Below are 111,722 nucleotides of genomic sequence, written 5' to 3' on the forward strand. Positions count from 1 at the left end.
GTTAGCATGTCCAATGCCAATTGTGAGAACAAAGAAGAAAATGAATGAATTAGAAGCAGGTCAAGTGCTGGAAATTCAAGCAACAGATAAAGGCTCTACGGCTGACTTACAAGCGTGGGCAAAAAGCACAGGTCACGAGTATTTAGGTACAGAGACAGAAGGTGACGTTCTTCACCACTTTCTTCGTAAAGGCGGAGCTGAAGAAAACGTAACGCCAATTCCTGAAATTTCATTAGAAGAATTTGCGAAAAAAGTAGAGAATGATGAACATCTTCACATTTTAGACGTGCGTGAAGTAGAAGAATATGATGAGGCTCATATTCCAGGGGTGGTTCATATTCCGCTTGGCGAAGTAGAAAAACGTTCGAAGGAATTAAATAAAGAGAATGAAATTTATATTATTTGCCACTCTGGAAGACGAAGTGAAATGGCAGGTCAAACGATGAAAAAGCAAGGATTTAGAAACGTAATTAACGTGGTTCCTGGTATGCGTGACTGGACGGGTAAAGTAGAATAATTAGTGAATTATAGTGAATTAAAAAATTTGATAGTTTATATACCTAAGGAGGTATTTTAATATGACAGTGCATGTTCTTACTGCAAAAGAAGTTACATCTAAAATTATCAATAAAGAACCGCTATTTATCTTGGACGTTCGTAACGAAAATGATTTTAGCGATTGGAAAATTGAAGGTCATCAATTTCAGCATTTAAATGTTCCATACTTCGATCTTTTAGACGGAGTAGAAGAAATCTTAGAAAAAATCCCTTCGGATAAAGAAGTGTTAGTTGTCTGCGCCAAAGAAGGTTCATCAGTGATGGTAGCTGACATGCTTTCAGAAGCGGGTCTTACCGTATCGTACCTAAAAGGCGGTATGAAAGCGTGGAGTGAATATTTAGAGCCTGTTAAAGTCGGCGATTTAAAAGATGGCGGAGAAATTTATCAGTTTGTTCGTATTGGTAAAGGATGCTTATCTTATATGATCGTATCAAACGGTGAAGCGGCTATTATTGATGCGACGCGTATGGCAAATGTGTATATCAACTTCGCCAAAGAGCTTGGTGTCACAGTTAAGCATGTGTTTGATACGCACCTTCATGCAGATCACATTTCAGGAGGAAGAGTCATTGCGGAAGCAACAAATGCAGCGTACTGGCTGCCTCCAAAAGATGCAGAAGAAGTGATGTTCGACTACAAGGCGTTAGAAGAAGGCAGTGATGTCGTAATTGGCAACACAACGATTACGATTCAGCCTCTTTATTCACCGGGTCATACGATTGGATCCACTTCTTTTATCGTAGACAATCAATACTTGCTTTCAGGAGATATTTTGTTCATCGACTCAATTGGGCGTCCTGATTTAGCTGGTATGGCTGAAGACTGGGTAGGCGATCTGCGCGAGACGCTTTATACACGCTATAAAGCATTGTCAGACGAGTTAATCGTATTGCCAGCTCATTTTATGATGATTGATGAGCTAAATGACAACGGCAGCGTAGCTGAAAAGTTAGGTACGTTGTTTGCGAAAAATCATGGATTAAACATTAAAGATGAAGCAGAGTTCAGACACTTAGTAACAGATAATTTACCGCCGCAGCCAAATGCGTATCAAGAAATTCGTGAAACAAATATGGGGAAAGCAAGTCCAGATGAAGAAAAACAGCGTGAAATGGAGATTGGACCAAACCGCTGTGCAATTCGCTAAAACCTAAACAAAGGAGAGAGAGAAATGGAATCAAACAAAGTACTAGATGCAAAAGGGCTGGCATGTCCAATGCCAATTGTTAAAACAAAAAAAGCAATGAATGAACTAGAATCTGGTCAAGTGCTAGAGATTCACGCAACGGATAAAGGGGCGAAAAATGACCTTGCAGCCTGGGCAAAATCTGGCGGTCATGAGCTTCTTCAGACAGAAGAAGGCGACGTTCTTAAATTTTGGATTAAAAAAGGATAAGAAATAATGGACGAAAAGGGTATCTCTTGTAAAAGGTACCCTTTCCTTATATGAAACGGAGCGACTATAGATGGATTTTACCTTTATCATCACGCTTTTTCTTATTGGATTTATGGGGTCGTTTATTTCCGGTATGGTCGGTATTGGTGGGTCTGTTATTAATTATCCGATGCTGTTATATATTCCTCCATTAGTAGGAGTAGGAGCATTAACGGCTCATCAAGTCTCAGGTGCAGGAGCCATTCAAGTATTCTTTGCGACATTAGGTGGCGTATGGGCGTATCGAAAAAGCGGATTTTTAAATAAATCATTAATTTTATATATGGGCAGTAATATTCTAATTGGGAGCATGCTTGGAAGCTACCTCTCACATTATATGAGTGAACAAGGATTAAATGTTGTATATGGAGTTTTAGCTCTTATTGCTGTTGTTATGATGTTTATTCCAAAGAAAAATGTAGATGAGATAAAAGAAGGCGAACTTCAATTCAATAAAGGATTAGCTTCTATTTTATCACTGCTTATCGGAGCCGTAGCAGGCGTGTTAGGAGCAGGAGGAGCCTTTATTTTGGTTCCTGTGATGCTTGTGGTGCTTAAAATTCCAACTCGAATAACCATCGCAACTTCACTGGCCGTTACCTTCATTTCTTCCATTGGTTCAACGGTTGGAAAGCTGGTGACGCATCAAGTCCCATTTATACCGGCACTTATTTTAGTTGCTGCAAGTTTAATTGCCTCTCCAATCGGTGCAAAAGTTGGTCAGAAAATGAATACAAAAGTGCTTCAGTGGATCCTTGCCGGTTTGATTTTAGCAACGGCAATTAAGATTTGGTGGGGGCTACTATAAAAAGCTATGGATTCCCATAGCTTTTTTTATAGCACTTCATCACTTTCCACATACGTTTCAAGCGCAGGATGAAATTCTTTTTGATAGTGGTTAGATGGACACACTTTCACTACAGTAGCGTGAAGTGCGTTAGATTTTGATGTATTTAACACTTGCTTACATTTAGGGCATCGTTCATTGAACAGTAAATGAAACCATTTCACTTTTCATCACTCCTGTACTAAAACCTTTAAATCTTATCGAGTTAATAAGGATTATAAAGGGTTTTACACGGCAGGTCAATGAAAAGGGAATTTTTAAATGTTACGAAGCTTTTTTAACTTACGCTGATACGCCAGGTAAGGAAGTCCTGGAAATACTAGAAGCACTGTTGAAATTATTAATAAAAGGAATGATTTTGAAGAATCATTTAGTGAGATAAATATATTTGTATAAAAAATTAAGAATTTGTAGAATTTATTGTTTATTTATTTGAATTTTATGTTATCCTTTTTAACATACATTAAATATAAGGCCATAATTATCGTACGACCTTTGATTTGTATTACAAATAGTGAATGAGAAAAATAGATTGAAAGGAGAAAGGGAGAATCAGAAAGCATGCACATGCTAGTTATCTGTTAAAAAGGCATCTTGCAAGCTGTAAAAGCTGTCTGATTTTATGGATAGAAGAGTGCACTTTAATTTTTCTGACTATTCGAATAATTAATTTGTTATTAAAAGTTTAAAATCTAGAAAAGGAATGATCATCAATGAAAGATAAATTTGCCCAACGAGCTAGTCTTGTAAAATCCTCTGAAACACGCGAAATTTTAAAAGTAACGGAACGACCAGAAGTCATTTCGTTTGCAGGAGGACTTCCCGCGCCGGAACTGTTTCCCGTTGAAGCAATGAACGATGCGTGCCGCGCCGTATTAAATGAAGACGGAGCCGCTTCGCTTCAATATAGTACAACTGAAGGGTATATTCCTTTACGAGAAGCCATTTCGACACGAATGAAGCATATCGGCATCGAGTCCGCTGTTTCAAACATTTTAATCACGTCCGGATCTCAGCAGGCAATTGACCTTACAGGAAGACTGTTTCTTGATGACGGAGACGTGGTAATCTGTGAAAGTCCAACATACCTAGCAGCCATCAACGTCTTCAAATCTTACAATGCAACGTTTGTAGAAGTAGATATGGACGAAGACGGAATGATTATGGAAGAGCTGGAGAAAAAACTTCAAGAAAATCCGCATGCTAAATTTATCTATACAATTCCAGATTTTCAAAACCCTACAGGACGCACCTTAACGCTAGAAAGACGTCAGCGAATGATCGAGCTTGCGAATGCATACGACGTGCTGATTGTGGAAGACAATCCCTACGGAGGAGTCCGATTTGCAGGAGAAACGCTTCCACCGGTCAAGCATTTTGATACAGAAGGCAGAGTTATTTATATCAGCACATTTTCTAAAATTTTTGCACCAGGTCTTCGAATCGGCTGGGTGTGCGCAGATGAAGCTTTCATTGATAAGTACGTGGCATTTAAACAAGTAGCAGACTTGCATACGGACAGCTTTGCTCAGCGGGTAACGGCTAAGTATATGGAGCTTTATGATATCGAAGAGCACATTCAAAAAATTAAAGCTGTGTATAAAGAGCGATGTACACAAATGTTATCTTGTATTGAAGAATTTTTCCCGGAGAATTTGTCTTACAGTAAGCCAGAAGGCGGATTGTTTATTTGGGTAGAGCTGCCCCAAGGAATCGATTCAGCACATATCTTTTCAGAATGTCTAAAAAATAACGTAGCCTGTGTTCCGGGAACACCATTCTTTCCAAATGGCACAAGAAACAACGCGCTGCGCTTGAATTACTCGAATATGTCTGCGGAGCAAATCGTAGAAGGCATGAAGCGCATGGGAGACGTATTGCACCGTGAACTGGCGAGAGAAACGACTGTTTTGTAAAAAGGTATGGAAAAGCCAAATAAAGCCATTTTATTAATTCATGAAATATACGGTGTGAACGATCATATGAAGTTTATGAAAGAGAAATTATCTAAGTTAGAGGCAGATATTATCTGCCCTAACTTACTATCTAGAGACATTCCTTATAGTTATGAAGAAGAAGCAATTGCTTATCAGAACTTTGTTCAAAACATTGGGATTGACGAGGGTTCAAAACAAATTACTAACATGTTAATTCAGCTAAAACAAGAATATGAAGAAGTAGGGATCATGGGATTTAGTGTAGGAGCCACAATATCGTGGCTATGCAGTGAAAACAATTTGTGTGACTTTGTGATTGGCTGTTACGGATCGCGCATTAGAGACTATATAAATAGACGTCCTGTGTGTCCAACTCTTCTTATTTTTCCTGCTGAAGAGCAAACATTTGATGTAGACTGTTTAATAAACTCACTAGAGCAAAAAAGAGAGCCGCTTTTGGAAATCAAAAAGTTTTATGGATTTCATGGGTTTATGAATCCTTTTTCACAAACCTTTAATAAAGAATCAGCGGACGAAGCCTTCCAAACAGTAAGTGACTTTCTCGAAAAGCACTTAGCTGATCACTAGCTATACACGCTGAAAGTGATACCTTGCAATAAGCAGAAACTGACCCTTTTTCAGTACATATACCTGTATTAACATTTTCTTTAAACGTATCAAAAAGGAGTGAGGTTATGCTAAAGTCAGTTGAACTTGTAGGAACAGCGGTAAAGCTAGTGCCGCTTGAAAAAATGCATGAGCAAGGACTCTATGAAGCTGCAAAACCGAAAGAAATTTGGGAGCATCTCCCGGTAAAAGTTCATCGTCTAAGTGATATGAAACAGCTGATTGAAAGTGCTTTAAAAGCAAAGCAGGAAGGAAGAGAGCTGCCTTTTGCTGTATTTGATATAGAGTCACATTCAATTGTAGGAAGCACAAGATTTTTAGATATATCACTTCCTAACAAAAGCGTAGAAATAGGGTGGACGTGGTATCATCCATCCGTGTGGCGAACTCGAGTCAACACGGAGTGTAAGTATTTATTATTAAAATACTGTTTTGAAGAGCTGAAGTTTCACCGCGTTCAGTTCAAAACGGATGCGCAAAACAAGCGGTCTAGAGCGGCTATTAAACGGTTAGGTGCTACGCAAGAAGGCATTAGCAGAAAACATATGCTTTTACCAGATGGATACGTACGAGATTCGGTCATCTTCAGTATAATCGATGACGAATGGCCGTTTGTCAAAAAGCGATTAGAAAATTTTTTACATGAAGCCAGTGCGGAAAATAAAGAAAACGCCAGCAATTAATGGCATGTAAAGATAAAAAGCACAAGCTATAGCTTGTGCTTTTTATTTTTAGAGAGCTTGTTTAATCATTTTTTTATAGTAAAGAACGGATAAAATACCAAAAATAGAGTACAGCGCCGTATAGATAATCATGACGATAATAATAGGTGTCCAAAGCTCTGTTCCAAACCAGAACCAGCCGGATTGTACGGCAAAATAGCTGTGAAGCAACCCTACGATTAACGGAATGCCGAAATTAAAAAGCTGCTTTATTTTTATGCCTTTTAGTAAATCATTTTCAGTGAAGCCGAGTTTTCTAAGAATCGTATAGTTCGGCTTTTCATCTTCACTTTCGTCCATTTGTTTAAAGTAAAGAATGCACCCTGACGTGATTAAAAATGCCAGTCCTAGAAAAGCGACAATGAACATGATTAGACCCATAGTCTGCTTTTGGCTTTTTACCGTTTCGATACGCGAATCATTGAAAGTATGATTTCCCAATTTCATTTCTTTGAAAATCTCATTTGCTTTTGGTACGTCATTTTTTTGTGATATATCTATCCCTGTGTACACAGAGGATTCTTTTTGCACAGAAGGATTCACGTCTTTTTCCAGTTCATTAAACACAGAATCGTCTACAATTACAGTAGGCATACCGCTCGTAAAATAGGTAGATAAGAGAAATTTTCGATTTAAACCTATATACTTTTGCGGAATGACTTTTTTCTTTCCTATTAGCTCAATTTCTCCGGAATCTTTAAATGAATTTACTCGTTGAAGCATATCATTATAGCCGGTAAACAAAGTTTCATTTTGAGCTACCTTTACACCACTAACAGATTTTTCGCTAACAACTGAAAAAACCATAGCGGACGAGTCTACCATCGGGCCTTCCAAATTATTTTCTAAGATGTTTTTTACGTTTGCTTTTACTTGGATGACGTCGATCTTTTTTTCCGTATATGCTATTTTCTTTTGATCCAGCGCGGCTTTAAATGAAGCAGCGTCTTTTGTATTATTGATTGAAAAATCGTTAGGCACATAATCTTCGGCCGACTTTTCAGCAGAATAATAAGAGATGTAGCTCAAGCACAACAGACCAATAGCAAGAGCCGATACGGTTGTAATAACCGTCAGTAACAGTGCATTTGATTTCATGCGAAACATAATGGAAGAAAGAGATAATACATTGTTAATCGATAAATAGCCTTTTTTGCTTTTACGCATCAGATTTAATAAAAAGCGAACTGAGCCTTTATAAAACAAATAGGTTCCGATGATAACCGAAGCTAAAATAGATACCATTGCGATGGACAAAGCATTCATGCTTGTAAAAGATCCGTCAAACAATTTAGCAGAAATATAGTAGCCGGAAGCAATAAAGATCATGCCAAGAATTCCAATAATAATTTCAAGAATACTGATTTTTTTTGTTTTGCTTTCTGTAGATGACGTAACGCGGAATAGGGCTAAAATGGTCTGTCTTTTAATAAAAAGATAGTTCATCGTCATGATTAACAAATAGATGACGCCGAACACAATCAGCGTTTGAATCAAGGCTTCTTCTGAAAAGTGAAGCTTGGCAATGCCTTTTGTATCGGTGATTTTAAACAAAATCATAATGACCGCTTTTGAAAACGAAAACCCAATTAAAATGCCGACAATCAGTGAGGCAAAATACAGCATAAAATTTTCAACGGTCAAAATACGGAAAATTTTTGTTTTGGTCATGCCAATTAGCTGAAATAAGCCAATTTCTTTACTGCGTCGCTTAATAAAAATCGTATTTGCATATAGTAGAAAGATAGAAACAATGGCTACAAGTAAAACAGAAGCGGCCCGAACCGCCGCGCCTCCTTTAATGGAGCCTTTGGTTGCATCAAGAGCAGGATCGTACTGAAGCGTGACAAAAGCAAAATATAAAGCTGCGCTGAAAACCAGTGCAAAAACGTACAAATAATAGTTTTTTACATTCTTTTTGAAGTTGCGGAAAACGAGCTGATTAATATTCATCTTGCACTCCGCCTAGTACACCTTGGGTTTTCATAATATCTTCAAAGAAGTCTTTTCGCGTTTGATCGCCTTTATACAGCTGCGTATAAATTTGTCCGTCTTTTATAAAAATCACTTTACTGCAGTAGCTGGCTGCCACTGGGTCATGCGTTACCATCACAATGGTTGCACTTCTTTTGTCATTAAGCTCGGTCAGTTTGTTTAATAAATCGCTAGCTGCTTTTGAGTCAAGTGCACCGGTTGGTTCGTCAGCAAAAATCATACTTGGCTCATGAATAAAGGCTCTTGCAGCAGAAGTACGCTGCTTTTGTCCGCCTGAAATTTCATTTGGATATTTATCTTTGAGCTCATAGATGCCGAGCTGTTTGGCTAGAACGTCAAATTTTTTGTGAGCTACTGCTGAAGGAGTTTTGACAACAGAAAGCGGCAAGAGGATATTTTCTTTGACTGTCAGCGTATCCAGTAAGTTATAGTCTTGAAAAATAAAGCCCAAATGTGTTTTTCGGAAGTTCGCTAACTGCTTTTCTTTCATTCTGCTAATTTCATTTCCTTCAATTTTGATGGTTCCGCCGTTGATTTTATCAATCGAGGAAAGCACGTTCAGAAGCGTGGTTTTACCTGAGCCGGAAGCCCCCATAATTCCTACAAATTCTCCTTTCATAATCGTAATATCTACACCTTTTAATACTTCTTGTTTATTAAATTTATTTCCGTAGCTTTTATGAATATTAGTAGCTTCTAATATGTTCATATGTATTCACTCCTTTGATCTGATACGTTTATTATAAAAAAAGAGCCTTGCGTTTTCCTTTGATTCACCGAACAAATAACGAAAGCATGTGACATTTTTGTCACATGCTTTTCATATCAACAAAATCATTTGATTTAGGAAAGGCAAGTGTAAACGTCGTGCCTTCGTTAAGAACGGACTTTACACCAATGTGAATCGAAAGAGCGTGCGCAGCTTTTTGAGCGAGATACAAACCCATGCCTGTGGCACGGCTGTCTTCATGCTGAGTGGTTGATGTAAAACCTTTCTCAAAAATGCGCGGCATATCTTGAGGAGAAATGCCGCGTCCGCTGTCTTTTATCTCGACGTACACTTGACCATGGTGCTTGTAGCTTCTAATCATTACGTCAGATGCTTCACTGTACTTGACTGCGTTTGTTAAGAGCTGTCTCATAATAAACGAAAGCCACTTTGCGTCACACAGTACATGTCCTGTCTGTATGTCCACATCAAACCCAATATTTTTTTGCATACACCAAGCTTGCAGCGTTTTGATCTCGGTGAAAATAAGGGACTCTAAATCCAGGTGTTCAATATACATATCATTTTCGATAAAGAAAATGCGCTTTTGATGCAGCTGTTGATCAAGTAAAAAGTGAATACGGAGCCACTCGAACGTCAAGTTTGCTTTAACTTCTCGATTTTCTAAGCGTTCAATTATTAAATGCATTGCAGTTAACGGCGTTTTAATTTCGTGAATCCAAGCTAACATTTCATCTTTTTCCTGCGTCACGTGCAGCTGAGTTTGCACCGCATCTTTTTTCGCCTGTTCTAATTGTTGCATCAGATTTTGCTGAACAATCTTTTCAAAGGGGCGCAGCGGATGAGAAAGAGTAGAAGAATCAAAGAAATCCTCTTCATCTTTTAACCCTTGGTAAAATTTCGTTTCTTTCTGATAGCGGAAGACGCAAAAAATAAGAAAGATAATCGATGATAAAAACACGATATAGAGAATCGAAGACAGAGGAATGGATTCATCAATATACGCGATAAATAGCATAAAAAAATGTATGATAAAAAAGAAAAGGATCCAGCTTAGACGCTCGCGAATAAAGAGTTTAATCATAGCGTTCCTCTTCAATCGCTACGTAGCCTTGACCGACTTTTGTTTCAATAAAGCTTCCCAGTCCAATTTCATCTAACTTTTTTCGCAGGCGATTGACGTTTACCGTTAGGGTATTATCACTGATAAACCGTTTATCTTCCCACAAACTATTAATCAGCTCATCTCGGCTTACAATCGTATTCTTTTTATATATTAAGCATTTTAAAATAAAGATTTCATTTTTGGTTAACTCAATAGCTTTAGATTCCGTTGATACTTTATTTTTTTCGTAATCAATCGTTGCGCCTTGCCACGAAAGAAGGCTTACTTGTTCAACGCTGTAATTATACACGCGGCGGAGAAGGGCTTGTATTTTTGCTACAAGCACATCAAAATGAAACGGCTTTTGCACAAAGTCGTCGGCTCCAAATTGCATAGACATCACCATATCAGAAGGGTGATCTCGTGAAGATAGAAAGATAATAGGAATTTTTGAGTGAGAGCGAATCATTCTGCACCAGTGGAATCCGTCATACTTCGGCAGTTGAATATCCATAATCACTAAATCAGGTTTTACCTCGCTAAACTCCTGCATAACGTTACTGAAATTACGGATGCCGTAAACATCATATGACCATTGCTCCAACCGCTCTTTCAGTTCGTTAAACAGCGTTACATCATCTTCAATTAAAAGAAGTTTAAACAATAACACGTACCACGCTTTCTGTTTTTATACTTATTTTATAGCAATATCCTTTTATTTACCATATGTGACAGTAGATTCACCGGCGTTCTTTATAAAATGTGAAAGAATAGCTTTTGATGAGCATAGCTTATAAACATATATTGAACGCTAGTGAAAAAGGGACAATAGCTGTAAAGCCAGAAAATGTAACCTATGAAGAGGCGGCTTCTATTTCTTTTGGTGGCACAACGGTTCTGCATTTTTTTAGAAAAGGAAACATTCAAGCCGGACAAAAAGTGCTTATCTACGGTGCGTCAGGTGCCGTAGGAACTACCGCTGTACAGCTTGCTAACTATTACGGAGCTGAAGTGACAGGCGTGAGCAGTGCTAAAAACAGGGAACTAGTAAAATCTTTAGGAGCAGATTACGTCATCGACTACCAAAACGAAGATTTTACTAAAAAAGAAGAAAGATATGATCTTATTTTTGATGCCGTTGGAAAACTTACAAAAAACCAGTGTAAGGAAGCGTTAACACTAAATGGGCGCTTTGTTTCAGTAGAAGGACAAGGAATTGCGAAAGTGCAGACGGAAGATTTATTGTTTCTTAAAAAGCTCATGGAAGAAGGCCGGATCAAATCAGTCATTGATAGATGCTACTCTCTAGAACAAATTCCAGCAGCTCATGAGTATGTAGAGACCGGACATAAGGTAGGAAATGTGGTTGTAGTTTTAAAGTAATAAAACTACATATTTGAAAAGATGATTTGACTTACCCGGATAGTAGGTATAACATGCAGATAAGTCAACTAAACAGCTATTTAAAACCGATTGACCAGACGACTGGAGATGCTTTGAACAATCAAAGCATCTCTTTTTTTTAGTATTGATTTAGTTATAGGAGATAGCGAGGAAGATGTAGAAAGAAGATATGGAGAGCTTGCCGCTTTAATTCCAATTGATCATGCCATTACATATTTAGCTCGTTTTTTTGATAATTATGACTTTCATCAATTTGACGTAGACGCACCGTTTCCAGAGTTAGGGGATATCGGAGCCAATGCCTTTCAAAGCACCACGAATAAAATTAAACAAGCGGCGGCTGCTCGAAAGTTAACGTTAAGAGAGGTCGCGCTTGAAACAATTTTGCCTCGTTCGCCGTTTTCAGGAACGCCAGAGTACGTAGCGGATGAAATGCAAAAATGGTATGAGCAGGAAGCAGCGGATGGATTTGTGCTTCGCCCGTTTATGAGCGAGACGTTTCATCAGTTTGTGGAAAAAGTGGTGCCTATCTTGCAAGAGCGCGGGCTTTACGACACTTCATATGAAAGCGATACGCTGCGCGGAAATTTAAATCTTTCCGTTCCAGCCAATCGATATAGTCAAACAAAGGGGGAATTTGTTTATGACAGTCAAATCAATCGGTGAATACAGCGTCACAGAAAGCTTGAAGAAGCAGGTAATTGAATGGAGAAGACATTTTCATCGCTATCCTGAATTATCGTTTCAAGAGCACCGAACGGCTCAGTTTGTGGAAGATACGCTTCGTTCGTTTGGAAGCTTTATCATTACGCGTCCTACACCAACAAGCGTGGTAGCTAGATTAATAGGGAAAGAAGAGGGAAAGGTAGTAGCAATTCGAGCGGATATGGACGCGCTGCCGATCGAAGAAGAAAATACGTTTTCATTTGCTTCGGTTCATAAAGGCGTGATGCATGCATGCGGACATGACGGTCACACGGCTATTTTGCTAGGAGTAGCTTCTGTGCTTTCTCAGTTAGTAAATGAATTTAAAGGAGAAATTCGCTTGATTTTTCAACACGCAGAAGAGCTGCTGCCTGGAGGAGCCCAGGAGCTTGTGAAAGAAGGCGTGATGGAAGGTGTGGATTATGTAATTGGTACGCACTTGAATTCTGGTCTTCCCGTCGGAGAAATCGGCGTGCTTGCAGGTCCTATGATGGCTTCGCCTGACACGTTTAACATATCGATTAAAGGAAAAGGAGGACACGCCGCAGCGCCTCATGAAGCAGTTGATGCGATTGTTGTAGGAGCGCAAATTGTGACGAACCTTCAAACGATTGTTTCAAGAACGACGAATCCAATCGATAAATTAGTCGTATCGGTTACACAATTTCACGGAGGAACTACGCACAACGTACTTCCTGATAAAGTGGAGCTGAATGGTACCGTTCGAAGCTTTGACGCGGCTCTGCGAGAAAAAGTTCCGGCACAAATTGACCGGATTGTAAAAGGACTAACAGAAGCCTACGGCGCAGAGTACACGTTTACGTATGAAAAAGGCTATCACCCTGTCATTAACTCTGAAGAAATTACAAGGTTAATTGAAGAAACAGCCATTGAAGAATACGGAAAAGACCGTGTAAAGACGCTGTCTCCTAAAATGGGAGGAGAAGACTTTTCAGCTTACCTGCAGGAAACGGAAGGAGCATTTTTTAACATTGGAGCGCGAAATGAAGAACAGGGCATCGTATACCCTCATCATCATCCGAAGTTTACGGTAGATGAAGCCTCGCTTGAAGTTGGAGTAAAGATGTTTTTGCGCGTTGCTGAAAAGCTGTTGGCTCGTTAAAAAAAGAACAAGAACCTATTTGGTTCTTGTTCTTTTTTATGTATCCTTACTTCGTATCTTTATAATTCGTCGCAAATCCTGCTGCAATTAAACCAATCAGACCCAGCACTCCTACAATAACCGTTATGACCATTACGCTCACCTCGATCTCTCTTAACAATACGTTTTTAATTGTTTAATTTTACCATGAGCCTTCATATGAAAGAAGCTTTTCTTTTAAAGGCTCGAGCTTCTTGAATTTTTGATCATAGCTTTGCCGTTTTAACATGTTATTGGTTATTATCAGCGCATCTTCTTTACGCCCTGCATACAAGTAGGCTTCAATAACTTCGTCGAATCCCTTTGAATAAGGAAACTTTTCGTATTTTGCGAGTTTAAATGATGCATCGTAGTGTTTCGTTGATTCTTCATATTGCCTTAGTTTTAAAAGCATACGCCCGTTCGCTAAATGTAAATCAGCTCGTTCTAAATCCGTAAGGGTATGGAGTTCAATCCCTTGGTTGCGTATATCAAGCGCATCTTCATATCGCTTTTTTTCTTCTAGCTCAAACGCTTTCTCATAAAAGTGACCAAACTTCGTTAGCGGTCTTCTTGATTTATACAACTTGTAAATGCCGTATAGAATCAAAAGCAATAACCAAAGCAATTCCTTCAACTCTCTTTCATTTCTTTATGTATAATATTTATAATAAAGGAAATTAAAACTAATTGATAGGTTGATTGAAAGAAATACATGTGGAGGTATAGGATGGTCATCAATCAACAGATTTACCATGTAAAAGGACTTCAGTACATCATTCGTTCAGCTGACCCTAGCGATGCAAACGAACTGTCTCACCTAAGAGTTCAGCTAGATGGAGAAACGGAAAACTTAGATCGTGAATCAGGAGAAGGGTATATGGACGAATCCGACTTTGAAAAACTTATTCAACGTGACACAGAAAGTAAACGAAACTTATTTTTAGTAGCGGTTGTACATAATGAAATTGTCGGATTTTCAAGATGTGAAGGTAATGAGTTGAAGCGATTGGCTCATAAAGTAGAGTTTGGTGTATGCGTCGCAAAAGAATATTGGGGATACGGAATTGGCAAAGGTTTTTTGCAGCAATCCATACTGTGGGCAGAGAGCGCGAGCATGAAGAAAATGACGCTGAATGTGTTAGAAACGAATAAAAAAGCCATTGATTTATATGAAAAGTTCGGATTTGAAGTAGAAGGAGTATTAAAAAATGACAAGGTGCTGTCTGACGGGAAGTACTATAGTACGGTTGTAATGGGAAGGTTTAAAGAGTAAGAGAACAAGGCGCTGATAAAACAGCGCCTTGTTTCTTTACTTTTGCGTTTCACGAACCCATTTCACAATATCATCAATGACATAAGAAGGAATGTTGGCTGAAACAGCATACTCATCGGGCTTACTTTTTTCACCGGATCCTTCTGTGAAAAAGTGGTTGAGCTTTGGATAAAGCTTAAAGGAAGTGTCGGAACGCTGAGATAAACTTTGCTTCCAACCTTCAAAATCTTCGGTCGTTACTTGATAATCACGCGCTCCTTGTAAAAGAAGCAGCGGCGTGTTCTGAGATTTTGCAACTTCTGCAGGGTGCCAGTGAGCTAAGTCATACCAAAAATAAGGCGTGCCAAGCAAAAATTCTTTTGGCGGCTGAGCTGGCGAAAAATTTGGGTCTTGTAAAATGGCAAACTGCTGCTGGAAAAAAGAAAGCTGCTCTTTCGGAAGCTGATTCAGCGATACAAGATAGGCAAATTGTTCAAGCATTAACTCTGGAAGTGTGCGGCTCGGTGCAGCAAGTAAAACAGAGCCCCGCACGCTTTTATCAGGCGTTTGATTTAAAATTCGAGGCATCATCATGCCGCCTTGACTGTGTCCTAGTATAAAAATGTTGCGGCTGTCGATGCCTTTTTGTTTCGCCATTGCTTTGACTGCAAGTACGGCATCATCCGTTGTTTCATCGTCAACGCTTATCTTACTTTCACCGGACATTTTAGCTGTATGTTCGTATGTACGCTTGTTGTAGCGTAAAACGGCGATTCCTTGAGAAGCCAATCCTGAAGCCAGATCTCGAAACGGCTTTAAGCTCATAAAGGTTTCATCTTGATCAGAAGGACCTGATCCGTGAACTAAAATGACAACGGGGACATTTTGGTGCTTTGAACGTATTGGAAGAGTGAGCGTTGCTGGAAGTTCGTAAGGTGCTTTGCCGATTGAAAGCTGTTTTTCACTGTAGTTCTTAGGGGTGTCATAAGGCGGTGTGGAAAATGAAAATTGGCGCTCGTCCGGTACAATTCGCCAGTCATCAATTTGACGATTTTGACTAAATCGAACGGTTAAAGTAGCTGATGCGTGTTCAAATTTAATGGGAATGTCTATATTTCGATGAACGGTATTGACTTCGCCTTGTACAGCTGTACCAATCTTTTTTACAGCACCAAGCTGAGCGGTTAGAGATGACCACCACGTTTTTAGGTTATCTTCACTCATTTTTGCCTGCAGGCTGCGGGAAAAGTAGCGCGTAGCTTCTTTTGTTTTTCCGTTCGATAGATTGGTTAGAAATGAATTAGCTCGTTTGTATTCAACTTTTGCTGAGTGATGAGCAGCATTCGCCGCTGCTTCAGCTTCAATGGTTGAAGTGGACATAGGGAGTACTTGAAGGCCGAGAGCTAAAGAAACAGCGAGTGGAAGGGCAGCTTTTACTTTTTTCATACATCATCCTGCTTGGGGATTCTTTTACTCTACCAGTATACCAATTTTAGGTAAATGAAGTCATGTCATTCTGAGATAAAAAGAAAGGAGCTGGGCTATAAATATGGTAAAACAAAGAAGTTAAATTATTTAGAAAATTAAATAAAATTAAGAAGTGTAAAAGAGGAGGAGCTTTTATGAACTATGATCCGCATTGTCATCCATATCCATCTTACCGAGTTCCCGTTTATGCAAAGAAAGGAATGATATCCACATCTCAGCCGCTTGCAGCGCAGGCAGGTCTTGATATCTTAAAAAAAGGAGGTAATGCTATTGATGCAGCGATCGCGACAGCGGCAAGTCTTACCGTATTAGAGCCCGCCTCTAATGGAATCGGAGGAGACGCGTTTGTGCTTGTTTGGACGAATAATCAGCTGTATGGACTAAACGCGAGCGGACCTTCTCCGCAGTCTATTTCCATTGATGCGCTGAAGGAAAAAGGATACAAAGAAATTCCTAAATACGGAATGATGCCCGTTACGGTTCCCGGTGCTCCGGCTGGTTGGGCTGCTTTATCAAAGCGATTTGGTAAACTGCCTCTTTCTCAAGTGCTGGAGCCTGCTATTCAATATGCTAAGGAAGGATTTCCGTTAGCGCCTACACTCGCTAAACAATGGAAACAAGCGTACGATACGTTTAAACGAGTACATACAAGCGAAGAATTTGAATCGTGGTTTCAAACGTTTGCGCCGAATGGACGAGCACCAAAAGCAGGAGAGATGTGGTCGTCTACTGATCATGCTCATACGCTTCAGCTCATTGGTGAGACAAATGCAGAAGCCTTTTATAAAGGTGAGCTTGCAGAACGTATGGATGCATTCAGCAAAAAATATGGCGGCTTTTTATCAAAAGAAGATTTGGCAGCTTACGAACCGGAGTGGGTAAATCCTATTTCCGCTCACTACCGTGGATATGATGTTTGGGAAATTCCTCCGAACGGACAAGGGCTTATTGCGTTACTGGCATTAAATATCGTAAAAGGCTTTGAGCTTCAAGAAAAAGACGCCGTCGATACGTATCATAAACAAATCGAAGCGATAAAGCTTGCGTTTGCGGACGGAGCAAAATACATTACCGAAGAAGCGAAAATGAACGTACCTGTCAGGGAACTGCTGTCTGATACATATGCAAGCTATCGCCGCAGCCTTATAGAAGAACATGCTCTGCAGCCTGAAGCAGGAGAACCTGTCGGAAGCGGAACAGTGTATTTAGCAACGGCTGATGAAGAAGGAAACATGGTTTCATTCATTCAAAGTAATTATATGGGCTTTGGTTCTGGAATTGTTGTGCCAGAAACGGGAATTGCTCTGCAAAACCGCGGTCACAATTTTTCAATGGACCCTAATCACGATAACTGTCTTGCTCCTAATAAAAAAACGTTTCATACCATTATTCCAGGCTTTCTCACTAAAAATAATGCGCCCGTAGGACCTTTTGGCGTGATGGGCGGGTTTATGCAGCCGCAGGGACATATGCAAGTTGTCATGAATACGATTGACTTTCACCTTCATCCTCAAGCCGCTTTAGATGCGCCAAGATGGCAGTGGAAAAAAGATAAAACGGTGCTTGTTGAGCCGACTTTTCCTTCACACGTAGCACAAGCGCTTGAACGAAAAGGACATAAAATTGAAGTAGCCGTGGATTCGATGGCATTTGGGCGCGGACAGATTATTTGGAGAGACGCTGAAAGCGGCGTGCTATGCGGAGGAAGTGAATCACGAACGGATGGTTGTGTAGCTGGATGGTAAGAACAAAATAGATCAAGAAAGAAGCCCGTACTGATTAGAGTCGGACTTTTTTCATGTCTCAACCATATGTATAAATCTCTTCAAAGAACTGAAAACTAAAACAAACATGTACGTAAAGAGAACGGGATTAGAACAACCGTCTTAAGCTGCCAATCGACACGAAGGTATACTAACAACACTTGGTGAAAGGAGCGAAAAGGTTATGAGAAATAAAAAATTTGAAGTGAATTTTTTACGTACAATGCTGATTATAGGGCTGGGAATGCTCCCTTTTCTATTTAGAAAACCACCGATCAAAGACTGGCTGCTGGCTTATGCATTTAATGCATTAACAAATGGTATTATTGATAAATTTATTGTCTCTCACGGCCTTCTTCGATATCCAACTCGCTTACTGAAAAAACAGTTTAGAATTAATGTGTTGTTCGACTTTTTACTGTATCCTAGCATATCCGTTATGATTAATCAGGCTACGTATCACGATAAAGGGTTAAAGATTTTATATAAAATTGTACTTTTTACGATTCCAATGTTTTTTATTGAATTATGGGCTGAAAAACGAACGAAGCTCATCGAATGGAAAACAGGCTGGATGTGGTACCACACCTTTATTAGCGTAACGTTAAAATCCTACCTTAACCGGCTGCTGATTGGATGGATTCGGAAAATTGAAAAGAAGCAGGACGAAATGAAAATAAAATAACATAACATTGGTTCTAAAAACGACGTTAGAGAGGTGAACAAAGGTGCATATTTCTGTCCTTCTATGGCTGATTTTTCAAAATATCCAGAAGAAAACGTGGAAAAAAATTCACGAGCTATATGCTGGGGTTTTATACGTGAGCTTTTTTAATATTCTTTATTACTTTTTATGTAACGATAAGTTGCTTTGGGATTTTAAATCTTCTCATCTTTCATTAAAAGTACTGCGTATTTTACACCTTATGTTTATTACACCTCTCATGATTTTGTCGTTCTTAGCTACTTATCCGTCTACACTTCTTAAACAGGTAAAATATATCGTAAAATGGGTATGTACAGCTTCATTTGTAGAATGGCTTGGTCTGAGGTGTAAGGGGATTACATTTAGACACGGCTGGCATTTGGGGTGGTCAGCACTTATTTATGTAATGATGCTTATCTTTTCGAGATGGTTTCAAAAAAAGCCTTTTGCGGTCTTGCTGCTATCGGTTTTTGCAACAGTCGTTCTCAGCATCATTTTTAAAGTTCCCATTAGCAAACGAATGCTAAAACATCCGCTGAAACGAATATTGACTCGGCCTTTAAAAGATCATGTGACTCAAGCTGTTGCGAATAAAGTAAGGCGGAAATGCCTGCTCCTCAAGCTGTTCTCGTAAGTGCCTGCTCTCTGTGAAGAGCAGGTTTTTTAGCTTACTGGAGGAATAACGTCCGTCAGCAACAGAATGAAAAAAATCAGGCCGACTCCCGTAAAGCTTAAAGAAGCAAGAAAATAAGCCGTCCAGCGCAAACGAAACGGATTATGTTCGACATTGGCTCCAGACATTAACCTCATGGAGTGAGTGTTATAGTGAGAATGAGCGCTGTTGCTTCCGCTGCTTGAAAACCAAAAAGTTAAAACTGAAAACAAAAGTCCGCTAAAAAACATAAGCTCAATAAAGCGAACGGACAAAAATGATGAGCACGCATAGGTTAATCCCCCTTCAATAAGCAGGGTAATAACAAAAATAAGCTGAGTTCTCTTCAAAAAATCCTCCCCTTTTTTCTCTGTGTCTACTTTTCATTATACAATAATTTACATATATAAAAAGTCTCAAAAATGCTTTTATTATGATATAATGGTAATAAATGTATTGTTAAAAAGTACTCAAAATCCGCATGCATCACGATTATAAGGTCTTTTGTAATGATGAGATTTACTATATACGCTGCGCTTAGCTTCAAGTGCGTAGAATGAAAGTGAGGAGTGTTTATGGGATTGGGAGAGACTGTGATTGCGATACTAGCAGCGGGAGCACTGCTGGTATACGGTACGTTAGAGCTTTGGTTTGCACCTCATAATTCTTCTTTTTTTAAAGGTTGGAAGCAAAAACTAGCCGTCATTTTGCCGTTATACGCAGTTACATTCGGCATATGGTTCGCGTTTTGTTCGTAACAAAAAAGTCTTACAAAAAGGAGGAATGAAAAATGGAAATCAATTCATACCTCATTCGGTTTTCATGTATGCTGATGCTCATGTTTGGAGGATTATTTATTATACGGTATGTAAAGACAGGTGACCTTTATTTAGATCAGCTTCTTGTCTTTGGAGCGGGTTTTGTTCTGTTTATCGGCTCACTTATTTGGAAAAGAAAACATCAGCATAGAGAAAATAGAAAAGCTTGTTAAACGTATAAAAATGTGACAGTATAAAACAGATAAAAAACGTAATCTCGTGATCGTACCATTGGTTACGGGCTGCTGCTGGAGGAAAAGAAAATGAATGTACCTAATTGCCCAAGCTGTCAATCACAGTATACATATGAAGATGGAAACCTGTTCATCTGCCCGGAGTGTGCGCATGAATGGGGTCAAGATGAAAAAGCAGAAAGCACGGAAGAACAGCTTACTGTAAAAGATGCAAACGGTAATGCTTTAAAAGACGGAGATTCAGTTACTGTCATCAAAGACTTAAAAGTAAAAGGAAGCTCATCCGTTGTAAAAATAGGAACGAAAGTAAAAAGCATTCGTTTAGTAGAAGGCGATCATAACATCGACTGCAAAATTGATGGATTTGGAGCGATGAGCTTAAAATCTCAGTTTGTGAAAAAAGCATAACGATAAAAAAGTCAGGATGAAGAAGACTTTCATCCTGACTTTTTTCTATGTATCTTAACGGACAAAGTGAAATATATAGACCGTTTTGTCTATTTTAGAAGGAATTTAGCTAAATGTCCCGAATTTACTTAAAGTGTCTGATAATTTGGATATTAATGGAACTGATGTCCGTTTCATGAAGACAAAGGGGAGGGAGAAATGTGAAAAAATTTTTAGCGTTTCAAATTTTAATTGCATTAGTAATTGGAGCTGTTATCGGGCACTTTTTTCCGGACTTCGGGATGGCTTTAAGACCGGTAGGAGACGGGTTTATCCGGCTCATTAAAATGATTGTAGTGCCGATTGTCTTTTCAACCATCGTCATAGGTGCTGCGGGAAGCGGCAGTATGAAACAAATGGGGAGTCTAGGGTTGAAGACGATTATTTGGTTTGAAATTATTACTACCATCGTATTAGGGATTGGCCTGCTGTTAGTGAATTGGCTAAAGCCAGGAGTAGGCCTCGATCTTTCTCATCTTGTTAAAAAAGATATCGGTGAATTGTCTCAGTATGCCGACAAGGTCGTGGACTTTAAACAAATGATTTTAAACATCATTCCAACGAATATCGTAGATGTGATGGCAAAAAATGATTTGCTGGCCGTGATTTTCTTTGCTATTTTATTCGGTGTTGCCGCCTCAGGAGTTGGGAAAGCATCCGAACCTGCAATGAAATTTTTTGAATCAACCGCTAAAATTATGTTTAAATTAACGCAAATTGTGATGGTCACAGCGCCTCTTGGTGTACTAGCGCTAATGGCTGCATCTGTGGGGCAATACGGCATTGTCCTTCTGCTTCCGATGCTGAAGCTAATTGGAACCGTCTTTTTAGGCCTTTTTATTATTTTATTTGTTTTATTTCCGCTTGTTGGGTTTTTGGTCAAATTCAACTATTTTGAAGTCTTCAAAATGATTTGGGACTTGTTTCTTATTGCGTTTTCAACAACAAGTACAGAAACGGTGCTGCCACAGCTGATGGAGCGTATGGAAAAGTACGGATGTCCTAAACGAGTGGTGTCGTTCGTTATTCCGTCCGGCCTGTCGTTAAACTGTGATGGATCTACTTTGTATTTATCCGTTTCATGCGTCTTTTTAGCACAGGCTTTTAATATTGACATGCCCTTAACTCAGCAATTATTTATGATGCTTATACTCGTAATGACAAGTAAAGGAATTGCGGCTGTCCCGTCAGGTTCACTTGTTGTTCTTTTAGCTACAGCCAACGCAGTAGGTCTGCCGGCTGAAGGAGTCGCAATCATTGCAGGAGTGGACCGCATCATGGATATGGCAAGAACAGGAGTCAACGTTCCAGGCCACGCCATTGCCTGTATCGTCGTCTCGAAATGGGAAAAAGTATTTCGAACCCAAACGCCAATTCCGCCTGCATCTCACACGGAATCTTTATAAAACCAACCCCCGCTTTAGCTCATAGAGCGGGGGTTTTTTCTTAAATCATTAACGATGTAGACTAGAGTAATTTGTCATACTCAGCCCTACTCAAAAAAAGAGGACGCGCCGCTTAAGTCTAAAAAAAAAGCCCTGTGACTGTTTTTTGGTCACAGGGCTTTTTTTTAGATGAATGTTCACAAAATGTTCACTTACGAAGAAGGAAGATAAAAAGCTATACTAAGCCAAGTAAAAAAGATGAAAAGGATGAGGAATATGCCCACAACTAAAAAAGAAAGTATGTATTTTGGAATAATGATGTGCGGAGGGATGGTGCTTGTGATGACGATGTATAACATGTTCATAAATGATGTCATCGGGCATATCACACTTGCAGAAGGTATTTTAAACTTGGTTATCACATTTGTAGTTGCCATGGCTGTCGAAACTTTCTTAGTAGGTCCCGTAGCAAAAAAAGTAGCATTTTCATTGCCGTTTGATAAGTCTAAACAGTTAAAAGTCGTGTTGATTTTATCATCATGCATGGTTATTGGAATGGTTCTTTCCATGTCTGTATATGGATTAATTACGATGTCACTTACGAAAGGTTTAGACGGAGAGCCGATTCTTTCAAGCTATGCATTTATCGTTATGAAAAACTTTATGGTAGCCTATCCGCTTCAGCTTCTCATTATGGGACCTTTAGTTCGCGGATTGTTTATGAAATTTGTGAAAAAGAATCCGGAAACGGCTTAAGCCAAAACCCTAAGAACGCCTATTTTCTTAGGGTTTTGTTGTGCAAAGCTGTTCAGTCAGAAGAGAAGAAAATTCACGCAAAGCCGCCGATACAAAGGCATCTTTTCGCGTAATAAAAAAAGTGGGAACCTTTCTATATGGCTGCGGCAGCGGAGTTAACGTTAATGAATGTTCGTGATTAGATACAATGGATTTCATCATTACAGCTACGCCCATACCTGCTTTTACACACCCAATAATGGCTTCAATCGTCCCAAATTCTAATATGCGTTTTGGAAACACGCCATCTTTTGTCATGAGCATTTCTAACGTATGTCGATAGGCGCATCCGCTGCTGAAAGCTAATAGGTTCATATCGTTTAGGCTGTAAAGAGAAGGAAGAGGATGGCGGCTCACAAGTACAAGCTCTTCATCTCGAATAAATAAAGAGTTTAGATCGGGATGGTCACAGCTGCCCGCCACAAATGCGCCTTCAAGTTTTCGTTCTAAAACCAGTTGAGTAAGAACATCGGTTGTATGTGTTTCTAAGATGAAGTCTACATCAGGATAGGCAGTGCAATAAGTAGAAAGTAAAGGCGGCAGCCGAAGAGCCGCGGTGGATTCAGTTGCACCTATTTTTAAAGGTCCTATCGGCGTGTGCGAGCTGCTTTGCACAGCTGCCGTGGCTTCATTGGTTAAACGAAGAATTTGTTCAGCATAACGATGCAACAGCTCTCCGCTGGAAGTTAACGTTACCCCTTTACCGCTTCGTTGGAAGAGCTTTGTACCCAGCTCCGCTTCTAATTGCTGAATTCGCATCGTCACATTCGACTGCACGTAGCTTAAGCTTTTGGCAGCTTTTGAAATGTTGTTTTCTTCTGCTACCGTTGTAAAGACAAGCAAATCTTTTATATCCATCAAATCTCCTCCTGCAGCTATCATTTTTATTGATGACTTTTATCTTTATTGCTTATTTTACATGATATCACCGCTACTCTACACTGAAAGTAAAGGTGGAGGAGAGAAAATGAGCAGACAAAAAGCTTCTTATAAGTGGATGATTTTATTTATTGCCACGCTTTCTCAGGCGTGTGCAACGTTTGTCACGTACGGCGCGGGGCCATTGGCAGCGCTTTGGCAAAGATTATATGATTTATCGCAGTTTCAAACAGGACTGCTCGTATCAGCTGTTCAAATTGGTCCGATTTTTTCCATGCTCTTCTTTGGAAACTGGATGGATCGATATGGAGAAAGGTGGCTTGTAGGAGGAGGATCTATTTTGCTGGGGATAAGCATGCTTTTTGCCTATAGAGCCGATCATTATTTGTATCTAACAGGCGTGCTTCTTGCAGCAGGAGTGTGGTATGGAACAGCACAGCCAGGAGGAAGCAAAGCCGTGGTGAAGTGGTTTCCTTCTCATCATAGAGGCCTTGCCATGGGGATTCGGCAAACGGGAATTCCCATTGGAGGCGCTGTTGCTTCCGCGGCATTACCGCTGGTGTTTTATCAATACGGGTGGCATGGGGCTGTTCTCATACAGGCTGCGGTAGCTATCGGGGGAGGTCTTCTTTTTTTAGTATTCTATCGAGAATACCCATCATCGCCAGAAAAAAAAGAAACATTTACGCTTCGTCAAAAAATCATGCGTATTTCTCAAGATAAAACGCTCTATCCCTTATTCTTTGTAGGTGTTTCAATGATTTCTCTTCAAATGATCATTGTGGCGCACTTTATAAGCTATTTAACGAAAGCCATAAAGATGGATTTTGCTTCAGCGGGCATGTTGCTGAGCGTCACACTGTTAGGGGGAATGATTGGGAGAATTGCTTTAGCCTGGCTAAGCGATCATGTGTATAACGGAAATCGAAGAACACCTTTGCAAGCGACGGTTTGGGTGACTGTAGGACTAATCATAGCTATTTCTTATATTGGATTTACTTTGCCTTTTTGGCTACTAACTATTTTTTGTTTTAGCCTCGGCTTTTTTGCAATTGGCTGGTTTAGTTTGTTTATCGTGTTAATAGCAGAAAAAGCCGATGATCGTTTTATCGGTTTAACGGTAAGCATTGCGCTAACGCTCAATCAATTTGCCATTGTGCTTGCACCGATTTGGTTTGGGCTCCTTGTGGATTGGCTCCGGAGCTACGCGTTGGCTTTTAGTACGGCTGCATGCATCATTGCTTGTGGAGGAATATGGTTAAAAAAAGAGCGAGTTCATTCATTTTTAAATAAAAACGTCACTAAATGAAAAGTGATGTAGGGCCATTTATTTAAGAATAGAGAAGACCTCTTACTCTCTAAAACGTTTCAAAGTCATGCTCCCGGGTACACACAACATTAATGAGGAGGAGATAGTATGGAAGCAAAAGCAAAGAATGTTGTGGGGGTATATGAAACGGAACAAGAAGCAATTCATGCTGTAGAGAATTTAAAAAAAGAAGGATACGCATCAGAAGAAATATCTATTATCGGTAAACATAAAAAGACCAAAAAAGTTCAGAAAGAAACGAATACAAAAGCAGAAGGGGGAGCAACTGGAGCGCTTACCGGAGGTACGTTAGGGAGCTTGACCGGAATATTAGCAGGTGCCGGAGCTCTTGCAATCCCGGGAATAGGCCCGATTGTAGCGGCTGGTCCGATTGTAGCTACATTAACAGGTGCAGCAGCTGGTGCGAGTGTAGGAGGTCTGTCTGGTATTTTAGTCGGTATGGGAATTCCAAAACAGCAGGCCGAGCACTATAATGATTCAGTCAAAGAAGGCAGCCTGCTTGTTTTAGTAGACAAAGAAGACTGGGATCATGATGGAAACCCGAAAGCGCCTTTAACCGGAATGATTTTATAGAACTTATTATGTATAGGAGAAAGCTGTCGCAGTGCGGCAGCTTTTTTTATGCGCTGGTTTTATTTAAGAGAACTACATGCACAATAATATTCCATAATAGTTAAAAATATCAAAGTATTTGAGGGTAACCTGAAAGATAATATGCCTTAAATTATAATGTAATATTATTGTAACAATAATGTATTTATTGTTTTATTTTGGAATTTGAGTTTCGATAAAAGCTTTAACAACGGGATTTACGCGCAAAATACATCCATAAATTAACTGTAAACTATTATACGAAGTAGAATAATTTTCTAATTATTTTTCAAGAATTAATTTTTAGCAAATTATTCATGTTTGAAAGAGGACTAAAAAGTATATTTCAAAAGTATGTTTACTAAAAAAGTTAAGCAGGTTGTTTAGTAGCATCATTCATTTAGTTAAATCTCGAAAGGAGCTGCTAAAAAATGAGTATTCAAAAGAGTACAGATAGTTCAAGTTTAGCAGAAGTGATTGATCGAATTCTAGACAAAGGAATTGTCATCGATGCTTTTGCTCGAGTATCACTCGTAGGAATTGAAATTTTAACGATTGAAGCACGAGTCGTTATTGCAAGTGTCGATACGTGGCTTCGCTACGCAGAAGCGGTCGGGTTATTAACCGACAAAGTAGAGGAAGAAGGGCTGCCTGGTCGAACAGAGGAGCGAGGAGCAGGGTTTAGCTTTTAAGTCTTTTAATCGTAAGAAAATTCATTAAATAAATAATAATAAGAGAAAAGAGGATGAAACATGTCAACAACTGATAAGAATGTACAAAGTGAAAAACAAGAAAATCAGCAGCAGGAAGAAAAAACGCAAAACTCTTTGAATCTTGCCATTTTAGGAGGCGTAGTAGGAGCGGGAATTGGACTTCTTTCAAGTCCGCAAACGAGTAAAAAAGTACTCAGTCGCTTAGGACAATCAGAAATTGTACGTGCGACAGGACAAGAGTTAAGAAGAAACGCACAGGATATTTTAACGCAGCAAGCGATGGGAGCGTTAAGACAGACGGCTACAGGCTATCTTGAAAAAGACAATTTAAGCAAGCTGCTGGCACCTAAAAAGAAAAAAGAAGAAACATCAAATGAACAGGGAGATTCGCAGGAAGAAGTCAGCGCAAGCGCAGAAATGGAAACGTCTCAGTACGAAGAGTTAAAAGAAGAAAATAAAAATATGAACGATCAGCTGCAGCGCATTGAAGAGATGCTAAACAAACTCATGGACGCGAAGAAGTAAGATATCCGTCCTGAAGGGGAATTTCATGGATAAAAAAGATGTGGAGAAAGCAGCCTTAAAAGCAGGGAAAAAAATAGTTGAGCACACGCCTGAACCTGTTAAGGAGAAAGTAGAAGAAAAGGTTAAAGAAAAAGCGAAAGAAAAGTTTGTCGAAAAAACCGAAGGGAAACTGCAAGAAAAAGCGGATGAAGCGTCAGAAAAACTGCAGGAAACGAAAGAAAAAAATGCTCAAAAGGTACACGGCAAAGGAGAAGACGCAAAAGAAAAGCTTCAAGACGTCTTATTATCAGTAAAAGATAAGCTTAGCGATGTAAAAGAAGCTGGAGAAGACTTTCAAGAAAAAGTTTCTTCTTCAGACGATAAAGATAAGTCAAAAAACAAGCGGAAAATAAAAGGCGTAAATCAGATTAAAAAAGCAACGGATATTAAAAGCTCTACTAAGATTAAAAGTTCCAATGATATTAAATCATCTACAGATTTAAAAACAATGGGATCATAAGCGAAAGGAGAAATGGGATATGTCTATTCAAAAAAGTACTAATAGTTCAAGTTTAGCAGAAGTCATTGACCGTATTTTAGATAAAGGAATTGTTATTGATGCGTTTGCAAGAGTGTCTGTTGTAGGAATTGAAATTTTAACAATTGAAGCACGAGTGGTTATTGCCAGTGTTGATACATGGTTACGCTATGCAGAAGCAGTAGGGCTTCTTCGTGACGACGTAGAAGAAAATGGTCTTCCTGAACGTTCAAATTCAAGTGAAGGGCAGCCGCGTTTTAGTATTTAATATGAAGTGGTATGGAACCTTCCTTTTTGAGGGTGGTTCCAGCTTTTAGATCTAACTATTGGAGGCTACTAAAGATGGAAATTAAAAAAATTATGCAAGCCGTGAACGACTTTTTTGCTGAAAACGTAGCTCCTCCTCATAAAATTACCTCGGTGGAAGTCACTGAAGATGAAGGCTGGAGAGTTATTGTTGAAGTCATTGAAGAACGAGAATATATGAAAAAGTACGCCAAAGATGAAATGCTTGGAACATACGAGTGCTTTTTAAATAAAGAAAAAGAAGTCATTTCATTCAAACGACTCGACGTCAGATATAGAAGCGCCATTGGCATTGAAGCATAAACGATAAGATGGCAGGAGGAACGTAAAAATGACCGTCTTAACAGACAAAAGGAAAAAAGGCAGTGGAGCTTTTATACAAGATGACGAGACAAAAGAGGTTCTTTCAAGAGCGCTGAGCTATTTAAAATCCGGCTATTCCATTCATTTTACAGGTCCTGCCGGCGGAGGTAAAACCTCTTTAGCGCGAGCGCTTGCTAAAAAGAGAAAGCGTCCTGTGATGCTGATGCACGGGAATCACGAGCTCAACAACAAAGATTTAATTGGCGATTTTACGGGCTATACGAGCAAAAAAGTAATCGACCAGTATGTTCGTTCTGTTTATAAAAAAGATGAACAAGTAAGTGAAAACTGGCAGGATGGACGGTTGCTTGAAGCCGTAAAAAACGGCTATACGCTGATTTACGACGAATTTACTCGGTCTAAGCCTGCGACGAATAATATCTTTCTATCGATATTAGAAGAAGGCGTGCTGCCGCTGTATGGAGTGAAAATGACCGATCCTTTTGTACGCGTGCATCCCGATTTCCGCGTCATTTTCACGAGCAACCCAGCTGAGTATGCTGGCGTATATGATACGCAAGATGCGCTTCTTGACAGGTTAATTACTATGTTTATTGATTATAAAGACATCGACAGAGAGACAGCGATTTTAACGGAGAAAACGGATGTAGAAGAAGACGAAGCGCGCACAATTGTAACGCTCGTAGCAAACGTGCGAAACCGCTCTGGAGACGAAAACAGCAGCGGACTTAGCCTGCGGGCTTCGCTTATGATCGCTACCCTTGCTACGCAGCAAGACATTGCTATCGATGGAGATGATGAAGATTTTCAAACGTTATGTATGGATATTCTGCATCATTCGCTTACCAAATGTTTAGACGAGAAAAATGCAAAAAGCAAAGCCGAAAAAATCATTTTAGAAGAGTGTAAGAATATAGACACTGAAGAAAAGTAAAGGAGCTTGAAAACATGAGTGAAACAAACGAAACGGGCATTTATATTTTTAGCGCCATTCAAACGGATAAAGACGAAGATTTTGGATCGGTAGAAGTAGAAGGAACAAAAGCTGAAACGTTTTTGATTCGCTACAAAGACGCGGCTATGGTAGCAGCTGAAGTGCCGATGAAAATCTATCATCCTAATCGCCAAAATTTATTAATGCATCAACACGCAGTAGCAGCGATTATGGACAAGAACGATACGGTTATTCCAATCAGCTTTGGGAATGTATTCAAATCAAAAGAAGACGTAAAAGTTCTTTTAGAAAACCTTTATCCGCAGTTTGAAAAGCTGTTTCCAGCGATCAAAGGAAAAATTGAAGTCGGCTTAAAAGTAATTGGGAAAAAAGAATGGCTTGAGAAAAAAGTGAACGAAAATCCTGAACTTGAAAAAGTATCAGCATCCGTAAAAGGAAAATCAGAAGCAGCCGGTTATTATGAGCGTATTCAGCTTGGAGGAATGGCTCAAAAGATGTTTACTTCCCTGCAAAAAGAAGTCAAGACAGATGTGTTTTCTCCGCTTGAAGAAGCAGCGGAAGCAGCAAAAGCAAATGAGCCGACGGGCGAAACGATGCTTTTAAACGCTTCTTTCTTAATTAACCGAGAAGATGAAGCGAAGTTTGATGAAAAAGTGAATGAAGCGCATGAAAACTGGAAAGACAAAGCCGATTTTCATTACAGCGGTCCTTGGCCTGCTTATAATTTTGTGAACATTCGCCTAAAAGTAGAAGAGAAATAACGTGCTTCACAAATTAGTAACCGCACCTATTAACCTTGTAGTGAAAATCGGCGAGAAAGTACAGGAAGAAGCTGATAAACAGCTATATGACCTTCCGACGATTCAGCAAAAACTCATTCAGCTTCAAATGATGTTTGAGCTTGGTGAAATTCCGGAAGAAGCGTTTCAAGAAAAAGAAGATGAATTGTTAATGAGGTACGAAATCGCGAAACGCAGAGAAATTGAACAATGGGAAGAGCTGACAAAAAAAAGAAATGAGGAATCCTAGATGGGAGAATTACTGTATTTATACGGTTTAATTCCAACAAAAGAAGCAGCAGCCAGAGAGCCGTTTCCATCTTATAAAGGGTTTGACGGAGAACATTCACTGTACCCAATAACGATTGATCAGGTGACGGCTGTCGTTTCTAAGCTGGATGCTGACGCCTATTCAGAAGAAGTGATTAAAGAAAAAATGGAGCAGGATATGAGCTGGCTGCAGGAAAAAGCATTTCATCATCACGAAACGGTAGCCGCTTTGTACGAAGAATTTACGATCATTCCATTAAAATTTTGCACCATTTATAAAAGTAAAGAAAGTCTGCAAGCAGCTATTGAGCTTAACAAAGAAAAGCTAGAGAATTCACTGACGCTGCTTCAAGGAAATGAAGAGTGGAACGTGAAGATTTACTGTGATGATAAAGAGCTTAAAAAAGGAATCAGCGAAACGAATGAAAGCGTGAAAGCGAAAAAAGAAGAAATTAGTCACTTATCACCAGGAAGACAGTTTTTTGAAAAGAAAAAAATAGATCAGCTGATTGAAAGAGAATTAGAACTTCACAAAAACAAAGTGTGTGAAGAGATACATGACAAGCTCAAAGAACTGTCGCTTTATGACTCTGTTAAAAAGAATTGGAGCAAGGACGTAACGGGCGCGGCTGAACAAATGGCGTGGAACAGCGTGTTTCTTCTTCCGTCTCTGCAGATCACTAAGTTTGTAAACGAAATAGAAGAGCTTCAGCAAAAGCTTGAAAATAAAGGCTGGAAATTTGAAGTGACGGGACCATGGCCGCCCTATCATTTCTCGAGCTTTGCGTAAAGTGAGGAATTAACATTATGTCTCTTAAACAATCTATGGAGAATAAAGATATTGCTCTTATTGATATTTTAGATGTCATTTTAGATAAAGGAGTCGCCATTAAAGGAGACTTAATCATTTCCATAGCCGGCGTCGATTTAGTGTATTTGGATTTGCGGGTGCTTATTTCTTCGGTTGAAACGCTGGTGCAAGCAAAAGAAGGAAATCGCAAACCCATCACTTCTGAACAATTTGATAAACAAAAGGAGGAATTACTGGATGCAACCGGTCAGCCAAGCAAATGGACGAATCCACTTGGATCCCGATAAAGCTGAACAAGGCTTAGCGCAGCTTGTGATGACAGTTATTGAGCTATTGAGGCAAATCGTTGAACGTCATGCCATGAGGCGGGTGGAGGGTGGAACGTTGACGGACGAACAAATTGAAAACTTAGGAATTGCACTAATGAACTTGGAAGAAAAAATGGACGAGTTGAAAGAGGTGTTCGGTCTGGACGCAGAAGATTTAAATATTGATCTTGGACCGCTAGGCAGCCTGCTTTAAGCGGTCAGTGGGAGGAACAGTATGGCAGTCGAACATAATATGCAGTCAAGTACGATTGTAGATGTGCTCGAAAAGATTTTGGATAAAGGAGTCGTCATAGCGGGGGACATCACCGTAGGAATTGCAGATGTCGAGCTATTAACGATAAAGATCCGCTTGATTGTGGCTTCGGTTGATAAAGCAAAAGAAATCGGCATGGACTGGTGGGAAAATGATCCCTATCTCAGTTCAAAAGGAGCCAATAGTAAAGCGCTCGAAGAAGAAAATAAAATGCTGCATGAGCGGTTAAAAACGCTTGAAGAAAAAATAGAAACAGAACGTTAAAAACTGTACGCTACTTAAAAAATGGAGGGATTTACAATGGCAACTGAAACAAAATTAGATAACACACAGGCAGAAAACAAGGGAAATAAAAATACGGAAAACGGTTCAAAAGAAAAGAACGATTCAAAAGCAAGCAAAACAACAAGCAGCGGGCCAATCAAACGAGCGGTCGCAGGAGGCATCATCGGTGCAACGATTGGATATGTATCGACTCCTGAAAATCGAAAAAGTCTCCTTGACCGCATTGATACAGACGAATTAAAAAGCAAAGCATCTGATTTAGGAACAAAGGTGAAAGAAAAATCAAAAAGCAGCGTGGCCAGCCTGAAAACATCTGCGGGAAGCTTGTTTAAAAAAGATAAAGATAAATCAAAAGATGATGAAGAAAACGTAAATTCTTCTAGTAGCGAAACAGAAGACGATAACGTTCAAGAGTACGACGAGTTAAAAGAAGAAAACCAAACGCTTCAAGACCGTTTATCACAGCTTGAAGAAAAAATGAACATGCTTGTTGAGCTTAGCCTCAATAAAAATCAAAATGAAGAAGCGGAAGATACAGATTCCGACGAAGAAGAGAACGATGAGAACGAGGAAAACGAGCAGGACGATGAAAACGAAGAAGAAACATCTAAGCCTCGTAAAAAGAACAAAAAAGAAGAGGAGCAAGAAGAGGAAGAAGAAAGTGAAAGCGACGAAGACAGCGAGGAAGAAGAGGAAGATTCTCGTTCAAACAAAAAAAATAAAAAAGTAAAAACAGAAGAAGAAGACGAAGAAGAGGAAAGTGAAGAAGAAAAAAAGGAAGCGAAACCAAAAAAGTCAACAGCTAAAAAATCAAAAAATACAAAAGCAAAGAAAAACACGGATGAAGAAGATGATGACGCAACATCTCTTTCTAGTGAAGACGATACAACAGCCTAAGACGTAAAGGAGGAAAGAAATACATGAGTACAGGCCCTTCTTTTTCAACTAAAGACAATACGCTTGAATACTTTGTGAAAGCTTCTAATAAACACGGCTTTTCACTTGATATTTCATTAAATGTAAACGGCGCTGTGATTTCCGGTACCATGATTTCAGCAAAAGAATACTTTGATTACTTAAGCGAAACGTTTGAAGAAGGCAGTGAAGTGGCTCAGGCGCTAAGCGAACAATTCTCTTTAGCAAGCGAAGCGAGCGAATCAAACGGAGAAGCAGAAGCCCATTTTATTCATTTAAAAAATACAAAGATCTACTGTGGAGACAGTAAGTCTACCCCTTCAAAAGGAAAGATCTTTTGGAGAGGAAAAATAGCAGAAGTAGACGGATTCTTCTTAGGGAAGATTTCTGATGCAAAATCAACGAGTAAAAAGAGTTCATAAAAAACGGCGGGGTGATTGCCCCGCCGTTTTTTAGTGATGTGATGAGATGTGCAGCTTCTTTTTTCGATACATGAGCGGAGTCATCTTCATTTCTTTTCGAAACTGATTAATAAAATAGCTTGTACTATTAAATCCTACTTGATAGGCGACGTCCGTCACATTTGCTTCTGCTTGCTGCAGCATAACTAAGCTTTGCTGAATTCGATAGTTTAATACATAGGTCAAAGGCGATTTTTTTAACATTTTCTTGAAATATCGACAGCATTCAGAACGGCTTAATTGTCCCGCTTTGGCAATATCATCGAGCGTAATCTTTTCAGCAAAGTGCAAATGAATCCAATTCAGCATTTGCTTCATCCGCTGATTTTTGATCATTTCTTTTTCGTTGTATTTTAGCTGCAACCCGTTAAGAATTACATTTTTCCAAAGTATGCTGAGTTCAGAGGCAATCTCTATTTCATAGTGGAGCGGCTGCTTATGGATCCATGTGTATATCTTATGTATAGAATCTAACACGTTATTCCCCCAGGCTTGCTTTGGACTGATGAATAAATGTGATAGATTCGTTGCATGAATGTAGGGATAAACGTAATTTGTGAAAAGTTCTTGCGGCACAAGAAAATGAGGAGAAACATTTAAGCAAATGTACACGCAGCCAGATTTGTTTATGTCTTCAGCCATATGAAGACATTCGCTGTTAATAAACAGTCCGTAGCCTTGTTTTACAGTCACTGTTTTTTCATTTATTTGAAAAGACGCATGACCTTTTATAACCAATACAAATTGAAGCTCATCATGCCAGTGAAGAGGGATGTAGCCGTTTATGTGATCACTGATTGTTGTTTGATAACATGCCACTGGCAGCTCAACGGTGCGATGGGTCGTTAGCTCTTTTAAGTTTTCATCAATTTTAAAATGCGCTGCTGCCATACATGGCCACCTCAATATATTTATATTTTTTAATGCAATATGCGTATTTTCTGCCCCGTTTTTCATTTATTATAACACTATTCTTATAATAAAAGTGAGGGATGAAAGATGAACGATCTCAGCAGAAAAAAAGGTTTCTTTTTTGTAACAACGGGAGCTATATGTTGGGGGATGGGAGGAACGGTTGCTCAAAAGCTTTTTCAAGAATTTGAAATCAGTGTAGACTGGCTTGTTTCAGTACGGCTGCTCACTGCGGGTTTTTTGCTGCTAATGATTTCATGTATAAAAAGGAATCATTCTCACGTACTTGGAGTATGGAAGAACCGAAAGTCAGCTTTTCAGCTCGTCGTTTTTGCCATAGCTGGTATGCTCGCCGTTCAGTATACGTATATGGCTTCTATTAAGCATGGAAATGCAGCAGTAGCTACGCTGCTGCAGTATTTATCACCAGTGATGATTATCATTTATTTGCTTTTGCGCAAGCAGTCTATATTTACGCGACAAGACGTCATCACTGTTCTGCTGGCACTGGGGGGTTGCTTTTTTTTATTAACAAACGGCTCTATTTCTCAGCTGTCTGTTCCTGTATCTGCCGTTGTTTGGGGAGTGCTGTCAGGCGTAGCGGCTGCTTTTTATACGCTGTATGCAGTTCCGCTGATCAAAAAGTACAGTTCGCTTGTCATCGTTGGCTGGTCAATGGTAATTGGGGGAAGCGTAATGAGCTTTATTCATCCTCCTTGGGAAGCGTCAAGCTTATCACCAATAACCTGGGGATATATTTTATTTGTCATTATTTTTGGCACGATGCTTGCTTTTTGGTTTTATGTAGAAAGTCTGCAAAGTCTTTTACCTAAAGAAACGAGTTTGCTTGGAAGTTTAGAGCCTTTAGCCGCTGTTATCACAACCGTTGTTTGGCTGAAAGAGCCTTTTGGTTTTTATCAATGGATGGGCACAGCTTGTATTATTGGATTAGTTCTATTACTCACACGAACGAAACAAGTATCTTCTGAGACGACACTTTCAGCATAAATGGGGGCTTGCTAAAAGAAGAAGCAAACCAATGTCACTTTGCCGCCGAATCTGTAGAAACTCGTTTGACTTTTAAAATCTTTACATATTGAATAAACACTCTTTCTTTTGTAGAGACATTTAATTTAGCAAGTCTTGATGCGTCATCTCGGTTTTTAGCAGCTTCTACTACAAAAGTTCCTTTGATTTTGGCTTCATCTTTTAGAACGGAATAATGTATTTCAAATTGTTTTGTTTTCGTTTTCTCCATGGTGATAAACTCCTTTGCCTGATAAATTAATGTATTGCTATGAAATAAGCTTTGATAAAAAGGAAGAAAAGAACGTAACATATACTACTAAATCAAATGCAAAGCGGCAGTGACTTTTATCACACCACAACCTAGTATTTCATCTTTTTACCAAAAAAGATAGGGTGTTTTACCGCCGCTGCTTGCAAAATCTTTTATTCTTTCTGCTTGACCTAGAGTTAACTCTATGGTTTATCTTGTAGTAGTATCATTTCAAGGAGGGGCTTTACATGAAGTATCATACAATTGCTAATACTGACTTACACGTATCAAATTTAATTATGGGAAACATGCGTTTAACAGAGCTTTCTTTACAAGAAGCAGAGAAGCTAATCCGCACAGCGATGGAAGAAGAAATTAACTTTTTTGATCATGCTGATATTTACGGTCCTGATTATGTAGGGCAATGCGAAGAATATTTTGCAAACGCTATACAAATGAACCCAAGTCTTCGTGAAAAAATGGTGATTCAAAGCAAATGCGGCATTAACGCAGCGAAAAATTACTATGACTTTTCAAAGAAGCATATCATAGACTCTGTTAACGGCAGCTTAGAGCGTTTAAAAACAGATTACTTAGATCTTTTATTACTGCATCGTCCAGATCCACTAATGGACCCTGAAGAAGTAGCAGAAGCATTTAACGAACTGCAAAGCAGCGGAAAGGTACGTCACTTTGGTGTATCGAATCACAACCCAGCGCAAATTCAGCTGCTTGAAAAATATATTAACCAAAAGCTTGTCGTAAACCAAGTGCAGTTCAGCATCGCACATACGCCAATCATTGATTCTGGTATTTCGTTAAACATGGGAATTGATCAAGCTGTTAACCGCGACAGCAGCGTGCTTGAATATTGCCGTTTGAACGATATTACGCTTCAAGCATGGTCGCCGTTCCAAAACGGATTTTTTGAAGGTCCTTTCCTAGGTGATAAAGAGAAATTTGGAAAGCTAAACGAAGTAATTGATCGCATCGCAAGTAAATATAGCGTGACGAATACAGCGATTGCCGTTGCGTGGATTACAACGCATCCTGCAAATATTCAAGTAGTACTTGGTACGACAAATATTCAGCGTATGAAAGATGCAAGCAAAGGTTCAGAAATCAAGTTAACACGCCAAGAATGGTACGATATTTATAAAGCCGCTGGCAACATGGTGCCTTAACCGCTTTAGTCTCTAAAATAAAACAGGTAACTCCGTTCGAACATAGAACGGAGTTACCTGCGTTTTACGATAAGAACTACTGGTTAAGCTAGAAAAAGAGTTAGCAGCAGCTCAATTATTTTTGTGACGCCAAAACCTAATAAAAAGGCAATAAAACCGCCGATTACAATGGTAAGCATCATGTGAGCAGTATTCATCGTATCATCCTTTCTGAGTTGAATGTATGTTGCTGCTTGTACAAAAAGTCTGCAGCATAAAAAGCGCAATGAAGAAGACTCTAAAAGAATAAATCCTCGAGATAACTAGAGGTCAAGGCAAAATCATGATGTTTTTCTGAGAAGGTTAAGATGTAGGAGGAAGCAGTATGACGTATACCATTTCACAAGTTGCGAAGAAATTGAACGTGACAATTTATACCATTCGCTATTATGATAAAGAAGGGCTTTTTCCATTTTTAGATCGTACAGCGTCAGGAAATCGTATTTTTAAAGAACAAGATATTGAATGGATTGATTTAATTTGCTGTTTAAAAAGCACGGGTATGCAAATCAAGGATATTCGAACGCTTATTGAAAACTGTACGCTTGAAAATGCCGTGCTTGATAAAAGTCTGCAAATGCTGATGGACCATAAAAAAGCGGTGCAAAAAGAAATCGAAGAAATCCATCACAAGCTTGAGACGATTGATTATAAAATTAAGCACCTGCCGGAAATGTACGAGCGAATTGTTAACAAGCCTTCAAACTAAACAAAAAAGGAAGCGTAAAAATGATCGAAAAAGTAGTACCTCTCACTGCAGAGAATATACAGCAGTGCATTGACTTGTATCTAGATGTATTTACAAAAAAGCCTTGGAATGAACCATGGACGGAAGAATCAGCTAAAGAAAGGCTGACTAATCTACTGAACACGCCTAAATTTATAGGCTATTTATTTTATGACCAAGGAGAGTTGATTGGAATGATTGCAGGTCACGCGAAAAAATCATACAGCGGTATGACCTTTTACGTGGCCGAGCTTTGCGTCAGTGCAAGCGTGCAAGGAAAAGGATATGGTTCAGCTATCTTAAGCCGGTTTGAGAACGAACTTCAAAGACACGATATCAACAGCTTGTATCTCTTAACGGCGACTGGAGGAGCTGCACAGGCTTTTTATGAAAGAAACGGCTATACTGTAAATGATCAGCGGGTCGTCTTGAAAAAATCGTTTGTATAATTTTTTACATAAAGCGGGAAGAGAGCTGCAGAGTGGCTCTCTTTTTAATTACTCTTTTTACCTATTAATATGTAGAAGAAAGGGAAGTATGAACAAGAAAAATAAGGTAATGAGAAGGCGTAAACAAGGAACGGTAGATTAAAAAGCCCGTGGTTTTTTCTCAGTGGTGAGTCTCATTGTGAGCACACCTAAAAACAGTGCCCATTATGTGGACACTGCTTTTTCATAATAAAGTGGAAAGCTAGCTTTTGGTAAAAAAATTAGTGAAAATGAAGCTGTTCATCATTATTTCTAATGATTAGCAACCGCCAAATCCTCCCCAGCAAGCACAGCCGATGATGATTAATAAAATGAATAATACGATGATTAAAGCAAAGCCACTGCCAAATCCGCAGCCGCCACCGCCGTAACCGTAACCGCCATAACCACAGCCACCATAGAAGCCCATATAGTTCACCTCCAAGTTCTGAGTACATTTTTAACATATGCCTGAAATGCAAAAGTGCTCCAAAAATATCCAATGATTTCAATGAAAATAAAAAAAGATAAGAAAATAAGATGGACACGGTACTTTTTTTCACTTTCTACATAGGATGAATCATCCCAAGATCTCATATATGAGCCCCCATGTTATAACGAAGCAGGCTAATACCACTTCCTCCTTAGCCTGCGTACATAATGAAGTAGAAGCCGAAGAATTTTTTCTTCGGCTTCTTGTTTTTTACTATGAAGTAAACATGTTAGTACTTTCCGTATACCCTTCTAAGTCAGGATCCGCTTCTTTTGTATGTATTAGGTACTAAAGAGAAATCAAGCTCATTTTCATATAAACTTAGTCATTTGCTTTTTTTTGTAATTCTTTTCCCTTATTTTCAGCATAACCAAGATATTTGCCCAAGACAGCGAATAGGTAAATGCATATTCTTGGGTGAAAGTAAAAAATAAAAAAACGGAGGTTTCTCTTATGGATTCAGAAATGCATTTTTTACCTACTATGTATGCTCAAGATTATCAACTTCAACACGCAGATGAAAGGTTTATTGGCAGGCCGTTTGGCTTTGGCAGACCGTTTGGTTTTGGACGCCCGTTTGGCTTTGGCAGACCATTCGGCTATGGCTTTGGAGGTCCATTTTTAGGAGGATTAGCAGGTGGGCTAGTAGCAGGCTCACTGCTATCACCATATGGCTATGGCGGTTACGGATACGGTTACGGTGGTTATCCGTATGGCGGCTACGGCGGTTATGGCTTTGGCTGCGGCTGTTAAATATAAATAAAAGAAAAATCTCAGAAGAAGTATTTTTTATATCATTCTTTTCTATAAGGAAGTCTGTTTGGAAACGTAAGGCATTATATCCATCCACAGTGAATCAGAACGTACACCCCATCTCATATATAAAACCACCTGGTCATTTTTCCAGGTGGTTTTTGATTTTACATAGTGAAGAAATAAAAAATAGTGGCAGGAAGAGATAAAGAAAAGATGTTAGAATCGTGCTTTTGGTTCTTTACATTACAGTAAGAAACGCTTACTATGTGAGAAAATGGAAGATATTAACGAAGCATTCTTTTTACACAACTTTCTGTGAGAAGTAAAAGAGGGAGAGACATAACATGATTGAAAGCCACACTATTTATTTGCGCCCGTTGACTGCCAGCGATGCGCACGACAGCCTCCGATTGCAAAAGGACAATCGAGACTTTTTTAAGCAGTTTTCTATGAGTCGAGAGCATTCTTTTTATACATTAGAGAGCCAAGTAGAAAAAATTCAGCGTCACGAAGAGAATAGGAAAAACGATCAAGAATACTATTTTGGTCTTTTTCAAAAAGAGAATAATAAATTAATTGGCACCATTAGTCTTTTTCAAGTGATGCGGGGATCTTTACAAAGCGCAGTTATCGGCTATTTTTTAGATCACCATCATAATGGGAAAGGGTACGCAACAGAAGCCATAAAAGCACTTGTTGACTATGCGTTTGAAGAGCTGCATCTTCACCGCATTGAAGCCGGCGTCATGCCACGTAATGTGCCTTCTCAGCGCGTACTCGAAAAAGCTGGGTTTCATAGAGAAGGAATCGCTAGAAAAAATGTAAATATTAATGGCATATGGGAAGATCATCAAGTCTTAGCTATCCTTAACCCTAATGACAAAATAGAAGAAATAAACGAGTTCTTAAAATTTTGATATACGTTTGTACATTTAAAATTTATAATGAGAATAAGAGAATAGAACAGTCTATATTTAAATAGTAGGTGACTAAGGTAATGGAAGAGAGGAACATCAATGAAAAAGCCGTTTGGGATGTATTGCAGATGGCCAGCGAAGTAGTCGGAAGCAGGACGCTGTTTGTAGGGATTTTCGACGAACAATTTTCAGTTATGAAAGCCTTTAATAAAGAAGGGGGAAGCCTTGTAGAGGATGGACTGACGCTACCGTTAGAGCTTGCGGTATGCAACTTAGTCACGTGTGATGAACCCCTTGTTATTCCCAATACAAAACGCGATGTTAGAACGTCTAATTTAGCCATCATTGATGGTGCCCGGGTAGGTTCTTATTTAGGAACACCTATTGTGCTAGAAGATGGGAGAATGTTTGGTACCTTATGTGCGGTCGATCCGGATCCTTATCCGTTTAGCGAAAGTGAAATTCAAGGGTTAAACAGGCTGGCTGGTATTTTGTCTCATATTATTTATAAAAATCAAGCGGCTGTTTTGCCGAAAATTGAAGAGAAAATTCTGCAGCTTGATAAGCTGGCACTCGTAGGGCAGCTAGCAGCAGGGTTAGCGCATGAGATTCGAAACCCGATGCAGTCGGTGCGCGGCTTTATTCAATTTTTATTTAATGAAAATGAGCAGGCAGAGCCTTTTCAAAAAATTGTTCTTGATGAACTGGATCGTATGAATGAACTTATTAACAACTTCTTGCTTGTCACGCAGCCAACAGCGCCTAAAAAAGAAATCGTATCGATTGTAGAAGTTATTCATGATACCGTTGCTTTCTTGAAAAGTGAAGCTGCGCTGTATAATGTCGAAATGAACGTAAGAATAGAAGGAGCCATTCCGCTTGTATCAATCGATCCTGCTCAAATGAGACAAGTGTTTATGAATCTTTTGAAAAATGCCATTGAAGCAATGGAGAAAAAGAAACACGGGGAAGTAAATCTTATTATCAAAGAATGGGAAGATTGGGCTCTTATTGACATTCAAGATACCGGTTCTGGGATTCCGCTATCCATTATTAATAAAGTAGGAAATCCGTTTTTCTCAACAAAAGATGGAACAGGCATGGGGTTAGGGCTTTCTATTTGTAAAACGATCATCAACGAGCATAACGGTACGCTTGCGATTGAAAGTGATGAGAACGGGACAGTGGTGACGGTGAAGCTGCCTTTGACGCTTTAAGATAAAACAAAAAAGAAAGGAGAGCAAGCACTCATCCTTTCTTTTTTTGCTGACTTTTTTAATATGCTGAACTGTCTTCAATCCAGTATTCATAGTCTTCCGCATCTTTTTTATTTAACTTTTTGCCGTTGATGTAAATTTTGTTCCATTCGTAAATTTGTTTATCCAAATAAACGTTAAACACAATGCGTACATGCTCTTTTTCTGTATAATCGTAGCCGGTAAATTGTACAACGTGATGACGGCCTTCTTTTTTAATATAGCTCCATTTTGGATGATCGTTGTACGTTTCAAGCGTAATTGCTTCGTCGCCGTAGCGAACTACATCTTTAATATTTGTTTTTGTTGGTAAATATGATAATCCCGCTCCGACTCCAAACGTAATCACAAGCGCTAAGATACTTAAACCAATAGCAATTCCGATGTGAGTGCCGCCTTTTATTTGCAAATAAGCTTCTTTCCGCTGCTCCGGCTGAGCTTCGGCTCGAGCTAACACGTTTTTAACGTGTTTATAATACCAGCGGTTGGCACACAGTCCTGTAATAAGTGAAGCACCGCCGAACACAATTGCATCGGACCACTCTGGTATGTCTACAAAGCACAAAAGGGAAAACCAAACTACTTCAATAAGCGTTAAAATAAAAAAGTGCTTATACATTTTTCGGTATGCAAACCAAGCGCTTGTCAGAAAAAAGGCTGCCCAGTTCCACGTGTTGTTTTTAGCTGGATTGGCTGTTTTTCCCCATTTCAAATCATAATACGACGTATTTGTTCGAACTACTTTATGCTCTTCTTCAAAAGACAGGAGTTCATTTACTGCTTGTTCTTCCATTTAAAACACCTTTCATTGGTTATAATCTATCATCTAAAATGACTCTATTATTATACATTATTTCTAGTATTTTTCTATTCTTCCTTAAATTATTTTTAAAGTAAGAATATTTGCGCTGTCAATTTTTTAATGAGAACTTTCATAAAAAAGAAGAATATGGTAGATTTGAAGAAAAAGGAGCTTCCCCAACGTGAATCGTTTAAAGAAAGCCCTGCATCAATCGTGGTCAATTCATTCAAGCACGAAGTGGACGGCTGACAATCCTGCTAAAGGACAGTGCGGAGTGACCGCGCTTGTCGTTCAAGATATCAAAGGAGGAGATATTTTAAAAACTCCGTGTAAAGAAGGCTGGCATTTCTATAATCAGCTCAACGAACAGCGCTATGATTTTACACAAGAACAATTTCGTGAGCCTCTCCATTACGCAGACATTTTATCCAGTCGGGAAGAAGCGTTTATGGATACGAATGAGGAGCAATATGAGGCTTTAAAGAAAAAAGTAATGACCCATTTTGTACATAAAAATTTGCGTTAGAAAGGAACACAGGAATGAAAACTATTCAGTATTCCATTGTTGATGTATTTGCACAGAGAAAATATACGGGAAATCAGCTAGCCGTTTTTAAAGACGCAGGAAGCCTTTCAGACAAAGAGATGCAGCAAATGGCTAAAGAAATTAATTTCTCTGAAACGACGTTCATTACGTCGGCTTCTACGCAAAAAGGAGAATATGACGTGCGGATTTTTACACCTAATGAAGAAGTACCATTTGCAGGCCATCCGACGCTCGGTACCGCTTATGTTATCCGAGAAGAACTAGAAGAAAAAGATACAGAGGAGCTTATTCTTCATTATAAAGCAGGTCCTACGCCTGTTACATATGATGAACAAAAAGATGTACTGTGGATGACACAAGGTCAGCCGACGTTTGGGAAAGTGTTAGATAAAAAGCAGGTGGCGGACGTGTTAAACCTTGATGAAACTTATATCGATATGCGTTTTCCCGTTCAAGAAGTATCCACGGGTCTGCCGGTCATCCTTGTCCCGTTAACATCGTTAGCAGCGGCTAAATCGATAGAAGTAGACAAAGAAAAGTATTTTAAGCTGATAGAACATACGGAAGCAAAAGCAATCATGGTCTTTTCGCCGGAAACCTATCACCAAGATCATCACGTAAATGTGCGAGATTTTGCTGATTATTACGGCGTTCCAGAAGATGCGGCAACCGGCAGCGCCAACGGCTGTTTAGCAGCATATTTAGTCAAATACGGTTATTTTAATCAGCAAGCTATTGACATATGTGTAGAACAAGGATACGAAATAGGAAGACCTTCACTGCTGTATGTAAAAGCTAGTTATGATGGAGAGGCTTTTTACATTAAAGTAGGCGGAAAAGTAGAGATGATTGCGCGCGGTGAATGGATTTTGTAACAAGCTGTTCATCTGCTGTTCACAATAAGTCCTTATCCTAATAAAAACGCAATAGGACTACGGCGTTTGGTTACACTAGTAAACAGATAGATACTGAAAGAATAAATGATGGCGGCCAAAAGGCCGCCATTTTGAATGGTTGATAAAAGGAGTGGCAGAAGAAATGATTCACATTTTACTGGCGGATGACGATGAGCATATGCGGCAATTGGTTCGTCACTATTTGCAGCTTGAAGGCTATATGGTGCATGAAGCAAAAGACGGGGAAGAAGCTTCGGGTCTGCTTGCTAAGCAGCACATTCATTTAGCGGTTGTCGATATTATGATGCCTCATAAAGATGGATATGAAGTTTGCGAAGAAATACGCAGCTACTATGATTTTCCCATTATTTTATTAACAGCAAAAGATCAGCTCGAAGACAAAGAAAAAGGCTTTTTAGCAGGAACGGATGACTATGTGACAAAGCCGTTTGAACCAAAAGAATTGATTTTCCGAATCAAAGCCCTGCTTCGCCGATACGAAGTGGTAAATGAAAAGATGATCGTGCTGAACAGCACCTCTATTGACCGAAAAAGCTATGAAGTGCACTGCAGCGGACGACTGTTCATTCTTCCAATGAAAGAATTTGAATTATTAGCTCAGCTCGCGAGCTATCCAGGAAGAATTTTCACAAGAGAAGAATTAATTCATCTGATATGGGGAGCGGATTTTAACGGAGATAACCGTACAATCGATGTACACGTAAAAAGGCTGCGCGAGCGGTTTGAACATACCGATGATTTTGTCATTACGACGGTTCGAGGCGTCGGCTATAAGCTTGAGGTGACGGCAAAATGAAGACGCTCTATTTGCGGATTGTCCTGACAACCATTGCTGTGATGGTATTTAGCAGTCTCCTCGCGTTTATTGTGGCGAACGTTTATTATCAGTACAGCTTAAAACCTTATAACGATCAAAAGCTTACGCGTATGGCAAAAGACATTGCGAGCTTTTACGAAAGCAATAGAGGCGTAGATCAACAGTCTTATTTACAGCATATTAGTAAACTTGGCTATCAAATATATGTCGTGGACAGCACCGGACATGAGACGTTTTACGGACGAGAGTTTAGAAACCAGCGCTTAGAAAAGAGTGCTGTCAAACAAGTATTAGACGGTAAAATGTATCACGGAATTGCAAACTTTCCTTCACAGGTGTTTGTGACGGGGTTTTTTGATAATGTGTTAGCTAATACCATCGGCGTGCCGTTAAAAGGAGAGGGTAACAAGCAGCAAGCGCTGTTTATTCGCCCTGATATTCAGCTGCAGTTCGGGGAAATGCGCATTTTTTTCTCGGTCATTTTACTGCTGATGATTGTATTAAGTATTTTATTTGTACTTATTAGCACGCGTTATTTAGTAAAACCAATCGTCAAGCTAACGGAAGCAACAAAGCAAGTGGCGAAAGGAAAATACAACGTTGAGCTGTACGTAAAGCGCCGAGACGAAATCGGCGCGCTTGCTTCACATTTTTCCGAAATGGCTAAAAGTTTAGAGCAGCTTGAAGAGATGCGCCAGGAATTTGTATCGAACGTGTCACATGAAATTCAGTCTCCGCTGGCGTCCATTCAAGGGTTTTCGAAAACGCTCCGTTCTGCTGACCTTTCAGATGAACAAAGAAATGAGTATCTGTCTATTATTGAAGAAGAAAGCCGGCGCATGTCGTCCCTCAGCAAACAGCTGCTTACGCTTGCTTCACTTGATAAAGAAAGTGAGCATATCGAAAAAAGCACGTTTGACGTTGCAACTCAAATCAAGCAAGTGCTGTTCATGACGGAGTGGAGCTGGCGTGAAAAAGAATTGGCCATTGAAATGGATCTTCCTTCAACGATGATTTCAGGCGATCAAAAACTGCTTCATCAAGTGTGGACAAATTTGATTACTAACAGCGTAAAGTTCACGGAAGAAGGAGGAACGCTGTCTCTTCGCGTTGGTATGGAAGATACGTATTGCCACGTGGAGTTTCAAGATACGGGAATCGGTATGTCAAAAGAAAGCCTCCCGCATATTTTTAATCGTTTTTATAAGGAAGATAAAGCAAGAAGCCGGACGGAAGGAAGCAGCGGTCTTGGTTTAGCGATTGTGAAGCAAATTGTCGACATGCACGGAGGTTCCATTCACGTTGAAAGCGAAAAAGGAAAAGGCAGCACTTTTCACGTCTATCTTCCGAAAATGTAATGAGCCGTTCATCTTCCATTCATTTTCTGTTTTTATACTTTAAATAGAATGAAAAAAGGAGATGAAAGAAAGATGTTTTTGGCTTTACGTGAATTAAAACATGCGAAGCTGCGCTACTTACTCATTGGCGTGATTATGGTGTTAATTGTATGGCTTGTACTTTTTGTATCAGGCTTAGCAAAAGGGCTTTCCTCTGACAATGCTTCAGCTGTTCAAGAAATGAAAGGAAATTACGTTGCGCTTCAAAAAGAAGCGGATCAGCGCCTGACGCGCTCTGTTTTATCAACAAACAAAACAGAAGATATTCAACAACTAAGCGGAAAGAAAAAAGCTGAGCCGCTTGGTGTGATGATGACAGCCGTTATAAATGAAGGAAAAGCGAAAAAAATAGACGCCTCGTTTTTTGCCATAAGCACAAGCGGCTTTTTAGCTCCGAACATAACGGAAGGGAAGATGATTACGGACGATGCGAAACATGAAGCCGTGGCGGACTCTTCGCTAAAAGAAGAAGGAGTAAAGCTAGGTGATACGATAAAAGATACGGCTTCAGGAAAAAGCTTTACAATTGTTGGTTTTACAAAAAATCAGTCGTTTAGTCACGCGCCTGTTATTCATATCAATCTTACAGAGTGGAAGACAATTGAAAGCACAGGTGCTTTTAATGCAGTCGTATTGAATATGAACAGCCAGCAAGCACAGACTCTTCAAAAAAAAGAAGCTGAAATCGATGTAATCAGTAAGGATGAAGCGTTAAAAGGAATTCCGGGTTATCAAGAAGAACAGGGCTCACTTTTAATGATGGTCGCGTTTCTGTTTATCATTGGAGCTTTTGTCTTAGCCGTTTTCTTCTATGTGATGACGCTTCAAAAAATGAATCAGTTTGGCGTGTTAAAAGCGATAGGAGCAAAAACAAGCTATTTAGCGCGAACGATTTTATCTCAAGTGGTTGTGTTAACTTTATGCAGTCTCGCTATTAGTATTGGATTGACATACGGAGTAGCTGCTATATTGCCTGATTCAATGCCATTTCACTTGGATTTATCGCTAATCGCAGGCTGCTCGGCGCTGTTTATAGCCGTTTCTGTACTGAGTTCATTATTGTCGCTGTATCGCGTAGCAAAAGTAGATGCGGTTGAAGCGATTGGGAGGGCTGTATAATGAGTGAAGAAAAATTAGTTTTAGAGAGTGTTAGCAAGTCGTTTGGAGACGGAGAAAACGCTGTAGTCGTGTTAAATGACCTATCGCTGCGTGTGAAAGCTGGAGAGCTTGTGGCTATAGTGGGGCCTTCTGGTTCTGGGAAAAGTACGTTTTTATCCATTGCAGGGGCGCTGCTTTCACCGTCTAGCGGACGTGTAATTATTGACGGAGACGAAATTAATAAAATGTCTCCATCACAAATGAACAGCATTCGTCTCAAGAAAATCGGCTTTATCTTTCAATCAGCTAATTTAATCCCGTATTTAACGGTTCGCGATCAGCTTCTTCTTGTCATGGAACTAGAAGGAAATCGAAATCAAGAAGCAAAAAAAAGAGCGGATGATTTGCTTGAAAAGCTCGGGCTTGCCCATCGAAAACATCACTATCCTGAAAGTCTATCCGGCGGAGAGCGCCAGCGGGTAGCGATTGCAAGAGCGTGGATGAATAACCCTGAAATTATCTTCGCAGACGAGCCGACGGCAAGCTTGGATTCAGAGCGAGGAAGAGCGGTCGTTCAAATGCTTGCAGATGAAGTGAAGCTAAGGGGAAAAGCGGCTGTAATGGTTACCCATGACCAAAGAATGCTGGATTTATGCGATCGCGTTGTGTGGATGGAAGATGGGAAATTAGTAGAATCAACTAGCGTGCAAGTCTAAAAAAGTGCTGCTCTTGACAAGAGCAGCACTTTTTTGCGTTCTTCATCATGTGCATATTTGTCGTCTCGGTTTGGCGCCTCCATACGTTCACTCCTTTATTAGTAAATCAGTTAGGTATTCATATTCCATTTTATTAAAAAGCGTGTATTGAAAATAAAGCAATGCTATTTAGAAAGTAAGAAACAGGAGATAACAGAACAATGAAGAAATAGTAAAAAGGTGATGAAATGATGAAGAAATGGAAGACAGCTGCAGGTGGACTTATCATAGCAAGCTTTACAGGATGTTCAAGCAGTGGATTTCTTGAAGAATTCCCGCCAAAAGCGTATCTCGAAGCAAGCAACCATCTTTATGAAACAAAAGTTGGCACTTACTGCTGGAAAAACACGTGTGTGGATAAAGCAGGCCCTTTAGAATTGTTAAAAACAGAACAGCCGATTAAAGTAAAAGCAAATGAATCGCTATCGCTTGTTATCAAGTATAAGCGGCAGCCCAACGAAAAGCATATGGCACAAATACAAAACAGCCATGAAGTGGAAATACCACTGAAGAAAAATAAGCTGAAAGCACCTTCTGAATCAGGCACGTACTACTACTCATATTCAGTGTGGTGGATGGATGAAAGTCAAAAAAATGTATCTAATGGAGATGCATCGTACGCGTTTGTATTGGAAGTGAAATAAGGAGAGAGCCTATGCAACCCCCTATTATTCTCATTGGACCTATATGCGCGGGTAAAACGACGGTTGGTGAAAAAGTAGCGCAAAAACTAAGTATTCCTCAGTGCTCAATGGACGAAGTGCGATTTTCTTACTACGAGGAAATAGGTTTCAGCAAAGAAACACAGCAGGACATTCGAGAAAAACAAGGGTTTCAGGGTATGTACGCCTATTGGAAGCCGTTTGAAGCCTATGCCGTTAAAAGAATACTAGAAGAGTACAAACATGCGGTCATTGATTTTGGCGCCGGTCACTCGGTCTACGAAGACATGGGACTGTTTCAGCAAGTAGAAAAGATATTAAAACCTTATCAGTCTCTATTTTTATTGCTTCCCAGTGCTGATAAAGAAGAGTCCATACAACTATTACATCAAAGACTGCAGCAAATAACGGATGATGAAGATGTTTTTAAGCTTAACAAACATTTTGTAACGCATCCGTCAAATGAGCTGCTGGCAAAGCAAACAATTTACACAAAGGAAAAGTCGGCAGATACAGTAGCAAAAGAAATTATTTCATCTATATCGAAGGAGTGAAAGCAATGATTAAAAAAATCGGTCAAATTATGGTGTATGTAAACGATCAAGATCAAGCGGTAAAGTTTTGGACAGAAAAAATGGGATTTCAGGTTATGTCCGAACAAAATAATGAACAAGGCATGAAGTGGATTGAGCTAGCGCCGGTAGCGGGTGCTGAAACAACCATTATCCTTCATAACAAACAGCTAATAGCAAAAATGCAGCCGGAATTAAATGTCGGGACACCTTCGCTTCTGTTTTTTACGGAGAATGTGGATGAATTATATAGAGAGTTAACTGCTAAAGGCGTAACGGTGGGAGAAATTGTATCGATGCCTTCAGGAAAAGTCTTTAATTTTTCAGACAGTGAAGGTAACTATTTTGCAGTTATGGAAAACGCGAATAATAAATAGAGCAAAAACAAAAAACACCGGGAGCATATATATTGTCTCGGTGTTTTACAGGCAAAGCAGGATAAGTTACTTTTCATTTTCATCTGCTGATTGGCAGTAGCAATACTATTCTTTATAAATTTACTCCTTTTCTTCATTATTTAACGCTATGATTGTATAAACGTGTATTAAGAGTCGCTTTAAGTTTCTAAAATTTAATAAGCCATTTCATAAATCAAGGAGTAATGCCTCTCATGATAAAATTAATAGGAGAAAAAGTGTTATTAAGAGAAGCGACACAGGAAGATGTTAATACGCTCTATTACTGGAAATACGAAGAGAAAAAACAAGAAGCGAAAAAATGGAATGCTCCGTACATACCAGATCGAAAGCTGACGAAAGAAAAGTATATGAATTCATGGGAAGAAGAGTATGAGATTTATCCATCAGTTCCCCGAATGCTTGCGGTTATTATTGATGAAATAGCTGTAGGAACGGTGAACTGTTACTGGGTGGACAAACGTACAAACTGGATGGAAACTGGAATTGTCATTTACGATTCAGACTATTGGAGCGGAGGATATGGATCAGAAGCTTATGGAATGTGGATCGACTTTTTATTTGAGTTTACACCTTTGCATAGACTCGGCATGTCTACGTGGTCAGGCAATATCAGAATGATCAAAACAGCGGCAAAAATAGGTATGAAAGAAGAAGCAAGAATCAGAGAAGCACGTATCGTAAACGGTGAATATTTTGATAGCGTCAAAATGGGAATTCTGCGAAGAGAATGGAACAAAAAGATGAAGCAGGAGCTCTAATACCCTTTGTGCTATGTTGTCATTGAACTAGACAGTTTAGTTTGATATATCCTAATATGGGGAATAGAGGGAAAATGGGGACGTGTGAAATTTTTATATAATTTAAAACTTCTTCCTTCATGAACGGAAGGAGTTTTTCTTATGTGAAATCATGTCATATGTGAAATCTGGTATGTATAAGATAGAAAATAGGCAATATAGCTGTCCTCTCTCATACTACAAAAAAGTTATAGCCAAGCTGTGCGTATCTTTATGAAAGAATGCACTTATGGCAGAGAGAATGATAGTTGCGATGGAGGTAACTAAATGAACGTTGATGGAGAAAATAAAGTTCCTCATTTTTATTCACTGCGGTCTGTTTCGCAAAAATTATTTGAGGTTATTACCAAACAGCTGAATGTCAGCACAACGTACGTAACTAGAAGAGGAGAAACAGCGATGACGGTCCTCAGCTCATATAACGAGAAGGAAGAGATTATTCCTGAAGGATACAGCGTTGAATACGGAGGTACATACTGCCGCTTAACTATTATGAATGACGGAGACGTTATGCATACGGCAAATCTGATGAAGGATGCCGTTACAAGACAGCTAGAAGTAACGGATCAATTGCAGGTAAAAGGTTTTTTAGGTGTTACATTAAAAGATTTAAAAGGAAATGTATTTGGAACACTCTGTGTAATGGACAAGGAAGAAAAAGAATTTTCAGGAGAAGATATTGCTTTTTTACAATCAATGGCAGGTATCTTATCCCATATGATCGATCTGGATGAAACACGATATCAGATGGGATTTTTAAGCGTCCCAATTATTCCGATTACAGAGGGGGTTTCGATTCTTTCTCTTCAAGGTATTATTGATAAAGAGCGTGCGGATCAGATTATGACAGATGTGCTTCACGATGCAGCTCATAATGAAATAGATTACTTTATCATTGATTTATCGAAGCTGCTTCTGAGAGAAAAAGAGTTTCCGAATTTCTTCTTGAAAATGATTACAGCACTTCAGCTCATGGGTGCTCAAGCAGTTATAACAGGTGTAACCCCCACATTTGCGAAAGAGCAAACTAAAAATCATGATTTGAGAAACTTACAGTTAAAAGTCGTGAAAAATATTCAACAAGCTCTTCAATGTGTGGGGTATAACTTAATCAAAACATGAACCAAGCCTTGGCTCTATCAGCCAGGGCTTATTTTTGTGTATGTATATAATTCAATACGAAACGAAAAACAAGCTGGTATGCTCAGAAGCTGTGAAAGCATCAAATGCAGCATAAAGTGAATATAGATAAAGAATGTAGCTTCATTGAAGCCTTGCGTGATGATCATTACGCACCTTTTGGTGGTGTAAGAAATAGCCGGGGGAGAGACCTGTGTATGGCTGATGACCCTTTTTGCTGTATGCAAAAACATCATGGGGGGAAATACATGCGAACAAACTTTAAAAGGTCCGCACAAACGGATGTGGATATGAGAAAGAAACAGCGGAGAACACTTCAGTCCACTTTAAACACAATAGGGATACTTATGTTTATTGGAATTTTGATCAGGTGGTGGACCGTGCCGTTCGCTATTAGTAAAGATCTCCGAATTTACTATAATCAAGATTTTCAAATGACATTGAACGAGTGTAAAGAGTTTCTTACGTTCGTTTTGTGCGCAGCAGGCGTGTATTTTATGTTAGTCAACGTCTACTTTTTAGGTAAGATAGGTAAAAAACTAGTCTATATCGTTCTTGTTTTACTTGCTGTTTTTAACCTCTATATGATGCTTATGCTTCTTGTCGCAGTGACGCATTAAAGTTAAAGTGTGAGTGTAGCTCAAAAAAAGAGGTCAACTTCCGGTGACTCTTTTGGATTGAGCTACGATTTTTCTATGTGAAAAACAGATAGATCTTCAGGCATCTTGATTAGCTGAGCTTCCATATTACTTCCACCTTTTGATATTTTCACTGACACATATGTAAACATTATGTACATTTTTACTTTCATACAATTCTATCAAATCCATTAAAACAGTTTTGTTTTTTAAATTCAACTAAAAAGTATTTTCATTATTTTTCCATAAGTTATCCAAGATAAGCGGCTATAGGGTTTAAAGAACAAAAGAAAATTGAAATGATTTTTTATGAGTTTTATATCTTGACGAAAAAATATTTCAGGAATAAGATAGGTTACATAAAGTAACGAATGAAAGAAAAGTTACTTTTTAAAGATTATATTTTTCCTAACAGGAGGAAGAGATATGGAAGCGATGACTTTTGTTTTATTCGGTTCAACAGGTGATTTAGCGAAACGCAAAATTTATCCTGCACTCTATAATTTATTTGTAGACGGGAAAATCCCTAAATCAATTTCTGTTGTAGGACTAGGCAGAAGGGAGATGTCCGACGCTGACTTTCAGGAAAAAGTAAAAGAGTCTATTCATACTTTTTCACGTCGCGTCGAAAAAGATTCATCTCTTATGCAGCATTTTCTTTCAGCTTTTCGCTACAGCCCATTGGATGCAACGAATGCTGAAGATTATAAAAAGTTGTTAAATCTAGTAAAAGCACGCGAAGAGGAACGAAACATTCCAAGCAACCGAATGTTTTATCTATCCGTTGCACCAGAATTTTTTGGTACGATTGCCGAGCATATTAAAGACAGTGGCTTAGGTGCTACAAAAGGTTGGAAACGGTTAATTATTGAAAAACCGTTTGGCCATGATCTACAGTCAGCTCGTCAATTAAACGAAAACTTAAGCAAAGCGTTTAAAGAAGAAGAGATTTACCGCATTGACCACTATCTTGGCAAGTCGATGGTACAAAATTTAGAAGCGCTGGAATTCGCTAATCCTATTCTTCAATCATTATGGAATAACGAACATATTGCGAATATACAAATTACAGCAAGTGAAACGGTCGGCGTAGAGGAAAGAGCAAGCTATTATGACCATTCAGGAGCCATTCGAGATATGGTTCAAAATCATATGCTGCAAATGCTGATGATGACGGCTATGCACTTACCGGCCCGCATTAGCGCTGATGATATTCGAAACGAAAAAATAAATGTGTTAAAAGCGCTTCGTCCGCTTGTAAAAGAAGATATGGATCTAGACGTTGTTCGCGGTCAATATGAGGCTGGAAAAATAAACGGGGCTTCAGTGCCGAGCTACATAAATGAGCCCGACGTATCACCATCTTCTCAGACGGACACGTTTTTAGCAGCCAGACTATATATCGATAATTCGCTTTGGAAAGGCGTTCCTTTCTACATTCGTACAGGGAAAAGAATGGTGGAAAAAGCGACGCGAATTGTTATTGAATTCAAAGACTCGCTAAAAGAGTTGTACTTAGACAAAGGAGAAACAACATCTCCAAATCTGTTGATCATTGAAATTAACCCGCACGAAAATATTACGCTGCAGTTAAACAGCAAAAATCCATTTAATCATGGTCATATTGAGCCTGTACAAATTAATTTTTCAGGTCAGCAAGAAGGAGCGCCGGAAGCATATGAACGCCTTATTGCAGATGCATGCGCCGGAGATTCTACATTTTTTGCTCATTGGAAAGAAGTAGAGCTAGCTTGGGAATGGGTTCAGCCGCTTCTTGAAGCGTTTGAGGAAAATACAGTGCCGCTTCACAAATATGCTGCTGGTTCACACGGCCCTGACGCATCAAATGAGCTTTTAGAAAAAGACGGTTTTAAATGGTGGTTAGATGAAGAAACAGCGAGTCAATCACGAGAAGTACAGACAGTTTAATACAAACAAATTGAAAGAAGGATGACACATGAGTACCAACATAGACACACTCGCAGTTAATACGATTCGCACCCTGTCAATTGACGCGGTGAACGCAGCTAATTCAGGACACCCTGGACTTCCAATGGGAGCGGCTCCGATGACCTATGCGCTATGGGCGAATCACTTACAGCATAATCCGGCAAATTCAAGCTGGTTTAACCGAGATCGTTTTATCTTATCAGCCGGTCATGGCTCAAGCTTGCTGTATAGCATGCTGCATCTAAGCGGATACAATGTATCAGTAGAGGATTTAAAAAGCTTCCGCAAGCTAAATAGTAAAACACCGGGTCATCCTGAATTTGGCCATACGGATGGCGTAGAAGCAACAACAGGTCCTTTAGGTCAAGGAATTGCAAATGCAGTCGGAATGGCAATGGCAGAAGCCCACTTAGCAGCAAAATTTAATAAACCAAATTTCTCTGTTATTGATCACTATACGTATACGTTAGTAGGCGATGGTGACTTAATGGAAGGCATTTCTTATGAAGCGATGTCAATGGCTGGCCATATGAAGCTTGGTAAACTTATTGCTTTATATGACTCCAACGATATTTCGTTAGACGGGGAATTAAATCTTTCATTTAGCGAAAATATCCAAAAAAGAGCGGAATCTGCAAACTGGCAGTATTTACGTGTAGAAGATGGAAATGACGTGGATGAAATCACAAGCGCCATCGAAAAAGCGAAACAGAACACGGAACAGCCAACGCTCATTGAAGTGAGAACAATTATTGGCTACGGAAGTCCAAAAGTAGCGGGAACAAATAAAGCACACGGCAATCCCCTTGGAGAAGAAGAAGCAAAAGCAACAAAACAAGCCTACGGCTGGAAAACGGAAGAAAACTTCTATGTTCCAGAAGAAGTAAAAGCTCATTTTGAAAAGCTAGAAGAAAAAGGGATGAAAGCAGAAGCAGAGTGGAACGAACTGTTTGCTTCTTACCAAAAAGAATACCCTATGCTGGCTGATGAATTAGAGCGTGCCATTACGGGCGAAGCGTTAATTGAAGTGAATGATATTTTAACATTCTCATCAGAAAAAGCGATGTCGACTCGTGTTGCAAGCGGGGAAGCGATTAATTATTTCACTAAATCTGTGCCATCTATTTTTGGAGGCAGTGCTGATTTATCGCATTCCACGATGACGGACATTAAAGAAGAAGGCCCTTACGCACCCGGATATTTCGGTAATCGAAATATTTATTTCGGCGTACGTGAACATGCAATGGGAGCGGCCGGTAATGGAATGGCCCTTCACGGCGGTGTGAAGCCGTTTGTCAGCACATTCTTTGTTTTTAATGATTACTTGCGTCCAGCGATTCGTTTAGCTGCACTGCAAAAGCTGCCGGTCACATATGTGTTTACTCATGATTCCATAGCAGTAGGAGAAGATGGACCAACTCATGAGCCGGTTGAACATTTAGCTTCTCTTCGTGCAATTCCAGGGCTTACCGTAATCCGTCCGTCTGATGCAAACGAAACAGCAAGCGCTTGGGCTTATGCGCTTCAGCAAGCGGAAGGTCCTATAGCCTTAGTGCTTAGCCGTCAAAACTTGCCCGTATTTGAAGAAACAAAACAAAATATCAACGACCTAGCTAAAGGTGCTTACGTATTAACCGAAACAAACGATAACCCGGAGATGATTTTCATCGCCACAGGTTCTGAAGTAGCACTAGCGGTCAGTGCAAAAGCTCAGCTAGAACGTGAAGGTACATCCGTACGGGTTGTAGCAATGCCTAGCTGGGAGCTGTTTAACAAACAGTCAAAAGAGTATCAAGAGCGCGTCTTGCCTGAATCTGTTTCAAAAAGAATCTCTCTAGAAATGGGAATTTCACTTGGCTGGGAACGTTTTGTAGGACAAAAAGGAAAAGTGTTAGCTATTGACACATTCGGTGCTTCAGGAACCGGAGCTGATGTGATGAAGCTGTTTGGATTCACAGAAGAAAACGTAGTAGCACAGGCAAATGAATTACTAAAGGCTTAAATAAGAAGATAAAAAGATAAATAGAAGGAGCGGTTCACATGAAAGTAGGATTAGTTGGTTTAGGGAAAATGGGGATTAACTTAGGACAAAACTTACTGGATCAGCGTCATGACGTTGTAGCATTTGACGTAAATTCAAACGCAGTTGAACAAATGAAAGGGTACGGTGCTTCAGGAGTATCAAGCTTACAGGAGCTTGTTCAGTCACTCGAAACACCAAGAGTTGTATGGCTGATGGTTCCTCATACGGTTGTTGATTCTGTTATTAGTGAAGTGACGCCTCTTTTAGCTGAAGGAGATATCGTTATTGAAGCCGGAAACTCTCATTACAAAGAGTCTATTCGACGCTATAACGAGTTAAAAGAAAACAAAATCCACTTTATGGACGTTGGAACATCCGGCGGAATGGAAGGCGCTCGTAACGGCGCTTGCTATATGATCGGCGGAGATCGTGAAGCGTGGGAAATTGTTGAACCTATTTTCCGCGATACAGCAGTAGAAAACGGATATCTATACGCTGGAGAAGCAGGCAGCGGGCACTTTTTAAAAATGGTTCATAACGGGATTGAATACGGCATGATGGCTGCAATCGGAGAAGGATTTGAAGTTCTTGAAAAAAGCCAGTTCGACTACGATTACGAAAAAGTGGCGAGAGTGTGGAACAATGGATCTGTTATTCGTTCATGGCTCATGGAATTAACCGAAAATGCATTCTCTAAAGATGCTAAGCTAGATGACATCAAAGGAGTTATGAACTCTTCTGGTGAAGGAAAATGGACGGTAGAAACTGCTCTAGACCTTCAAACAGCTACACCGGTTATTGCGATGTCTTTACTGATGCGCTATCGCTCGCTTGAAGATGATACCTTTACAGGAAAGGTAGTTTCCGCGCTTCGAAACGAGTTTGGCGGTCATGCTGTGGAAAAGAAATAACAAGTGAAATAGTGGGTATAGTAAAAAAAACTAATGGAGGAATGAAAAAATGAAATTTTTTATTGATACTGCAAACCTTGACGATATTAAAAAAGCATACAAAGTGGGCGTTTTATCTGGCGTCACAACAAACCCTTCTCTTGTTGCAAAAGAAGGCGTAAAGTTTGAAGATCGTATTGAAGAAATTTTAAAAACCGTTCCAGAAGTAGAATCCGTTTCAGCAGAAGTGACGCCGGATGCCGAAACAGCAGAAGACATGATTGCCCAAGCAGAAGAACTAATCAAAATTAACGGCGGGGATCAAAACATTACGATTAAGCTTCCAATGACAATTGCTGGATTAGAAGCGACTCGCTACCTTGCTAAAAAAGGTGTAAAAACAAACGTAACGCTTATTTTCACTGTAAACCAAGCACTTTTAGCAGCTCGTGCAGGTGCAACATATGTATCTCCGTTCCTTGGTCGCCTTGATGATATTTCAGAAGACGGCGTGCAGCTTGTGGCTAAAATTGCCGAGCTGTTCCGCATTCAAAATATCGACTCTCAAATCATTGCGGCTTCTGTAAGACATCCGGATCACGTTACACGCGTAGCCCTTGCCGGAGCTCATATTGCAACTATTCCATATTCAGTAATCGAGCAGCTTGTCAAACATCCTTTAACCGAACAAGGAATTGAAAAGTTTGCGGCTGATTGGAAAAACGCTGTTCAAAACTAAGTAAAAGATAAAGAACGTGCGCATTCTAGAAAAAGAATGCACGCGTTCTCTCATAATATCCTTAAAGAGGTAAACATCATGAATACAGTAGACGCTAAAATTATTAAAACCCAATACGGTTCAGAAGTTTATGTAGATGATGCAGAGCATATTAACTTTAAAAGCCTTCATGCGCCGAAAGTTAATCAGCCGCTCTATCGCATTGAATTTGAAATTGGCTACTTTTTATTAAAAGAACACAGATATTACGAATACGAAAAGAACTATTTTTGGCTTGCAGTAAGCGAAGATTTTAGTAAGCTAACTATTCAAGAACCTGATATGGAGAGCTTATTTGGAGCTAAAAGCGAAGACGAAAGAAAGGCGACAAAAGCGCTTTTAAGTCAGTGGCTCATTCATACCGAGGCTTATAAAAAACAATTAAACCAGCATATTAATGACTGCAAAAAAAGTAATGAAACAAATAAGGGCATAACGGCTGTTTTAGAAAAGTTGCTGGCTATATCAGCAGCAGACATCGAACAAGCCCCTATTGAGAAATTAGCTGCCTCACGAGCAGTTTGACTTAAAAAGTAGGTAAGCATTCATAACTGCAATAGAAAAAGATGCTTCGCTTAAAACGCGAAGCATCTTTTTCATTTTTTATAAAGAGCGGTTTTATCTTTAGGAAAGGTTCTTTCCGCTAAAGTACCTGTTACTTAAATAACTTATACCAATATAAAGTGGTTTCAATAGTAGGATTATATGACTGCTTTAGTGTGTCAACTCCACCTAGTATAAACCCTTGTTTCACATAAAATCTACATGCACCAAGATTATCATCTTGTGCTTCCAAGGACATTCCTATAAGTTTTCTTTGTTTTGCCCACTCTTCTGCTTTATTTAAAAGCAACTTTCCGACTCCACTGCCGCTATAATCTTTTTTAGTAGCAATGTTTTCAATATAACAGAAGCGATTCCAATCCTTACTTATTCTAATCTGTCCTATGCAAGTAGTATTCATATAAGCTAAAAACAAAGATTTATCCTCTTGGTTTATATATTGGTTCCAATCAAGTTTGTCATCTGGAAAACGTGTTTCTCTAGCTTCATCAAAAAGAACTTCTTTATAAGACCACTTGCCTGATTGTAAACTGGGGACAACTCTACCATATAGCTTAAAATAATCATTTGTTATATTGATATCCTCTATTAAGTCATTATTTAATGGAGAAATAGTGAGTTTACTTTCACTACCCAATAGTACACACTTCCTTTTATGATGTTTTGAAAAAATTTTATTTAAGGATAAGTAAATCCTATCTTATTCAACATTACTGTCTGTTAGCTGAATGAACCTCTCTTTATACACTACTATAAAGAGTAAATTTTTCCTGGTTATAATTAAAAGCAACAATCTTTACGAAAAGAGCCTTAGGAAAATAAAGGATAGCAATAAAAAACGACAATATTGTCGTTTTTTATTGACGAATTAATCGGAGAAGGGTACATTATATTAAAACGACATAGTTGTCGTTTTAATATAAGGAGGCTGAAATGATGCTTATTACGATGTTAACAACAGGAACTCGAGGAGACACCCAGCCTTTTATGGCTTTAGGATTAGAGCTAAAAAAGAAAGGATACCGTGTACGAATTGCCGCTTCAGAAGCTTACCAAAACTTCATAGAATCGTACGGGTTTGAATATGCCATGCTTCGAGGAGATGTTTCTAAAATTATAGAGAGCGGAGCAGCAGACGACGCAATTAATGCAGACAATCCTCTCAAATTTTTTTCAAGCTTAAAAAATGAAAAGATGATGGGTATGATGATTAATATACAAGAAGATTTGCACAAAGCATGCAAAGGAGCCGATGCAATTGTATATCATCCAGGTGCGGCAATTGGTTACTTTGCTGCTAAAGAGATGAATATACCAAGTATCTTAGCCAGCCCTTTTCCAATGACACCAACAAAAGACTATCCAGCTTTAATTTTTTATGATCGACCACGATTTGGAAAAATATACAATAAGCTGACGCATCTCATTTTTGCATGGGGATTTTGGAAAGTAGTAAGTGGTCCTTTAAAAAAATATTGGGTTCAGCAGCATGGAGAAGGACCTGAAGATTTTTTATGTCCGTACCCAAAGCAGCGTACAGCAGCTAACCCAACTATTATTTCATCAAGTCCCGCCGTATTTTCCGTCTCTAAAGATTGGCCTGAACACGTTCATTCCTACGGAAATTGGTTTATGGACAGTGACCATAGCTATCAGCCGGAAGAGAAGCTGGAAAGATTTTTAAAGAATGGAGAACCGCCGGTTTATATTGGATTTGGAAGTGTTGGGGATAAAAAAAACGCAGACGAAACGACTGCTTTAGTGGTTAAAGCCTTAAAACTTGCCGGGAAACGAGGTATCATCAATATAGGAGGAAGTGGAATGAATCACACGAGGGAGATAACAGAAGACATTTTATTTGTAAAAGATATCCCTCATGAGTGGCTGTTTCCTAAAATGTCTGCCGTTGTTCATCATGGAGGAGCGGGAACAACAGCCGAAGGCCTTCGAGCTGGTGTTCCAAGTGTTATTATTCCTTATGGAAATGACCAATTCGCTTGGGGAAGAAAAATTTATGAGCTGGGAGCTGGAGCAAAAGCCATTCCTAGAAAAGAATTGACGGCTGAAAAATTATCCGCAGCTATTTCCTATACGCAAGTTAATGAAATTCAATCCAAAGCACAAGAAATCGGAAAACAAATCCGAGCTGAAAAAGGAGCCGAAAAAGCAGCTCAGGTTATTATTAATGCACTCGAGACATTCGGGAATAAATAAAAAGTAAGCGAGCGTGAAAAAAATGCCAAAAGTAAGGGAAGGATACGCTGAAAAAAAGAAGCAAGAGATTTTAGAAGCAGCCAAAAGAGTATGCAAGAGCAAACCGGTGCATGATGTAGCCATGCGAGATATCGTTTTGGAAGCTGGAATGAGTCAAGGAGGCGTGTACAAATATTTTTCAAACCTTGATGAAGTATTTGTCGGACTTCTTAATCAAGAAAGCGTCAGCTATAAAGTAAAAGATAAAATTGAAGCCCTGCTTCAGACAAAGAAAGACTCCTTTGAAATGCTGCATGATTTTATTATGTATATTGGAGAGCATATCCAAGAATCGATGACAGCAGGAGGAGAAATTTACTTTGAACTAGTAGCGTTGTATTCAAAAGACCCTCAGCGTTTTATGAAAATTAAAGATCAGCTAGTTGAAGTCTCTAACCTTAAATATATTCAAAAAAAACTTCACGACTTTATTACGCAGCAAATAGAAGTAAAGAATTTCTCTCCGGCTGTACCAACAGATGATCTGCTAGCTTTTATGGCTACAACGATCAACGGAATTACACAAAATCCAGCGCCGGTTTACAACGTCGATGAAAAGAAACAAGTTGCTGAGGCGGGAAACGTAGAACGGCATGTCAATACGCTTTCAATAGCCGTTCGGAAGCTATTAGGAGAATAAGTACAGCTGCAATCTTGAAATGTTCCTTATCGTATGGCTAGCAGCGGTAAGTATAGTGAGAAAAAAGGTACTCACTTCTTCGTCTCCTTTGAATAGTTTTGCAAAAATTAAGCATAATACGACTGCAAACTATATTTAAGGAGATGGAAAAAATGAAAAAAGGACTTATCATTGCTTCTTCAGTTCTTTTTCTTTCTGGCTTAGCTGCGTGCGGAGGAAATAAAGACAATAACGCAATGGACAATACTCAAAATGATTTACGCAACACTTCTACAAACGACGGAGTTGATAACAATATCCCAATGGATAATACCGATCAGCCGACCAAGTCAGTTGAAGCAGCGCAAAATGTAGAAGATATGAAGAAAGTTGATGATGCATATGTGCTTCGTGATAATAACAACGCCTATGTAACAGTAGACCTAGCTGGAAATGACGCAGCGGACAACAATGATAACGGCAAGGTGAACACCGTAACGTATAACGGCGATACTTATCATGAAGTTTCAACTGATTTTGAACAAAAAATTGCGGACCGCGTGAGAGAAGCAGATAGTAAAATTGACAAAGTATACGTGGCGTTTGTCAACACGGGTTTAGACAATATGAATAACAACAATAACGTACCTGGTGTAGATAAAAATGACAACATCTATAAAGATGATGAAAAAGACAACAACCGTGATCCGGAAGATATTGTAGAAGATCCAAAAGATATGATGGATCGTAACAACAAAGATCAATAACATAAAAAGGCCTCTGAATCACCAGAGGCCTTTGGTTCATTAACTAAGTTCAAGTAAAGAAATAAAAATCGGAAGAACACAGCAAGAAACGGCTGAAATAAAATCAAGCTCGTTCTGTTTTTTTGCAGAAAGCGTGAACTCCATCAAAATAATTGTCAGGATACTCATGAAAAGCGTTGCATAAAAAAGAAAATCGCGCTGACTTTCCACTAAAAACAACACCGCATTTAAAATTAAAATAACGGCATAAAGAAACTTAAGCAGCACGTGAAGCTGCATGCTGAATTTATTCTCTTGTTTGTAGCGCAAGATATAGACAAAAAAGAAAATAAATAAAGTTAATTGCCATGAGGCAGGAAGTAACTGCTGCCATAGATTGTCCAAGAAACTCATTCCTCCTATAAAACGATGATGCATATATGTATAACATACATTTTTATTTTAAAAGTGAAGGGTATCTTTAGGCAAGAACAATTCTTCCTTTTTTATTCTTTTTCTTATACAGGCTTTCAACATAAAAAAAGAATGGTCGCAATGACCATTCTTTTTACTTCACTTCAATTAAAACCTTCGTACCGTCTGGAAACTCATCTACTTGATGTGAAATCCAAGACCCGGCGCCTCGGTTGTCTGAAGGCTTTACATATTCAATATCTGCGCCGCTTCCGCCTTCTTCACAAAAGGCCATCGGAAACTCATCTCGGTCATAGCCGCTTTTAGTCGGAATGCCTTTTAAAGACTCACGGCGGTTTTCTTCAGCACCGTCTCGATCGATTGTACAAACAGCCGATTTTCCTTTATCGATTGCATGTTGAATGTGCGCTGCAGTTTCAGGATAACGATCAGCAGGGAAGGTAATTACTTCATCGTAGGAGGGATTCGTTGAAGAGTTCTGCTCTAACGGATTTCCTTCAATCATAACAATAACGGCTATTACTAAAATTAAAATACCAGAAACAATTTTTTTCAACCTGTAAAACTCCTTTATAAAACGTTTATCACTCTTATTGTAAAGTAATAAGAAAAAAATGTAAAAACATATAATGGAACTAGCTAGAATTCATAAGACCAACATAAGCTCACGTTCAGCTGCTGAACGTGAGCTTATGTCTAATGATGAGAGTGGTGATGATGCGTTTCTTTTTCAGCTGGCTGCAGTGAACGTAACTCTTCTTTTGATAATTTGCCTACTGCGACTTGCTGAGTAGGAAGAATGTGCTCACCGCGAGCATTAATATCGGTTTTAATATAGTAAATACCATCCTCATTAAAGGCAGCTTTTGCTTTATACATACTGCCGTCATAATGTGCCTTTATTGTTTCAACTTTACCGGGAGCATCTTTTTTCCACACGTTAAACTGAACGATTTTGGCGTCATCCACCGTTTTATTTTCTTGCATTACGTGCACTTTTAGTACCTGTGTGCTCTGTGGCTCTATATTTTCAGGAAGCATCACATGCGCCGACAGAGGCTTTTGCTGCTTGTAGAGCTGGTCTGCGTCACTGTTTACAGAGCACGCGGAAAGCACAAGCGTACTGAGTATGACTAGTCCGGACATTTTCCATTTATTCATTGTCACTGCACCTCACATCGTTTCATCAATCATGCGTTTAAAAATCGCTTCAATGCTGGAATTCGTTTGATAACAAAAAAATCTAAAAGCCACACGATAATCAAAGACAGTCCGACTAAAGGAAAGAGGATACCAAACACGACGATTATACACGTCACGATTCGCATTGCATTTCCTTCAGGAACTTTAGGAGCCCCCATGTTTTTAGCTGGTTTTCGTTTCCACCACAGTAAGGCTCCGCTGATAGCGATACCAGCAATTCCGATACAAATAATAAGGCCCATAAGCTGATTGATAAATCCAAACTGTGTGCCTTTATGAAGCGTAATACCAAGCGCAATCAATTTGCCCATAAATCCATAGTTGTCGTACCGATAATCGGCTAACACAGCTCCGGTATATTGATCAAGGTGAATGGTTGCTTCATCTTGAGCTCTTGGTGAAAAAACGGAGAGCGTATACACACCTTGAGCGTCGTGCGGAATAGAAATGGTGTAGCCGTCGTGCATATGCTGTTCTCTTGCAATACCTACAATGTCATCAAGCGATACTTTTGTATATTGTGAAGCTGTGGAGCTTGGCACTTCTAACGTTTCAGCTCCCCAAGGCACGTCCGCAACATCTTTTGTTTGCACGGTTGAAGTAGGAGCACTGCCTACCCAAACAGACGGAGGATACCCAACACCTGCGTTTGTGGCGACTTGCTGAAACGCATTGCCCCACAGTCCTGACCACGGAAGTCCCGTTAGTACAAGAAAAAGCATCCCGGCTGAAATCCAAAAGGCCGGTACTGCATGAAGGTCACGTATCAGTACATTTTTACCTTTTGAAAAACGAGGAATCAGCACGCCTTTTATTTTGTCTTTTTTGCGCGGCCACCATAAAAAAGCGCCGGTTACAATTAAGACAATTGCCCAGCAGGCCGCAAGTTCTACGATACGATCACCTGCTGTTCCCGCCATCAGCTCTCCGTGAAATTCTTCAATTTGATTCATCAAGCGACTGGAATCATCTACTTTTCCTATGATGTGACCATTGTGAGGGTTAACAAACATCGTATATGTATGGTCTTTTAATGAAATTCCTACTTCTGAAGAACGAGTAGAGCGATCACTGGGCTTATACGTCAACACATCAGCGTCTGGATACTTTTCCTTTACAGCCTGTACTTGTGCTGAAGGGGATACGGACTGTGACTGAGCTTGTACATGATAGAAGTCGTGATACAGTTTTTCTTCAATTTGAGGCTTGAATAAATACATCCCGCCCGTAACAGCTAATATAAGAAGAAACGGAGTAAACATTAAACCTGCATAAAAATGCCAGCGCCATATGGCTTTGTATAGACCTTGAGAACGCGCCGTGCTTTTTTTCGTTGTACTTGCTGATTCTTCGCGCTTTTCCTGCATCGTTTTTTCCTCCTTTTTACTAACTAACGTGCTTTTATTATAGAAGGAAAGGGAGAATTAGCCATCACCCCTGAGAGTGATTGTTGGGGTTTATAAGAGGAAGGGGGTAATAAAAAAACAGCTCGTGAAAGCTGTTAGTTCATTAAGCCATTTTGAAACGCATAGCTTGTCAGCTGCACGCGGTTTTCTAAATGAAGCTTACTTAAAATATTTTTCAAATGGCTTTTTACCGTGTGTTCAGAAATAAATAACTGCGCCGAGATATCGCGGTTTGACAGCCCTTTAGCCACTAATTGAAGCACTTCAAGCTCCCGTGCAGAAAGGGGAGTGTCTGGCTTTGTAATCGATGTTTCCTGCGGAAACTCTTTTAAAATTTGAAACGCAATTTCTTTTGACATAGGAACTTCATCTAAAGCGAACGCACGCAAATAGTCGTACCACACTTCAGACTGCAGGTTTTTTAACAAATAGCCCTGGGCGCCTTTTTTCAGCGCATCAAACAAATCCGTAATATCGTCTGAAACCGTGATGACCACAATTTTAACATACGGAAACTGAAGCTTAATTTGTTTTGTGGCTTCTAATCCATTCATCACAGGCATTTTAATATCCATTAGCACAATGTCAGGCATTAATTTTTCGGTTAGTTCGATTGCTTCCTGCCCGTTGGTTCCTTCGCCAACAATCATAAAATCTTCATATTCTTCTAAAATATCGCGAATGCCTTCTCTTGCGTGAGCGTGATCATCTACAATCAAAATACGAAACGGCTGCATTTACGTAACCTCCTTTTTAATACTAACAATGGTCTGGTTCTGTTTTCGTTGAATGGAAAAGTCCCAGTTCATATCTTTGGCACGATCTTTCATAATTTGCAGGCCAAGACCGGCCTTAAGAGATTCAGAGGTGAAACCTATACCGAAATCTGTAATTTCACAAATCCATCCGCCTGCCGTTTCACCGGCTGTAATCCAGATTTTATTTGTTTTTGCATGTTTAATGACGTTCATAGCAGCTTCTTTCACACAGGCAAACAGCTCATTTTTTTCTTTTCTCGAAAGCGTTGTTTCTGACAGTCTCCAATCTAAATTGACATCTAGTAAATGAGTATGTGTTAAATCATCGACGTATTGATGAATGCTTTCAGTCCAGCTTTCTGAAGAGTCTGAAGGAGAGTGCTTTAAATTTGTAATCGCTTGGCGCGTATCGTCATGAACATGCTGCAGAGTTTGCTTCATTCGGATAAAATCAGGATCCTGCTCTAAGTTGTTTTTTCTTCCAAACTTGTTCATTTTAACAGATAGGAGAAACAGCGACTGCGCAATGCCGTCATGCAGTTCACGAGCTAATTTTTCACGCTCAATAAGCGCAGCTTTCTTTTCTTTTTCTTGCCTTAGTTCCTCTTGCATTTTTTCTAAAATAGAAAATAAATAGCGGACAAACACAAGCGTTACAAAAAAGACAAGCAGCGGAGAAAGAACATTTCCCATGTCCATTGAGATGTAAGGGAGCAAAAAGGCATGGCGAACATACTCCCAAAGTGCGATGGTCAGAGTTGGAAGAAGCAAAATCAGCCATTTAATTTGTCTATATTTCACGGTATCCCTTCTTTCATCCATAAAATGTGTCTATATTTTATCATTTGAGCGGAAAATTACTAGAGGAAAGAAGAGAAATCACTCTTAGGGGTGAGTGGATAAAGTGAATAAAGAAAATCTTATCTGCAATATCATACAAGAAAAATTCTCGAGTCAATGGTATGGTTAAAAAGCTTAAGATGTGACAAGGAGTGATTTATTAATGGCAAAAGAAATTCGGACAGCGCACGTTGACGCTGATTTACATATTGAAGCTTACCGTTTTAAAGGAATTATGCAAAAGTTTCCTGCTCATTTTCACGAGTATTATGTGATTGGATTTATTGAAGAAGGTCAGCGTCATTTAATTTGCCAAGGCAAAGAATACATCATTAATCCAGGCGATTTGCTGCTGTTTAATCCGTATGATGTTCATAGCTGTGAACAAATAGACGGCAAAACACTTGATTATCGCTGTATTAACGTAACGCCAGACGCGATGAAAAAAGCTGTTTTTGACATTAACGGCAGTGAAAGTCTTCCGCGTTTTAACAGCAATGTGGTACAAAGAAGTGAGGCTGTCTCTAGTTTAAAAGAGCTTCATTTGCAAATTTTAAATGGTGAACATGAGTTTAAGAAAGAAGAGTTATTTTTATATTTGCTAGAAGAACTCATGCACGATCATTCAAACCTTTCCTTTTTTTCGTCAGCTGCTGACACGTCTTATGAAATCAAAACAATCTGCAGCTATTTGGAAGACAACTATACAAACAAGATCACGCTGGATGAGTTAAGTCAGCTAATTGGATGGAGCAAATACCGGCTGCTGCGCTCTTTTACAAAGCAAAAAGGAATCTCTCCATACAGCTATTTAGAAACAGTTCGAATCAATCAGGCTAAAAAGCTTCTAGAACAGGGACAAAAACCGATTGACGTCTCCTTTTTAACTGGATTCAGTGATCAAAGTCATTTGACTCGATTTTTTAAAAGTCAGGTGGGGCTAACGCCAAAACAATACATGAAAATCTTTGAAAGTGAAAAGAAAACAGAATGCTAGTAATAGCTTAAAAAGGAGAGAAGAGCTGTGGATCATTTAGCTGCTTATATGCTGATGGTGCTGGTTATGTCAATGATACCTGGTGCTGATACGATTCTTATCATGAAAAATACGCTTCATCACGGAGCAAAAGCAGGACGTTTTACCATACTCGGCATGGCTACAGGCCTCACGTTTTGGACGTTAATTGCTGTGCTTGGCTTGTCTGTTGCTATCGCGCAGTCGGTGTATCTGTTCAACACCATTAAATATATAGGTGCCGCGTATTTATTTTACTTAGGTATCAGGGTATTTCTGACAAAAAATACGCTCTCATTGGAGCACATTTCAGAAGAAGAAAAAGCTGTTAAGCCTTCATCTAATCACGCCTATAAAGAATCATACATACAGGGAGCTCTTAGTAATTTTCTTAACCCTAAAACGGTATTGGTTTATATTACATTCATGCCACAGTTTATCAACTTGGATGCTCACACGAATCAGCAGCTGCTTATGCTTGGTTTTATTCTTACCCTCATAGCGGTAAGTTGGTTTTTAATCTTAGTGTATGTAGTAGATTACGTGAAAAAATGGCTTAAAAAACCGATGTTTCAAAAAGCTTTTCAGAGATGCAGCGGAGTGCTGCTGATTGGTTTTGGAATAAGAACAATCGTGTAATAGTAGCTAGTAAGCAAAAAAGAGGCTGGGATAAAAATATGTTAGTTGAAGGAAGATCCGAATGAGTTTGATTCTTGATGGAGAATCAAACTCGTTCGGATTTTTTATTAGTATGGTGAACATAGCCTTCGTATATTTATTCAGTTATTTCTAGCTGTTGATTGGAGGGCAAGGCGAAGACTCCTGCGGGAAAAGCGGAACAGGTGAGACCCCGTAGAAGCGCAAGCGACGAGGAGGCTCACCGGCCGCCCGCGGAAAGCGAAGCCATGCACGGAAATCAACAGCAGTGTAACAAGCCACCGATACTAGTTCATGTATTCAATTTTATCGTCTTTAAATTGTATTGATTTAGCTATATCTCAATCTCTTTTCTTAACGTTTAAAAACACGTAAACGAAACAATTTGTCGTGTATCGACACCGAAAATGGTCCAAAAACGTCCGTTCCATCTAAATCCTGCAACCGATCGCGGTCCTACAAAAATAGGGAAATACCAGAAGCTAGAGCCGTTTCTAAGCCATATGAACGTATTGCGGAATAGACAAAGAGAAATGGCTCCTGGGTCAACAGCAAATGGAGTTGCCGTTTGCTGAGCTGGAATAAATGCCGGCGGAGGGGAAGTTGGAGCTTGCTGCGGGTCAGGTGTAGGTAAACCGCCTGGTGGTCTAGGTGGACCGGGCGGGAGTTGAGGTCCAGGAAATCGTGCTGGGTAAAAATAAAAATCCATGTAATTAATGTCCATTTTTTAAGCACCTCTATTTTCTTAATCACTATTTTATAAAGTATGAGAAAGCTGCCTAAAGGGATTGGGCAACTATAGCTTTTTTTACATAGGTCTTTTTTATGAAGAAAAGTTTGGTTCTTAAGTCGGGAATGAATTCCTTCATGAACTCGATAAAAACTGAATAGGATAAAACAGAGTGTGTTTTTAGAGGAGGACTTTTCATGGATAACAATCCAAAAAAGATGTTTACACCGGTTAAGACCTATCAACCTTTCCACAGTATCTATGATCCGTGCCGGCCGATAGGAGTTAAATATTATTCTACGCCGCCTCAATTATACATGGGATTTCAGCCCGCGAATCTGCAGCAGTTTTCACCGAAAGAAGCGCTAAAAAAAGGAACGCTGTGGCCGGCTTTTTGGGACTACTATGAAAATCCATACAAAGATAAGAAGAGGGATGAAGAATGAAAAAACTACCTCCGGAGTACTATCAGGATTTAGAAGAAATACAGGCGATTGATTTTGCACTTGTAGAATTAACGCTGTATTTAGATACCCATCCAAATGACCAGCAGGCTATGCAGCAGTTTAACGAATACGCGCAGCAGGCTATGCAGTTAAAAAGAAACTTTGAAACAAAGTACGGGCCGCTCCAGCAGTATGGAAACAGCTATACCGACGGGAAGTGGAGCTGGGGAACAAGCCCTTGGCCATGGCAAATATAAGCAGATAAAGGCGGGAACTATATGTGGGTGTATGAAAAGAAATTGCAGTATCCAGTTAAAGTAAGTACGTGTAATCCAACGCTTGCCAAATATTTAATGGAACAGTACGGGGGAGCGGACGGAGAACTTGCAGCTGCACTTCGTTATTTGAATCAGCGCTATACCATTCCCGATAAAGTTGTTGGACTGCTAAACGATATCGGGACAGAAGAGTTTGCTCATCTTGAAATGATTGCGACGATGATTTATAAGCTAACAAAAGATGCAACGCCGGAGCAGCTGAAGGCAGCTGGATTGACAGAACACTATGTAAACCATGATAGTGCACTTTATTACAATAATGCTGCTGGCGTTCCGTTTACCGCTACGTATATACAGGCAAAAGGAGATCCGATTGCAGATCTTTATGAAGACATAGCGGCAGAAGAAAAAGCAAGAGCTACATATCAATGGTTAATTGATATATCAGATGATCCTGATTTAAACGACAGCTTACGATTTTTACGAGAAAGAGAGATTGTTCATTCACAGCGTTTCCGTGAGGCCGTGGAGATTTTAAAAGATGACAGAGACAGGAAGAAAATCTTTTAACTAGCAAAAAACATCCCTCTTTGCGAATGCAAATGAAAGGAGGGATGTTTTTTATTATGGCAGCGTTGATTATGCGCTAGAACTGCAGTGACAAGAAACAACCTTTAATGTTCCTTCAACATCTTTCCAAATTCGCGTATAGCAGTATTCGCCTCCAATAGATTCACCAGTTGCCAGCGACCCATTTAACGCTACTTTTGTAACCGTAACGGCAAGTTCTTGAAACATTTTAATTTCTTGTTCCAACACTTCGATGCCCGCTATATCAAGACTTTTTGAACGATGAGCATTTATATCTTGCTCTTTTGACAACCATTGCCCAAAGTGATTCACAAAAATAAGCTCATCTGAAAGTAATTCTTCTAATAACTCTACGTTATTAGAAAGCATGGCTGAGCGAAGCATTTCTTCGTATTCTATCACTCTTGCTTGGTTCATTTTTAATCCTCCTTTACGCCTTGTGTAACCCTTTTCTATTTCCACCTTACTTTTCCTTTAAACTTCTTCCTTTAATAGGTTGTGTTAAATTATGTTAATCAAGGGGATAAGCGGACTAATTTTCTGTAAGCATAAAATATTCTGAAAGACTCCATTATTTACCTTTAAATGGTATAAAATTAGATTGAAAGAACCTTTTCTTTCCACTTGTCTGGTTATCTTTTTACTATTAAGAAGCAGTTTTTTATACTTGTAATTGTAGCGGAATGAACGTTCATTCCGTCTTTGGAAAGAGGTGATAAAGTGGAATCTACTCCAACAAAACAAAAAGCGATTTTTTCTGCTTCGCTTCTGCTGTTTGCAGAAAGAGGATTTGATGCAACAACGATGCCAATGATTGCAGAAAATGCCAAAGTAGGAGCAGGAACAATTTATCGCTACTTTAAAAATAAAGAAAGCCTTGTAAATGAATTATTTCAACAGCATGTAAACGAGTTTTTACAGTGTATTGAAAGCGGCCTGGCTAACGAAAGAGAAGGATATCGAGATGGATTTCATCATATCTTTGAAGGTATGGTGACATTCACTAAAAATCATCCTCGTGCGCTTGGCTTTATTAAAACTCATAGTCAAGGAGCTTTTTTAACAGAAGAGAGTCGCTTAGCCTATCAAAAGCTGGTGGAATTTGTTTGCACGTTCTTCAGAGAAGGACAAAAGCAAGGCATTATTAGAAACCTTCCTGAAAATGCGCTCATTGCTATTTTATTTGGAAGCTTTATGGAAGTATATGAAATGATTGAAAATGACTATTTATCTTTAACTGATGAACTTCTTGCCGGCGTAGAAGAGAGTCTGTGGGCAGCACTTAGCAGACAATCATGAAACTTAACAAGTGAAAGAGGGATAACATGACAATTAAAGAAATGCCTCAGCCAAAAACATTTGGAGAGCTTAAAAACTTACCGTTATTAAACACAGATAAACCGATTCAAACGCTGATGAAAATTGCAGATGAATTAGGGGAAATCTTTAAATTTGAAGCGCCTGGACGTGTGACGCGCTACTTATCCAGTCAGCGTCTAATTAAAGAAGCATGCGATGAATCCCGCTTTGATAAAAACTTAAGTCAAGCGCTTAAATTTGTGCGTGATTTTGCAGGAGACGGTTTATTTACAAGCTGGACGCACGAAAAAAACTGGAAAAAAGCGCATAATATCTTACTTCCAAGCTTCAGTCAGCAAGCGATGAAAGGCTATCACGCGATGATGGTCGATATCGCCGTGCAGCTTATTCAAAAGTGGGAGCGTCTAAATGCAGATGAGCATATTGAAGTACCGGAAGATATGACGCGCTTAACGCTTGATACAATCGGTCTTTGCGGCTTTAATTACCGCTTTAACAGCTTTTATCGCGATCAGCCGCACCCGTTTATTACAAGTATGGTTCGTGCACTGGACGAAGCGATGAACAAGCTGCAGCGAGCAAATCCAGATGATCCTGCCTACGATGAAAATAAGCGTCAGTTTCAAGAAGATATTAAGGTGATGAACGATCTAGTAGATAAAATTATCGCAGATCGCAAGGCAAGCGGTGAACAAAGCGATGATTTATTAACGCATATGCTAAACGGAAAAGACCCAGAAACAGGTGAGCCGCTTGATGATGAGAACATTCGCTATCAAATTATTACGTTCTTAATTGCGGGACACGAAACAACAAGTGGTCTTTTATCATTTGCGCTGTATTTCTTAGTGAAAAATCCACATGTATTACAAAAAGCAGCAGCAGAAGCAGCACGAGTTTTAGTAGATCCTGTTCCAAGCTATAAACAAGTGAAACAGCTTAAATACGTCGGCATGGTCTTAAACGAAGCGCTGCGCTTATGGCCGACAGCTCCTGCATTTTCTCTATATGCAAAAGAGGATACGGTGCTTGGAGGAGAATATCCGTTAGAAAAAGGCGATGAACTGATGGTTCTAATTCCTCAGCTTCACCGTGATAAAACGATTTGGGGAGACGATGTGGAAGAGTTCCGCCCAGAGCGTTTTGAAAATCCAAGCGCGATTCCGCAGCATGCGTTTAAACCGTTTGGAAACGGTCAGCGTGCGTGTATCGGTCAGCAGTTCGCTCTTCATGAAGCAACGCTTGTACTTGGTATGATGCTAAAACATTTTGATTTTGAAGATCATACAAACTACGAGATGGATATTAAAGAAACTTTAACGTTAAAACCTGAAGGCTTTGTTGTAAAAGCAAAATCAAAAAAAATTCCGCTTGGTGGCATTCCTTCACCTAGCACGGAACAGCCTGCTAAAAAAGCACGCAAAAAGGTAGAGAACGCTCATAATACGCCGCTGCTTGTGTTATACGGTTCAAATATGGGAACAGCTGAAGGAACGGCGAGGGATTTAGCAGATATTGCGATGAGCAAAGGATTCGCACCTCAGGTTGCAACGCTTGATTCCCATGCAGGAAATCTTCCGCGTGAAGGAGCTGTTTTAATTGTAACGGCTTCTTATAACGGACATCCACCTGATAACGCAAAGCAGTTTGTCGACTGGTTAGACCAAGCGTCTGCTGATGAAGTCGAAGGCGTTCGCTACTCCGTATTTGGATGCGGCGATAAAAACTGGGCTACTACGTATCAAAAAGTGCCTGCTTTTATCGATGAAACGCTTGCAGCTAAAGGGGCAGAAAACATAGCTGAACGCGGCGAAGCAGATGCAAGCGACGACTTTGAAGGCACATACGAAGAATGGCGTGAACATATGTGGAGTGACGTAGCAGCTTACTTTAACCTCGACATAGAAAACAGTGAAGATAATAAATCTACGCTTTCACTTCAATTTGTCGACAGCGCTGCGGACATGCCGCTTGCGAAAATGCACGGTGCTTTTTCGGCGAACGTTGTAGCAAGCAAAGAACTACAAAAACCAGGCAGTGAACGAAGCACGCGTCATCTTGAAATTGAGCTTCCAAAAGAAGTTTCTTATCAAGAAGGAGATCATTTAGGTATTATTCCTCGCAACTATGAAGGAATAGTAAATCGTGTAACGACACGGTTCGGTCTAGATGCATCACAGCAAATCCGTTTGGAAGCTGAAGAAGAAAAATTAGCACATTTGCCACTCGGTAAAACCGTATCAGTAGAAGAGCTTCTGCAATATGTGGAGCTTCAAGATCCTGTTACGCGCACACAGCTTCGCGCAATGGCTGCTAAAACGGTCTGCCCGCCGCATAAAGTGGAGCTTGAAGCCTTGCTTGAAAAGCAACCGTACAAAGAAAAGGTGCTGGCAAAACGCTTGACAATGCTTGAACTGCTTGAAAAATATCCGGCGTGTGAAATGGAATTCAGCGAATTTATCGCTCTTCTTCCAAGCATGCGTCCGCGCTATTACTCCATTTCTTCATCACCTCGCGTCGATGAAAAACAAGCAAGCATCACGGTTAGCGTCGTCTCAGGAGAGGCGTGGAGCGGATATGGAGAATATAAAGGAATTGCGTCGAACTATCTTGCTGAGCTGCAAGAAGGAGATACAATTACGTGCTTTGTTTCCACACCGCAGTCAGGCTTTACGCTGCCAAAAGATCCTGAAACACCGATTATCATGGTCGGACCAGGAACAGGCGTCGCGCCGTTTAGAGGCTTTGTGCAGGCTCGCAAGCAGTTAAAAGAACAAGGACAGTCGCTTGGAGAAGCGCATTTATACTTTGGCTGCCGTTCACCTCATGAAGACTATCTGTATCAAGAAGAGCTTGAAAACGCACAAAATGAAGGTGTCATTACGCTTCATACCGCTTTTTCACGCGTACCAAATCAGCCGAAAACATACGTTCAGCATGTTATGAAACAAGACGGCACGAAATTGATTGAACTTCTTGATCAAGGAGCGCACTTCTATATTTGCGGAGACGGAAGCCAAATGGCACCTGACGTTGAAGCAACGCTTATTAAAAGCTATGCTGATGTTCATGAAGTAAGTGAAGCAGACGCTCGCTTATGGCTGCAGCAGCTAGAAGAAAAGGGCCGATACGCAAAAGACGTGTGGGCTGGGTAAATAAAAAATAACCTCCGCTATTTAGCGGAGGTTATTTTTTATAGCCAGATTGAGACATGACTAAACCCACCTCATTTATAGCGCCTTAGCGTTTCTTCTGCGTGACAGCAAATTTTTTCAATTAGCTCCTGAGGTTCTTCAATTAAAGCATGAGCACCTAAGTTATAGAAAAAAGAAGCCATGTAGTTTAATTCATTTCCATCAGTTATCGTATCGATATAGCCGCCCCCGTCTTCCGCTACCTTCACATGATTTTCAAGCCACGGAACGCCTTTACACTGACGAACGCCTTCGTGCGTCAAGGTTACTTTTAACGAAATCGGCTGTGAGTTTACCGGTTCTGTCTCAAGCCATTCTTTTAACGTAAGAGACATCTTTTCGTCTTTTTCTAAAACTTTTAACGAGTGAATACGATCTGCTCGAAACAATAATACTTTTTGCTTATCGCAGGAATAAGCAGGGCAGTACCACAAGCCGTTATGAGCATAAATGCCAAGGGGTTTGACTTCTTTTCTTGTTTGACCCGTCTTTGAATCATAAAGAAATTTAATATATTTTCCTGTAAGGCTTGCTTCTAGCAGCTCTTTTAAATAAGGAGTGTCTAAGTTTCTTTTAGGATTCCAAAACGCAATATGAGCACTTATTTTATCTACTTTTTTCTTCGTTTCTTCAGACAGGTACACATAAAATTTTTGAAGAGCCGCATGAATTTCTGCATCAAACGGAAGGTCATGATAATACTGCAGAGCTTGATAAGCAAAAAAGATCGAAATAGCTTCTTCTTCCGTAAACAAGATAGGAGGGAGAATACGGTTTTTTAACACTCTGTAACCACCGCTCCGTCCTTTTTCACTGTAAAGAGGCAGTCCTAATTCACTTAAGTCCAGCAAATAGCGCTGAACGGTCCGTACAGAAAGGCCAAATTCCTCCGCTAGTTCTTTTGCCGTAAACGTTCTTTTTGTATTAATAAACATAAGCATATCAACAAGCCGTCTAGACTTAGCCATTTATTTTCACCTTTTTTCTTTTAATATGACAAAAAGTGTCGTATTAAGATGATATCATACAGAAACAGTAAAGTTGAAAGGAGAAAAGGGAATGAAGAAAAAAATCGTCGTATATATTGCCGCAAGCTTAGACGGGTATATCGCAAGAGAAAACGGAGAAATTGACTGGCTAGAAAGTGTAGAAGGAGAGGGAGACAACGGCTACGAAGCGTTTTATCAAACGTGTGATGCGGTCGTTATGGGAAAGGCTACGTACGATCACGTGCTGAAGCTCACACCCGAGTTTCCGTATCTCGATAAAAAGTGCTACGTGTTTAGCCGCTCAGCTCAAGGAAAAGATCAGTATGTGGAGTTTATAAACGAAAGCGTGGCGTCATTTCTCCACAACCTCAATCAAGATACGAAAAAAATATGGCTGGTGGGAGGTGCTGATATTCTCGCTGATTTCTTAAAAGCAAAGAGGGTGGATGAATTTATTATATCGGTTATTCCCGTTTTGCTTGGAGATGGTATTCCATTGTTTAAGCCAGGAATTCCAGAAATGAACTTCAAGCTCACTAATATGAAGCAGTACGGACAAATTGCTCAGCTGTATTACAAAAGAGGATAAGCCTTTTGCGGAGCATTCAATTACTGTTATTTTAGGGACAATGACATCAAGACCGGCTTTTTTTCATAGTATATTTTTGGGGTGAAAAAATGCCAAGAGTAAATTATCGAGATTCAGACGTTGCTTTAATGGCAAGGATGATGAGAGCAGAAGCTGAAGGCGAAGGAAAACAAGGCATGCTGTATGTTGGAAATGTCATTGTAAATCGCCTTAAAGCAAACTGTTTAGATTTCAAGAATTTAAGATCCGTTCCGCAAGTTATTTATCAGGTGCAGGGAGGCAACTATTCGTTCGAGGCTGTTCAAAAAGGAAATGTATTTTATCAACGAGCAAGAGGTGTTGAAAAAAGGTTAGCCAAAAAGAATTTGGATTATTGGAGAGAACACCCGGGGAAATATGCACTGTGGTACTTTAATCCATCCGCTCCATGCCCTCCAACATGGTACGGTCAACCCGCTTCTGGTCAATACAAAAATCATTGCTACTATGAGCCAAAGCCTGGAACATGCGCTAGCGTTTATAACGGGTAGATAGCTTAGAAGATATGCTGCGCTTTGAGAGTCTGGCCTCAAATCCAAACCGTTAGCTGCAGGTGACAAGGTAATTCTTCTTCATATAATAAGAGAAAGCCCTCTTTTCATAAAGAGGGCTTTTGCTAATTGGTGCATGTCTCATTTTGCTTCAAATTTTATGTTTTTACCAGCTGCAAATTCGGATTGATCCTTCGCTTTTGTATCCTTTACCACCCAGGACGTCTTTACCTTAGCTGCTGCTAAAATATCTTTGATTTGCTTATCGGTTAAGCCTTTCGTATAAAGGACAAATTCCCTTGTATAGATGTTTTTGTTTTCTTGCTCTTCATCTGCACCGCTGCCAAACCAATATCTTGTTTGCTGATCGTCTTTCATGTTATTAAAAGCTTCTTTATAGTTAGGTAGCTTAACTTGAATATCCGACAGGTAGTTCGTACCGCGTAAAGTAAGAGTCATATGTACTTTGTGAAAATCTTTTTTAGAAGGGCCTGTTAACCCTGATGTTCCAACTTCACTAAATTCTTTTTTCGTCAGCGGTTTAACTGTAGTAGAAACAGAAACTTTTGGATCTGAATTATTTGTCACAACGTCTTCGGTACTGCAGGCACTTAAAATGAACAGCGTTAAAAGAGCATAAACTGCTCCCATCACTTTTTTCTTCATGCTCGTTCTCCTTTGTCATTAATAGATAATGGTACTCATTCGCCATGTTCATTATCTTTACCTTTATTTGTCTCAACGTCATGATTAATGAAGAAAAGTATAGAACAAAAAGAGAAATGCCGAGGCATTTCTCTTTTTGTTCTATGAGTCTGGATTAAGCGAAGTATGCGTATACTCCGGCATACGCTCTTCTTTTTCCGTTAGTTGAGTATCGGGGCTTTGCTGCTCTTGTGAAACAGGAGACAGCGTAGATTTTTGTTCATGATTCATGTTTGTCATTCCTCCTTCTATGAAGTGAGCTGTTAATCAAGTTTATACGTTTACTAATCTTGCTATTAATTTACGTTACATTGTAAAAAATATACAAATAAAACGTGCATAAATTAAAAAATAGTATAAAATACCATGATTATTTTTGTTTTAATACGGGTAGAGTTAAGTACATTACTTTTATCCATTGATGAATGAAAACACATACATAAAAAACAAAGGGAGTGGAGAAAGATGAGAAAAGAAGAGCAGCCGGTATTATCTGATTTTATTGAAAAGGACCAATTTGAGTTAAATTCATATTTAACCTCTTTACTTGAAACGACAAGTGAAAAAAAAGAAAATCAAAGTTGATGAGTTGAAAACATAGAGGGCTACTTTCCATGTGGAAAGTAGTTTTTTCATTTGTGAACTTGATATACTTATTGGACAAAGAGGTGAGAAAGATGAACCAAAAAGACGTGGTTTCGAAAAGTATTTTAACAAAAGCGACCGGCTTTTTGGCATCCGGTTATACTCATAGTTTAAATCCGTATGCTGGATGTACATTCTCCTGCAAATTTTGCTACGTGCGAGAACTGCCAATTCAGCGTTTTAAAGAAATGGAGTGGGGGACGTGGTTAGAGCTGAAAGTCAACGCAGCTGAAGTCTATCAAAAAGAAATACAAAAACTGCGAAAAAAAGAGCAGCCGATGCGCATTTTTATGTCTTCAGCGACAGACCCCTATCAGCCGGCTGAGCGTAAAGCAGGCATCACGCGCGCCCTTTTAGAAACGATGATCAATCATCCACCTGATTTTTTATTGGTTCAAACCAGGTCTCCCCTTGTGACGAGAGATATTGATTTGCTTTTAGAACTTCAAAAAGTGTGTGATCTTCGCGTATCGATGACTGTTGAAACGGACCGAGAAGATGTAAAACAAATTTTTTCTCCTTATGCTCCGGGGATGAAACTTCGTATGAATGCGTTGAAAGAAGTAAAAGAAAGCGGAATTTCAACGCAAGTAGCCATTGCTCCAATGCTTCCTTTCACGCCTGAATTTCCTGAGAAAATAAAAGGAATGATGGACCGAATTTGCATTGATACCTTGTACTTAGGAGACGGTTCCTTAGGCAAAACGTCTAAAAGGCTAGGGATGCCAGAACTATTTGATCAGCACGGTTTCCTAGACTGGTATGACAAAGACATTCATATCAAAGCCATTCGTTATTTTGAAAAATTTTATCCTTCTTCGATGATTTATCTTTCTCAAGAAGGGTTTGCACCGTAAAAAAAGAAGGGCCTATATAGCCCTTCTTTTCTCCATATTAATTTTTATACGTATCAAACATGTTTGTGTCATCAGGTACGTTTTCTAAATAACTGATCTTCCCGTTTTTATCTAGCTTAGCAATATCTTTTCCTGTTTGAGTAAATACGCTGCCAGATGCACGTTTTCCGCATACTGCCCAAGGCGTTTCAAACATGTCCGTACCTTCAACTGCTTTCCAGCCTTCGAACATATGCTTAATATCAGCATTTTCTTTAAAAACCATTTTCACAAACAGCTTCCAGTTTTCAATGCCTTGCTTTTCGTGGCCGTTTAAGACAAATACGATATCGTCTGAAAAAAGGCTCACCAATTCTTCAAATGCTTGTTCGCTTGTACGTGATTGATCGAATAAATCAAAATATCTATTTAAGTTTTCCATGATAATCTCCTTTGGGTGCTACAGCACCATTTTTTCTTCTACAGTTGCTTTTAGCTTATCCAGGTTTTCTTTTGGACATTTTTTATGAATTTCATTTGTAAGCGTGGCAATGGTTTGCCGTTTTAAAATGGACTGCCACGAAGATTCGGCTTCTTCCATTAAATCGGATAATAAGCAAATATCTTTGTCTTTTAAATTAAGCATATCGTGAAAAATACCGCTTGATGAATAAAGAGACTGCTTGCCTTCAATGGCTACGTATACGTCATAAATACGAATTTCTTCCGGTGTTTTCTTTAAGCGAAATCCACCTTTGCTACCAGGAACGGAAGCAAGTAAATCAGCGCTAACCAGCTTGCGAAGAAGCTTTTGAAAATACGTAGGCGAACCCCCAAGCTGAGTGCTGATAACATCTCCTGGCAGCACAGCTTTTTCAGGTAAAAACGTAAGCAGCAAAATGGCATACACCGATTGCTCAACGCCTGTTTTCATATGCAAAAACATCATCTCCTGCCATATGTGTACAATGTGGATAATGATTATCCATGTTTAGGTTATCATACCGCTTATGAATCAAAAAGTAAAGCAGTTACTTAATATACACGCGATATTCGTGTATACTGTGAAAGAAGCAGCAACAAAATACGGAGATGAGAGAATGACAACTATTGCAGATATCGCTCGGCTTGCAGGAGTAGCAAAAAGCACTGTATCCCGCTACCTTAACGGAGGATCTGTGAGCGATGCGACGAAACGAAAAATTGAAGGAATTATTAAAGAAACAAACTATAGCCCAAATGCTTTTGCTCAAAGCTTAAAAGCAAAAAAAACAAATATCATCGGTGTCATTGTTCCTCGCATGGGTTCTTTTGCGACTTCCCGCACATTAGATGGTATTGACCAAGAACTTAGAGACCACCACTACCAAATGATTGTTTCCAATTCTAATCAAGATTTAGAAAGAGAAATTGAAAATATTTATACGCTGGCTAAGCAGAAGGTAGCCGGTATTATTTTGCTTGCCGTTCAGATTACAAAAGCTCATTTGGAAGCGTTCCGTACGATTTCAATTCCCGTTTTGCTAATTGGACAAGAGCATAAAGAAGTTCACAGTTTAATTCACCAAGATTACGAGGCTGCATGCGACATTGGAAGGTACATAGGGGAAAAAGGGCATAAAAAAATTGCTTTTTTAGGCGTAACTGAAAAAGACATAGCTGTAGGTGTAAAGAGAAAAGAAGGGGTAAAGCAAGGTCTTAAAGACAGCGATTGCGAGATCCGCTGTTATGAAACAAGCTTTAACATGAGCGATGCAATCGGAGCAGCTACGGCAGTGATGAAAGAATTTAACCCGTCCATGATTGTATGTGCGACCGATAACATTGCGCTTGGTACGTTAAAGGCAGCTTATTTAAACGGACTGCGCGTTCCTGAAGATGTATCCATTACGGGCTTTGGAGGCTATGAAATTACAGGTGTGATTCATCCGAGCTTAACAACCGTAAAATATTACTATAAAGAAGCGGGTCAAATGGGAGCACAGCGAATTATCAAGCTAGTTAACGGCGAAGAAGTTGAAAAGCTTACACTTTCAAACTATGAATTGATTGAAAGAGAAAGCGTTGACAATCGTTTTACATAAAAAATGATTGACAGAATGTAGGAGATGCTATAGTATGAATGGTGTAAATACAAACAAATAATTGAACGTATCTCCTAAAGGGGAGTAGCTTTAACAGCAAAGTCGTCATTACAGAGATTATCTCTCGGCTTTGTTGGCGACATTATGTTGTTAGCAAGACCTTTACCGCTTATTTGGTAAGGGTCTTTTTTGTATTCAATTATAAAAAAGGAGGAAAAGGCTCGGACATTTAGAGGAGAAACGTTACATAAAAAGAGAAGGTGGAGGTAACTATGGAGGAACTAATTGGCGTATCAGTGCAAGGTTTGCTGCAAATTATTTTTCTTGATTTAATTTTAAGCGGAGATAACGCGATTGTGATTGCAATGGCGGCTCGTAACGTACCAAAAGACTTACAAAAAAGAGCGATTTTAATTGGAACAGGCGGCGCGATTGGTCTTCGATTATTATTTGCGGCTATTATTGTCCCATTATTAAAAATTCCATTAATCGGAGCGGTCGGCGGCTTGATGCTAGTCTGGATCGCGTATAAATTATTAGCCGATAATCACGAACACGGCGATAACCCTCAAGGTGGAGCAACGGTATGGAGTGCGGTTAAAACGATTATTATCGCAGATGCGGTCATGTCATTAGATAACGTATTAGCTCTAGCTGGTGTAGCTCATGAATTTGTTCCAATTATGATTGGTGTATTAATTTCAATTCCGATTATTATTTGGGGAAGCAGCTTTATTATGAAAGCAATGGAAAAATTTCCGATTATCATTTACGCTGGAGCGGCGATGCTCGCATGGTCTGCTGGAAAAATGATTGTTGAAGATAAAATTATTGGTGGATTTGTTCCAAGTACAGCTTTACATCTTGCTGTTCAAGTTATCTTAACGATTGCAGTTGTAAGTATTGGATACATGAAAAACAAAAAAATGAAAAAAGAACAAGCCCACGCAGCTTAATAAAAAAAGAGCGTACGGATGATCCGTACGCTCTTTTTTCATGATTCGGGATAGTGCATAAGTAAAAAAAAGCTTGCTTCTTCTTCAGATGAATTGATATAGCTGTGAGAGGTATTTCCTGAAAAATGCAGAGCGTCTCCTGAGACTAATTCATGTTCTTCACTTTCAAAACGAACCGTTAATTCTCCTTCTTTAATAAGTAAGTATTCATCTCCTAAGTGAGTTTTTGCTTCATGCACGCATCCGGGCTTTAATGTGACAATGTAAATTTCAAACTTTTTTTCCGGGTGATAAGGAAAAAAAGAATACACTAAGTAATCACCTTTGTTGTCCGTGATGGGATCTAGCTGTTTTATGCTTACTTTCTGCACATCCGGAGTGTCTTCTTTTATAAATACAGAAAAAGAGACTTGAAGGCCGTTCGCAATCTTCCAAAGCGTAGTAACTGTCGGACTGGATTTACCTTTTTCAATTTGTGCAAGCATTGCTTTGCTCACACCTGTTAATTCAGAAACTTGATCAAGCGTCAAATTTCGATTTTTTCGTAGTTTAACAAGATTTTTAGCAATAATATCTTGAATCGCGTCCATTGTTGTACTCCTTTAATGATTATAAAGATAGTATAACATACCGTTGTTTAATATAACGTATAGATGTATAATATAGCAGAAAAGGAGGGAGTACGGTGATCGCAGAAAAAGCAGTACAGCAGAGAGAAAAAGTGGATCTAACGTTCAGACAAGGGGCCAAGGACTGTGTCCCTACGCTACTCGGTTACATAAGCATAGGGCTTGCCGCCGGGATTGTCGGCGTGTCCTCGCATCTTTCCGTTATGGAAGTTACTTTATTATCAGCGCTCGTGTATGCCGGGGCTGCTCAGTTTATTATTTGTGCACTGATGGTTGCAAACAGTTCAATTTCAGCTATTATTCTCACAACATTCATCGTTAACTTACGACATTTTCTTTTGAGTGCTACGGTTGCGCCTAAATTTACAAAATATTCGTTATTAAAAAACGTCGGAATTGGAGCACTTCTGACGGATGAATCATTTGGAGTGTCTTCAAATAAAATTGCAAAAGGGGAGCCAATTAATGACCGCTGGATGAACGGATTAAATATAACGGCTTACGTCAGCTGGATTATCGCCTGTACGATGGGAGCCATTTTTGGACATTTGCTATCTGACCCGGAAGCCTTTGGATTTGATTTTGCCTTAACGGCTATGTTTTTAGCTCTGCTTGTTTTACAAATCGAAAGCGTGTTACCTTCAAAACTTAATCATTATTTACGTTTAATTCTTTATATGGCGATTATTATGATTGTGCTGTCTTTTTTGGTACCTTCACATGTAGCTGTCTTAATTTCAACGATTATTGTAGCGACGATTGGGGTGGTGACGGATAAATGAGTATCCACTATTCAACACTTATCATTATTTTAGGGTGTGCCCTTGTTACCGTAGTTCCTCGTATTGTTCCGTTTTTAGTTGTGCGTAACATCGCGCTGCCAGAACCCGTATTAAAATGGCTGTCCTATATTCCTATTTGTATTTTAACAGCACTTGTTGTACAGAACTTTATCATTCAAACAAATGACAGTGTGAAAATTAACTGGCCCGTCATCATCGTAGTCATTCCGACCTTACTGATTGCGCTGAAAACAAAAAGTTTATCTCTCACCGTTATTAGCGGAGTTGGAATGATGGCGCTGCTTCGTTTTTTTCTTTTTTCATGAAAGCTCAAGTTATGCTCCTGAGCTTTTTTACTGTCTCCTTTACGCACGCTTTTTCATATAGTATGATAAGAGTGTAAATTAGAAGCCAATGAAAACTAAAATATAGATGAGGTGCTTTTATGAGCGGAGTAGTATCTAAATAGGAACAATTGAATGAAATAAATTAAATAAGCAAGACGGGTATTTTTTTGAGAGTAAAGGTACCTTTTATTTGCTTATGGATTTATTTCACTGCCTATGAAGATACCTACAATGCTTCATAAAGGGTTCGGCATTTGTCGCGAAAAAGGCGTCTGTTTTTACAGAGCTTTCTTTCGTGATATGTGTTTAGACACCTTATGAACGCAAAAAGCTGTGGGATCACCACAGCTTTTTTTGTTTACCTTTTTCATTGCCTTCTAATAAATAGGTATCTTCATATGTGATGACAAATCATAGTGAGGAGAAAAACCATGAATACGATGACATTTGAAAAATTGCAGTATCATCAATTAAAAGAAATCGTAAAAGCTCACTGCGTAAGTGAGCTGGGAAAACAATTAATGGATAAACTTCAGCCGAGCACATCTCTTAAAACAGTAAAAAACCGACTTAAAGAAACAACGGAAGCACGAAGACTTCTAGATGCTGAGAAATCACTTCCCCTGTCAGGTGTCTCAGGTATAGGAAGAGTCATCGAAAAGCTTGAAAAAGGCATGATTTTAGAGCCCGAAGAGCTAATGCGCGTATCCGATTTTTTAAAAGGCTGTAGAAAAGTAAAACAATATATGGTGGATAAAGAATTTTTTGCTTCGCTCTTAAGTTCCTATGCCCATTCGATGAAAGAACTGACAAGTATAGAAGAGGAAATTAATTTTGCGATTAAAGCTGGAAAAGTAGACGCTGCGGCAAGCAAAGAGCTCAAGCGTATCAGAAGACATATAGAAGGAACGGAAGCTAAGATTTCAGAACAGCTTGCAAAATTTTTACGAAACGGTAAAAACAAAGAGTATATTCAAGACTTCTTCATCAGTAAAAAAGGAGACCGCTATACGATTCCGATCAAGGCATCCTATAAAAATCATGTTGGAGGAACGATTGTTGAAACATCTTCTAAAGGGTCAACAGTGTTCATAGAGCCGGCGTCTATTACAAAGCTGAATGCGGAACTAGCGATTTTGAAAGCAGAAGAAGAGGTAGAAGAATATCAAATTTTAGCGTCTTTAACAGGTTTAGTGTTAGAGAAGCTAGCTGATATTCATATTAATTTAGAGCTAATTAGCCAATACGACATGGTGTTTGCCAAAGCAAAATACAGTAAACAGGCAGATGGAATTGAACCTAAAATTAATGATTATGGATATATTCATTTAAAAGGCGCATATCACCCGCTGTTAACTGGTAAAATTGTTCCGCTTCACTTCGAAATTGGCAAGAATTATCGAAGCTTAATTATTACGGGACCTAACGCAGGAGGAAAAACTGTTGTCTTAAAAACGATTGGGCTACTGACACTCGCTACAATGTTAGGATTTCATATTACAGCTGATGAAGGAACAGAAATTGCATTGTTTGAGCATATTTTTGTCGATATCGGCGACAACCAAAGTATTGAAAATGCGCTGAGCACCTTTTCCTCACACATGAAAAATATATCGGCTATTTTGCAAAAAGCAACGAACAATACGCTGCTCCTATTTGATGAAATTGGCAGCGGCACCGAACCGAATGAAGGAGCTGCACTTGCGATTGCAATTTTAGAGAAGTTTTATCATATGGGCTGCATAACGGTCGCGACTACGCATTACGGAGAAATTAAGCGTTTCTCAGAAATTCATCCTGACTTTATGAATGCCGCGATGCAGTTCAACAGTAAAACATTAGAACCGCTGTATCAGCTGTTAATTGGCACATCTGGAGAAAGCAATGCGCTTTGGATTTCAAAGAAGATGAAGGTAGAAGAAGAGATTTTACAAAAAGCAAAGTTCTATATGGAAAGCAAATCGTATGATACAGAAGTTGTCAGAGAAAATAAAATAAAAAAACCAACTATTTTGAAGGAAAAGAAAAAAGACCGTGTTGAATATCAAATGGGAGATCGAGTCAAGCTGTTAGATTATGAAAATCATGCGATTGTGTATGAGTCTAAAGACAACACAAACAATATAGTCGTACTCTATCAAAATGAGTTAATTGAAGTAAACGTTAAACGAGTAGCTCTTGAAATCAAAGCTGCTGAATTATATCCCGAAGGCTATGACCTCGATTCTTTATTTATTAGCTATAAAGATCGAAAAGAGCAGCATGATCTGCAGCGAGGATCAAAAAAAGCATTGCGGAAAATTGAAAAAGATATACGGAAAAATAGGTAAAACAAAAGCCCAACACTTGTAGGAAAGTGCTGGGCTTTTGTTTTTATGCAGCTTCTCAACAATACATAGCTCCCTTTTGTTAATGACTTAAAAGGTAAGGAGGTTTCCTTTAGCTATATTAGTAATCTATAGGTGTAAAAAACATCTCTCACCTCTCTAATGTACCCAAGAGACGTGTTTAATAAATTATTCCTTTGCCGGAATGGGAAGACTCTTGAGCGTTGTAAAACAAAAAGCCATTTTTTTCGCAAAATGTAAAGGAGGCTCTACAGATTGAATATGAAGATACATAAGGACCGGTTCTGTAAAAAGCCAATGGTTATGCAAAGCGCTTACGATAAGACCTTGCCGCGCAGCAGCTTCTGTAAAACGAGGGATTTCTTCTTGTAAAATAGCAATCTCAGCCAAGTTTAACGCGTTTCCCTGCGCGTCTATCGCCTCAAATGATACGCCAACAGGAACGACAGAGCTGCTTTTCCGCCCTTGAACAGAAGCCTGAAAGCTTCTTTTAAGCGACACTGAGCATCCTGTTGGACTAACTTTGCTTTTAGCGTTTAAAATCTGCCCAAACTGCTGACATATCTCACTTGTAGTATACATATAAGCCCCTGCCTTTCTTCTATACTCTTAGTAAGCTTTATGACATAAGAGCTTCACTTATGCAAACCGTGTTCTTATAAAAAAATCCTCTTCACGATGAAGAGGATTTTTTTATTATTCAGCATGCGATGAACGTTCGTTTAACAAATTTTCATAAAAACGAGCAAGTGAAGCAGAAAGGTATGGAATAGACCATAAAAAGCCGATTCCTACTGTAATAATACTTAATAAAAACCAGCCAAGAAAGCTTAGCAGCAGCAGGAAGTACTGTCCTTTATAACCATTCATCAACCTGCGGCTTTCTGTAATCGCTTGATTCATCGAGTAAGTAGGATTGTCTTTACAAATATAGTACGTTTGTGAATATGCCAGTGCTTTAATAATTCCAGGAATCAGTAAAAGCAGCGACCACAGCATCACATAAAGAGTCATAAGTACATAAATTCCTAATGACTTTACATAAAGGCCAAAGTCTTGGAATGTTTTAAACAAGTGCCCCAATTGAACAGATTCACCTCGTGCTAGACCTAAAAATGCCCAGTAGTTCGCCATCAGAAGAGGCGAGAAGACAATAGCAAAGGCAGTTGAAATCCATGAAGCGGAATCAGATTCATCTTTCATCCAATTGTCATAGCCTCCGCTTGCTACAATTTCAAATGGAATAGGCAGAAGCGTATATACTCCGTACGTCACCACCGTCAGTAGAATCGCAAGTCCCCAGCGATTCTTTAAAGAAGCTTTAGCTTCTCTTTTAATCGTACCGATGTTCATGTTGTTCCTCCTTTAATGTTGCAAAACAGTATCTTTTTGCTCGTATTAACATGTAAACCATGCACAATTGTTAATTTTGTATGAAATGAAAATAATAGTCAATAGGTTCTGAGATGAAAAGAGCGCTCTTACAAAAATTTTTACTAGACAGATAGAAATCTCTAAGTAGGTACAATCTGCTTTTGAAGAAGGAGGAGGTGCAAAAGCACTGTGTGCGATGTTTTATTTTAGTTTGAAGTGAAACCCTCATGGAAAGACTTTCTAAGATAGGAGGGATTTCTATGTTTGAAATGATTAAAATGATGCAACAAGTCTTAAACGAAAAAGAATTTTCTTATTGGGTTCATCAAGATCTTTTTAGTTTTCAGTGGTGGCTCATAGTAGTAATAAATGCACTTTTCCTGCTGCTTTTTTACTTTTTTATTGATAGACAGCATCTCTTTTTTATGCTTCTCGTTTTTTTTATCAGCTTTGATATAGTCGGCTTGGTAGATGAATTCGGTAAATTTTTTAATCTGTGGTGCTATCCTCACCAGATGCTTCCATTTACCGATCGCTTCAATACGGTTGACTTTGCTATTATTCCGGTAAGTATCGCACTCGTCTACCAATTTTTCAGCAAATGGAAATTTTTCTTTATCGCACATATTATTACGTCTGCCGTTATTGCTTTTATAGGCATTCCGATATTCAAAGCGCTGTATTTGTACCAATTGCTGAACTGGTCGATGTTTTATTCATTTCTTACCGTATTCGTCATGGGAATTGTCGTGAAAATGATTAGCGATTGGATTGCGGGTAAGAAGAGAGGCTATAGCGTTAGCTAAACAAACAATACTCCTGTCTATTTGAGATAGGAGTATTATTTGTTTAAGGCAAAACGGCAGTATTCCTTTATAATAAATGTAAGAAAGAATGAGAGGAGACTGTGAACGTGGAAAAAGCGAATATCACCCGAACATTTTATGAGTTGGAATGCAGCCACTTAAAATCAGAGATACGAACCTCTGCTAAAGAGCTTTCAAACATTCTTGCAGATGGTTACGTGGAGTTTGGCAGTTCAGGAAGGGTATGGAAACGAAAAGATTACAATCACAATCATGTACTTTCGCCAGATGTATTTGAGATCTCTCATTTTCATGTAGACGTATTGTCTCCTGACTGCGTATTAACTACCTATCATCTTATGAACCATACGGCAGAAAAAAAGACGCTTCGCAGTTCTATTTGGCGAAAAAGAGAAGAAAAGTGGCGCTTGTTTTTCCATCAAGGCACAGTGATAAACGGGGAGTAATAAATAAGATTATTTGGTTATTATTATACTTTCCCTCTATTTGATGCTATGATGAAAGTATATTTTGACGTAAGGGATGTTTTGAAATGAGCAAAAATAACGTAAAAAAAGAAGTGTTTTCATGGATTAAGTCCATTGTTATTGCATTGGTTATTGTAGTGGGAGTTCGCCATTTTTTATTTGCGCCAACTACGGTTCACGGTGAATCGATGTATCCAACGTTTGAAGATTCAAATCGCGTTATTTTAAATAAAATCAGTGATGTTGATCGCTTTGATATGATTGTATTTCATGCACCGGATGCAGATGAAAATTATATTAAACGTGTAATTGGACTGCCAGGAGATACGGTAGAAATGAAAAACGACGTTCTGTATATTAACGGAAAAGCTTATAAAGAGCCGTATTTAAAAGAATCTAAAAAATCTCTTGCACCTAATGAAAAATTCACGGAAGATTTTACGCTTCAAACGCTGCCCGCAACTGATGGCAAAGTGAAAGTGCCGAAAAATTCACTGTTTGTAATGGGTGACAACCGTCCTGTAAGTCATGATGGACGAGCATTTGGCTTCATTCCACAAAAATCAGTGATCGGAAAAGTGCAGTTTCGCTACTATCCGTTAAATGAAGTGGGCGAACCGAAATAAAAAAAGGGAAAAAGGCTGGCGAAATTTAATTCGCCAGCTTTTTTTGTTGGGTTAAAAGAACTGATTTTTAAAAAAACGATTTGCTTTATACAAGTTAAACATCTTCTAAGGAATCAGTAAATTAGACCTTTTGTTACTTCAAAGTAAGAGGTAGTACTGATAGATAAGCAGTTTTTATGGGTACACAGATATATGAAGATAAAGAAGTAAGGATTTTGGAAAGGAGCAGGTCAGCATGAAAAACGTATTAATCATTAATGGACACGAGTATTATAAAAAGTCAAAAGGAGAGTTGAATCAGACGATTTTTAATGAAATGCAGCATTTACTCGCTGATCAATTTGACATTAAAACAACGGTAGTTGATAAAGGCTACGAATTAGAAGAAGAAATTGAAAAGTGGCTATGGGCTGATGTTGTGATTATGCAGACGCCTATTTACTGGTTCAGCATTCCCGGAAAGTTTAAGCAATATATTGATCGCGTGTATATGGATAACATTTTCTTTAAAGGTTCCAATCAATACGGGCGAGGCGGCTTATTAACGAGGAAACAATACATGTTTTCTCTTACATGGAATGCGCCGGGAGCGATTTTTAACAATGACGAAGCTTTCTATGAAGGAAAAAGTTTAGACGAAGCCATTATGCATTTGCATAAAATGAATCAGTACGTCGGTATGAGTCCACTTCCAACATATTCTATTCACGATGTAGTTAAACATCCAAACATTGATCACTACAAGCATAAATTACAAAATCACGTAGCAGAAGTATTTGGAATAGGAGAGCGCCAATAAAAATCGATATCTACAAAAAACCTGACTAAACAGTCGGGTTTTTTTATTCCCTTTGACACAAAATTCGTAGTCAAAAACAGTTTTTCTTTTTCTTTCTGAGTACTAGAGAAATGTCTACAATGGTAAGGAAGAGTTAACCATCAAGTTGCACAACAATTCGACCAGAAGTGGTAATGAAAGCGTAAACATTTTGGTGAAGATCAGTGATAGAATAAATTTAAGCAAGGGGGGAGCAATTGATGCATCTAGATGAAAGGAGCAATTTAATTTTAAAACGAGTGGTTAACAATCCAGGTATTTCCAATTCAGAATTAGAGAGAAAATATCATCTTTCACGGAGGCAGATTAGCTACAGTTTTACAAAAATTAATGACTGGTTAAAGAGTAATAACTACCCAAAAATTCAGCGAACGAACGGGGGGAAATTTATTATTGATCCTCTTCTAATGGAACTGTTTACTGAAAAAGTCGAACACTCTGCTGGAAGTTATATTCCGTCTGAAAAAGAAAGAGCTCAATTGGTTTTGCTAATGCTATTAAGCAGCGAGGAAGAATTATCTTTACTTCATTTCTCCAGCTCGCTATCAGTGAGTAAGAATACGGTATTAAGAGATATGAAATATACACAGAGAATTGTAAATGGTTATCATCTTGAAATTATTTATTCGCGAATGCACGGATACGACATAGTAGGAAGTGAGTGGAATAAAAGGAAGCTGCTTATTGAAGTACTCCGGACCGTATATGACATGTATCAAGGCGAGACGTATATTCAGGCATATACAGGAATTTCAAGAGAAGAAATTAAGAGATTAAAAGAGCAAATGGAAAAAGTAGAAAAGCGTTTAGCACTTCAATTTATCGATCAAAAAATAAAACTTCTTCCATATACAATAGCTATTTTGTTAAAACGAATTAAAAAAGGAAACTTAATTAAAGATTCTTATCATATCGACTATGAAGAACTGTCGGATACAAAAGAGTTTGAGGCTGCCGAAATTTTAATTGAAGATGCTGCTTGTATCCCAAAGGAAGAACGTTTATTTATTACATTACAATTGCTTACTTCTAACGTTCTATCCTCCCAATTTTTAAGAGATGAAGAAACTCTTGAATTAAAATCTTCATTAAAAAAAAGCCTTGCGTTATTTGAGAAAAAAGCATGTATTACTTTTAAAGAAAAAGAGAAGCTGCTTCAAAAATTAGTGCTGCATATGAAACCAGCTTACTACCGCATTAAATATCAGCTAACTACTAACTATTCAATAATTGAAAAAGTTAGTGAAGAGTTTGAAGCCATTCACTACATTGTAAAAGATTCATTAAAGCCTTTTGAAACTTATATTGGCTGCCCTATTCCTGAAAGCGAAGTGATGTTCATTACCGTTTTTATTGGCGGACATTTAATTAACAGTGGCGAAACGATACAGCTGAAAAAGAGAGCGGTGGTTGTTTGTCCTAACGGGGTATCCATTTCACATTTGATGGAGCACACGCTGCGCGATTTATTTCCAGAGTTTTATTTCTACGAAGCTCTTTCGATTCGAGAATTTGATCAATCAAAAGCTGAATTTGATATGGTATTTTCTCCTGTTCCTGTCCAGACTTCTAAACATTTATTTATTGTGGAACAATTTATTTCCGATTTTCAAAAGCTCCAGCTTCGGCAGCGAGTCATTCAAACCATATTCGGTTTAAATACATCCGTGGTGAACATTGAACAGTTAATAAGTGTCATTGAAAAATACGCAAAAGTTGATCAGAAGTCTCAACTTCAAAAAGCACTGCAAGATTATTTTTCTCTCCAAGTATTAAACGAAACAAGTAAAAATCAAGAATACAGTTTAGCAGATTTAATTACACCTGAAACAATTGTGCTGCGCGATCAAGTGGAAAGCTGGAAGGAAGCTATTTCAATAGCCGCTGCCCCGCTTTTACATAAAGGTATTATTACTGAAGCTTATATTGATAAAATGCAGGAACAATATCCGTCTATGTCTCCACATATTGTACTAAGACTTAATGTTGCAATACCTCACGCAAGCCCTGAGGACGGTGTTCAAGCAGTAGGCATGAGCTTACTTAAGTTAAAAGAAGGCTTATTATGCGGAGAGCAAAAAGTTCATTTTATTGTTGTTATCGCAGCTATTGATAAAAAGAAACATTTAAACGCTATGCTGCAGCTGATGAAATTAGCGGAAATGAACGGGGTAATAAATGAGATGAAACGGCTAAATGAAAAATACAAAATCTATGAAATAATTAAAACGCACTCTATCTAATCATGGTACAGAATGTATAGCAAGGAGGATACAATCGTGACATTACAGCCTTTTTTAAAAGAAGAGTTACTGAAGTTAAATAGTGTATGTAAAGATCAAACCGATATCTTTGAAATGGTGTACAAAGAGGCATTTGGCAAAGGGTATGTCAGTGAAAATTTTCTGACAAAAATTAAAGAAAGAGAAGCATCTTTTCCGACAGGTCTTAAAATAGGCGATTACAGCGTAGCAATCCCTCATACAGATCCAGAGCACGTTTTTGAACAATTTATTAGTTTGGTTACCTTACAAAAACCTGTATCGTTTTATTTAATGGATGACAATACAAAAAAAGTGGATGTGCGCATTGTGCTTCTATTAGGTTTAAACCAGCCTCACACCCAGTTAACAGTACTTCAGGAGCTGATGCAAACAATTCAAGATCAGCAAAAAATAGAGCAATTATTACAGGCTGAAAATCAAAGGGACGTTCAAGCTATTTTTAACGGAGTTGAAAATATTATTACAAAAGGGGAGAAGTAAAATGAAAAAGTATACGGTATTAGTAGCGTGCGGAGCGGGAATTGCAACATCAACAGTGGTGTGTGAACGAGTAGAAAATTTATTAAAAGACAACAGCATTAACGCAGAAGTTGTGCAGTGTAAAATTGCCGAAGTAGCTTCTCGCCAAGAAGGAGCAGATTTAATTGTATCGACAACGATTTTACCTACAACATATAGCATTCCGGCATTAAGCGCAACCTCCTATATCACAGGGATTGGCATGGAAGCACTGGACCAAAAAATAATAGATGCCTTAAATAAACCAGTTGCAAATTGATTAGTCAGAAAATTAAAAATAATAAATCGGGAGATGAGTAGAATGAAAAAATATACGGTATTAGTAGCTTGCGGAGCAGGAATTGCAACATCAACAGTGGTGTGTGAACGAGTAGAAAATCTATTAAAAGACAACGGGATTAACGCGGAAGTTGTGCAGTGTAAGATCGCTGAGGTAGCCTCTCGTCAAGAAGGAGCAGATTTAATTGTATCGACAACGATTTTACCTACAACGTACAGCATTCCAGCATTAAGCGCAACCTCCTATATCACGGGAATTGGTATGGAAGCACTGGATCAAAAAATTCTGACGCATTTACAAGCATAGGTATCACGTGTTGCCTCCATTTTAGAAAATGACAAAGAAAAATGAGGGATGGATATGGATAAACTTCTATCAGGTGTGCAGGCAGTATTAAATCTAGGACCTACAGTTATTTTACCAATTGCCATTTTTATCTTAGGCCTGTTATTTAAAACAGGTGCAAAAAAAGCGTTTAAATCCGGAATTACAATAGGAATCGGTTTTGTCGGGATCAACTTAGTTATTGATTTACTTGTAAAAAACTTAGGACCAGCAGCACAAGCAATGGTTGAACGATTTGGTCTAAACCTAACTGTTATTGATACAGGATGGCCTTCTGCCGCTGCAATATCTTGGGCATCTCCCGTTGCAGCTATACTAATTCCTGTTTGCTTGTTTGTAAATATTATTTTGCTTTTATTAAAACTGACTAAGACGCTTGATATTGATATTTGGAACTACTGGCACTTTATCGCTGCTGGTGCAACAGGATACGTCGTCACAGGAAGCTGGTGGTTTGCAATATTGTGTACCGTTCTGTATGAAATTGCTGTTTTATTTGTAGCAGATAAGACGGCGCCAATGGTTCAAAAATTTTACGGGTTAGAAGGAATTTCTCTTCCTACGGGCTCTACAGCTGCGTTTGGACCAATTGGTATTTTGGTAGGTATGGGTGTATCAAGGATTCCAGGGATTAAAAGGTTGAATGCAGATCCCGAATCTATTCAAAAACGTTTTGGTATTTTCGGTGAACCAATGATGATGGGGTTAATCTTAGGATGTGTAATCGGTATATTAGCAGGCTATGACCTCGGTAAAGTTTTTCAGGTAGGTATTTCAATGGGAGCGGTTATGCTTTTGATGCCTAGAATGGTTAAAATCTTAATGGAAGGACTTATTCCAATTTCTGAAGCAGCTCGTTCTTTTCTTCAAAAACGATATGGTGATCGTGAAATATATATTGGATTAGACGCCGCTCTTGCAGTAGGACATCCATCCGTTATGGCTACAGCACTATTACTTGTCCCCATTACATTACTTTTAGCTGTCATTCTGCCTGGGAATAAAGTATTGCCGTTTGGGGATTTGGCTACCATTCCTTTCTATGTAGCTTTTGTTGTGGGCTCATTAAGAGGAAATATTATACACTCTCTTATTTCGGGCACCGTTATGGTAGCGCTATCACTTTACATGGCAACGAATTTCGCAGATGTGCATACGCAAATGTTATCAGGAGCTCAGTTTTCGATGCCGGAAGGTGCAACACGAATTTCAAGTTTAGACATGGGAGGAAACTTATTTAACTGGCTTATTCTTAAGTTCTCTCAGCTGTGGGCTTCTATTTTTTAAAATAGGCATAAACAGGAGGTAAGGCAATGAAAGCGGCCGTGCTGCATGAAAAAAATGAAATTATTTATCAAGATATTGGCATTGATTCCTGCCGAGCGAATGAAGTCAAAATAAAAGTAATGGCAGCAGGAATATGCGGATCAGATACACACAAAATGACAAGCAGATGGAAGTATCCGTTGCCTGCCATTATGGGTCATGAGTTTGCTGGATATATCGTTGAAAAAGGGGCAAAAGTAACAGATTTGAACGTTGGGGACAGAGTAGCTGCTATTCCGTTTAAACCGTGCAACGCATGTGAATATTGCCAAAAAGGACAGTATTCGTTATGCGAAAACTACGGAATGATTGGTGCTCAAGCATTTGGTGGATTTGCTCAGTATGTCAATATTCCAGCTTCTAATGTTATACAAGTAGGAGAGATGGACTTTGAAGAAGCAGCGATGATAGAACCTTTAGCAGTAGCGCTTCATGGAGTACTTAATATTCATCCGCAAATAGGAGACACCGCAGCGGTCTTTGGAGCAGGAGTCATTGGTATGCTGGCGATTCAATGGCTGAAAATTGCAGGTGTAAAAGAAATCATTGCCATCGATATTTCTAGTGAAAAGCTTGCAGAAGCAAGGGCCATGGGTTGCGAAAAAGTGATTCATGCCCGTTATGAAAATGTCTTTGAAAAAATTAATGAATACACAAAAGGGAGAGGGGTGGATCTTGCACTCGAATGCGCAGGTTCCCCTGTCACTCAAGAGCAGTGCCTGCTCGTTACTCGTAAAAAAGGGAAAGTTGGATATTTAGGTATTGCTTATTCAGATGTGTGTTTATCTGAAGCAGCATTTGAGAGTATTTTTAGAAAAGAGCTTACGTTACAAGGTTTCTGGAACTCTTATTCTGCACCGTTCCCTGGGAAAGAATGGGAAACAAGCGTTGACTTTGTTTTAAATGGAAAGATTAGATTAAAAGAGTTAATTTCTCATCGCTTCAAGTTAGAAGACACGCAAAAAGCATTTAATATGATTATTAATCGAGAAGAAGCTTATGGAAAAGTATTAATAATTCCAAATAAGGAGTGAAAAAAATGAAGGCAGTCATGAAGGTAGAGCCAGGCTACGATAATATGCTGTTAAAAACAATCCCTGAATCAGAAGTTCAGAAAAACCAAGTGAAGATTAAAGTAGCGTATACCGGAATATGCGGTACGGATATCCACACGTTTACAGGTCAATATAAAAATTCCCAGACGCCGGTTGTGCTCGGGCATGAGTTTTCCGGTATAGTCGTTGAGGTAGGAGAAGATGTAACAAAAGTAAAAGTTGGCGATAAAGTAACGAGTGAAACAACATTTGTGACGTGCGGAGAGTGTGAGTACTGCTTAGAAAAAGACTATAATCTGTGCGCTCATCGAAAAGGAATAGGTACACAAATAAACGGCAGCTTTGCTGAATATGTTATTTCACGTGAAGAAAGTGTCCATGTGCTGCCGGATACAGTCGACTTAAAAGCAGCTGCTTTAACTGAGCCTCTAGCTTGCTGCGTCCATGCAGCTTTAGAAAAGACAGTTGTTAAAAAAGAAGATAAAGTATTAATTTTTGGTCCAGGACCCATTGGTTTACTGCAAGCACAAGTTGTAAAAGCACAAGGCGCGTTTGTTATATTAGCAGGTATTACAAAAGATCAGAAGCGATTGGAGCTAGCTAAGTCCTTAGGAGTTGACGTAGCGGTAGATATCCAAAAAGAAAGCTTAGAAGAAATGGTGCTGACCTATACAGACGGATACGGTGTTGACAAATTATTTGAGTGTTCAGGTGCTGTTCAGGCGTTAAACCAAGGCTTGCCTCTGGTTAAGAAAAAAGGAACGTTTGTACAAGTAGGGATTTTCTCCGAAAAATTAAACCTTTTAGATCAAGAATCTATCATTCAAAGAGAAATTACATATATCGGCACGCGTTCTCAGAAACCAAGTTCTTGGCATATTGCTTTGAAACTTCTTGAAGAGAAGAAAATTAATACAGAGAAAATGATCACTAAAATTGTGCCTCTAGATTATTGGCGTCAAGGATTCGAAGCCGTTCTATCAGGTAATGAAATAAAAGTACTTGTTCAGTCGTAGAAATGAACTATATAAATAATGTAAATCAGGGGAGGGAGGAAGTGTGAAAGATACGCAAATGGAAGCCGGTTTATATTGTAACAGTTGCAAAGAAGAGCTTCCTCACCACGTTTACTATATTAACGGCAAAATTGTACGCGTAGAGTGTCAAGAATGTAGGCGTACAATGGTATTTAAAGTTGATGTTTTGAAAGAGTTCTATAAAGAGGTCTACAAGCGTGTCTCTACTAAACCTAACCGAGTATCAAAAGAATATAAAAAAGATATAAATAGATTTTTAACTGGAATTCCGATAAGGTTAGTGAGCAAGCCTTATCGTCTAATGAAAGATTTTAATGAATCCATGCATACTATTCACCGCTACAAAAAATGAACTGCTAGAAAATAAAGGGCGGGTTGCCTGTTGTTATAGCTGATGCATCAATGCGTTTTTTCTAGCTACATAAAAAAGCTGCTTTCTATACATGCAATGTTTAGAAAGCAGCTTTTTTACGTGACAGTTTCAAACTTCAGGGTGTGAGGTGGGGGTAGTTTTTGTTTACCCGTCTATATCTAAATAAAACAATCTAAATGATAATGAAGTAGAAATTATTTATTCCGTTTGTTTATAAATTGTTTAAATATAAGATGAAGCAGTTTAGCTTTGGAAAATAAGGGAAGAAGCATACTAACTTGCCTGTGTATATTTAGAAAAGGAGGGATAAAGATGTCGTTAGCTCATTTTGATGATATTTCAGAAATTTGCTATGCATGTGAAAAACAGCCTCTTGGGAAAAGACAAAAACGCATTGGCGTATGGACGGAAAAAGAAATGAGAAAGCCTGTTGAAGAGAGAGTAGAAAATCAGAAGGTGGTCGCACTTTCTCGTTAACGTAAAAAAGCCTTTAGCTCATCTAAAGGCTTTTTTACGTATTGGCGTTTGGACATGTGTGAAGGGTCATAGAAGCAATCGTTATAAATCTTCTAGTCTTTGAACTTTTTTGCCTTCTATTTTATGCTGTTCCATCGTTTCTTTTAACTCTTTGTTCGCCGTTGTCATGGTCGTTTCATTTGTTACGCCCATAAATGACCAGCCGTGAGATTCAAGCCAGTACTTGAATTCCCGCAAAAACTCTTCCTGCGTTCCTCCCGTATGATAAAAAGCTCCTTGAATCGTAATAGCCGGTTTTTCCGTATTATACGTTACATACATTTTATTTGCACACATCCAAATGGACCTCCTTTATTAATAAACAAACGTAAATTGACAAAGAAGCGCTGAATCATTCCTCAATAGTTACACTATTTCTCTATTTGACTGCTGTTTTCCTTTTAATCTCTGCGATTAATCATAATTAAATCAAGTTTTTTACAGAAAGAGGAATGTAAGTAAACAGATAAAAAGCGCGTTTCGCAATGAAATCGTCATATTTCTACATATTCTTTAAGGGTCATGTAAAAGTTGTAACATAATGAATGGCACTGTAAGAAACTTAATCCAATTAGAACAAATGTTACTGTTTTTTTTAATGAAAAGGCGAATCTATGTGCTAAGGTAATAACAGGTTCAAATTTTAGGAGGTAGTTTTTGTGAGTAAAAAACGTGTAAAAAAATGGGCAGTTGCTTCTGCAGCGTCTGTAGCATTTCTAGCAAGTCAAGGAACAGCATCAGCAGCAGCTTCGCACAAAGTCGTAAAAGGAGATACCTTGTGGGGGCTTGGCCAACAAAATGGGGTTACGGTAGATGAGCTGAAAGGCGCTAATAACCGCCAAAACGACATGATTTACGTTGGAGAAACATTAACGATTCCTGACCAGGGACAAGCACAATCTGCCGCTAGTCCGGCAACATCTGTACATACAGTAGCACAAGGCGAAACGTTATATCATATTGCAACACAAAACGGCATGACTGTGGATCAGTTAAAAGCTGTTAACGGTTTACAAAGTGATATCATTACCATCGGACAAACATTAAAACTTCAAGGAGAAGCACCGGCGCCGGCACAAACTGCTCCGTCTACATCGGTTTCTGCACAAGATCAAGATTTACTAGCTAGATTAGTAGAGGCAGAAGCAAAAGGTGAGCCGTACCAAGGAAAAGTAGCGGTAGCAATTGTGGTATTAAACCGTGTAGCTTCACCGGAATTCCCAAATAGCATTCACGACGTTATTTATCAGCAGCTAGGAAACGGCGTATATCAATTTTCACCAGTAGCAAACGGAGCAATTAATCAACCTGCATCAGAAGAATCAAAACGAGCGGTAAGCGAAGCATTATCAAACCCGCATGAAAACGATGCGCTGTTTTTCTATAATCCGAAAATCGCTGAAAGCCAATGGGTTGCAACGCAGCAAGTAACGGCAGTTATCGGAAACCATGTATTTGCAAAATAAGTAAATTTCTTTCAAACATAAACATATATTTCATATATATGTAATGTTCATACAAAGAGTCTGTTACAAAAGTATCTTGGTTAAAGCAAAATCCAAACTATTAATATTGATAGTTTGGATTTTTTTGTTATGGTGAACGTAGGTTTCGTATATGTAGAGGTACTTCTAGCTGTTGATTGAAGGGTAAGGAGAAGACTCCTGGGGAGAAAACGGAACAAATGAGACCCCGCAGGAGCCCATGCAAAGAGGAGGCTTATCGGCCGCCCGCGAAAAGCGAGGCCTTGCACGGAAAGCAACAGCGGTGAAACAAGCAGTCCAGATCATTTATTCCTATTATTCGTCTTTAAATGAGGGCGAGTTAGGTATGTTTTAATCTCTTATGTATGAAGAGAGAAATAGCTCTTTTTAAGTTTAATTGAACCTTAAAATGTCTTAACAGATCCATCTGTTAAGGCATTTTTTTGCTTTAATTTTAAGAAAACCATTGATTATTTAGAGAATAATGGTATTATAGGGGTAGTCAATTGATAATGATAATCATTTACATATGATATAGAGGAGGAGATAACTAGACTTCTAGATGAAAGAAAGGAGCAAGGAAAGTTGAAGTTTTATCAGTTAATTCTTGTGTTTGCTGTACTAGCGGTTTCGTCTCTTTTTGTAGGAGTACAAGACCTGTCAGCGATGGATCTGTTTCATTTAACAAAAGAAGAAAGCCAAACGCTGTTTTTTAGTCGTTTTCCTAGGCTTTTGAGTATTATTATGGCGGGAATGAGCCTTAGTATTTGCGGATTAATTATGCAGCAAATTACGCGAAATAAGTTTGTCTCTCCAACAACTGCAGGAACGATGGACTGGGCAAGACTTGGTGTGTTGATTTCTCTACTAGTATTTGCTTCAGCAAGTCCTCTATTAAAAATGAGCATTGCTTTCATTTTCTCACTTGCGGGCAATCTATTGTTTATGAGAATACTAGACAGAATTAAATTTAACGATACGATTTATATTCCGCTAGTTGGTTTAATGCTCGGCAGTATCGTAAGTTCCTTAGCTACCTTCATCGCTTACAAATACGATTTGATTCAAAATCTTTCTTCATGGCTGCAAGGCGACTTTTCGCTAGTAGTCAAAGGGCGATATGAACTTTTATACCTGAGTATACCGCTCTTAATAATTGCTTATCTTTACGCAGATAAGTTCACGGTTGCTGGTATGGGAGAAAGCTTTTCAATCAATTTAGGCGTGAAATACAAACAAATCGTAAACATTGGATTAGTCATTGTTTCGCTTATTACGTCGATTACGATTTTGACCGTTGGCATGCTGCCTTTTTTAGGATTAATCATCCCAAATATCGTATCGATTTACCGTGGAGATCATTTGCGAAAAAGCCTGCCTCATACAGCGGTGCTTGGAGCTGTATTCGTACTTGCGTGCGATATTTTAGGCAGAGTCATTATTTTCCCTTATGAAGTTTCTATTGGGTTAATGGTCGGTGTAATAGGAAGTGCGATCTTTCTTTTTATGCTGATAAGGAGAGGTCGTTATGCATAACAAATATAAAATTATTATTCTCGCCGCGCTGGCTATTTTGTCGGCTGCGCTGTTTATCAGCTATGATTTAGGCTACTGGCAGTACACGCTGCCGCGAAGAATTGAAAAAGTCGCTGCGATTGTTTTAACCGGAGGAGCGATTGCGTTTTCATCCGTTATCTTTCAAACGATTACCAATAATCGAATTCTAACTCCTAGTATTCTAGGACTGGATTCACTGTATTTATTTCTGCAAACGTTTATTGTGTACATCTTTGGCTCGACGAATATTGTCATCATGAACAAAAATCTTAACTTTCTTCTTTGCGTTTCGCTGATGATTATCTTTTCGGTCTTGCTTTACATACTGATGTTCAAAAAAGCCGGTAAGAATATTTTCTTTATTTTACTGGTTGGAATTGTGTTCGGCACGTTATTTAAAAGCATGTCTTCATTTATGGAAATGCTGATTGATCCGAATGAATTTCAAATTGTACAAGATAAATCATTTGCAAGCTTTAACAATGTCAATACTGATTTGCTATACATAGCAGCGGTTATTTTTATCCTGCTTGGCATTTACGTATGGCGTTTTACCTCCATTTTTGATGTTCTGTCGTTAGGAAGAGAACATGCGGTAAATTTAGGTATTGATTATGACAGGCTTGTCAAAAAAATGCTGATTGTGATCGCCATTTTTGTCTCAGTGGCCACAGCTTTAGTTGGGCCGATTACCTTTCTTGGACTGCTTGTTGTGAACCTTGCGAGAGAGCTGTTCAAAACGTACAAGCACACCTATCTTATGATGGGATCACTGTTGCTTAGTGTTATAGCCCTCGTCGGAGGAGAATTTATTGTTGAAAAAGTGTTCACCTTCAGCACCACGCTGAGCGTCATCATTGACTTTGCCGGCGGAATTTACTTTATTTATTTGCTGCTAAAGGAGAATAGATCATGGTAGAAGTAACAAATGTCAGTAAAAAATACGGAGAAAAAACCGTTTTAGAAAAAACATCTGTGGTGATTCCAAAAGGAAAAATCACGTCATTTATCGGCCCAAACGGAGCGGGGAAAAGTACGCTGCTTTCCATTATGAGCCGTCTTATTAAAGCCGACTCAGGATCAATATCAATAGAAGGAAAAAATATAGAGAATATTGACAGCTCGGATTTAGCCAAAAAAATGAGCATTTTAAAACAGTCCAATCAGCTGAATATCAGACTTAGCGTACGTGAACTCGTAAATTTTGGCCGGTTTCCTTATTCAAAAGGCCGGTTAACAAAAAGCGATGAACAAGCGGTTGATCAGGCGCTGAGTTATATGAAGCTTGAAAGTATTCAAGATAAATACTTAGATGAACTGAGCGGAGGACAGTGTCAGCGAGCTTTTATCGCTATGGTCATCGCACAGGACACGGAGTATATCTTCTTAGATGAACCGCTCAATAACTTAGATATGAAGCATTCTGTTGAAATTATGAAGCTGTTGAAACGTCTCGTAGAAGACTTAGGCAAAACCATTGTGATTGTCATTCACGATATTAATTTTGCGTCTGTCTATTCGGATTACATCGTGGCGCTTAAAAACGGTGAAGTGATCCGTGAAGGCCCAACAGAAACCATCATTCAAACATCTGCATTAAAGGATATATACGATATGGATATTCCAATCGAAACGGTTGGCGGACAGCGTATTTGCGTTTATTTTTCATAAAATTTATTCATGAGGTGACAAAAGTGAAAAAAGTGTTAGTAATGTTTGTAGCAGTCTTAACGGCGATTGTTGTGGCCGCTTGCGGTAATCAAGGAGCAAAAGAAACAACAGGTGGAGAAAGTAAGCAAAAAGAAACGGTAACGGTAACCGATCAGTTCAATAAAGACGGAATTAAAATTGAGAAAAATCCTAAAAAAGTTGTAGTATTCAGCATGGGTGCACTTGATACGCTAGATAAATTAGGTGTTGAAGTAGCGGGCTTGCCAAAACAAGCGATTCCTGAGTATTTATCAAAGTATCAAGATGATAAGTATGTGAATGTAGGTGGCTTAAAAGAACCTGATTTCGAAAAGATTGCAGAACTAAAGCCAGACTTAATTATTATTCAAGGCCGCCAAGCAGATTCATTTGATGAATTTTCAAAAATTGCGCCGACGATCTATATCGATACGGACAACCAGCACTATATGAAGTCATTTAAAGAAAACACAAAAGTACTAGGACAAATTTTTGATAAAGAAGATCAAGCGAAAAAAGAGCTAGCAGCAATTGATAAGCAAATTGCAGATTTGAAAAAACAAGCGGACAAACTAGATAAAAAAGCGCTTGTAATGATGGCAAATGATAGCAAGATGACAGCATTTGGTCCAGGGTCTAAATACGGATTAATTCATGATGTATTTGGTATCAAAGCAGCAGACGACAGCCTAGATCCATCGGCTAAGCACGGTCAAAGCATTGCATATGAATATTTAGTTAAGCAAAATCCGGACTACTTATTCGTGGTTGACCGCGGCGCAGCAATTGGTGAAAAATCATCTGCTAAACAAATTGTTGAAAATGAGTATGTAAAAGAAGTCAATGCAGTGAAAAACAATCACGTTGTGTATCTTGATCCAGGTCTTTGGTATTTATCTGGAGGAGGCCTTGAGTCAATGGCAGGCATGATTAAAGAAATCAAAGCTGGAATAGAGAAGTAATAGAAAAAAAGAGCTGGGTTTGACCAGCTCTTTTTTTTGTGCATGCAAAGTATTCAAGGTTCCGTGACTGTAAAAAGACCGCTACGAGCAGTTTTTTGCTTATAACAAAAGGTGTTATCCACATGTTTCAATGAAGTTGTACTTTAGCTACCCAGAATAAAAAGGTCGCATATGGAAACAGTAGTTATGTGCAGATATGAGAAAGACGGCACGCTAGAATATGTTAGGGAGAAAAGAAACAGTGAAAAATCCTATAGCGGACAAAACTCTACATAAGTTAGTTCAAAAAACAAGCAATGTCAATAAAAGGAGTGTTTCATATGTATTATTACAAAGAAGGATTAATTAATGGCATTAAACCGGATAAGCCCGATCCTGCGGCTGCGAAGGTACTGCAAGAAGCCTTAGGCGGTCAGTTTGGTGAAATGCGAACGATGATGCAATATTTCTTCCAAAGCTCTAACTTCAGAGGAAAAGAAACGCAGTACCGAGATTTAATGAAAGGCGTTTTTTTAGAAGAAATAGCTCACGTAGAACTCGTTCAAAATACCATCAATGCATTGTTAGATGAATCCGGCGGAGCCGGGGTAGGAAGTCAAGGTTCAGATCAGGCTCCTCTTGATGAAGCTGTAAAACACGCTAATCCTCATCACTATATTATGGGGGCTCAAAGCTCACTGCCAGTAGATGCGGGCGGGAATCCATGGAACGGCTCATGGGTTTATAATCACGGAAATCTAGCGGCTGATTTGCTCAATAACGTTGTATTAGAATCAACCGGCGTTTTACAAAAAACAAGAATATATGAAATGAGTTCTAACCAGACGTTAAGAGAAACGCTAGGCTTCTTAATTGTTCGCGATAATGCTCATCAAAATGCATTCGCTAAAGCACTCGAAACATTAGGAGTAGATTGGGGAAAACTCTTCCCTGTACCAAATTACGATATTAACAAATATCCTGAATGCAGAAAATTTGTCGAAATGGGCTATCATAACACGCAATTTGATTTTAGATTAGATCCGCATCGAATGGGAGAAATATTCCAAGGGCAGACGCCAAGCAGAAATGGCGGAGACCTAAGCATAACAACTCCACCGGAAGCTTTTCCAGTCCCTCATTTATCTGAAATGCCAAATGAGCACGCTCCAGGTCTTGGAGACATGAACGCATAAAAATATGCAAATTAGCTTTAATGAATTAGAGCTAAAGCAAATAAAAAACATTGACTGAGAGCTAGTAGTCAATGTTTTTTTATGTTTCTTCAGCTGTCGTTCCTCTGAATGCAAGAACATCCCGCCGTTTACATAAACTCGGGATAAGCGGTTGTTTTACATCTATTTGTGAATTTACTTGTTTTTTATAAGAAGAAAAGGGAATACTTTCTTTAATCACTTGTGATAGAAAGCTAATAAGGGGCATGCTGCTATGAGTAGTCAACAAGATGAATTTTTATTTAAAAGAGAGCTCTATCGCTTAGTACAAGAATACAAACGCTGTAAAGCTGAAGAGATTAGACGGGCAATTAAAAAGGATATTCTTCTTTTGAAGAAGGTTATAAATAACTGAAATAGACAAAAACTAGAAAAAAGCTCATGTTAGTTAATAAATGAGCTTTTTTGCCTGCTTTAAACTTGTTCAAACGAATTAGTATGTCTGTAAATGGTCTTGGGAAGAGTATGGATCATGTTAAACAGAGCTAACGCAGTTGTTTCTGATTCTTCATAACGATAAATGATATCGTTTTCAACATCGCAGATTTGAAAACTGTTTAATTGTTTTAAATAACTTAGTGTAAACCTATTGGCAAGAGTATGAGTAATGTCGCTATCTCTATAATTTACTAAATTTGCTATCATATGCTTAATTTCAGTTAGGTTCATCCACCAAGTCACCCTTTCATGTTATTTAGGTTATCATACCATGTCCAGGTAATTTGAATACTGTTTTTTACAATTTGTAACAACAATTTTCAAAATGAAACATAAAGGTAATAAAAAGTTAAAACGAGCAGCTAAACGCAAGCTGAACATTTCCTATGAGGGTGTAGGCTTTTCTTTGTAATAGGTCAACTCCAGCTTTTTATCCGCGATTTCTTTTAGCCCAATACGAATCATACTGAATACCAAAATCCATAATATAACCGTTAAAATCGTATGTCCAGCTGGGAAAATACCTAGTACAGGTGAGTCCCAAAGAGCGTGCATAAAAACGACAAGCAAAAATACACCGAAAAATTTTGGTTTTATCAACATGCTCCACTGAAATTTCTTATCTCCTTGCACGATGCATATGGCAGCGCCAGTCAAGGCAGCCCAAGCTACATGTCCTCCAGGAGCAAAAATACTGCGCCAGAGTATTGTAGAATAGAGCATGTGAAAGCTGCCGGAAAGAAGTGCTCGCAAAGCATAGCCAGCGGTTTCAAAAGCAGCAAAACCAGCTCCTATTGCAGCTCCTAAGAGAAGTCCGTTAAGGATATATCTATATTTAAGATTGCGTACAAAATAAATAACAGCGATAACTTTAGCCAGTTCCTCACATATTCCAATCACGATCACGTTTGTGTTATTTCCAAGAATATCATAAAACACAAGTGCTAATAAAAGTGAGAGGATTCCGCCAATAAAAACGACATAAACAATTTTGTAAATAGCAATATTCTGCGGAGCGTTCATTTCCCAAAAGAAAATGAGCGTAGTAAATGGCACTGCAAAAGCACCGACTACAATAAGACCGGGTATAAAGTTGATGTTTTCGAATAAGCTTACGCCTAGATATAGTCCTAAGTATGCGACAAGCGCAATAAGAAAGACCCTTGCAAAAAGCCAAGGCTTTGGCCATGTATTTACAACCTCTTCTATTTTAGGAGTCGTAAGCCCTGTTCCTACAATAAAAAGCCGTTCAGCTTCCATTTCACTGTGCTGTCGGAAGACTCGAGAGAATATATTTCGAAATTTAGGTTCAACCGAACGTTCATTTCTTGGAATTTTATCAACACGATGGGCAAACAAGTAGAATATGCTGTAGTTTTCATCGTGGTCCACAATTTCATGGCCGCAATTTAAGCAGAATTTTACCCCTTCCGGATTAGAATAAGCGCAATGGGGGCATTTCATTTATCTTCCTCCTCTTTCTTTTGACGCTTGTCTTACGATATCTTCTACATATATTATGTGAGTTGATGAAAAAAAGCATAAGAGGGTTTGGCAGGTAATTTGCTTAAATAATGGAATGGTACAGAAGCTATTGCTGAAAGAGACCTCATGAAAGCTAAAAAGGCTGCGCCATAAGGCGAATATTCGACTTACAGCACAGCCCTTTATATGATTAAAAATGTGGATGTTTATAATGCTACTACGCAATAAAAAAGCTTCCTGAAATAAAAATGATGACACCAATGACCATCATTAATGTTTCGCGGTCTTTTTTTCCTGTTTTTTTATTAGCAGGAAGCAGCGATTTTGAAAGAGGCTTGGCAAAAATGATGACAAGCATGCAAACAGCAGCAAAGATGCCAAGCGCCACTTGAAAATTACCTTCAATAAAGACGCATGCCATTAAAAGTACAAGACTTATTTTTAGAAAAATTTTTGATAGGTTCACTATCAACACTCCTTTAGAACACTTAATACGAAAGACTTAGTGATTTTTTTATGTGCCTGTTGTTTTCTACGGCTTGAAGGAGAAAATGAGCGACATCAGAACGGCTGATGTTGCGTCCGTTTTCTGGTATGCTAGCTTCTCCTATACGATAATACGTGGTTAACGAACCGCTCGTTAGACCCATTGGCCGAGCAACGGTCCAGTCGAGTCCGCTTACCTTCAAGAGCTTCACGGCTTCGTGATGGTCGCGAAGCACATTTTTTAAAATACGCTGAGCAAGCCAGCCCGTCATGCCTGGAATTTCTCCGTCGATTCCGGCTGAAGCCGTGTAGGCGATACGCTGAATTCCGTTTTCGTTCATACATTGAATCAGCAGATTTGTCGTTTCTACTAAAAGGGTAGAATGCCCTAGATTTTCGGTTCCCAGACAAGAAATGACTGCATCACACCCTCGCATAGCCTGACACACTTCATAATAATCCAGCACGTCGCCTTGTATGATGTGTACGTTCGCATGCGTTATCTTAAGCTTAGATGGATTTCGCACAAAAGCTTTTACATAATGTCCGTTTTTAATCGCTTGCTTGATTACTTCCTGTCCGGTCCTGCCGCTTGCGCCAATCAAAAAAATGTTCATACGATCAACCCTTTCGTTTCAATGTAGGTAGTAAAAACGAAATTTTCTTTTACCATAACACATTTTTCTCGATTTAGCTTGTCAAAACATAAAAGCTGCTTACGCGATTCATCAAAGTAAGAGGTATCCTCTGTTCTTTTTTAAAACTTATGTCATAGACTGTCTAGAAAACAAGGAAATGTACGAACGGTTTATAAAGGTGTTTAATGCTATAGAAGCGAAAGGGTATTATAAGAATAAGGGACGAACAGAAGGGGCGATGCACGATGAAAAAATCGGTAAGCAGAGCACGTGTTATCATAGTACTAATAGGTTTTCCGCTCATCTTTCTCATTATGGCGCTTGTGACGGGTGAGTGGCGATATATGACTTGGATGATCCCGCCTGCACTGATGTCATGTTGGACGGCACTCTTCGTATTAAGAAAGCAAGAAGAAAGATAACAGGAAATTTGAACTATTGCATCGAATTTATAGAAAAAGTATAAAATGATAGAAAGCTATAGTAAGAAAATTTAATGAAGGACGGTGTGAAGATGAACGGACAACAGTTATTGTATGGGTTGCTTACGTCTAAAGGCGATATCCTAAGAGCTGCTTATGTGTTATGTGACCACCGCATTTATACGGAAATGTCAGCACGGTATCAGCAAACGGAGCATACGGATTTTCAAGCATCATTGGTAGAAGAAATGAAATTGCTTGAAAAACAGCCTGAAGTAGACATGCATCTGCATATTTTGCTTGAAATGGCGAAGTTTTTTGAACTTCCCGTTTCTCATGCTACAACAAATGGCGAGCTGTACGAGTTAAGCGATAACATTGGAAATTTGCTTGTATCTAAATACAATGAGCTGTTTTCAATTGCACGCTGTCATACGCTAGAAGACGTGATGCGCCATCAAATCCGACTGTTCTTTCATCTAATTGATTCGCAATACATGATTGCTACAAATCGTCAGCAAGCTGTGTTTCAGCAGCAGCTGATGAATTGGATTGAGCAGCTTCCTCCCATGTATCAAGAAAGAATGATTGATGTATTAGGAGACTATCAGCAGGCAGCGCTTGTGAAACTGCTGCAAGAAAAAGGGACAATCGAGCTATACAAACAGCTTCCTCCGCACGCATACCCTGCTATTTCAGGCCTTATGGCAACCGTAATGAGTATCTTTATTCCCGTTAATTACCCGCCAGCACTGCTATTTAGTATGAATGCGCCGCTTTTTTTAATGGCGAGCTTTGAAAGTCATGAAATTATTGCAAAACGCAAAGAAGCTGGAACGTTTTTACCGCTGTTATTAGTAGTTGTTCAGCTGATGTGGACGTACAAGCTTGAGCATCAGGATGAGCTGTTGAATTATCAGTCTCTATTGATCAAGTGGTCATCTGTACACACAACGTATCAAGATTATGCAAAAAAGAAAGAGCAGTCACTGTTTGATCGTGAACGGTTAGACAACTTTATTTATAAAACAGAGCAGTATGTTAAGCAGCTCCGCGCTACGGAGAAAAAGACGGTGAAACAAATTGAAACGCTCAAAACAGCCATTCGCCATCAGCTTGATGAAATGGAGCTCACATCGTTAAACGGAGGGCTTGTGCTTCAAAAAATGATTGAAGAGCATGAATCATTAAAACAGGATGTAGAAGAACTGCAGCGCAAGCTTTCGATTAAAGGTGACTTCTTCTCTAAAGTAAGGCTGACGTTCCGTTCTGCAGAACGAGCTGTCAAAAGCAAAGTGAAAGAAGTAGAGCGTAAAAAAGTGCTTATGCAAATGACGGACTTTATTTTAGCAAATCGCTTGCCCGTATGCGTGGATATTCAAAATGAAATTTATGATTATCAAGACGAGCTGACGACGACTATTTTTCAAATTAATCAGCAGGTCGAGCTGCTTGAAGAAACAAAACAAAGCCGCCAGCTAGCCGATGCAAAAGTACGCCGCTATGATCAAGAAATAAAGCGATTTGAGCGGAACTATTATGGCTTAAAAGAAGGAACAGTTGAAGAAATGGCGCAGTAAAACTGGGACAAACGTATTTTATCCGAACGAGTTTGATTCTTTATGGAGAATCAAACTCGTTTAGTTATGTCTCAACCTTATTCTCTGTCTGTAGGAGCGGACAGCTGATCTTTATACTCATCTACATAGAGCATGCCGTTTGTTGACACAACTGCATACAGCACTTGGTTCAACTGAAGCTGACGATTTGAAAGCTCAAGGTTGATCCATTGTTCGGTATATTGAGGTGTTAAATTTTTATGAATAATTTCTCCGTCCATGATGAGTTCTACCGGTAAATTCATTTCTTTAAACGGCTTAGACAAAACGTCCTGTTTGGCAATGTTTTGATAAGCAGTTTTCTTTAATACCGACAGTTTTCCGCTTACTTCTAAAACAGCAAATTCTACTTCAGCAATGTTGAACGTTCCTAGTTCTCGTAAATGCTGATTCAAGTCGTCAATGGAATATTTGACTTTTTTCATATTTGCTTCAAGAAGCTTTCCTTTTTCCATAATAACCGTCGGGCGTCCTGTAATCCATTTTCGCAAGCGCCTGCTTTTTAGAGCTGTTGATGCTAAAAGAAAATGAATAGCCACAAGAAAAGCAAAAGAAGCGAACATCGGCAGAAATTTTAATTTTAAATCAAATCCCATATTTGCGATGAACGACCCAATAATGATGGACATCGCAAACGTAAAATGATTGTTATGGGTGTTAATTTGTTTTCCAATCAGGAAAGTTGTAATGCTTAAGATAATAAAAGAAACAAAGGTTCTAAGAAGGGACATGAGAATGTCTTCCATAGGTTGTGATGTCACCTGCTTTCTCATAAATAGAAAGAGTATCTATCTCTATAGCGTTATCCATTTAAAGGATCGTTATACAAGAAAAAACATCAAGAAGAAGTGCGGATAATTCGTTCATATTCGGCTGCTTAAAAGGGGGTAGAAAGGCTGTAGGTAAGGGATAGAAGCGAACAAAAAGAATGTGCAAATTCCTTTGAAATTTTTTGGAGGATTTGTTACAATAAAGGTGCTTATTTTTGTTCGGTAAGGATAGTTCGAAGTGTTCGTCTTGACTTATTGTAAGAGCAGGAATAGAGTAATACACAATGTGTGGATTGTCACACAAGGAGGAAAAGAGATATGTTACAAGGTAAAGTAAAATGGTTCAACGCTGAAAAAGGTTTCGGTTTCATCGAAGTAGAAGGACAAGACGATGTATTCGTTCATTTCTCTGCTATCCAAGGCGAAGGTTTCAAAACTTTAGAAGAAGGTCAAGAAGTTACATTTGAAATTGTTGAAGGCAACCGTGGACCACAAGCTGCTAACGTTCAAAAGTAATTTTTTTTATAAAGTTTAAGCCGATCAGCAGAACGTTTCTCTGGTCGGTCGTTAAACTAAACTGGGAGAAGGCCCCTTTTATAAAAGGGGTCTTTTCTTGTTCGCTTTTTACACCTTGTTGACGATTTCTTTGATTTTGCAGAAGTATTCAAATATGAAAAAAACTAGTCACGCAGTATAAAAAAAGCGTATAATGAAATGATGAAAATAGGAATTGTAGAGCAGAAAGGATTTTAAAACGTATGAGCAACCAACTTCAAGAAACGATGGTCGATTCACGTCGTACATTCGCCATTATTTCTCACCCGGATGCCGGGAAAACAACGTTAACAGAAAAAATGCTGTTACTGGGCGGAATGATTCGTTCAGCCGGAACGGTTAAAGGAAAAAAATCAGGCAAGTTTGCTACATCTGACTGGATGGAAATTGAAAAACAACGTGGAATTTCAGTTACATCAAGTGTTATGCAGTTTGAGTATAAAGATCACTTTATTAACATCTTGGATACACCAGGACACGAAGACTTCAGTGAGGATACGTATCGTACCTTAACAGCTGTAGATAGTGCGGTCATGGTTATTGACGGAACAAAAGGAATTGAAGCACAAACGCTTAAGCTTTTTAAAGTTTGTCGTATGCGCGGTATTCCCATCCTAACGTTTATCAATAAATTAGACCGTGAAGGAAAAGAGCCGCTTGAGCTGCTTGAAGAAATTGAAGATGTACTTGGTATCGAATCATACCCTGTAACGTGGCCAATTGGCATGGGGAAACGATTCCAAGGAACGTATGACCGTTTTTCAAAGCAAATTGAAGTGTATCAAGGAAACAAAGAGTCTTATTTTGCAGACTTTGACGGTGAAAATATCGACGATGAAATTAAAAAACACGTCG

Annotated in this window: 135 protein-coding genes and 1 pseudogene (2 of these 136 only partly in view); 101 read left to right on the forward strand and 35 right to left on the reverse strand. The window is 39.0% G+C overall.

Annotation, left to right across the window (positions count from 1 at the left end; translation table 11 throughout):
* The 4 genes from ACWATA_RS07710 to ACWATA_RS07725 all read left to right on the forward strand — a co-directional run.
* Positions 1-517, forward strand: the 3' portion of a protein-coding gene (locus tag ACWATA_RS07710; protein ID WP_275036047.1) for a sulfurtransferase TusA family protein. The gene continues 35 nt to the left of window position 1, outside the view; only the last 517 of its 552 coding nucleotides appear in the window; its start codon lies off the left edge, out of view; it ends in the stop codon at positions 515-517.
* 61 nt (positions 518-578) lie between these two features.
* Positions 579-1,706, forward strand: a complete 1,128-nt coding sequence (locus ACWATA_RS07715; RefSeq protein ID WP_221815777.1) for an MBL fold metallo-hydrolase — start codon at positions 579-581, stop codon at positions 1,704-1,706.
* Positions 1,707-1,730: 24 nt separating this feature from the next.
* Entirely contained in the window at positions 1,731-1,955 is a 225-nt protein-coding gene (locus ACWATA_RS07720) for a sulfurtransferase TusA family protein (RefSeq protein WP_473049735.1), read from the forward strand.
* 70 nt (positions 1,956-2,025) lie between these two features.
* Entirely contained in the window at positions 2,026-2,802 is a 777-nt protein-coding gene (locus ACWATA_RS07725) for a sulfite exporter TauE/SafE family protein (protein WP_221815775.1), read from the forward strand.
* A gap of 26 nt (positions 2,803-2,828) precedes the next feature.
* On the opposite strand, the gene ACWATA_RS07730 is transcribed toward ACWATA_RS07725, so the two are convergent.
* Positions 2,829-3,005 (reverse strand): hypothetical protein, encoded by a 177-nt coding sequence (locus tag ACWATA_RS07730; protein WP_168761041.1) that lies wholly within the window; start codon positions 3,003-3,005, stop codon positions 2,829-2,831.
* 549 nt (positions 3,006-3,554) lie between these two features.
* On the opposite strand from ACWATA_RS07730, the gene ACWATA_RS07735 reads away from it, so the two are divergent.
* The 3 genes from ACWATA_RS07735 to ACWATA_RS07745 all read left to right on the forward strand — a co-directional run bounded on the left by ACWATA_RS07735 (position 3,555) and on the right by ACWATA_RS07745 (position 6,088).
* A complete protein-coding gene (locus ACWATA_RS07735) occupies positions 3,555-4,757 on the forward strand; it encodes an aminotransferase-like domain-containing protein (protein ID WP_473049736.1) in 1,203 nt (400 codons plus the stop codon).
* Between the two features lie 6 nt (positions 4,758-4,763).
* Positions 4,764-5,366, forward strand: coding sequence for a dienelactone hydrolase family protein (locus ACWATA_RS07740; RefSeq protein ID WP_430055833.1), 603 nt, complete (start codon positions 4,764-4,766; stop codon positions 5,364-5,366).
* Between the two features lie 107 nt (positions 5,367-5,473).
* On the forward strand, positions 5,474-6,088 hold the full coding sequence (locus ACWATA_RS07745) for a GNAT family N-acetyltransferase (RefSeq protein WP_325077641.1): 615 nt from the start codon (positions 5,474-5,476) through the stop codon (positions 6,086-6,088).
* 48 nt (positions 6,089-6,136) lie between these two features.
* Here the strand turns inward: ACWATA_RS07745 and ACWATA_RS07750 are convergent, their stop codons facing one another.
* From ACWATA_RS07750 to ACWATA_RS07765, 4 genes are all read right to left on the reverse strand, one after another.
* Complete coding sequence (locus ACWATA_RS07750) at positions 6,137-8,080, reverse strand: FtsX-like permease family protein (RefSeq protein WP_473049737.1); 1,944 nt, start codon at positions 8,078-8,080, stop codon at positions 6,137-6,139.
* Positions 8,070-8,831 (reverse strand): ABC transporter ATP-binding protein, encoded by a 762-nt coding sequence (locus ACWATA_RS07755; protein WP_154990197.1) that lies wholly within the window; start codon positions 8,829-8,831, stop codon positions 8,070-8,072. Before ACWATA_RS07755 ends, ACWATA_RS07750 begins: the two co-directional genes overlap by 11 nt.
* A gap of 100 nt (positions 8,832-8,931) precedes the next feature.
* The gene (locus ACWATA_RS07760) at positions 8,932-9,936 is read right to left on the reverse strand and encodes a sensor histidine kinase (RefSeq protein WP_473049738.1); all 1,005 of its coding nucleotides are present in this window, start codon (positions 9,934-9,936) and stop codon (positions 8,932-8,934) included.
* The gene (locus tag ACWATA_RS07765) at positions 9,929-10,621 is read right to left on the reverse strand and encodes a response regulator transcription factor (RefSeq protein WP_224980595.1); all 693 of its coding nucleotides are present in this window, start codon (positions 10,619-10,621) and stop codon (positions 9,929-9,931) included. Before ACWATA_RS07765 ends, ACWATA_RS07760 begins: the two co-directional genes overlap by 8 nt.
* 152 nt (positions 10,622-10,773) lie before the next feature.
* Here ACWATA_RS07765 and ACWATA_RS07770 point away from each other — a divergent pair.
* The 3 genes and pseudogenes from ACWATA_RS07770 to ACWATA_RS07780 form a co-directional block, all read left to right on the forward strand.
* Positions 10,774-11,340, forward strand: a pseudogene (locus ACWATA_RS07770) (NAD(P)-dependent alcohol dehydrogenase); the annotation flags it as partial.
* A gap of 405 nt (positions 11,341-11,745) precedes the next feature.
* Positions 11,746-12,027 carry a hypothetical protein gene (locus ACWATA_RS07775; protein ID WP_224980305.1) on the forward strand — a complete coding sequence of 94 codons (282 nt, stop codon included), beginning with the start codon at positions 11,746-11,748 and terminating at the stop codon, positions 12,025-12,027.
* Entirely contained in the window at positions 12,005-13,189 is a 1,185-nt protein-coding gene (locus ACWATA_RS07780; RefSeq protein WP_473049739.1) for a M20 family metallopeptidase, read from the forward strand. The genes ACWATA_RS07775 and ACWATA_RS07780 overlap by 23 nt, the downstream gene beginning before the upstream one ends.
* 181 nt (positions 13,190-13,370) lie before the next feature.
* On the opposite strand, the gene ACWATA_RS07785 is transcribed toward ACWATA_RS07780, so the two are convergent.
* Positions 13,371-13,835 (reverse strand): hypothetical protein, encoded by a 465-nt coding sequence (locus ACWATA_RS07785; protein WP_224980304.1) that lies wholly within the window; start codon positions 13,833-13,835, stop codon positions 13,371-13,373.
* A 102-nt stretch (positions 13,836-13,937) separates the two neighbouring features.
* On the opposite strand from ACWATA_RS07785, the gene ACWATA_RS07790 reads away from it, so the two are divergent.
* Entirely contained in the window at positions 13,938-14,483 is a 546-nt protein-coding gene (locus ACWATA_RS07790) for a GNAT family N-acetyltransferase (protein WP_224980303.1), read from the forward strand.
* 36 nt (positions 14,484-14,519) lie between these two features.
* Here the strand turns inward: ACWATA_RS07790 and ACWATA_RS07795 are convergent, their stop codons facing one another.
* Complete coding sequence (locus ACWATA_RS07795) at positions 14,520-15,908, reverse strand: alpha/beta fold hydrolase (protein ID WP_165636457.1); 1,389 nt, start codon at positions 15,906-15,908, stop codon at positions 14,520-14,522.
* Between the two features lie 176 nt (positions 15,909-16,084).
* Between ACWATA_RS07795 and ggt the strand changes: the two genes are divergently transcribed.
* The 3 genes from ggt to ACWATA_RS07810 all read left to right on the forward strand — a co-directional run bounded on the left by ggt (position 16,085) and on the right by ACWATA_RS07810 (position 19,053).
* Positions 16,085-17,695 carry a gamma-glutamyltransferase gene (gene ggt, locus ACWATA_RS07800; RefSeq protein WP_325090228.1) on the forward strand — a complete coding sequence of 537 codons (1,611 nt, stop codon included), beginning with the start codon at positions 16,085-16,087 and terminating at the stop codon, positions 17,693-17,695.
* A 202-nt stretch (positions 17,696-17,897) separates the two neighbouring features.
* The gene (locus tag ACWATA_RS07805) at positions 17,898-18,398 is read left to right on the forward strand and encodes a CBO0543 family protein (RefSeq protein ID WP_034263928.1); all 501 of its coding nucleotides are present in this window, start codon (positions 17,898-17,900) and stop codon (positions 18,396-18,398) included.
* A gap of 43 nt (positions 18,399-18,441) precedes the next feature.
* Complete coding sequence (locus ACWATA_RS07810; RefSeq protein WP_034263929.1) at positions 18,442-19,053, forward strand: CBO0543 family protein; 612 nt, start codon at positions 18,442-18,444, stop codon at positions 19,051-19,053.
* 29 nt (positions 19,054-19,082) lie between these two features.
* Here ACWATA_RS07810 and ACWATA_RS07815 read toward each other — a convergent pair whose 3' ends face one another.
* Entirely contained in the window at positions 19,083-19,421 is a 339-nt protein-coding gene (locus tag ACWATA_RS07815; protein WP_048019577.1) for a hypothetical protein, read from the reverse strand.
* A gap of 225 nt (positions 19,422-19,646) precedes the next feature.
* On the opposite strand from ACWATA_RS07815, the gene ACWATA_RS07820 reads away from it, so the two are divergent.
* The 5 genes from ACWATA_RS07820 to ACWATA_RS07840 all read left to right on the forward strand — a co-directional run bounded on the left by ACWATA_RS07820 (position 19,647) and on the right by ACWATA_RS07840 (position 22,671).
* Positions 19,647-19,829 carry a hypothetical protein gene (locus tag ACWATA_RS07820; protein ID WP_047750446.1) on the forward strand — a complete coding sequence of 61 codons (183 nt, stop codon included), beginning with the start codon at positions 19,647-19,649 and terminating at the stop codon, positions 19,827-19,829.
* Between the two features lie 32 nt (positions 19,830-19,861).
* A complete protein-coding gene (locus ACWATA_RS07825) occupies positions 19,862-20,062 on the forward strand; it encodes a hypothetical protein (protein ID WP_034263931.1) in 201 nt (66 codons plus the stop codon).
* Positions 20,063-20,152: 90 nt separating this feature from the next.
* On the forward strand, positions 20,153-20,491 hold the full coding sequence (locus ACWATA_RS07830) for a zinc ribbon domain-containing protein YjdM (RefSeq protein WP_029715023.1): 339 nt from the start codon (positions 20,153-20,155) through the stop codon (positions 20,489-20,491).
* A gap of 200 nt (positions 20,492-20,691) precedes the next feature.
* Positions 20,692-21,936 (forward strand): glutamate-aspartate/proton symporter GltP, encoded by a 1,245-nt coding sequence (gene gltP / locus ACWATA_RS07835; protein ID WP_473049740.1) that lies wholly within the window; start codon positions 20,692-20,694, stop codon positions 21,934-21,936.
* 255 nt (positions 21,937-22,191) lie between these two features.
* On the forward strand, positions 22,192-22,671 hold the full coding sequence (locus tag ACWATA_RS07840) for a DUF2798 domain-containing protein (RefSeq protein WP_473049741.1): 480 nt from the start codon (positions 22,192-22,194) through the stop codon (positions 22,669-22,671).
* A 27-nt stretch (positions 22,672-22,698) separates the two neighbouring features.
* On the opposite strand, the gene ACWATA_RS07845 is transcribed toward ACWATA_RS07840, so the two are convergent.
* Entirely contained in the window at positions 22,699-23,568 is an 870-nt protein-coding gene (locus tag ACWATA_RS07845; protein ID WP_473049742.1) for a LysR family transcriptional regulator, read from the reverse strand.
* Between the two features lie 109 nt (positions 23,569-23,677).
* Between ACWATA_RS07845 and ACWATA_RS07850 the strand changes: the two genes are divergently transcribed.
* The 16 genes from ACWATA_RS07850 (at position 23,678) to gvpU (ending at position 32,914) form a co-directional block, all read left to right on the forward strand.
* The gene (locus tag ACWATA_RS07850; protein WP_473049743.1) at positions 23,678-24,898 is read left to right on the forward strand and encodes an MFS transporter; all 1,221 of its coding nucleotides are present in this window, start codon (positions 23,678-23,680) and stop codon (positions 24,896-24,898) included.
* A gap of 108 nt (positions 24,899-25,006) precedes the next feature.
* Complete coding sequence (locus tag ACWATA_RS07855; protein ID WP_473049744.1) at positions 25,007-25,492, forward strand: general stress protein; 486 nt, start codon at positions 25,007-25,009, stop codon at positions 25,490-25,492.
* Positions 25,493-25,941: 449 nt separating this feature from the next.
* Positions 25,942-26,202: a gas vesicle structural protein GvpA gene (gvpA, locus tag ACWATA_RS07860; RefSeq protein WP_301862454.1), complete on the forward strand. Its 261-nt coding sequence runs from the start codon at positions 25,942-25,944 to the stop codon at positions 26,200-26,202.
* A 60-nt stretch (positions 26,203-26,262) separates the two neighbouring features.
* Entirely contained in the window at positions 26,263-26,748 is a 486-nt protein-coding gene (gvpT, locus tag ACWATA_RS07865) for a GvpT/GvpP family gas vesicle accessory protein (protein WP_048019585.1), read from the forward strand.
* A 25-nt stretch (positions 26,749-26,773) separates the two neighbouring features.
* Positions 26,774-27,247 (forward strand): gas vesicle protein GvpQ, encoded by a 474-nt coding sequence (gene gvpQ / locus ACWATA_RS07870; protein ID WP_033580316.1) that lies wholly within the window; start codon positions 26,774-26,776, stop codon positions 27,245-27,247.
* Between the two features lie 19 nt (positions 27,248-27,266).
* A complete protein-coding gene (gene gvpA / locus ACWATA_RS07875) occupies positions 27,267-27,533 on the forward strand; it encodes a gas vesicle structural protein GvpA (protein ID WP_013057997.1) in 267 nt (88 codons plus the stop codon).
* A gap of 74 nt (positions 27,534-27,607) precedes the next feature.
* A complete protein-coding gene (gene gvpO, locus ACWATA_RS07880; protein ID WP_033580317.1) occupies positions 27,608-27,874 on the forward strand; it encodes a gas vesicle protein GvpO in 267 nt (88 codons plus the stop codon).
* A 28-nt stretch (positions 27,875-27,902) separates the two neighbouring features.
* On the forward strand, positions 27,903-28,829 hold the full coding sequence (gvpN, locus tag ACWATA_RS07885) for a gas vesicle protein GvpN (protein ID WP_028414533.1): 927 nt from the start codon (positions 27,903-27,905) through the stop codon (positions 28,827-28,829).
* A gap of 14 nt (positions 28,830-28,843) precedes the next feature.
* Positions 28,844-29,611 carry a GvpL/GvpF family gas vesicle protein gene (locus ACWATA_RS07890; protein ID WP_028414532.1) on the forward strand — a complete coding sequence of 256 codons (768 nt, stop codon included), beginning with the start codon at positions 28,844-28,846 and terminating at the stop codon, positions 29,609-29,611.
* A gap of 1 nt (position 29,612) precedes the next feature.
* A complete protein-coding gene (locus tag ACWATA_RS07895) occupies positions 29,613-29,879 on the forward strand; it encodes a gas vesicle protein GvpG (RefSeq protein WP_013084016.1) in 267 nt (88 codons plus the stop codon).
* Positions 29,880-30,689 (forward strand): GvpL/GvpF family gas vesicle protein, encoded by an 810-nt coding sequence (locus ACWATA_RS07900; RefSeq protein WP_028414531.1) that lies wholly within the window; start codon positions 29,880-29,882, stop codon positions 30,687-30,689.
* A gap of 17 nt (positions 30,690-30,706) precedes the next feature.
* Positions 30,707-30,997, forward strand: coding sequence for a gas vesicle protein (locus ACWATA_RS07905; protein WP_028414530.1), 291 nt, complete (start codon positions 30,707-30,709; stop codon positions 30,995-30,997).
* The gene (locus ACWATA_RS07910; protein ID WP_028414529.1) at positions 30,948-31,232 is read left to right on the forward strand and encodes a gas vesicle protein K; all 285 of its coding nucleotides are present in this window, start codon (positions 30,948-30,950) and stop codon (positions 31,230-31,232) included. The genes ACWATA_RS07905 and ACWATA_RS07910 overlap by 50 nt, the downstream gene beginning before the upstream one ends.
* Positions 31,233-31,253: 21 nt before the next feature.
* Positions 31,254-31,556 carry a gas vesicle protein gene (locus tag ACWATA_RS07915; RefSeq protein WP_028414528.1) on the forward strand — a complete coding sequence of 101 codons (303 nt, stop codon included), beginning with the start codon at positions 31,254-31,256 and terminating at the stop codon, positions 31,554-31,556.
* 36 nt (positions 31,557-31,592) lie between these two features.
* The gene (gvpT, locus tag ACWATA_RS07920; protein WP_176521386.1) at positions 31,593-32,474 is read left to right on the forward strand and encodes a YtxH domain-containing protein; all 882 of its coding nucleotides are present in this window, start codon (positions 31,593-31,595) and stop codon (positions 32,472-32,474) included.
* Positions 32,475-32,497: 23 nt separating this feature from the next.
* The gene (gvpU, locus tag ACWATA_RS07925; RefSeq protein ID WP_013057987.1) at positions 32,498-32,914 is read left to right on the forward strand and encodes a gas vesicle accessory protein GvpU; all 417 of its coding nucleotides are present in this window, start codon (positions 32,498-32,500) and stop codon (positions 32,912-32,914) included.
* Positions 32,915-32,944: 30 nt separating this feature from the next.
* Here the strand turns inward: gvpU and ACWATA_RS07930 are convergent, their stop codons facing one another.
* Entirely contained in the window at positions 32,945-33,844 is a 900-nt protein-coding gene (locus ACWATA_RS07930) for an AraC family transcriptional regulator (protein WP_473049745.1), read from the reverse strand.
* A 108-nt stretch (positions 33,845-33,952) separates the two neighbouring features.
* Between ACWATA_RS07930 and ACWATA_RS07935 the strand changes: the two genes are divergently transcribed.
* Complete coding sequence (locus tag ACWATA_RS07935; protein ID WP_108674793.1) at positions 33,953-34,873, forward strand: DMT family transporter; 921 nt, start codon at positions 33,953-33,955, stop codon at positions 34,871-34,873.
* A 34-nt stretch (positions 34,874-34,907) separates the two neighbouring features.
* On the opposite strand, the gene ACWATA_RS07940 is transcribed toward ACWATA_RS07935, so the two are convergent.
* Positions 34,908-35,123, reverse strand: a complete 216-nt coding sequence (locus ACWATA_RS07940; RefSeq protein ID WP_028414524.1) for a hypothetical protein — start codon at positions 35,121-35,123, stop codon at positions 34,908-34,910.
* 269 nt (positions 35,124-35,392) lie between these two features.
* On the opposite strand from ACWATA_RS07940, the gene ACWATA_RS07945 reads away from it, so the two are divergent.
* The 3 genes from ACWATA_RS07945 (at position 35,393) to ACWATA_RS07955 (ending at position 37,543) form a co-directional block, all read left to right on the forward strand.
* Positions 35,393-36,328, forward strand: a complete 936-nt coding sequence (locus tag ACWATA_RS07945; RefSeq protein WP_155009977.1) for an aldo/keto reductase — start codon at positions 35,393-35,395, stop codon at positions 36,326-36,328.
* 364 nt (positions 36,329-36,692) lie between these two features.
* Complete coding sequence (locus tag ACWATA_RS07950) at positions 36,693-37,076, forward strand: MerR family transcriptional regulator (protein ID WP_025751010.1); 384 nt, start codon at positions 36,693-36,695, stop codon at positions 37,074-37,076.
* Positions 37,077-37,096: 20 nt separating this feature from the next.
* Positions 37,097-37,543, forward strand: a complete 447-nt coding sequence (locus ACWATA_RS07955) for a GNAT family N-acetyltransferase (protein WP_099000385.1) — start codon at positions 37,097-37,099, stop codon at positions 37,541-37,543.
* A gap of 298 nt (positions 37,544-37,841) precedes the next feature.
* Here ACWATA_RS07955 and yjcZ read toward each other — a convergent pair whose 3' ends face one another.
* On the reverse strand, positions 37,842-37,991 hold the full coding sequence (gene yjcZ, locus ACWATA_RS07960) for a sporulation protein YjcZ (protein ID WP_014459214.1): 150 nt from the start codon (positions 37,989-37,991) through the stop codon (positions 37,842-37,844).
* Positions 37,992-38,507: 516 nt separating this feature from the next.
* Here yjcZ and ymaG point away from each other — a divergent pair.
* From ymaG to ACWATA_RS07975, 3 genes are all read left to right on the forward strand, one after another.
* The gene (gene ymaG, locus ACWATA_RS07965) at positions 38,508-38,807 is read left to right on the forward strand and encodes an inner spore coat protein YmaG (RefSeq protein WP_473049746.1); all 300 of its coding nucleotides are present in this window, start codon (positions 38,508-38,510) and stop codon (positions 38,805-38,807) included.
* Between the two features lie 347 nt (positions 38,808-39,154).
* Complete coding sequence (locus ACWATA_RS07970) at positions 39,155-39,727, forward strand: GNAT family N-acetyltransferase (RefSeq protein ID WP_028414520.1); 573 nt, start codon at positions 39,155-39,157, stop codon at positions 39,725-39,727.
* Between the two features lie 80 nt (positions 39,728-39,807).
* Positions 39,808-40,944: a GAF domain-containing sensor histidine kinase gene (locus ACWATA_RS07975; RefSeq protein WP_048019595.1), complete on the forward strand. Its 1,137-nt coding sequence runs from the start codon at positions 39,808-39,810 to the stop codon at positions 40,942-40,944.
* Between the two features lie 58 nt (positions 40,945-41,002).
* Here ACWATA_RS07975 and ACWATA_RS07980 read toward each other — a convergent pair whose 3' ends face one another.
* Positions 41,003-41,776 carry a DUF2628 domain-containing protein gene (locus ACWATA_RS07980; RefSeq protein ID WP_473049747.1) on the reverse strand — a complete coding sequence of 258 codons (774 nt, stop codon included), beginning with the start codon at positions 41,774-41,776 and terminating at the stop codon, positions 41,003-41,005.
* A 190-nt stretch (positions 41,777-41,966) separates the two neighbouring features.
* Between ACWATA_RS07980 and ACWATA_RS07985 the strand changes: the two genes are divergently transcribed.
* The 17 genes from ACWATA_RS07985 to ACWATA_RS08065 all read left to right on the forward strand — a co-directional run bounded on the left by ACWATA_RS07985 (position 41,967) and on the right by ACWATA_RS08065 (position 57,710).
* Positions 41,967-42,311, forward strand: a complete 345-nt coding sequence (locus ACWATA_RS07985; RefSeq protein WP_028414517.1) for a YunG family protein — start codon at positions 41,967-41,969, stop codon at positions 42,309-42,311.
* A 14-nt stretch (positions 42,312-42,325) separates the two neighbouring features.
* Complete coding sequence (locus ACWATA_RS07990; protein WP_473049748.1) at positions 42,326-43,207, forward strand: PhzF family phenazine biosynthesis protein; 882 nt, start codon at positions 42,326-42,328, stop codon at positions 43,205-43,207.
* Positions 43,208-43,370: 163 nt separating this feature from the next.
* Positions 43,371-44,045, forward strand: a complete 675-nt coding sequence (locus tag ACWATA_RS07995; protein WP_028414515.1) for a response regulator transcription factor — start codon at positions 43,371-43,373, stop codon at positions 44,043-44,045.
* A complete protein-coding gene (locus ACWATA_RS08000) occupies positions 44,042-45,424 on the forward strand; it encodes a sensor histidine kinase (RefSeq protein ID WP_328152971.1) in 1,383 nt (460 codons plus the stop codon). The genes ACWATA_RS07995 and ACWATA_RS08000 overlap by 4 nt, the downstream gene beginning before the upstream one ends.
* A gap of 72 nt (positions 45,425-45,496) precedes the next feature.
* Positions 45,497-46,582: an ABC transporter permease gene (locus ACWATA_RS08005; RefSeq protein WP_155009979.1), complete on the forward strand. Its 1,086-nt coding sequence runs from the start codon at positions 45,497-45,499 to the stop codon at positions 46,580-46,582.
* Positions 46,582-47,277: an ABC transporter ATP-binding protein gene (locus ACWATA_RS08010; protein ID WP_473049749.1), complete on the forward strand. Its 696-nt coding sequence runs from the start codon at positions 46,582-46,584 to the stop codon at positions 47,275-47,277. The genes ACWATA_RS08005 and ACWATA_RS08010 overlap by 1 nt, the downstream gene beginning before the upstream one ends.
* Before the next feature lie 230 nt (positions 47,278-47,507).
* The gene (locus ACWATA_RS08015) at positions 47,508-47,960 is read left to right on the forward strand and encodes a hypothetical protein (RefSeq protein WP_226313302.1); all 453 of its coding nucleotides are present in this window, start codon (positions 47,508-47,510) and stop codon (positions 47,958-47,960) included.
* Positions 47,961-47,971: 11 nt separating this feature from the next.
* On the forward strand, positions 47,972-48,532 hold the full coding sequence (locus ACWATA_RS08020; RefSeq protein ID WP_028414510.1) for a shikimate kinase: 561 nt from the start codon (positions 47,972-47,974) through the stop codon (positions 48,530-48,532).
* A gap of 5 nt (positions 48,533-48,537) precedes the next feature.
* The gene (locus tag ACWATA_RS08025) at positions 48,538-48,927 is read left to right on the forward strand and encodes a VOC family protein (protein ID WP_473049750.1); all 390 of its coding nucleotides are present in this window, start codon (positions 48,538-48,540) and stop codon (positions 48,925-48,927) included.
* Positions 48,928-49,160: 233 nt separating this feature from the next.
* Positions 49,161-49,727: a GNAT family N-acetyltransferase gene (locus ACWATA_RS08030; RefSeq protein WP_028414508.1), complete on the forward strand. Its 567-nt coding sequence runs from the start codon at positions 49,161-49,163 to the stop codon at positions 49,725-49,727.
* 306 nt (positions 49,728-50,033) lie between these two features.
* Positions 50,034-50,888 (forward strand): GAF domain-containing protein, encoded by an 855-nt coding sequence (locus ACWATA_RS08035; protein WP_473049751.1) that lies wholly within the window; start codon positions 50,034-50,036, stop codon positions 50,886-50,888.
* Positions 50,889-51,154: 266 nt separating this feature from the next.
* A complete protein-coding gene (locus ACWATA_RS08040) occupies positions 51,155-51,526 on the forward strand; it encodes a hypothetical protein (RefSeq protein WP_034328210.1) in 372 nt (123 codons plus the stop codon).
* Positions 51,527-51,970: 444 nt separating this feature from the next.
* Positions 51,971-53,473, forward strand: coding sequence for a glucose-6-phosphate dehydrogenase (gene zwf, locus ACWATA_RS08045; protein WP_473049752.1), 1,503 nt, complete (start codon positions 51,971-51,973; stop codon positions 53,471-53,473).
* 28 nt (positions 53,474-53,501) lie between these two features.
* Positions 53,502-55,496: a transketolase gene (tkt, locus tag ACWATA_RS08050; protein WP_473049753.1), complete on the forward strand. Its 1,995-nt coding sequence runs from the start codon at positions 53,502-53,504 to the stop codon at positions 55,494-55,496.
* 38 nt (positions 55,497-55,534) lie between these two features.
* A complete protein-coding gene (gene gnd, locus ACWATA_RS08055) occupies positions 55,535-56,428 on the forward strand; it encodes a phosphogluconate dehydrogenase (NAD(+)-dependent, decarboxylating) (RefSeq protein WP_047750468.1) in 894 nt (297 codons plus the stop codon).
* Positions 56,429-56,477: 49 nt separating this feature from the next.
* Positions 56,478-57,146, forward strand: coding sequence for a fructose-6-phosphate aldolase (gene fsa, locus ACWATA_RS08060; RefSeq protein WP_014459236.1), 669 nt, complete (start codon positions 56,478-56,480; stop codon positions 57,144-57,146).
* Between the two features lie 78 nt (positions 57,147-57,224).
* Positions 57,225-57,710 (forward strand): hypothetical protein, encoded by a 486-nt coding sequence (locus ACWATA_RS08065; RefSeq protein WP_473049754.1) that lies wholly within the window; start codon positions 57,225-57,227, stop codon positions 57,708-57,710.
* Between the two features lie 130 nt (positions 57,711-57,840).
* Here ACWATA_RS08065 and ACWATA_RS08070 read toward each other — a convergent pair whose 3' ends face one another.
* Positions 57,841-58,386: a GNAT family N-acetyltransferase gene (locus tag ACWATA_RS08070; RefSeq protein WP_473049755.1), complete on the reverse strand. Its 546-nt coding sequence runs from the start codon at positions 58,384-58,386 to the stop codon at positions 57,841-57,843.
* 299 nt (positions 58,387-58,685) lie between these two features.
* Here ACWATA_RS08070 and ACWATA_RS08075 point away from each other — a divergent pair, with 299 nt between their 5' ends.
* From ACWATA_RS08075 to ACWATA_RS08085, 3 genes are all read left to right on the forward strand, one after another.
* A complete protein-coding gene (locus ACWATA_RS08075; RefSeq protein WP_473049756.1) occupies positions 58,686-59,963 on the forward strand; it encodes a glycosyltransferase in 1,278 nt (425 codons plus the stop codon).
* Positions 59,964-59,985: 22 nt separating this feature from the next.
* Positions 59,986-60,642: a TetR/AcrR family transcriptional regulator gene (locus tag ACWATA_RS08080; protein ID WP_430048450.1), complete on the forward strand. Its 657-nt coding sequence runs from the start codon at positions 59,986-59,988 to the stop codon at positions 60,640-60,642.
* 152 nt (positions 60,643-60,794) lie between these two features.
* Positions 60,795-61,388 (forward strand): hypothetical protein, encoded by a 594-nt coding sequence (locus tag ACWATA_RS08085; protein WP_473049757.1) that lies wholly within the window; start codon positions 60,795-60,797, stop codon positions 61,386-61,388.
* A 39-nt stretch (positions 61,389-61,427) separates the two neighbouring features.
* On the opposite strand, the gene ACWATA_RS08090 is transcribed toward ACWATA_RS08085, so the two are convergent.
* From ACWATA_RS08090 to ACWATA_RS08115, 6 genes are all read right to left on the reverse strand, one after another.
* Entirely contained in the window at positions 61,428-61,772 is a 345-nt protein-coding gene (locus ACWATA_RS08090) for a DUF1516 family protein (RefSeq protein ID WP_028414497.1), read from the reverse strand.
* A 163-nt stretch (positions 61,773-61,935) separates the two neighbouring features.
* A complete protein-coding gene (locus ACWATA_RS08095; RefSeq protein ID WP_372454473.1) occupies positions 61,936-62,307 on the reverse strand; it encodes a NucA/NucB deoxyribonuclease domain-containing protein in 372 nt (123 codons plus the stop codon).
* A gap of 191 nt (positions 62,308-62,498) precedes the next feature.
* On the reverse strand, positions 62,499-62,963 hold the full coding sequence (locus ACWATA_RS08100) for a FixH family protein (protein ID WP_473049758.1): 465 nt from the start codon (positions 62,961-62,963) through the stop codon (positions 62,499-62,501).
* A gap of 29 nt (positions 62,964-62,992) precedes the next feature.
* A complete protein-coding gene (locus tag ACWATA_RS08105; protein ID WP_168761021.1) occupies positions 62,993-64,372 on the reverse strand; it encodes a PepSY-associated TM helix domain-containing protein in 1,380 nt (459 codons plus the stop codon).
* Between the two features lie 134 nt (positions 64,373-64,506).
* On the reverse strand, positions 64,507-65,148 hold the full coding sequence (locus ACWATA_RS08110) for a response regulator (protein ID WP_033580507.1): 642 nt from the start codon (positions 65,146-65,148) through the stop codon (positions 64,507-64,509).
* The gene (locus ACWATA_RS08115; RefSeq protein ID WP_028414492.1) at positions 65,149-65,970 is read right to left on the reverse strand and encodes a sensor histidine kinase; all 822 of its coding nucleotides are present in this window, start codon (positions 65,968-65,970) and stop codon (positions 65,149-65,151) included.
* A 202-nt stretch (positions 65,971-66,172) separates the two neighbouring features.
* Between ACWATA_RS08115 and ACWATA_RS08120 the strand changes: the two genes are divergently transcribed.
* Together ACWATA_RS08120 and ACWATA_RS08125 are read left to right on the forward strand one after the other, a co-directional pair.
* Entirely contained in the window at positions 66,173-67,006 is an 834-nt protein-coding gene (locus ACWATA_RS08120; RefSeq protein WP_168761020.1) for an AraC family ligand binding domain-containing protein, read from the forward strand.
* A gap of 27 nt (positions 67,007-67,033) precedes the next feature.
* Positions 67,034-67,663 carry a LysE family translocator gene (locus ACWATA_RS08125; RefSeq protein ID WP_473049759.1) on the forward strand — a complete coding sequence of 210 codons (630 nt, stop codon included), beginning with the start codon at positions 67,034-67,036 and terminating at the stop codon, positions 67,661-67,663.
* Positions 67,664-68,042: 379 nt separating this feature from the next.
* Here ACWATA_RS08125 and ACWATA_RS08130 read toward each other — a convergent pair whose 3' ends face one another.
* Positions 68,043-68,405 carry a hypothetical protein gene (locus ACWATA_RS08130; RefSeq protein WP_033580509.1) on the reverse strand — a complete coding sequence of 121 codons (363 nt, stop codon included), beginning with the start codon at positions 68,403-68,405 and terminating at the stop codon, positions 68,043-68,045.
* 203 nt (positions 68,406-68,608) lie between these two features.
* Here ACWATA_RS08130 and ACWATA_RS08135 point away from each other — a divergent pair, with 203 nt between their 5' ends.
* The 3 genes from ACWATA_RS08135 to cotJC are packed head-to-tail and all read left to right on the forward strand — an operon-like array spanning position 68,609 to position 69,705.
* Positions 68,609-68,857 carry a spore coat associated protein CotJA gene (locus ACWATA_RS08135; RefSeq protein WP_033580510.1) on the forward strand — a complete coding sequence of 83 codons (249 nt, stop codon included), beginning with the start codon at positions 68,609-68,611 and terminating at the stop codon, positions 68,855-68,857.
* Positions 68,854-69,114: a spore coat protein CotJB gene (locus tag ACWATA_RS08140; protein WP_025751042.1), complete on the forward strand. Its 261-nt coding sequence runs from the start codon at positions 68,854-68,856 to the stop codon at positions 69,112-69,114. The genes ACWATA_RS08135 and ACWATA_RS08140 overlap by 4 nt, the downstream gene beginning before the upstream one ends.
* A gap of 21 nt (positions 69,115-69,135) precedes the next feature.
* Positions 69,136-69,705: a spore coat protein CotJC gene (gene cotJC, locus ACWATA_RS08145; protein ID WP_025751043.1), complete on the forward strand. Its 570-nt coding sequence runs from the start codon at positions 69,136-69,138 to the stop codon at positions 69,703-69,705.
* A gap of 69 nt (positions 69,706-69,774) precedes the next feature.
* Here the strand turns inward: cotJC and ACWATA_RS08150 are convergent, their stop codons facing one another.
* Positions 69,775-70,143 carry a nuclear transport factor 2 family protein gene (locus ACWATA_RS08150; protein ID WP_394531916.1) on the reverse strand — a complete coding sequence of 123 codons (369 nt, stop codon included), beginning with the start codon at positions 70,141-70,143 and terminating at the stop codon, positions 69,775-69,777.
* Between the two features lie 303 nt (positions 70,144-70,446).
* Here ACWATA_RS08150 and ACWATA_RS08155 point away from each other — a divergent pair, with 303 nt between their 5' ends.
* Together ACWATA_RS08155 and ACWATA_RS08160 are read left to right on the forward strand one after the other, a co-directional pair.
* Entirely contained in the window at positions 70,447-71,025 is a 579-nt protein-coding gene (locus tag ACWATA_RS08155; protein WP_028414486.1) for a TetR/AcrR family transcriptional regulator, read from the forward strand.
* Positions 71,026-71,051: 26 nt separating this feature from the next.
* A complete protein-coding gene (locus tag ACWATA_RS08160; RefSeq protein WP_473049760.1) occupies positions 71,052-74,201 on the forward strand; it encodes a bifunctional cytochrome P450/NADPH--P450 reductase in 3,150 nt (1,049 codons plus the stop codon).
* 71 nt (positions 74,202-74,272) lie between these two features.
* Here the strand turns inward: ACWATA_RS08160 and ACWATA_RS08165 are convergent, their stop codons facing one another.
* Positions 74,273-75,208 carry a helix-turn-helix transcriptional regulator gene (locus ACWATA_RS08165; RefSeq protein WP_063247367.1) on the reverse strand — a complete coding sequence of 312 codons (936 nt, stop codon included), beginning with the start codon at positions 75,206-75,208 and terminating at the stop codon, positions 74,273-74,275.
* A 91-nt stretch (positions 75,209-75,299) separates the two neighbouring features.
* Between ACWATA_RS08165 and ACWATA_RS08170 the strand changes: the two genes are divergently transcribed.
* Together ACWATA_RS08170 and ACWATA_RS08175 are read left to right on the forward strand one after the other, a co-directional pair.
* Positions 75,300-75,818, forward strand: coding sequence for a dihydrofolate reductase family protein (locus ACWATA_RS08170; RefSeq protein ID WP_063247366.1), 519 nt, complete (start codon positions 75,300-75,302; stop codon positions 75,816-75,818).
* Between the two features lie 89 nt (positions 75,819-75,907).
* Entirely contained in the window at positions 75,908-76,348 is a 441-nt protein-coding gene (locus ACWATA_RS08175) for a cell wall hydrolase (protein ID WP_013083968.1), read from the forward strand.
* Between the two features lie 141 nt (positions 76,349-76,489).
* On the opposite strand, the gene ACWATA_RS08180 is transcribed toward ACWATA_RS08175, so the two are convergent.
* Together ACWATA_RS08180 and ACWATA_RS08185 are read right to left on the reverse strand one after the other, a co-directional pair.
* Positions 76,490-77,014: a hypothetical protein gene (locus ACWATA_RS08180; protein ID WP_033580515.1), complete on the reverse strand. Its 525-nt coding sequence runs from the start codon at positions 77,012-77,014 to the stop codon at positions 76,490-76,492.
* Positions 77,015-77,155: 141 nt separating this feature from the next.
* Positions 77,156-77,284, reverse strand: a complete 129-nt coding sequence (locus ACWATA_RS08185) for a hypothetical protein (protein WP_255219776.1) — start codon at positions 77,282-77,284, stop codon at positions 77,156-77,158.
* Positions 77,285-77,730: 446 nt separating this feature from the next.
* Between ACWATA_RS08185 and ACWATA_RS08190 the strand changes: the two genes are divergently transcribed.
* Entirely contained in the window at positions 77,731-78,555 is an 825-nt protein-coding gene (locus ACWATA_RS08190) for an SPL family radical SAM protein (RefSeq protein WP_063247365.1), read from the forward strand.
* Between the two features lie 37 nt (positions 78,556-78,592).
* Here the strand turns inward: ACWATA_RS08190 and ACWATA_RS08195 are convergent, their stop codons facing one another.
* Both ACWATA_RS08195 and ACWATA_RS08200 read right to left on the reverse strand, forming a co-directional pair.
* On the reverse strand, positions 78,593-78,976 hold the full coding sequence (locus ACWATA_RS08195; protein ID WP_028414480.1) for a nuclear transport factor 2 family protein: 384 nt from the start codon (positions 78,974-78,976) through the stop codon (positions 78,593-78,595).
* Between the two features lie 18 nt (positions 78,977-78,994).
* Positions 78,995-79,474: an RrF2 family transcriptional regulator gene (locus ACWATA_RS08200; protein ID WP_045294225.1), complete on the reverse strand. Its 480-nt coding sequence runs from the start codon at positions 79,472-79,474 to the stop codon at positions 78,995-78,997.
* 160 nt (positions 79,475-79,634) lie between these two features.
* Between ACWATA_RS08200 and ACWATA_RS08205 the strand changes: the two genes are divergently transcribed.
* Both ACWATA_RS08205 and ACWATA_RS08210 read left to right on the forward strand, forming a co-directional pair.
* Entirely contained in the window at positions 79,635-80,618 is a 984-nt protein-coding gene (locus ACWATA_RS08205; protein ID WP_028414479.1) for a LacI family DNA-binding transcriptional regulator, read from the forward strand.
* Between the two features lie 272 nt (positions 80,619-80,890).
* Entirely contained in the window at positions 80,891-81,574 is a 684-nt protein-coding gene (locus ACWATA_RS08210) for a TerC family protein (protein ID WP_028414478.1), read from the forward strand.
* 38 nt (positions 81,575-81,612) lie between these two features.
* On the opposite strand, the gene ACWATA_RS08215 is transcribed toward ACWATA_RS08210, so the two are convergent.
* A complete protein-coding gene (locus ACWATA_RS08215) occupies positions 81,613-82,164 on the reverse strand; it encodes a helix-turn-helix domain-containing protein (protein WP_028414477.1) in 552 nt (183 codons plus the stop codon).
* Positions 82,165-82,259: 95 nt separating this feature from the next.
* On the opposite strand from ACWATA_RS08215, the gene ACWATA_RS08220 reads away from it, so the two are divergent.
* The 3 genes from ACWATA_RS08220 (at position 82,260) to ACWATA_RS08230 (ending at position 85,662) form a co-directional block, all read left to right on the forward strand.
* Positions 82,260-82,985 carry an AzlC family ABC transporter permease gene (locus ACWATA_RS08220; RefSeq protein WP_033580524.1) on the forward strand — a complete coding sequence of 242 codons (726 nt, stop codon included), beginning with the start codon at positions 82,260-82,262 and terminating at the stop codon, positions 82,983-82,985.
* Positions 82,982-83,311: an AzlD domain-containing protein gene (locus ACWATA_RS08225; RefSeq protein WP_048018926.1), complete on the forward strand. Its 330-nt coding sequence runs from the start codon at positions 82,982-82,984 to the stop codon at positions 83,309-83,311. The genes ACWATA_RS08220 and ACWATA_RS08225 overlap by 4 nt, the downstream gene beginning before the upstream one ends.
* A 452-nt stretch (positions 83,312-83,763) precedes the next feature.
* Entirely contained in the window at positions 83,764-85,662 is a 1,899-nt protein-coding gene (locus tag ACWATA_RS08230) for an endonuclease MutS2 (protein ID WP_063247364.1), read from the forward strand.
* Between the two features lie 186 nt (positions 85,663-85,848).
* Here the strand turns inward: ACWATA_RS08230 and ACWATA_RS08235 are convergent, their stop codons facing one another.
* Positions 85,849-86,262: a DUF1259 domain-containing protein gene (locus tag ACWATA_RS08235; RefSeq protein WP_063247363.1), complete on the reverse strand. Its 414-nt coding sequence runs from the start codon at positions 86,260-86,262 to the stop codon at positions 85,849-85,851.
* A 114-nt stretch (positions 86,263-86,376) separates the two neighbouring features.
* On the reverse strand, positions 86,377-87,033 hold the full coding sequence (locus ACWATA_RS08240; RefSeq protein WP_063247362.1) for a DUF975 family protein: 657 nt from the start codon (positions 87,031-87,033) through the stop codon (positions 86,377-86,379).
* Between the two features lie 281 nt (positions 87,034-87,314).
* Between ACWATA_RS08240 and ACWATA_RS08245 the strand changes: the two genes are divergently transcribed.
* The 13 genes from ACWATA_RS08245 (at position 87,315) to ACWATA_RS08305 (ending at position 97,509) form a co-directional block, all read left to right on the forward strand.
* Complete coding sequence (locus tag ACWATA_RS08245; RefSeq protein ID WP_063247361.1) at positions 87,315-87,860, forward strand: CBO0543 family protein; 546 nt, start codon at positions 87,315-87,317, stop codon at positions 87,858-87,860.
* Between the two features lie 107 nt (positions 87,861-87,967).
* Positions 87,968-88,327: a nuclear transport factor 2 family protein gene (locus ACWATA_RS08250; protein WP_063247360.1), complete on the forward strand. Its 360-nt coding sequence runs from the start codon at positions 87,968-87,970 to the stop codon at positions 88,325-88,327.
* Positions 88,328-88,413: 86 nt separating this feature from the next.
* A complete protein-coding gene (gene lepB, locus ACWATA_RS08255) occupies positions 88,414-88,974 on the forward strand; it encodes a signal peptidase I (RefSeq protein WP_025751067.1) in 561 nt (186 codons plus the stop codon).
* A 235-nt stretch (positions 88,975-89,209) separates the two neighbouring features.
* The gene (locus ACWATA_RS08260; protein ID WP_063247359.1) at positions 89,210-89,773 is read left to right on the forward strand and encodes an NAD(P)H-dependent oxidoreductase; all 564 of its coding nucleotides are present in this window, start codon (positions 89,210-89,212) and stop codon (positions 89,771-89,773) included.
* Positions 89,774-90,012: 239 nt separating this feature from the next.
* On the forward strand, positions 90,013-92,055 hold the full coding sequence (locus ACWATA_RS08265) for a BglG family transcription antiterminator (protein WP_063247358.1): 2,043 nt from the start codon (positions 90,013-90,015) through the stop codon (positions 92,053-92,055).
* A gap of 36 nt (positions 92,056-92,091) precedes the next feature.
* A complete protein-coding gene (locus ACWATA_RS08270) occupies positions 92,092-92,577 on the forward strand; it encodes a PTS sugar transporter subunit IIA (protein ID WP_063247357.1) in 486 nt (161 codons plus the stop codon).
* Between the two features lies 1 nt (position 92,578).
* Entirely contained in the window at positions 92,579-92,875 is a 297-nt protein-coding gene (locus ACWATA_RS08275; RefSeq protein WP_243494863.1) for a PTS sugar transporter subunit IIB, read from the forward strand.
* Between the two features lie 42 nt (positions 92,876-92,917).
* Entirely contained in the window at positions 92,918-93,202 is a 285-nt protein-coding gene (locus ACWATA_RS08280; protein ID WP_013057899.1) for a PTS sugar transporter subunit IIB, read from the forward strand.
* 54 nt (positions 93,203-93,256) lie between these two features.
* Positions 93,257-94,528, forward strand: coding sequence for a PTS galactitol transporter subunit IIC (locus ACWATA_RS08285; RefSeq protein WP_063247355.1), 1,272 nt, complete (start codon positions 93,257-93,259; stop codon positions 94,526-94,528).
* A 26-nt stretch (positions 94,529-94,554) separates the two neighbouring features.
* Positions 94,555-95,601, forward strand: a complete 1,047-nt coding sequence (locus tag ACWATA_RS08290) for a galactitol-1-phosphate 5-dehydrogenase (RefSeq protein WP_063247354.1) — start codon at positions 94,555-94,557, stop codon at positions 95,599-95,601.
* A gap of 5 nt (positions 95,602-95,606) precedes the next feature.
* The gene (locus tag ACWATA_RS08295) at positions 95,607-96,638 is read left to right on the forward strand and encodes a zinc-binding dehydrogenase (RefSeq protein ID WP_063247353.1); all 1,032 of its coding nucleotides are present in this window, start codon (positions 95,607-95,609) and stop codon (positions 96,636-96,638) included.
* A 43-nt stretch (positions 96,639-96,681) separates the two neighbouring features.
* A complete protein-coding gene (locus ACWATA_RS08300; RefSeq protein WP_057244395.1) occupies positions 96,682-97,011 on the forward strand; it encodes a hypothetical protein in 330 nt (109 codons plus the stop codon).
* Between the two features lie 333 nt (positions 97,012-97,344).
* Positions 97,345-97,509: a hypothetical protein gene (locus ACWATA_RS08305; RefSeq protein WP_013057894.1), complete on the forward strand. Its 165-nt coding sequence runs from the start codon at positions 97,345-97,347 to the stop codon at positions 97,507-97,509.
* Between the two features lie 81 nt (positions 97,510-97,590).
* Here ACWATA_RS08305 and ACWATA_RS08310 read toward each other — a convergent pair whose 3' ends face one another.
* Positions 97,591-97,845, reverse strand: a complete 255-nt coding sequence (locus tag ACWATA_RS08310) for a hypothetical protein (RefSeq protein WP_013057893.1) — start codon at positions 97,843-97,845, stop codon at positions 97,591-97,593.
* Between the two features lie 362 nt (positions 97,846-98,207).
* On the opposite strand from ACWATA_RS08310, the gene ACWATA_RS08315 reads away from it, so the two are divergent.
* The 8 genes from ACWATA_RS08315 to ACWATA_RS08350 all read left to right on the forward strand — a co-directional run bounded on the left by ACWATA_RS08315 (position 98,208) and on the right by ACWATA_RS08350 (position 104,809).
* Positions 98,208-99,014 carry a cell wall hydrolase gene (locus tag ACWATA_RS08315; protein ID WP_028414468.1) on the forward strand — a complete coding sequence of 269 codons (807 nt, stop codon included), beginning with the start codon at positions 98,208-98,210 and terminating at the stop codon, positions 99,012-99,014.
* Between the two features lie 238 nt (positions 99,015-99,252).
* Positions 99,253-99,387 (forward strand): hypothetical protein, encoded by a 135-nt coding sequence (locus ACWATA_RS08320; protein ID WP_367077980.1) that lies wholly within the window; start codon positions 99,253-99,255, stop codon positions 99,385-99,387.
* A gap of 230 nt (positions 99,388-99,617) precedes the next feature.
* Positions 99,618-100,568 (forward strand): ABC transporter permease, encoded by a 951-nt coding sequence (locus ACWATA_RS08325; RefSeq protein ID WP_028414467.1) that lies wholly within the window; start codon positions 99,618-99,620, stop codon positions 100,566-100,568.
* Entirely contained in the window at positions 100,561-101,508 is a 948-nt protein-coding gene (locus ACWATA_RS08330; protein ID WP_034267834.1) for an iron chelate uptake ABC transporter family permease subunit, read from the forward strand. The genes ACWATA_RS08325 and ACWATA_RS08330 overlap by 8 nt, the downstream gene beginning before the upstream one ends.
* Positions 101,502-102,260 (forward strand): iron ABC transporter ATP-binding protein, encoded by a 759-nt coding sequence (locus ACWATA_RS08335; protein WP_063247352.1) that lies wholly within the window; start codon positions 101,502-101,504, stop codon positions 102,258-102,260. Before ACWATA_RS08330 ends, ACWATA_RS08335 begins: the two co-directional genes overlap by 7 nt.
* Before the next feature lie 23 nt (positions 102,261-102,283).
* Positions 102,284-103,240: a siderophore ABC transporter substrate-binding protein gene (locus tag ACWATA_RS08340; RefSeq protein WP_063247351.1), complete on the forward strand. Its 957-nt coding sequence runs from the start codon at positions 102,284-102,286 to the stop codon at positions 103,238-103,240.
* 320 nt (positions 103,241-103,560) lie between these two features.
* Positions 103,561-104,415, forward strand: coding sequence for a manganese catalase family protein (locus ACWATA_RS08345; RefSeq protein ID WP_063247350.1), 855 nt, complete (start codon positions 103,561-103,563; stop codon positions 104,413-104,415).
* Between the two features lie 253 nt (positions 104,416-104,668).
* The gene (locus ACWATA_RS08350) at positions 104,669-104,809 is read left to right on the forward strand and encodes a hypothetical protein (protein WP_176343797.1); all 141 of its coding nucleotides are present in this window, start codon (positions 104,669-104,671) and stop codon (positions 104,807-104,809) included.
* A 467-nt stretch (positions 104,810-105,276) separates the two neighbouring features.
* Here ACWATA_RS08350 and ACWATA_RS08355 read toward each other — a convergent pair whose 3' ends face one another.
* From ACWATA_RS08355 to ACWATA_RS08365, 3 genes are all read right to left on the reverse strand, one after another.
* The gene (locus ACWATA_RS08355; RefSeq protein ID WP_047750491.1) at positions 105,277-106,356 is read right to left on the reverse strand and encodes a PrsW family intramembrane metalloprotease; all 1,080 of its coding nucleotides are present in this window, start codon (positions 106,354-106,356) and stop codon (positions 105,277-105,279) included.
* Positions 106,357-106,594: 238 nt separating this feature from the next.
* On the reverse strand, positions 106,595-106,843 hold the full coding sequence (locus ACWATA_RS08360; protein WP_033580533.1) for a hypothetical protein: 249 nt from the start codon (positions 106,841-106,843) through the stop codon (positions 106,595-106,597).
* Between the two features lie 22 nt (positions 106,844-106,865).
* On the reverse strand, positions 106,866-107,480 hold the full coding sequence (locus ACWATA_RS08365) for an NAD(P)-dependent oxidoreductase (protein WP_063247348.1): 615 nt from the start codon (positions 107,478-107,480) through the stop codon (positions 106,866-106,868).
* A gap of 535 nt (positions 107,481-108,015) precedes the next feature.
* On the opposite strand from ACWATA_RS08365, the gene ACWATA_RS08370 reads away from it, so the two are divergent.
* Positions 108,016-109,503, forward strand: coding sequence for a hypothetical protein (locus ACWATA_RS08370; RefSeq protein WP_063247347.1), 1,488 nt, complete (start codon positions 108,016-108,018; stop codon positions 109,501-109,503).
* Between the two features lie 77 nt (positions 109,504-109,580).
* Here ACWATA_RS08370 and ACWATA_RS08375 read toward each other — a convergent pair whose 3' ends face one another.
* Positions 109,581-110,303 (reverse strand): DUF421 domain-containing protein, encoded by a 723-nt coding sequence (locus ACWATA_RS08375; RefSeq protein ID WP_231099203.1) that lies wholly within the window; start codon positions 110,301-110,303, stop codon positions 109,581-109,583.
* A 327-nt stretch (positions 110,304-110,630) separates the two neighbouring features.
* On the opposite strand from ACWATA_RS08375, the gene cspD reads away from it, so the two are divergent.
* Both cspD and ACWATA_RS08385 read left to right on the forward strand, forming a co-directional pair.
* Positions 110,631-110,828, forward strand: a complete 198-nt coding sequence (gene cspD, locus ACWATA_RS08380) for a cold-shock protein CspD (protein WP_013057877.1) — start codon at positions 110,631-110,633, stop codon at positions 110,826-110,828.
* A gap of 242 nt (positions 110,829-111,070) precedes the next feature.
* Positions 111,071-111,722 carry the beginning of a peptide chain release factor 3 gene (locus ACWATA_RS08385; protein ID WP_028414456.1) on the forward strand. 926 nt of this gene lie beyond the right edge of the window, so 652 of the gene's 1,578 nt are visible here — the first part of the coding sequence; the start codon lies at positions 111,071-111,073; the stop codon falls past the right edge of the window.

The sequence above is a fragment of the Priestia sp. USM5 genome (assembly GCF_058323215.1).

Bases quoted from the DNA above. Each gene is read 5' to 3' on its own strand.
- ACWATA_RS07715 (WP_221815777.1), top strand. From the start codon at position 579: ATGACAGTGCATGTTCTTACTGCAAAAGAAGTTACATCTAAAATTATC.
- ACWATA_RS07720 (WP_473049735.1), top strand. From the start codon at position 1,731: ATGGAATCAAACAAAGTACTAGATGCAAAAGGGCTGGCATGTCCAATG.
- ACWATA_RS07725 (WP_221815775.1), top strand. From the start codon at position 2,026: ATGGATTTTACCTTTATCATCACGCTTTTTCTTATTGGATTTATGGGG.
- ACWATA_RS07735 (WP_473049736.1), top strand. From the start codon at position 3,555: ATGAAAGATAAATTTGCCCAACGAGCTAGTCTTGTAAAATCCTCTGAA.
- ACWATA_RS07740 (WP_430055833.1), top strand. From the start codon at position 4,764: ATGGAAAAGCCAAATAAAGCCATTTTATTAATTCATGAAATATACGGT.
- ACWATA_RS07745 (WP_325077641.1), top strand. From the start codon at position 5,474: ATGCTAAAGTCAGTTGAACTTGTAGGAACAGCGGTAAAGCTAGTGCCG.
- ACWATA_RS07750 (WP_473049737.1), bottom strand. From the start codon at position 8,080: ATGAATATTAATCAGCTCGTTTTCCGCAACTTCAAAAAGAATGTAAAA.
- ACWATA_RS07755 (WP_154990197.1), bottom strand. From the start codon at position 8,831: ATGAACATATTAGAAGCTACTAATATTCATAAAAGCTACGGAAATAAA.
- ACWATA_RS07760 (WP_473049738.1), bottom strand. From the start codon at position 9,936: ATGATTAAACTCTTTATTCGCGAGCGTCTAAGCTGGATCCTTTTCTTT.
- ACWATA_RS07780 (WP_473049739.1), top strand. From the start codon at position 12,005: ATGACAGTCAAATCAATCGGTGAATACAGCGTCACAGAAAGCTTGAAG.
- ACWATA_RS07790 (WP_224980303.1), top strand. From the start codon at position 13,938: ATGGTCATCAATCAACAGATTTACCATGTAAAAGGACTTCAGTACATC.
- ACWATA_RS07795 (WP_165636457.1), bottom strand. From the start codon at position 15,908: ATGAAAAAAGTAAAAGCTGCCCTTCCACTCGCTGTTTCTTTAGCTCTC.
- ggt (WP_325090228.1), top strand. From the start codon at position 16,085: ATGAACTATGATCCGCATTGTCATCCATATCCATCTTACCGAGTTCCC.
- ACWATA_RS07805 (WP_034263928.1), top strand. From the start codon at position 17,898: ATGAGAAATAAAAAATTTGAAGTGAATTTTTTACGTACAATGCTGATT.
- ACWATA_RS07820 (WP_047750446.1), top strand. From the start codon at position 19,647: ATGGGATTGGGAGAGACTGTGATTGCGATACTAGCAGCGGGAGCACTG.
- ACWATA_RS07825 (WP_034263931.1), top strand. From the start codon at position 19,862: ATGGAAATCAATTCATACCTCATTCGGTTTTCATGTATGCTGATGCTC.
- ACWATA_RS07830 (WP_029715023.1), top strand. From the start codon at position 20,153: ATGAATGTACCTAATTGCCCAAGCTGTCAATCACAGTATACATATGAA.
- ACWATA_RS07840 (WP_473049741.1), top strand. From the start codon at position 22,192: ATGCCCACAACTAAAAAAGAAAGTATGTATTTTGGAATAATGATGTGC.
- ACWATA_RS07845 (WP_473049742.1), bottom strand. From the start codon at position 23,568: ATGGATATAAAAGATTTGCTTGTCTTTACAACGGTAGCAGAAGAAAAC.
- ACWATA_RS07850 (WP_473049743.1), top strand. From the start codon at position 23,678: ATGAGCAGACAAAAAGCTTCTTATAAGTGGATGATTTTATTTATTGCC.
- ACWATA_RS07855 (WP_473049744.1), top strand. From the start codon at position 25,007: ATGGAAGCAAAAGCAAAGAATGTTGTGGGGGTATATGAAACGGAACAA.
- gvpA (WP_301862454.1), top strand. From the start codon at position 25,942: ATGAGTATTCAAAAGAGTACAGATAGTTCAAGTTTAGCAGAAGTGATT.
- gvpT (WP_048019585.1), top strand. From the start codon at position 26,263: ATGTCAACAACTGATAAGAATGTACAAAGTGAAAAACAAGAAAATCAG.
- gvpQ (WP_033580316.1), top strand. From the start codon at position 26,774: ATGGATAAAAAAGATGTGGAGAAAGCAGCCTTAAAAGCAGGGAAAAAA.
- gvpA (WP_013057997.1), top strand. From the start codon at position 27,267: ATGTCTATTCAAAAAAGTACTAATAGTTCAAGTTTAGCAGAAGTCATT.
- gvpO (WP_033580317.1), top strand. From the start codon at position 27,608: ATGGAAATTAAAAAAATTATGCAAGCCGTGAACGACTTTTTTGCTGAA.
- gvpN (WP_028414533.1), top strand. From the start codon at position 27,903: ATGACCGTCTTAACAGACAAAAGGAAAAAAGGCAGTGGAGCTTTTATA.
- ACWATA_RS07890 (WP_028414532.1), top strand. From the start codon at position 28,844: ATGAGTGAAACAAACGAAACGGGCATTTATATTTTTAGCGCCATTCAA.
- ACWATA_RS07900 (WP_028414531.1), top strand. From the start codon at position 29,880: ATGGGAGAATTACTGTATTTATACGGTTTAATTCCAACAAAAGAAGCA.
- ACWATA_RS07905 (WP_028414530.1), top strand. From the start codon at position 30,707: ATGTCTCTTAAACAATCTATGGAGAATAAAGATATTGCTCTTATTGAT.
- ACWATA_RS07910 (WP_028414529.1), top strand. From the start codon at position 30,948: ATGCAACCGGTCAGCCAAGCAAATGGACGAATCCACTTGGATCCCGAT.
- ACWATA_RS07915 (WP_028414528.1), top strand. From the start codon at position 31,254: ATGGCAGTCGAACATAATATGCAGTCAAGTACGATTGTAGATGTGCTC.
- gvpT (WP_176521386.1), top strand. From the start codon at position 31,593: ATGGCAACTGAAACAAAATTAGATAACACACAGGCAGAAAACAAGGGA.
- gvpU (WP_013057987.1), top strand. From the start codon at position 32,498: ATGAGTACAGGCCCTTCTTTTTCAACTAAAGACAATACGCTTGAATAC.
- ACWATA_RS07930 (WP_473049745.1), bottom strand. From the start codon at position 33,844: ATGGCAGCAGCGCATTTTAAAATTGATGAAAACTTAAAAGAGCTAACG.
- ACWATA_RS07935 (WP_108674793.1), top strand. From the start codon at position 33,953: ATGAACGATCTCAGCAGAAAAAAAGGTTTCTTTTTTGTAACAACGGGA.
- ACWATA_RS07940 (WP_028414524.1), bottom strand. From the start codon at position 35,123: ATGGAGAAAACGAAAACAAAACAATTTGAAATACATTATTCCGTTCTA.
- ACWATA_RS07945 (WP_155009977.1), top strand. From the start codon at position 35,393: ATGAAGTATCATACAATTGCTAATACTGACTTACACGTATCAAATTTA.
- ACWATA_RS07950 (WP_025751010.1), top strand. From the start codon at position 36,693: ATGACGTATACCATTTCACAAGTTGCGAAGAAATTGAACGTGACAATT.
- ACWATA_RS07955 (WP_099000385.1), top strand. From the start codon at position 37,097: ATGATCGAAAAAGTAGTACCTCTCACTGCAGAGAATATACAGCAGTGC.
- yjcZ (WP_014459214.1), bottom strand. From the start codon at position 37,991: ATGGGCTTCTATGGTGGCTGTGGTTATGGCGGTTACGGTTACGGCGGT.
- ymaG (WP_473049746.1), top strand. From the start codon at position 38,508: ATGGATTCAGAAATGCATTTTTTACCTACTATGTATGCTCAAGATTAT.
- ACWATA_RS07970 (WP_028414520.1), top strand. From the start codon at position 39,155: ATGATTGAAAGCCACACTATTTATTTGCGCCCGTTGACTGCCAGCGAT.
- ACWATA_RS07975 (WP_048019595.1), top strand. From the start codon at position 39,808: ATGGAAGAGAGGAACATCAATGAAAAAGCCGTTTGGGATGTATTGCAG.
- ACWATA_RS07980 (WP_473049747.1), bottom strand. From the start codon at position 41,776: ATGGAAGAACAAGCAGTAAATGAACTCCTGTCTTTTGAAGAAGAGCAT.
- ACWATA_RS07990 (WP_473049748.1), top strand. From the start codon at position 42,326: ATGAAAACTATTCAGTATTCCATTGTTGATGTATTTGCACAGAGAAAA.
- ACWATA_RS07995 (WP_028414515.1), top strand. From the start codon at position 43,371: ATGATTCACATTTTACTGGCGGATGACGATGAGCATATGCGGCAATTG.
- ACWATA_RS08000 (WP_328152971.1), top strand. From the start codon at position 44,042: ATGAAGACGCTCTATTTGCGGATTGTCCTGACAACCATTGCTGTGATG.
- ACWATA_RS08005 (WP_155009979.1), top strand. From the start codon at position 45,497: ATGTTTTTGGCTTTACGTGAATTAAAACATGCGAAGCTGCGCTACTTA.
- ACWATA_RS08010 (WP_473049749.1), top strand. From the start codon at position 46,582: ATGAGTGAAGAAAAATTAGTTTTAGAGAGTGTTAGCAAGTCGTTTGGA.
- ACWATA_RS08015 (WP_226313302.1), top strand. From the start codon at position 47,508: ATGAAGAAATGGAAGACAGCTGCAGGTGGACTTATCATAGCAAGCTTT.
- ACWATA_RS08020 (WP_028414510.1), top strand. From the start codon at position 47,972: ATGCAACCCCCTATTATTCTCATTGGACCTATATGCGCGGGTAAAACG.
- ACWATA_RS08025 (WP_473049750.1), top strand. From the start codon at position 48,538: ATGATTAAAAAAATCGGTCAAATTATGGTGTATGTAAACGATCAAGAT.
- ACWATA_RS08030 (WP_028414508.1), top strand. From the start codon at position 49,161: ATGATAAAATTAATAGGAGAAAAAGTGTTATTAAGAGAAGCGACACAG.
- ACWATA_RS08035 (WP_473049751.1), top strand. From the start codon at position 50,034: ATGAACGTTGATGGAGAAAATAAAGTTCCTCATTTTTATTCACTGCGG.
- ACWATA_RS08040 (WP_034328210.1), top strand. From the start codon at position 51,155: ATGCGAACAAACTTTAAAAGGTCCGCACAAACGGATGTGGATATGAGA.
- zwf (WP_473049752.1), top strand. From the start codon at position 51,971: ATGGAAGCGATGACTTTTGTTTTATTCGGTTCAACAGGTGATTTAGCG.
- tkt (WP_473049753.1), top strand. From the start codon at position 53,502: ATGAGTACCAACATAGACACACTCGCAGTTAATACGATTCGCACCCTG.
- gnd (WP_047750468.1), top strand. From the start codon at position 55,535: ATGAAAGTAGGATTAGTTGGTTTAGGGAAAATGGGGATTAACTTAGGA.
- fsa (WP_014459236.1), top strand. From the start codon at position 56,478: ATGAAATTTTTTATTGATACTGCAAACCTTGACGATATTAAAAAAGCA.
- ACWATA_RS08065 (WP_473049754.1), top strand. From the start codon at position 57,225: ATGAATACAGTAGACGCTAAAATTATTAAAACCCAATACGGTTCAGAA.
- ACWATA_RS08075 (WP_473049756.1), top strand. From the start codon at position 58,686: ATGCTTATTACGATGTTAACAACAGGAACTCGAGGAGACACCCAGCCT.
- ACWATA_RS08080 (WP_430048450.1), top strand. From the start codon at position 59,986: ATGCCAAAAGTAAGGGAAGGATACGCTGAAAAAAAGAAGCAAGAGATT.
- ACWATA_RS08085 (WP_473049757.1), top strand. From the start codon at position 60,795: ATGAAAAAAGGACTTATCATTGCTTCTTCAGTTCTTTTTCTTTCTGGC.
- ACWATA_RS08095 (WP_372454473.1), bottom strand. From the start codon at position 62,307: ATGATTGAAGGAAATCCGTTAGAGCAGAACTCTTCAACGAATCCCTCC.
- ACWATA_RS08100 (WP_473049758.1), bottom strand. From the start codon at position 62,963: ATGAATAAATGGAAAATGTCCGGACTAGTCATACTCAGTACGCTTGTG.
- ACWATA_RS08105 (WP_168761021.1), bottom strand. From the start codon at position 64,372: ATGCAGGAAAAGCGCGAAGAATCAGCAAGTACAACGAAAAAAAGCACG.
- ACWATA_RS08110 (WP_033580507.1), bottom strand. From the start codon at position 65,148: ATGCAGCCGTTTCGTATTTTGATTGTAGATGATCACGCTCACGCAAGA.
- ACWATA_RS08120 (WP_168761020.1), top strand. From the start codon at position 66,173: ATGGCAAAAGAAATTCGGACAGCGCACGTTGACGCTGATTTACATATT.
- ACWATA_RS08130 (WP_033580509.1), bottom strand. From the start codon at position 68,405: ATGGACATTAATTACATGGATTTTTATTTTTACCCAGCACGATTTCCT.
- ACWATA_RS08135 (WP_033580510.1), top strand. From the start codon at position 68,609: ATGGATAACAATCCAAAAAAGATGTTTACACCGGTTAAGACCTATCAA.
- ACWATA_RS08140 (WP_025751042.1), top strand. From the start codon at position 68,854: ATGAAAAAACTACCTCCGGAGTACTATCAGGATTTAGAAGAAATACAG.
- cotJC (WP_025751043.1), top strand. From the start codon at position 69,136: ATGTGGGTGTATGAAAAGAAATTGCAGTATCCAGTTAAAGTAAGTACG.
- ACWATA_RS08150 (WP_394531916.1), bottom strand. From the start codon at position 70,143: ATGAACCAAGCAAGAGTGATAGAATACGAAGAAATGCTTCGCTCAGCC.
- ACWATA_RS08160 (WP_473049760.1), top strand. From the start codon at position 71,052: ATGACAATTAAAGAAATGCCTCAGCCAAAAACATTTGGAGAGCTTAAA.
- ACWATA_RS08165 (WP_063247367.1), bottom strand. From the start codon at position 75,208: ATGGCTAAGTCTAGACGGCTTGTTGATATGCTTATGTTTATTAATACA.
- ACWATA_RS08170 (WP_063247366.1), top strand. From the start codon at position 75,300: ATGAAGAAAAAAATCGTCGTATATATTGCCGCAAGCTTAGACGGGTAT.
- ACWATA_RS08175 (WP_013083968.1), top strand. From the start codon at position 75,908: ATGCCAAGAGTAAATTATCGAGATTCAGACGTTGCTTTAATGGCAAGG.
- ACWATA_RS08180 (WP_033580515.1), bottom strand. From the start codon at position 77,014: ATGAAGAAAAAAGTGATGGGAGCAGTTTATGCTCTTTTAACGCTGTTC.
- ACWATA_RS08185 (WP_255219776.1), bottom strand. From the start codon at position 77,284: ATGAATCATGAACAAAAATCTACGCTGTCTCCTGTTTCACAAGAGCAG.
- ACWATA_RS08190 (WP_063247365.1), top strand. From the start codon at position 77,731: ATGAACCAAAAAGACGTGGTTTCGAAAAGTATTTTAACAAAAGCGACC.
- ACWATA_RS08195 (WP_028414480.1), bottom strand. From the start codon at position 78,976: ATGGAAAACTTAAATAGATATTTTGATTTATTCGATCAATCACGTACA.
- ACWATA_RS08205 (WP_028414479.1), top strand. From the start codon at position 79,635: ATGACAACTATTGCAGATATCGCTCGGCTTGCAGGAGTAGCAAAAAGC.
- ACWATA_RS08210 (WP_028414478.1), top strand. From the start codon at position 80,891: ATGGAGGAACTAATTGGCGTATCAGTGCAAGGTTTGCTGCAAATTATT.
- ACWATA_RS08215 (WP_028414477.1), bottom strand. From the start codon at position 82,164: ATGGACGCGATTCAAGATATTATTGCTAAAAATCTTGTTAAACTACGA.
- ACWATA_RS08225 (WP_048018926.1), top strand. From the start codon at position 82,982: ATGAGTATCCACTATTCAACACTTATCATTATTTTAGGGTGTGCCCTT.
- ACWATA_RS08230 (WP_063247364.1), top strand. From the start codon at position 83,764: ATGAATACGATGACATTTGAAAAATTGCAGTATCATCAATTAAAAGAA.
- ACWATA_RS08235 (WP_063247363.1), bottom strand. From the start codon at position 86,262: ATGTATACTACAAGTGAGATATGTCAGCAGTTTGGGCAGATTTTAAAC.
- ACWATA_RS08240 (WP_063247362.1), bottom strand. From the start codon at position 87,033: ATGAACATCGGTACGATTAAAAGAGAAGCTAAAGCTTCTTTAAAGAAT.
- ACWATA_RS08245 (WP_063247361.1), top strand. From the start codon at position 87,315: ATGTTTGAAATGATTAAAATGATGCAACAAGTCTTAAACGAAAAAGAA.
- lepB (WP_025751067.1), top strand. From the start codon at position 88,414: ATGAGCAAAAATAACGTAAAAAAAGAAGTGTTTTCATGGATTAAGTCC.
- ACWATA_RS08260 (WP_063247359.1), top strand. From the start codon at position 89,210: ATGAAAAACGTATTAATCATTAATGGACACGAGTATTATAAAAAGTCA.
- ACWATA_RS08265 (WP_063247358.1), top strand. From the start codon at position 90,013: ATGCATCTAGATGAAAGGAGCAATTTAATTTTAAAACGAGTGGTTAAC.
- ACWATA_RS08275 (WP_243494863.1), top strand. From the start codon at position 92,579: ATGAAAAAGTATACGGTATTAGTAGCGTGCGGAGCGGGAATTGCAACA.
- ACWATA_RS08280 (WP_013057899.1), top strand. From the start codon at position 92,918: ATGAAAAAATATACGGTATTAGTAGCTTGCGGAGCAGGAATTGCAACA.
- ACWATA_RS08285 (WP_063247355.1), top strand. From the start codon at position 93,257: ATGGATAAACTTCTATCAGGTGTGCAGGCAGTATTAAATCTAGGACCT.
- ACWATA_RS08290 (WP_063247354.1), top strand. From the start codon at position 94,555: ATGAAAGCGGCCGTGCTGCATGAAAAAAATGAAATTATTTATCAAGAT.
- ACWATA_RS08295 (WP_063247353.1), top strand. From the start codon at position 95,607: ATGAAGGCAGTCATGAAGGTAGAGCCAGGCTACGATAATATGCTGTTA.
- ACWATA_RS08305 (WP_013057894.1), top strand. From the start codon at position 97,345: ATGTCGTTAGCTCATTTTGATGATATTTCAGAAATTTGCTATGCATGT.
- ACWATA_RS08310 (WP_013057893.1), bottom strand. From the start codon at position 97,845: ATGTGTGCAAATAAAATGTATGTAACGTATAATACGGAAAAACCGGCT.
- ACWATA_RS08320 (WP_367077980.1), top strand. From the start codon at position 99,253: ATGCAAAGAGGAGGCTTATCGGCCGCCCGCGAAAAGCGAGGCCTTGCA.
- ACWATA_RS08330 (WP_034267834.1), top strand. From the start codon at position 100,561: ATGCATAACAAATATAAAATTATTATTCTCGCCGCGCTGGCTATTTTG.
- ACWATA_RS08335 (WP_063247352.1), top strand. From the start codon at position 101,502: ATGGTAGAAGTAACAAATGTCAGTAAAAAATACGGAGAAAAAACCGTT.
- ACWATA_RS08345 (WP_063247350.1), top strand. From the start codon at position 103,561: ATGTATTATTACAAAGAAGGATTAATTAATGGCATTAAACCGGATAAG.
- ACWATA_RS08350 (WP_176343797.1), top strand. From the start codon at position 104,669: ATGAGTAGTCAACAAGATGAATTTTTATTTAAAAGAGAGCTCTATCGC.
- ACWATA_RS08355 (WP_047750491.1), bottom strand. From the start codon at position 106,356: ATGAAATGCCCCCATTGCGCTTATTCTAATCCGGAAGGGGTAAAATTC.
- ACWATA_RS08365 (WP_063247348.1), bottom strand. From the start codon at position 107,480: ATGAACATTTTTTTGATTGGCGCAAGCGGCAGGACCGGACAGGAAGTA.
- ACWATA_RS08370 (WP_063247347.1), top strand. From the start codon at position 108,016: ATGAACGGACAACAGTTATTGTATGGGTTGCTTACGTCTAAAGGCGAT.
- cspD (WP_013057877.1), top strand. From the start codon at position 110,631: ATGTTACAAGGTAAAGTAAAATGGTTCAACGCTGAAAAAGGTTTCGGT.